Origin of the sequence: Klebsiella sp. V115_8 (assembly GCF_029967715.1) — a bacterium.
GTDB lineage: Bacteria > Pseudomonadota > Gammaproteobacteria > Enterobacterales > Enterobacteriaceae > Klebsiella > Klebsiella quasipneumoniae.
Genome location: NZ_JASCAR010000043.1, coordinates 114104 through 227527 on the forward strand (window position 1 = coordinate 114104; position 113424 = coordinate 227527).

The 113424-nt window shown below is 58.2% G+C and carries 106 protein-coding genes, 1 tRNA gene, 4 pseudogenes and 1 other annotated feature (2 of these 112 only partly in view); of the genes and pseudogenes, 57 read left to right on the forward strand and 54 right to left on the reverse strand.

Annotated features, from left to right (window positions below; genetic code table 11):
- Positions 1-205, reverse strand: the 5' end (the start) of a protein-coding gene (locus QLG03_RS20055; RefSeq protein ID WP_306064786.1) for a mechanosensitive ion channel domain-containing protein. Its footprint begins 731 nt before the window's first position; the window shows 205 of its 936 coding nt (coding positions 1-205); the start codon lies at positions 203-205; its stop codon lies beyond the left edge, outside the window.
- Positions 106-526 (reverse strand): annotated as a pseudogene (locus QLG03_RS20060) (hypothetical protein). The gene QLG03_RS20055 and the pseudogene QLG03_RS20060 overlap by 100 nt, the downstream one beginning before the upstream one ends.
- Before the next feature lie 225 nt (positions 527-751).
- Here QLG03_RS20060 and ivy point away from each other — a divergent pair.
- Positions 752-1198: an Ivy family C-type lysozyme inhibitor gene (ivy, locus tag QLG03_RS20065; protein WP_023288761.1), complete on the forward strand. Its 447-nt coding sequence runs from the start codon at positions 752-754 to the stop codon at positions 1196-1198.
- 46 nt (positions 1199-1244) lie between these two features.
- Here the strand turns inward: ivy and betT are convergent, their stop codons facing one another.
- Positions 1245-3278, reverse strand: a complete 2034-nt coding sequence (gene betT / locus QLG03_RS20070; protein WP_023288760.1) for a choline BCCT transporter BetT — start codon at positions 3276-3278, stop codon at positions 1245-1247.
- Between the two features lie 128 nt (positions 3279-3406).
- Between betT and betI the strand changes: the two genes are divergently transcribed.
- From betI to betA, 3 genes are read left to right on the forward strand one after another with little or no spacing between them, the layout of a single operon-like run.
- Positions 3407-3994: a transcriptional regulator BetI gene (betI, locus tag QLG03_RS20075; RefSeq protein WP_023288759.1), complete on the forward strand. Its 588-nt coding sequence runs from the start codon at positions 3407-3409 to the stop codon at positions 3992-3994.
- Positions 3995-4007: 13 nt separating this feature from the next.
- Positions 4008-5480 carry a betaine-aldehyde dehydrogenase gene (gene betB / locus QLG03_RS20080; RefSeq protein ID WP_102004500.1) on the forward strand — a complete coding sequence of 491 codons (1473 nt, stop codon included), beginning with the start codon at positions 4008-4010 and terminating at the stop codon, positions 5478-5480.
- A gap of 13 nt (positions 5481-5493) precedes the next feature.
- On the forward strand, positions 5494-7158 hold the full coding sequence (betA, locus tag QLG03_RS20085; RefSeq protein WP_085551163.1) for a choline dehydrogenase: 1665 nt from the start codon (positions 5494-5496) through the stop codon (positions 7156-7158).
- 63 nt (positions 7159-7221) lie between these two features.
- Here betA and QLG03_RS20090 read toward each other — a convergent pair whose 3' ends face one another.
- Positions 7222-7578: a hypothetical protein gene (locus QLG03_RS20090; protein WP_110238137.1), complete on the reverse strand. Its 357-nt coding sequence runs from the start codon at positions 7576-7578 to the stop codon at positions 7222-7224.
- A 201-nt stretch (positions 7579-7779) separates the two neighbouring features.
- Between QLG03_RS20090 and QLG03_RS20095 the strand changes: the two genes are divergently transcribed.
- Together QLG03_RS20095 and QLG03_RS20100 are read left to right on the forward strand one after the other, a co-directional pair.
- Positions 7780-8448: a PAS domain-containing protein gene (locus QLG03_RS20095; RefSeq protein ID WP_023319927.1), complete on the forward strand. Its 669-nt coding sequence runs from the start codon at positions 7780-7782 to the stop codon at positions 8446-8448.
- On the forward strand, positions 8438-9238 hold the full coding sequence (locus QLG03_RS20100; protein WP_255988325.1) for a PhzF family phenazine biosynthesis protein: 801 nt from the start codon (positions 8438-8440) through the stop codon (positions 9236-9238). The genes QLG03_RS20095 and QLG03_RS20100 overlap by 11 nt, the downstream gene beginning before the upstream one ends.
- A 99-nt stretch (positions 9239-9337) precedes the next feature.
- Here QLG03_RS20100 and QLG03_RS20105 read toward each other — a convergent pair whose 3' ends face one another.
- Entirely contained in the window at positions 9338-9748 is a 411-nt protein-coding gene (locus QLG03_RS20105) for a hypothetical protein (RefSeq protein ID WP_255988327.1), read from the reverse strand.
- A gap of 100 nt (positions 9749-9848) precedes the next feature.
- On the opposite strand from QLG03_RS20105, the gene QLG03_RS20110 reads away from it, so the two are divergent.
- Complete coding sequence (locus QLG03_RS20110; protein WP_110238133.1) at positions 9849-10067, forward strand: YgdI/YgdR family lipoprotein; 219 nt, start codon at positions 9849-9851, stop codon at positions 10065-10067.
- A 53-nt stretch (positions 10068-10120) separates the two neighbouring features.
- Here the strand turns inward: QLG03_RS20110 and QLG03_RS20115 are convergent, their stop codons facing one another.
- Complete coding sequence (locus QLG03_RS20115; RefSeq protein WP_032455045.1) at positions 10121-10816, reverse strand: GNAT family protein; 696 nt, start codon at positions 10814-10816, stop codon at positions 10121-10123.
- A gap of 205 nt (positions 10817-11021) precedes the next feature.
- Here QLG03_RS20115 and QLG03_RS20120 point away from each other — a divergent pair, with 205 nt between their 5' ends.
- The 5 genes from QLG03_RS20120 to QLG03_RS20140 all read left to right on the forward strand — a co-directional run bounded on the left by QLG03_RS20120 (position 11022) and on the right by QLG03_RS20140 (position 16086).
- Positions 11022-12590: an ABC transporter substrate-binding protein gene (locus QLG03_RS20120; RefSeq protein WP_032455044.1), complete on the forward strand. Its 1569-nt coding sequence runs from the start codon at positions 11022-11024 to the stop codon at positions 12588-12590.
- 120 nt (positions 12591-12710) lie between these two features.
- A complete protein-coding gene (locus QLG03_RS20125; RefSeq protein WP_255988330.1) occupies positions 12711-13733 on the forward strand; it encodes an ABC transporter permease in 1023 nt (340 codons plus the stop codon).
- Positions 13733-14566 (forward strand): ABC transporter permease, encoded by an 834-nt coding sequence (locus QLG03_RS20130; RefSeq protein WP_255988332.1) that lies wholly within the window; start codon positions 13733-13735, stop codon positions 14564-14566. The genes QLG03_RS20125 and QLG03_RS20130 overlap by 1 nt, the downstream gene beginning before the upstream one ends.
- Complete coding sequence (locus QLG03_RS20135) at positions 14559-15395, forward strand: ABC transporter ATP-binding protein (protein ID WP_023288752.1); 837 nt, start codon at positions 14559-14561, stop codon at positions 15393-15395. Before QLG03_RS20130 ends, QLG03_RS20135 begins: the two co-directional genes overlap by 8 nt.
- Positions 15382-16086 (forward strand): ABC transporter ATP-binding protein, encoded by a 705-nt coding sequence (locus QLG03_RS20140; RefSeq protein WP_048334326.1) that lies wholly within the window; start codon positions 15382-15384, stop codon positions 16084-16086. Before QLG03_RS20135 ends, QLG03_RS20140 begins: the two co-directional genes overlap by 14 nt.
- A gap of 643 nt (positions 16087-16729) precedes the next feature.
- On the opposite strand, the gene QLG03_RS20145 is transcribed toward QLG03_RS20140, so the two are convergent.
- The 3 genes from QLG03_RS20145 to QLG03_RS20155 form a co-directional block, all read right to left on the reverse strand.
- The gene (locus tag QLG03_RS20145) at positions 16730-17683 is read right to left on the reverse strand and encodes an aldo/keto reductase (RefSeq protein WP_255988362.1); all 954 of its coding nucleotides are present in this window, start codon (positions 17681-17683) and stop codon (positions 16730-16732) included.
- 128 nt (positions 17684-17811) lie between these two features.
- Positions 17812-18588 (reverse strand): lysine/arginine/ornithine ABC transporter substrate-binding protein, encoded by a 777-nt coding sequence (locus tag QLG03_RS20150; RefSeq protein WP_023288704.1) that lies wholly within the window; start codon positions 18586-18588, stop codon positions 17812-17814.
- 19 nt (positions 18589-18607) lie between these two features.
- On the reverse strand, positions 18608-19786 hold the full coding sequence (locus tag QLG03_RS20155; protein WP_023288703.1) for a M20 aminoacylase family protein: 1179 nt from the start codon (positions 19784-19786) through the stop codon (positions 18608-18610).
- Between the two features lie 233 nt (positions 19787-20019).
- On the opposite strand from QLG03_RS20155, the gene QLG03_RS20160 reads away from it, so the two are divergent.
- Positions 20020-20607, forward strand: a complete 588-nt coding sequence (locus QLG03_RS20160) for a YSC84-related protein (RefSeq protein WP_048296942.1) — start codon at positions 20020-20022, stop codon at positions 20605-20607.
- A gap of 60 nt (positions 20608-20667) precedes the next feature.
- Here QLG03_RS20160 and QLG03_RS20165 read toward each other — a convergent pair whose 3' ends face one another.
- Both QLG03_RS20165 and QLG03_RS20170 read right to left on the reverse strand, forming a co-directional pair.
- A complete protein-coding gene (locus QLG03_RS20165; RefSeq protein WP_023288701.1) occupies positions 20668-21123 on the reverse strand; it encodes an RcnB family protein in 456 nt (151 codons plus the stop codon).
- Positions 21124-21301: 178 nt separating this feature from the next.
- The gene (locus tag QLG03_RS20170; RefSeq protein ID WP_023288700.1) at positions 21302-21691 is read right to left on the reverse strand and encodes a hypothetical protein; all 390 of its coding nucleotides are present in this window, start codon (positions 21689-21691) and stop codon (positions 21302-21304) included.
- A 269-nt stretch (positions 21692-21960) separates the two neighbouring features.
- On the opposite strand from QLG03_RS20170, the gene QLG03_RS20175 reads away from it, so the two are divergent.
- From QLG03_RS20175 to QLG03_RS20185, 3 genes are read left to right on the forward strand one after another with little or no spacing between them, the layout of a single operon-like run.
- Entirely contained in the window at positions 21961-23079 is a 1119-nt protein-coding gene (locus QLG03_RS20175) for an ABC transporter substrate-binding protein (protein ID WP_050533036.1), read from the forward strand.
- Between the two features lie 60 nt (positions 23080-23139).
- Entirely contained in the window at positions 23140-24168 is a 1029-nt protein-coding gene (locus tag QLG03_RS20180; RefSeq protein WP_072096506.1) for an iron ABC transporter permease, read from the forward strand.
- Positions 24165-24962, forward strand: a complete 798-nt coding sequence (locus QLG03_RS20185) for an ABC transporter ATP-binding protein (RefSeq protein WP_023288697.1) — start codon at positions 24165-24167, stop codon at positions 24960-24962. The genes QLG03_RS20180 and QLG03_RS20185 overlap by 4 nt, the downstream gene beginning before the upstream one ends.
- A gap of 41 nt (positions 24963-25003) precedes the next feature.
- Here the strand turns inward: QLG03_RS20185 and QLG03_RS20190 are convergent, their stop codons facing one another.
- From QLG03_RS20190 to QLG03_RS20200, 3 genes are all read right to left on the reverse strand, one after another.
- The gene (locus tag QLG03_RS20190) at positions 25004-26146 is read right to left on the reverse strand and encodes an HlyD family secretion protein (RefSeq protein ID WP_023288696.1); all 1143 of its coding nucleotides are present in this window, start codon (positions 26144-26146) and stop codon (positions 25004-25006) included.
- Positions 26146-26490: a DUF3302 domain-containing protein gene (locus tag QLG03_RS20195; RefSeq protein WP_044521392.1), complete on the reverse strand. Its 345-nt coding sequence runs from the start codon at positions 26488-26490 to the stop codon at positions 26146-26148. The genes QLG03_RS20190 and QLG03_RS20195 overlap by 1 nt, the downstream gene beginning before the upstream one ends.
- A 137-nt stretch (positions 26491-26627) precedes the next feature.
- Positions 26628-27269 carry a Crp/Fnr family transcriptional regulator gene (locus tag QLG03_RS20200; RefSeq protein ID WP_072420810.1) on the reverse strand — a complete coding sequence of 214 codons (642 nt, stop codon included), beginning with the start codon at positions 27267-27269 and terminating at the stop codon, positions 26628-26630.
- Positions 27270-27506: 237 nt separating this feature from the next.
- On the opposite strand from QLG03_RS20200, the gene QLG03_RS20205 reads away from it, so the two are divergent.
- The 5 genes from QLG03_RS20205 to QLG03_RS20225 all read left to right on the forward strand — a co-directional run bounded on the left by QLG03_RS20205 (position 27507) and on the right by QLG03_RS20225 (position 34021).
- Complete coding sequence (locus QLG03_RS20205; RefSeq protein ID WP_064157805.1) at positions 27507-28430, forward strand: aminoimidazole riboside kinase; 924 nt, start codon at positions 27507-27509, stop codon at positions 28428-28430.
- 164 nt (positions 28431-28594) lie between these two features.
- A complete protein-coding gene (locus QLG03_RS20210) occupies positions 28595-30112 on the forward strand; it encodes a carbohydrate porin (protein ID WP_255988363.1) in 1518 nt (505 codons plus the stop codon).
- A gap of 104 nt (positions 30113-30216) precedes the next feature.
- Complete coding sequence (locus QLG03_RS20215) at positions 30217-31587, forward strand: sucrose-specific PTS transporter subunit IIBC (RefSeq protein ID WP_255988364.1); 1371 nt, start codon at positions 30217-30219, stop codon at positions 31585-31587.
- Positions 31587-32987 carry a sucrose-6-phosphate hydrolase gene (locus QLG03_RS20220; protein WP_044521387.1) on the forward strand — a complete coding sequence of 467 codons (1401 nt, stop codon included), beginning with the start codon at positions 31587-31589 and terminating at the stop codon, positions 32985-32987. Before QLG03_RS20215 ends, QLG03_RS20220 begins: the two co-directional genes overlap by 1 nt.
- A 23-nt stretch (positions 32988-33010) precedes the next feature.
- Positions 33011-34021, forward strand: coding sequence for a LacI family DNA-binding transcriptional regulator (locus QLG03_RS20225; protein ID WP_017898803.1), 1011 nt, complete (start codon positions 33011-33013; stop codon positions 34019-34021).
- 47 nt (positions 34022-34068) lie between these two features.
- Here QLG03_RS20225 and QLG03_RS20230 read toward each other — a convergent pair.
- From QLG03_RS20230 to QLG03_RS20250, 5 genes and pseudogenes are all read right to left on the reverse strand, one after another.
- Positions 34069-34678, reverse strand: a pseudogene (locus tag QLG03_RS20230) (hypothetical protein).
- Between the two features lie 185 nt (positions 34679-34863).
- Entirely contained in the window at positions 34864-35886 is a 1023-nt protein-coding gene (locus QLG03_RS20235) for an ABC transporter permease (protein WP_004152946.1), read from the reverse strand.
- A gap of 19 nt (positions 35887-35905) precedes the next feature.
- On the reverse strand, positions 35906-37390 hold the full coding sequence (locus QLG03_RS20240; RefSeq protein WP_004202401.1) for a sugar ABC transporter ATP-binding protein: 1485 nt from the start codon (positions 37388-37390) through the stop codon (positions 35906-35908).
- 32 nt (positions 37391-37422) lie between these two features.
- A complete protein-coding gene (locus QLG03_RS20245; RefSeq protein WP_002892597.1) occupies positions 37423-38346 on the reverse strand; it encodes a sugar ABC transporter substrate-binding protein in 924 nt (307 codons plus the stop codon).
- A gap of 429 nt (positions 38347-38775) precedes the next feature.
- The gene (locus QLG03_RS20250; protein ID WP_023288687.1) at positions 38776-39795 is read right to left on the reverse strand and encodes a LacI family DNA-binding transcriptional regulator; all 1020 of its coding nucleotides are present in this window, start codon (positions 39793-39795) and stop codon (positions 38776-38778) included.
- Between the two features lie 102 nt (positions 39796-39897).
- On the opposite strand from QLG03_RS20250, the gene QLG03_RS20255 reads away from it, so the two are divergent.
- The gene (locus QLG03_RS20255; protein WP_023288686.1) at positions 39898-40905 is read left to right on the forward strand and encodes a Gfo/Idh/MocA family oxidoreductase; all 1008 of its coding nucleotides are present in this window, start codon (positions 39898-39900) and stop codon (positions 40903-40905) included.
- A 630-nt stretch (positions 40906-41535) separates the two neighbouring features.
- On the opposite strand, the gene QLG03_RS20260 is transcribed toward QLG03_RS20255, so the two are convergent.
- From QLG03_RS20260 to iolE, 3 genes are read right to left on the reverse strand one after another with little or no spacing between them, the layout of a single operon-like run.
- On the reverse strand, positions 41536-42567 hold the full coding sequence (locus QLG03_RS20260) for a Gfo/Idh/MocA family oxidoreductase (protein ID WP_255988367.1): 1032 nt from the start codon (positions 42565-42567) through the stop codon (positions 41536-41538).
- A gap of 9 nt (positions 42568-42576) precedes the next feature.
- Entirely contained in the window at positions 42577-43749 is a 1173-nt protein-coding gene (locus tag QLG03_RS20265) for a Gfo/Idh/MocA family oxidoreductase (RefSeq protein WP_023288684.1), read from the reverse strand.
- On the reverse strand, positions 43746-44666 hold the full coding sequence (iolE, locus tag QLG03_RS20270) for a myo-inosose-2 dehydratase (protein WP_064157809.1): 921 nt from the start codon (positions 44664-44666) through the stop codon (positions 43746-43748). The genes QLG03_RS20265 and iolE overlap by 4 nt, the downstream gene beginning before the upstream one ends.
- Between iolE and QLG03_RS20275 the strand changes: the two genes are divergently transcribed.
- Together QLG03_RS20275 and QLG03_RS20280 are read left to right on the forward strand one after the other, a co-directional pair.
- The gene (locus tag QLG03_RS20275) at positions 44665-44793 is read left to right on the forward strand and encodes a hypothetical protein (protein ID WP_254915157.1); all 129 of its coding nucleotides are present in this window, start codon (positions 44665-44667) and stop codon (positions 44791-44793) included. The two genes, iolE and QLG03_RS20275, sit on opposite strands and share 2 nt — an antisense overlap.
- Positions 44794-45239: 446 nt before the next feature.
- On the forward strand, positions 45240-45665 hold the full coding sequence (locus QLG03_RS20280) for a hypothetical protein (RefSeq protein WP_117135899.1): 426 nt from the start codon (positions 45240-45242) through the stop codon (positions 45663-45665).
- A gap of 76 nt (positions 45666-45741) precedes the next feature.
- On the opposite strand, the gene lysS is transcribed toward QLG03_RS20280, so the two are convergent.
- From lysS to QLG03_RS20315, 7 genes are all read right to left on the reverse strand, one after another.
- Positions 45742-47259, reverse strand: coding sequence for a lysine--tRNA ligase (gene lysS / locus QLG03_RS20285; RefSeq protein WP_004202393.1), 1518 nt, complete (start codon positions 47257-47259; stop codon positions 45742-45744).
- 343 nt (positions 47260-47602) lie between these two features.
- Entirely contained in the window at positions 47603-49078 is a 1476-nt protein-coding gene (gene dtpD, locus QLG03_RS20290; protein ID WP_117135844.1) for a dipeptide permease DtpD, read from the reverse strand.
- Positions 49079-49137: 59 nt separating this feature from the next.
- Positions 49138-51285: a lysine decarboxylase CadA gene (gene cadA / locus QLG03_RS20295; RefSeq protein ID WP_023288680.1), complete on the reverse strand. Its 2148-nt coding sequence runs from the start codon at positions 51283-51285 to the stop codon at positions 49138-49140.
- An 82-nt stretch (positions 51286-51367) separates the two neighbouring features.
- On the reverse strand, positions 51368-52702 hold the full coding sequence (gene cadB / locus QLG03_RS20300) for a cadaverine/lysine antiporter (protein ID WP_023288679.1): 1335 nt from the start codon (positions 52700-52702) through the stop codon (positions 51368-51370).
- Between the two features lie 365 nt (positions 52703-53067).
- Positions 53068-54636, reverse strand: coding sequence for a lysine decarboxylation/transport transcriptional activator CadC (gene cadC, locus QLG03_RS20305; RefSeq protein WP_101976196.1), 1569 nt, complete (start codon positions 54634-54636; stop codon positions 53068-53070).
- 290 nt (positions 54637-54926) lie between these two features.
- The gene (locus tag QLG03_RS20310; RefSeq protein ID WP_002892402.1) at positions 54927-55199 is read right to left on the reverse strand and encodes a DUF1471 domain-containing protein; all 273 of its coding nucleotides are present in this window, start codon (positions 55197-55199) and stop codon (positions 54927-54929) included.
- Between the two features lie 100 nt (positions 55200-55299).
- Positions 55300-56220 carry a Kdo(2)-lipid IV(A) acyltransferase gene (locus QLG03_RS20315; RefSeq protein ID WP_023288677.1) on the reverse strand — a complete coding sequence of 307 codons (921 nt, stop codon included), beginning with the start codon at positions 56218-56220 and terminating at the stop codon, positions 55300-55302.
- 508 nt (positions 56221-56728) lie between these two features.
- Here QLG03_RS20315 and QLG03_RS20320 point away from each other — a divergent pair.
- The gene (locus tag QLG03_RS20320; protein WP_023288676.1) at positions 56729-57595 is read left to right on the forward strand and encodes a GNAT family N-acetyltransferase; all 867 of its coding nucleotides are present in this window, start codon (positions 56729-56731) and stop codon (positions 57593-57595) included.
- Positions 57596-57667: 72 nt separating this feature from the next.
- Here QLG03_RS20320 and QLG03_RS20325 read toward each other — a convergent pair whose 3' ends face one another.
- Entirely contained in the window at positions 57668-58972 is a 1305-nt protein-coding gene (locus QLG03_RS20325; protein ID WP_085551193.1) for a citrate synthase, read from the reverse strand.
- A 45-nt stretch (positions 58973-59017) separates the two neighbouring features.
- The gene (locus QLG03_RS20330) at positions 59018-59158 is read right to left on the reverse strand and encodes a hypothetical protein (RefSeq protein ID WP_044521369.1); all 141 of its coding nucleotides are present in this window, start codon (positions 59156-59158) and stop codon (positions 59018-59020) included.
- A 324-nt stretch (positions 59159-59482) separates the two neighbouring features.
- Between QLG03_RS20330 and QLG03_RS20335 the strand changes: the two genes are divergently transcribed.
- Positions 59483-59653 carry an ATP-NAD kinase gene (locus tag QLG03_RS20335; RefSeq protein ID WP_087827749.1) on the forward strand — a complete coding sequence of 57 codons (171 nt, stop codon included), beginning with the start codon at positions 59483-59485 and terminating at the stop codon, positions 59651-59653.
- Between the two features lie 78 nt (positions 59654-59731).
- Here the strand turns inward: QLG03_RS20335 and uraH are convergent, their stop codons facing one another.
- Both uraH and QLG03_RS20345 read right to left on the reverse strand, forming a co-directional pair.
- Positions 59732-60133, reverse strand: a complete 402-nt coding sequence (gene uraH, locus QLG03_RS20340) for a hydroxyisourate hydrolase (protein WP_008805473.1) — start codon at positions 60131-60133, stop codon at positions 59732-59734.
- A 394-nt stretch (positions 60134-60527) separates the two neighbouring features.
- Complete coding sequence (locus QLG03_RS20345; RefSeq protein ID WP_048296911.1) at positions 60528-60821, reverse strand: hypothetical protein; 294 nt, start codon at positions 60819-60821, stop codon at positions 60528-60530.
- Between the two features lie 937 nt (positions 60822-61758).
- On the opposite strand from QLG03_RS20345, the gene QLG03_RS20350 reads away from it, so the two are divergent.
- From QLG03_RS20350 to QLG03_RS20360, 3 genes are all read left to right on the forward strand, one after another.
- Positions 61759-62007: an AlpA family phage regulatory protein gene (locus QLG03_RS20350; protein WP_072413883.1), complete on the forward strand. Its 249-nt coding sequence runs from the start codon at positions 61759-61761 to the stop codon at positions 62005-62007.
- 534 nt (positions 62008-62541) lie between these two features.
- Positions 62542-62883, forward strand: a complete 342-nt coding sequence (locus tag QLG03_RS20355; RefSeq protein WP_114264561.1) for a hypothetical protein — start codon at positions 62542-62544, stop codon at positions 62881-62883.
- Positions 62870-63385, forward strand: coding sequence for a type II toxin-antitoxin system YafO family toxin (locus QLG03_RS20360; RefSeq protein WP_178944761.1), 516 nt, complete (start codon positions 62870-62872; stop codon positions 63383-63385). Before QLG03_RS20355 ends, QLG03_RS20360 begins: the two co-directional genes overlap by 14 nt.
- Before the next feature lie 717 nt (positions 63386-64102).
- On the opposite strand, the pseudogene QLG03_RS20365 reads toward QLG03_RS20360, so the two are convergent.
- Positions 64103-64297 (reverse strand): annotated as a pseudogene (locus tag QLG03_RS20365) (hypothetical protein); the annotation flags it as partial.
- 8 nt (positions 64298-64305) lie between these two features.
- On the opposite strand from QLG03_RS20365, the pseudogene QLG03_RS20370 reads away from it, so the two are divergent.
- Positions 64306-64437 (forward strand): annotated as a pseudogene (locus QLG03_RS20370) (integrase); the annotation flags it as partial.
- A 15-nt stretch (positions 64438-64452) separates the two neighbouring features.
- Here QLG03_RS20370 and QLG03_RS20375 read toward each other — a convergent pair.
- Positions 64453-64529 (reverse strand) — tRNA-Arg (locus QLG03_RS20375).
- A 340-nt stretch (positions 64530-64869) separates the two neighbouring features.
- On the opposite strand from QLG03_RS20375, the gene folD reads away from it, so the two are divergent.
- Together folD and ybcJ are read left to right on the forward strand one after the other, a co-directional pair.
- Positions 64870-65736, forward strand: coding sequence for a bifunctional methylenetetrahydrofolate dehydrogenase/methenyltetrahydrofolate cyclohydrolase FolD (folD, locus tag QLG03_RS20380; protein WP_004143017.1), 867 nt, complete (start codon positions 64870-64872; stop codon positions 65734-65736).
- Between the two features lies 1 nt (position 65737).
- Positions 65738-65950: a ribosome-associated protein YbcJ gene (gene ybcJ, locus QLG03_RS20385; protein WP_004143016.1), complete on the forward strand. Its 213-nt coding sequence runs from the start codon at positions 65738-65740 to the stop codon at positions 65948-65950.
- A gap of 45 nt (positions 65951-65995) precedes the next feature.
- On the opposite strand, the gene cysS is transcribed toward ybcJ, so the two are convergent.
- A complete protein-coding gene (gene cysS, locus QLG03_RS20390; RefSeq protein ID WP_004204706.1) occupies positions 65996-67381 on the reverse strand; it encodes a cysteine--tRNA ligase in 1386 nt (461 codons plus the stop codon).
- Positions 67382-67556: 175 nt separating this feature from the next.
- Here cysS and ppiB point away from each other — a divergent pair, with 175 nt between their 5' ends.
- From ppiB to mnmH, 6 genes are all read left to right on the forward strand, one after another.
- Positions 67557-68051: a peptidylprolyl isomerase B gene (gene ppiB / locus QLG03_RS20395; protein ID WP_004151319.1), complete on the forward strand. Its 495-nt coding sequence runs from the start codon at positions 67557-67559 to the stop codon at positions 68049-68051.
- A gap of 3 nt (positions 68052-68054) precedes the next feature.
- Complete coding sequence (gene lpxH / locus QLG03_RS20400) at positions 68055-68777, forward strand: UDP-2,3-diacylglucosamine diphosphatase (RefSeq protein WP_255988373.1); 723 nt, start codon at positions 68055-68057, stop codon at positions 68775-68777.
- 107 nt (positions 68778-68884) lie between these two features.
- The gene (locus tag QLG03_RS20405; RefSeq protein ID WP_255988374.1) at positions 68885-69223 is read left to right on the forward strand and encodes a hypothetical protein; all 339 of its coding nucleotides are present in this window, start codon (positions 68885-68887) and stop codon (positions 69221-69223) included.
- Positions 69224-69319: 96 nt separating this feature from the next.
- Entirely contained in the window at positions 69320-69829 is a 510-nt protein-coding gene (purE, locus tag QLG03_RS20410; protein ID WP_004151322.1) for a 5-(carboxyamino)imidazole ribonucleotide mutase, read from the forward strand.
- A complete protein-coding gene (gene purK / locus QLG03_RS20415) occupies positions 69826-70893 on the forward strand; it encodes a 5-(carboxyamino)imidazole ribonucleotide synthase (RefSeq protein WP_065812405.1) in 1068 nt (355 codons plus the stop codon). Before purE ends, purK begins: the two co-directional genes overlap by 4 nt.
- Before the next feature lie 111 nt (positions 70894-71004).
- A complete protein-coding gene (gene mnmH, locus QLG03_RS20420; protein ID WP_048296904.1) occupies positions 71005-72081 on the forward strand; it encodes a tRNA 2-selenouridine(34) synthase MnmH in 1077 nt (358 codons plus the stop codon).
- Between the two features lie 117 nt (positions 72082-72198).
- Here mnmH and QLG03_RS20425 read toward each other — a convergent pair whose 3' ends face one another.
- Positions 72199-73344 (reverse strand): autotransporter domain-containing protein, encoded by a 1146-nt coding sequence (locus tag QLG03_RS20425; RefSeq protein WP_180263878.1) that lies wholly within the window; start codon positions 73342-73344, stop codon positions 72199-72201.
- A 91-nt stretch (positions 73345-73435) separates the two neighbouring features.
- Between QLG03_RS20425 and QLG03_RS20430 the strand changes: the two genes are divergently transcribed.
- The gene (locus QLG03_RS20430; protein ID WP_032428640.1) at positions 73436-73549 is read left to right on the forward strand and encodes a hypothetical protein; all 114 of its coding nucleotides are present in this window, start codon (positions 73436-73438) and stop codon (positions 73547-73549) included.
- On the opposite strand, the gene ybbP is transcribed toward QLG03_RS20430, so the two are convergent.
- Together ybbP and ybbA are read right to left on the reverse strand one after the other, a co-directional pair.
- Positions 73526-75940, reverse strand: coding sequence for a putative ABC transporter permease subunit YbbP (gene ybbP, locus QLG03_RS20435; RefSeq protein WP_065805438.1), 2415 nt, complete (start codon positions 75938-75940; stop codon positions 73526-73528). The two genes, QLG03_RS20430 and ybbP, sit on opposite strands and share 24 nt — an antisense overlap.
- Positions 75937-76623 carry a putative ABC transporter ATP-binding protein YbbA gene (gene ybbA, locus QLG03_RS20440; RefSeq protein WP_065812403.1) on the reverse strand — a complete coding sequence of 229 codons (687 nt, stop codon included), beginning with the start codon at positions 76621-76623 and terminating at the stop codon, positions 75937-75939. Before ybbA ends, ybbP begins: the two co-directional genes overlap by 4 nt.
- Here ybbA and tesA point away from each other — a divergent pair.
- From tesA to QLG03_RS20455, 3 genes are read left to right on the forward strand one after another with little or no spacing between them, the layout of a single operon-like run.
- A complete protein-coding gene (gene tesA, locus QLG03_RS20445; RefSeq protein ID WP_050533146.1) occupies positions 76594-77217 on the forward strand; it encodes a multifunctional acyl-CoA thioesterase I/protease I/lysophospholipase L1 in 624 nt (207 codons plus the stop codon). The genes ybbA and tesA overlap by 30 nt on opposite strands.
- The gene (locus tag QLG03_RS20450; protein ID WP_072096484.1) at positions 77207-78016 is read left to right on the forward strand and encodes an SDR family oxidoreductase; all 810 of its coding nucleotides are present in this window, start codon (positions 77207-77209) and stop codon (positions 78014-78016) included. The genes tesA and QLG03_RS20450 overlap by 11 nt, the downstream gene beginning before the upstream one ends.
- A 58-nt stretch (positions 78017-78074) precedes the next feature.
- A complete protein-coding gene (locus QLG03_RS20455) occupies positions 78075-78929 on the forward strand; it encodes a co-chaperone YbbN (protein WP_023288662.1) in 855 nt (284 codons plus the stop codon).
- Between the two features lie 106 nt (positions 78930-79035).
- Here QLG03_RS20455 and fetB read toward each other — a convergent pair whose 3' ends face one another.
- Positions 79036-79818 (reverse strand): iron export ABC transporter permease subunit FetB, encoded by a 783-nt coding sequence (fetB, locus tag QLG03_RS20460; protein ID WP_004204721.1) that lies wholly within the window; start codon positions 79816-79818, stop codon positions 79036-79038.
- On the reverse strand, positions 79805-80482 hold the full coding sequence (fetA, locus tag QLG03_RS20465; protein ID WP_023288661.1) for an iron ABC transporter ATP-binding protein FetA: 678 nt from the start codon (positions 80480-80482) through the stop codon (positions 79805-79807). The genes fetB and fetA overlap by 14 nt, the downstream gene beginning before the upstream one ends.
- A 140-nt stretch (positions 80483-80622) precedes the next feature.
- On the opposite strand from fetA, the gene QLG03_RS20470 reads away from it, so the two are divergent.
- Positions 80623-81540, forward strand: a complete 918-nt coding sequence (locus QLG03_RS20470) for an SPFH domain-containing protein (protein WP_004204723.1) — start codon at positions 80623-80625, stop codon at positions 81538-81540.
- The gene (locus tag QLG03_RS20475) at positions 81537-81995 is read left to right on the forward strand and encodes an NfeD family protein (RefSeq protein ID WP_255988375.1); all 459 of its coding nucleotides are present in this window, start codon (positions 81537-81539) and stop codon (positions 81993-81995) included. Before QLG03_RS20470 ends, QLG03_RS20475 begins: the two co-directional genes overlap by 4 nt.
- Here the strand turns inward: QLG03_RS20475 and cueR are convergent.
- Positions 81992-82402, reverse strand: coding sequence for a Cu(I)-responsive transcriptional regulator (gene cueR / locus QLG03_RS20480; protein WP_004204725.1), 411 nt, complete (start codon positions 82400-82402; stop codon positions 81992-81994). The genes QLG03_RS20475 and cueR overlap by 4 nt on opposite strands.
- 106 nt (positions 82403-82508) lie before the next feature.
- Here cueR and copA point away from each other — a divergent pair, with 106 nt between their 5' ends.
- The 3 genes from copA (at position 82509) to ybaK (ending at position 86616) form a co-directional block, all read left to right on the forward strand.
- Entirely contained in the window at positions 82509-85010 is a 2502-nt protein-coding gene (gene copA / locus QLG03_RS20485; protein ID WP_048298634.1) for a copper-exporting P-type ATPase CopA, read from the forward strand.
- Between the two features lie 130 nt (positions 85011-85140).
- Entirely contained in the window at positions 85141-85935 is a 795-nt protein-coding gene (locus tag QLG03_RS20490) for a TraB/GumN family protein (protein WP_023288658.1), read from the forward strand.
- 201 nt (positions 85936-86136) lie between these two features.
- Positions 86137-86616: a Cys-tRNA(Pro)/Cys-tRNA(Cys) deacylase YbaK gene (gene ybaK, locus QLG03_RS20495; protein WP_004204728.1), complete on the forward strand. Its 480-nt coding sequence runs from the start codon at positions 86137-86139 to the stop codon at positions 86614-86616.
- A gap of 89 nt (positions 86617-86705) precedes the next feature.
- On the opposite strand, the gene ushA is transcribed toward ybaK, so the two are convergent.
- Positions 86706-88358 (reverse strand): bifunctional UDP-sugar hydrolase/5'-nucleotidase UshA, encoded by a 1653-nt coding sequence (ushA, locus tag QLG03_RS20500; RefSeq protein WP_032734896.1) that lies wholly within the window; start codon positions 88356-88358, stop codon positions 86706-86708.
- 369 nt (positions 88359-88727) lie between these two features.
- On the opposite strand from ushA, the gene QLG03_RS20505 reads away from it, so the two are divergent.
- On the forward strand, positions 88728-89948 hold the full coding sequence (locus tag QLG03_RS20505) for an MFS transporter (protein WP_255988376.1): 1221 nt from the start codon (positions 88728-88730) through the stop codon (positions 89946-89948).
- A gap of 225 nt (positions 89949-90173) precedes the next feature.
- The gene (ybaL, locus tag QLG03_RS20510) at positions 90174-91850 is read left to right on the forward strand and encodes a YbaL family putative K(+) efflux transporter (RefSeq protein WP_023288655.1); all 1677 of its coding nucleotides are present in this window, start codon (positions 90174-90176) and stop codon (positions 91848-91850) included.
- Between the two features lie 34 nt (positions 91851-91884).
- On the opposite strand, the gene QLG03_RS20515 is transcribed toward ybaL, so the two are convergent.
- From QLG03_RS20515 to QLG03_RS20555, 9 genes are all read right to left on the reverse strand, one after another.
- Entirely contained in the window at positions 91885-93189 is a 1305-nt protein-coding gene (locus QLG03_RS20515; RefSeq protein ID WP_023288654.1) for an inosine/guanosine kinase, read from the reverse strand.
- A 63-nt stretch (positions 93190-93252) separates the two neighbouring features.
- Entirely contained in the window at positions 93253-94215 is a 963-nt protein-coding gene (hemH, locus tag QLG03_RS20520; protein ID WP_023288653.1) for a ferrochelatase, read from the reverse strand.
- A 128-nt stretch (positions 94216-94343) separates the two neighbouring features.
- Positions 94344-94988: an adenylate kinase gene (adk, locus tag QLG03_RS20525; protein WP_002892184.1), complete on the reverse strand. Its 645-nt coding sequence runs from the start codon at positions 94986-94988 to the stop codon at positions 94344-94346.
- Between the two features lie 222 nt (positions 94989-95210).
- A complete protein-coding gene (htpG, locus tag QLG03_RS20530) occupies positions 95211-97085 on the reverse strand; it encodes a molecular chaperone HtpG (RefSeq protein WP_023288652.1) in 1875 nt (624 codons plus the stop codon).
- Positions 97086-97196: 111 nt separating this feature from the next.
- The gene (recR, locus tag QLG03_RS20535; protein ID WP_002892177.1) at positions 97197-97802 is read right to left on the reverse strand and encodes a recombination mediator RecR; all 606 of its coding nucleotides are present in this window, start codon (positions 97800-97802) and stop codon (positions 97197-97199) included.
- Positions 97802-98134, reverse strand: coding sequence for a YbaB/EbfC family nucleoid-associated protein (locus QLG03_RS20540; protein ID WP_008805448.1), 333 nt, complete (start codon positions 98132-98134; stop codon positions 97802-97804). Before QLG03_RS20540 ends, recR begins: the two co-directional genes overlap by 1 nt.
- A gap of 57 nt (positions 98135-98191) precedes the next feature.
- Positions 98192-100099 (reverse strand): DNA polymerase III subunit gamma/tau, encoded by a 1908-nt coding sequence (gene dnaX, locus QLG03_RS20545; RefSeq protein ID WP_205425212.1) that lies wholly within the window; start codon positions 100097-100099, stop codon positions 98192-98194.
- Positions 98795-98859 (reverse strand) — a sequence feature (DnaX frameshifting element). It overlaps the preceding gene by 65 nt.
- Before the next feature lie 92 nt (positions 100100-100191).
- Positions 100192-100743 carry an adenine phosphoribosyltransferase gene (gene apt, locus QLG03_RS20550; RefSeq protein WP_023288650.1) on the reverse strand — a complete coding sequence of 184 codons (552 nt, stop codon included), beginning with the start codon at positions 100741-100743 and terminating at the stop codon, positions 100192-100194.
- A gap of 150 nt (positions 100744-100893) precedes the next feature.
- Positions 100894-101271: a DUF454 family protein gene (locus QLG03_RS20555; protein WP_004204740.1), complete on the reverse strand. Its 378-nt coding sequence runs from the start codon at positions 101269-101271 to the stop codon at positions 100894-100896.
- Positions 101272-101340: 69 nt separating this feature from the next.
- Between QLG03_RS20555 and priC the strand changes: the two genes are divergently transcribed.
- The 3 genes from priC to QLG03_RS20570 all read left to right on the forward strand — a co-directional run bounded on the left by priC (position 101341) and on the right by QLG03_RS20570 (position 103021).
- Positions 101341-101868, forward strand: a complete 528-nt coding sequence (gene priC, locus QLG03_RS20560; RefSeq protein WP_048296890.1) for a primosomal replication protein N'' — start codon at positions 101341-101343, stop codon at positions 101866-101868.
- Positions 101869-101880: 12 nt separating this feature from the next.
- On the forward strand, positions 101881-102054 hold the full coding sequence (gene rsmS / locus QLG03_RS20565) for a pleiotropic regulatory protein RsmS (RefSeq protein WP_004204742.1): 174 nt from the start codon (positions 101881-101883) through the stop codon (positions 102052-102054).
- A 67-nt stretch (positions 102055-102121) separates the two neighbouring features.
- A complete protein-coding gene (locus QLG03_RS20570) occupies positions 102122-103021 on the forward strand; it encodes an Rpn family recombination-promoting nuclease/putative transposase (RefSeq protein WP_032454012.1) in 900 nt (299 codons plus the stop codon).
- Positions 103022-103056: 35 nt separating this feature from the next.
- On the opposite strand, the gene mscK is transcribed toward QLG03_RS20570, so the two are convergent.
- Positions 103057-106404 carry a mechanosensitive channel MscK gene (gene mscK / locus QLG03_RS20575; RefSeq protein WP_044521298.1) on the reverse strand — a complete coding sequence of 1116 codons (3348 nt, stop codon included), beginning with the start codon at positions 106402-106404 and terminating at the stop codon, positions 103057-103059.
- A 129-nt stretch (positions 106405-106533) separates the two neighbouring features.
- Positions 106534-107184, reverse strand: a complete 651-nt coding sequence (gene acrR / locus QLG03_RS20580) for a multidrug efflux transporter transcriptional repressor AcrR (RefSeq protein WP_023288646.1) — start codon at positions 107182-107184, stop codon at positions 106534-106536.
- Positions 107185-107326: 142 nt separating this feature from the next.
- Here acrR and acrA point away from each other — a divergent pair, with 142 nt between their 5' ends.
- From acrA to maa, 5 genes are all read left to right on the forward strand, one after another.
- Positions 107327-108520, forward strand: a complete 1194-nt coding sequence (gene acrA, locus QLG03_RS20585) for a multidrug efflux RND transporter periplasmic adaptor subunit AcrA (protein WP_023288645.1) — start codon at positions 107327-107329, stop codon at positions 108518-108520.
- Positions 108521-108542: 22 nt separating this feature from the next.
- Positions 108543-111689 carry a multidrug efflux RND transporter permease subunit AcrB gene (acrB, locus tag QLG03_RS20590; RefSeq protein WP_023288644.1) on the forward strand — a complete coding sequence of 1049 codons (3147 nt, stop codon included), beginning with the start codon at positions 108543-108545 and terminating at the stop codon, positions 111687-111689.
- A 483-nt stretch (positions 111690-112172) separates the two neighbouring features.
- On the forward strand, positions 112173-112547 hold the full coding sequence (gene tomB, locus QLG03_RS20595) for an Hha toxicity modulator TomB (RefSeq protein WP_002892066.1): 375 nt from the start codon (positions 112173-112175) through the stop codon (positions 112545-112547).
- Positions 112548-112573: 26 nt separating this feature from the next.
- On the forward strand, positions 112574-112792 hold the full coding sequence (locus QLG03_RS20600; protein WP_002892050.1) for an HHA domain-containing protein: 219 nt from the start codon (positions 112574-112576) through the stop codon (positions 112790-112792).
- A gap of 158 nt (positions 112793-112950) precedes the next feature.
- A protein-coding gene (gene maa, locus QLG03_RS20605; protein ID WP_255988405.1) for a maltose O-acetyltransferase crosses the window boundary here: on the forward strand, positions 112951-113424 show its 5' portion. Its footprint extends 93 nt past the window's final position; only the first 474 of its 567 coding nucleotides appear in the window; it begins with the start codon at positions 112951-112953; its stop codon lies beyond the right edge, outside the window.

Sequence of the window (113424 nt, forward strand, 5' to 3'; positions counted from 1 at the left end):
GCACCGCCGCCACCGCCCCGAGACTGGAGATAATAATGATCGGCGATTTGTTCGACATCACGGCGAGGATCATAATCGCCGCCAGGATGTGGACTAAGATTTTGCCTATCTGGATATAGCCCTTAATGGAATGATTTTTACGTTTGGTTTTTCGCAGATAAGAGCTGTTGACAATATCCAGCATCTCGTTGAAAAACACCGACATAAAAATAAAAAACAAGATCCCGCAGATGGTATTAATCGCCGTCACCAGCGATGCCGGCATCGCTGGCATAAACTGCAGAACGTAATAGACGATAATAACCGGAATGAAATTGGACAACTTTTCGGCGATGCGTCGATCCTTCTCCAGCGGCACGTCCTGTTTATGGCTGCCAAAGAAGACCTTACGCACCACTTTAATCAGCAAGAACTTGCATAAAAGGTGGGCAAATATGCCAGAGAGCAGCAGCAGAATAAGGTTAAATCCCACCGCCAGCGCCGGATTACTCTCAATAAACGTCAGTAGATGATTCACATACGCCATGCTTTATCGCCTGAATAACTATGCCATTTCGCTAACTGCTTTATCACAAGGGCATATATTGGAAAATTTTAATCAATCCGCATCATGGCATATCGCTTAGCGTAACGTCCATGCGCGCACCGCTGCTAATCATTCACGGGATTTATGTCATAGTTTGCATTAATCATTATCTACGCTCACTATAAAGAGGCTTGTTATGAGGACGGAATAAGTCCAGGAGGAAACATGTTTAAAACGCTTACCGCTATTATCGCCTTAGCCGCCTCCGCCAGCGTCATGGCGCAAGGCGACGTCACGCTGAACAGTCTGGCCCACGATACCGCCACCCGGGCGTCGTTTAACCAGATGGTCAAAGGCCATCAGCTGCCCGCCTGGGTGACCACCGGCGGCACCGGTTCGCCGGCGCAGACGGTGAAGCTGGGTAGCGAATCCTGGCAGGTGTTAAGCGCCTGCAAACCCCACGACTGCGGCCATGAGCGTATCGCGGTGATCTGGTCGGAAAAAACCAAACAGATGTCAGGCGTTTACTCGGTGGTCGATGAAAAAACCGACCAGGAGAAGCTGACCTGGCTTAACGTCAGCGACGCCCTGTCCATTGATGGCAAAACCGTGCTGTTTGCCGCCCTCAGCGGCAGCCTCGACAACCATCCGGACGCTTTTAACTACCAGTAACGGCCCGTCGCCCCCGTCAGTCTTTCCCCGACGGGGGCTCCCCTGACTAGCCATCCGGGAACATCACGCTGTTCCCCGGCGCTTCCCTGTGCAGATGGATAAAGTTCAGGTGCCGCTCGTACTGGTCGAGAATATCGGTGATCACCTGCTCTTTGCTGTAATCCATCAGGTCGTTACCCTGGCTGCCCTCCAGCAGGAAGGTCTCCAGCCGGTAATAGGTGGATTTCCCGCTGCGCGCCCGATAGGTAAAGCCCGGCACCGAGTACTGCTGCGGCCAGATCTTGTAGATAAAGTTCTGCTCGTCGCCCATGTGCACCAGCAGATCGAGGTGACCAAGGTTCTCGCCCTCTTCCGGCGGCAGGCTCTTCAGTTCCACCGCGGCGCCGCGCAGCCGCAGCTCCTGGGCAACCTCCTCCATCGCCGGGAAGCACACCGTCTCCATCATCTGTTTGGTATAGCGCGTGCCCGGGTAATTCATCAGCCGCGACAGGCGCTTCTTCCAGCTCAGCCGATCCTGCAGGCCGAGCGGGCGCGGGGCAGTGTCGCGGCTGGCGCTGACCCGGCGGTAATCTTCCACCTTCAGGGACTTATACAGTCCGGCCATCACGAAGAAAATCACAAAGCTGAACGGCAGCCCCATGATCACCGTGGTGTTCTGCAGCGCCGAGATGCCGTTGGTCATCAGCATCCCGAGGGTCAACAGACCGATAGCCACCGACCAGAAGATGCGCAGCCAGTTCGGGGAGTCGCTGTTGATGTCCTTCAGCTTCGAGGTAAAGTTTCCCAGCACCAGCGCGCCGGAGTCGGCAGAGGTGACGTAGAACAGCAGACCGGTAATGGTCGCCACCGACGCGCTAAAGGTAAACGCCGGATACTGCGCCAGCAGGCTGTAGAAGCCGCGCTCCGGGTGGAGCATCGCCTCCCCGGCAAAGGCCGCGTCGCCGTGGATGATCTCATACAGCGCGCTGTTGCCGAACACCGACAGCCACAGCAGGGTAAAGGTGAACGGAATAATCAGGGTGCCCATCACAAACTGGCGGATGGTGCGCCCGCGCGAAATGCGCGCCAGGAACAGGCCAACGAACGGCGACCAGGCCACCCACCACGCCCAGAAAAAGAGCGTCCAGTTGTTCATCCACTCCACCGGGCGGTCGAAGGCGAAGCTGTTCAGCGTCATGCCCATAAAGCGGTTGACGTAGTCGCCGACGTTCAGCACTAACGCATTGAGCAGGAAGGAGGTATCGCCCATGAACAGCACGAACAGGATCAGCCCCAGCGCGAGGGCGACGTTCAGCTCGGAGAGCACGCGGATGCCCTTGTCCACCCCGGAGGTGACCGAGATGGTGGCGATGATCACCGACAGCGCTATCAGGGCCGCCTTCGCCGCCAGCGAGTCAGGAATATCGAACAGCACGCTCAGACCGTAGTTGAGCTGCACCACGCCAATGCCGAGGGTGGTGGCGATGCCGAAGATGGTGCCGATCACCGCCGCGATATCGACGCTGTGGCCGATGGGGCCATTAATCTTTTTCCCGAAGATAGGATAGAGCGCCGAGCGGATGGTGAGCGGTAAATTATAACGATAGCTAAAGTATCCCAGCGCCATGCCCATCAGGGCATACATCGACCAGCCGGTGAGTCCGTAGTGGAATAGCGTCCACACCATCGCCTGGCGCGCCGCTTCGATGGTCTGCCCCGCCCCTTCCGGCGGCTGCATATATTGCGTCACCGGTTCGGCGACCGAGAAGAACATCAGGTCGATGCCGATCCCGGCGGCGAACAGCATCGCCGCCCAGCTCAGCAGGCTGAACTCGGGCTTAGACTGCTCCGGCCCGAGCTTCACCGAGCCGAAGCGCGAACAGGCAATGCAGACGACGAAGACGATATACAGCGTCGCCGCCAGCAGATAGTACCAGCCGAAGGTTTTCGACACCCAGTCCAGGGTGCGCCCAATCCACTCGGCAGAAAAATCGCGAAAAAAGATCGTCATCAGGGAAAACAACAAAATCAGTCCGGCCGAGGTATAAAAAACCACCGGATTGATTTTGTCCTTTTCTCTGTTTTGCGAAAGATCTGTCATCCAGTATCCCCACTGTTTTTGTAACTATTAAAATTCAATAACGTAACAATTAAGACACATTTTATATTGAACGTCCAATCAAAAACCGCTTTAATAGTTAACCAACGCTGATGAATGGAGTGGCAAAAATGCCCAAACTGGGGATGCAGCCAATCCGGCGCAGGCAACTGATCGACGCCACGCTGGACGCAATAAATGAAGTCGGAATGCACGACGCGACCATCGCGCAGATCGCCCGGCGGGCGGGCGTATCGACGGGGATCATCAGTCACTATTTCAAAGACAAAAATGGTCTGCTGGAAGCGACCATGCGCGACATCACCAGCCAGCTGCGCGACGCGGTGCTTAACCGTCTGCACGCCCTGCCGGACGGCAGCGCCGGAGAGCGTCTGCAGGCGATAGTCGGCGGCAACTTTGATGAGACGCAGATCAGCAGCGCGGCGATGAAGGCCTGGCTGGCCTTCTGGGCCAGCAGCATGCACCAGCCGATGCTCTACCGCCTGCAGCAGGTGAGCAGCCGCCGCCTGCTGTCAAACCTGGTGTACGAGTTCCGCCGCGAGCTGCCGCGCGAGCAGGCCCAGGAGGCCGGCTACGGGCTGGCGGCGCTGATAGACGGCCTGTGGCTGCGGGCGGCGCTCAGCGGCAAACCGCTGGATAAGACGCTGGCGCAGTCGCTGACCAGCCACTTTATTCGTCAGCATTTACCGAACCCATAACCGAGGAGGCGTTATGTCCCGAATGGCAGAACAGCAGCTTTATATTAATGGTGGTTATACATCGGCCACCAGCGGTCGCACCTTCGAGACCATCAACCCTGCCACTGGCGAGGTGCTGGCGACCGTTCAGGCTGCCGGACGCGAGGATGTCGACCGCGCCGTTGAGAGCGCGCGGCGCGGGCAAAAAATCTGGGCGGCGATGACCGCCATGGAACGCTCGCGCATCCTGCGTCGCGCCGTCGATATCCTGCGCGAGCGGAACAACGAGCTGGCAAAGCTGGAAACCCTCGACACCGGTAAAGCGTATTCCGAAACCTCAACCGTGGACATCGTCACCGGCGCCGACGTGCTGGAGTATTACGCGGGGCTGATCCCGGCGCTGGAAGGCAGTCAGATCCCCCTGCGCGAGACGTCGTTCGTCTACACCCGCCGCGAACCGCTGGGTGTGGTGGCCGGGATCGGCGCGTGGAACTATCCGATCCAGATCGCCCTGTGGAAATCGGCGCCAGCGCTGGCCGCCGGCAATGCAATGATTTTCAAACCGAGCGAAGTCACCCCGCTCACCGCCCTCAGGCTGGCAGAAATTTACAGCGAAGCGGGCCTGCCGGACGGGGTGTTTAACGTCCTGCCGGGCGTGGGTGCGGAGACCGGCCAGTACCTGACTGAACATCCGGGCATCGCTAAAGTCTCCTTTACCGGCGGCGTCGCCAGCGGCAAAAAGGTGATGGCCAACTCCGCAGCCTCATCGCTGAAAGAGGTCACCATGGAGCTGGGCGGTAAATCGCCGCTGATTATTTTCGACGATGCGGATCTCGATCTCGCGGCCGACATCGCCATGATGGCCAACTTCTTCAGCTCCGGCCAGGTGTGCACCAACGGCACCCGAGTGTTCGTTCCCGCGAAGGTTAAGGCAGCGTTTGAGCAGAAAATCGTTGAGCGCGTGGGCCGCATCCGCGCGGGCGATCTGTTCGATGAAACCACCAACTTTGGCCCACTGGTCAGCTTCCCGCACCGTGACAATGTGCTGCGCTACATCGCCAAAGGCAAAGCAGAAGGCGCGCGCCTGCTGTGCGGCGGCGACGTGCTGAAGGGCGAAGGCTTTGACAACGGCGCATGGGTGGCCCCGACGGTGTTTACCGACTGCACCGATGAGATGACCATCGTGCGCGAGGAGATCTTCGGCCCGGTGATGTCCATCCTCACCTACGCGTCCGAAGAAGAAGCGATCCGCCGCGCCAACGATACCGACTACGGTCTGGCGGCGGGTATCGTCACTGCCGACCTGAACCGCGCCCACGGCGCCATTCATCAGCTGGAAGCCGGCATCTGCTGGATCAACAGCTGGGGGGAATCCCCGGCGGAGATGCCGGTCGGCGGCTATAAGCACTCCGGTATTGGCCGCGAGAACGGCGTGATGACCCTGCAGAGTTACACCCAGGTGAAGTCCATCCAGGTTGAGATGGGTAAATTCCAGTCCATATTTTAACCGGGAGGTTTTTTTGCAATTTGACTACATCATTATTGGCGCCGGCTCCGCCGGCAACGTTCTGGCGACACGACTGACTGAAGATCCAACCACCACCGTCCTGCTGCTGGAGGCCGGCGGCCCGGACTACCGGTTCGATTTTCGCACCCAGATGCCCGCCGCGCTGGCTTACCCGCTGCAGGGCAAACGCTACAACTGGGCCTACGAGACCGAACCGGAGCCCTATATGAACCACCGCCGCATGGAGTGCGGGCGTGGTAAAGGGCTCGGCGGCTCCTCGCTGATTAACGGCATGTGCTACATTCGCGGCAACGCTCTGGACCTCGATAACTGGGCCGCCGCCCCGGGACTGGAACACTGGAGCTATCTCGACTGCCTGCCCTACTACCGGAAAGCGGAAACCCGCGATATCGGGCCCAACGACTATCACGGCGGCGATGGCCCGGTGAGCGTCACCACGCCGAAGCCCGGCAATAATCCGCTCTTCGAGGCGATGGTTGAAGCCGGGGTGCAGGCGGGGTATCCGCGCACCGACGATCTCAACGGCTACCAACAGGAAGGTTTTGGTCCGATGGACCGCACCGTGACGCCGCAGGGCCGTCGCGCCAGCACCGCCCGCGGCTACCTCGACCAAGCGCGCGGTCGCCCCAACCTGACCATCCGCACCCATGCGCTGACCGATCACATTATTTTTTCCGGCAAGCGCGCGGTGGGCGTCGAGTGGCTGGAGGGGGAAAGCACTATCCCGTCAAAAGCGACGGCCAACAAAGAGGTGCTGCTGTGCGCCGGGGCGATTGCCTCGCCGCAGATCCTGCAGCGCTCCGGCGTCGGCAACCCCGAGCTGCTCAGGCAGTTCGATATCCCGGTGGTCCACGATCTCCCCGGCGTGGGTGAGAATCTGCAGGACCATCTGGAGATGTACCTGCAGTACGAGTGCAAAGAGCCGGTGTCGCTCTACCCGGCGCTGCAGTGGTGGAACCAGCCGAAGATCGGCGCCGAGTGGCTGTTCGGCGGCACCGGGATCGGCGCCAGCAACCAGTTCGAAGCGGGCGGTTTTATCCGCAGCCGCGCAGAGTTCGCCTGGCCGAACATTCAGTACCATTTCCTGCCGGTGGCGATTAACTACAATGGCTCCAACGCGGTGAAAGAGCACGGCTTCCAGTGCCACGTCGGCTCGATGCGTTCCCCCAGCCGCGGCCACGTGCGTCTGAAGTCGCGCGACCCGCACGCCCATCCGGCGATCCTGTTTAACTATATGTCCCATGAGCAGGACTGGCAGGAGTTCCGCGACGCCATTCGCATCACCCGGGAGATCATGAACCAGCCGGCGCTGGATAAGTATCGCGGCCGCGAAATCAGCCCGGGTATTGACTGCCAGAGCGATGCCGAGCTGGATGAGTTTGTGCGCAACCACGCCGAGACCGCGTTCCACCCGTGCGGGACCTGTAAGATGGGTTACGACGAGATGGCGGTGGTCGACGGCGAAGGCCGGGTCCACGGTCTGGAAGGAGTGCGGGTGGTCGATGCATCAATTATGCCGCAGATCATCACCGGCAACCTGAACGCCACCACCATTATGATCGGCGAGAAGATGGCTGACGCCATTCGCGGCCGCCAGCCGCTGCCGCGCAGCACCGCGGCGTATTATGTCGCTGGCGACGCGCCGGTTCGCCGCTAATCGTATAGGCCACGCTTGTCCTTTCCCGTGTGGAAAGGACACTCCTCACCTTTCCAGCATCCCTTAGCGCTCAAGGCACGGCTGTATAATGCTATCCACAGCAGCATTCACCTGTTTTGCACCGGATATCAGGGTGATACTTATCGTCCTCGCCCCAGTCACCTGGTACATATCGATCTGGGCGACTCGTGTGCCGTGCTGCGAAATATCAAACAAGTTTGGCGCATTCTGCTCGGGGAAGATACGCTCAGCCGTATAGCCTTGCGGCTTCAGGGCGCTACGTATGCAGTCATAGCGCCAGTGCAGCCCCGGCCGATCGGATACCGAATAAGTCTGATAGATGGTTTTGTCGCCGAAGGGGTGAATGACCCCGCAGGCCACCAGCAGAACGGCAATGGCTATCAAGCCAAAAATTCTCATTATATTTCCATAACCTAAAGACGCACCCGACATGAGCGCTGACGCTTTGCGCAGCAAAAGGTACGCTGTCAGAATTGTAAATTCAACTTTTTGTTGATAATTACACATTATGCGTATAATTTAATCCTGTCAGCGTATCTCCCATGGTAAAATAGCGTTCCGGGGTCGCTTCCTGACCACGATTCCAGCAGAGGTTCATCCATGACATCAGAGTACACACAGCAGGTTGCACAGATCGCCGGGCCGCTTGAAGCAGCCATGGACGCCATGGCGGGAACGTTATCAGCGAATCAGGAGGTGGTGTTGCATAATCTCACTACCCCTGAACATTCCATTATCAAAATCATTAATGGTCATGTTAGCGGCAGGGGTAATGGCGATCATTTATTAGCCGGCCCGGAAAAAGATACCGGTTTTGCGCTGCTTCTGCAGAAGACGAATAACAACAAGCCGAGAACCATAAGCGATTATAAAACCGTCACCGCTTCAGGGAAAACGCTCAATAGCGCGTCGACAATTTATTACAGCGAAGAGGGATATCCGCTTATCGCCTTCTGTATTAATGTCGACCCCTCGCCTTATGAGCAAATACGCAAGAGCCTTGACGCGCTGCTGCCATCGCCGGCGGAGGCCGCAGAAGCGGTCGATCTTAATTTAGGCGGATTGATCGATCAGTCAATCCAGGAAATCATTGATAAATATTCAGTGCCGGGTAAAAAAATACAAAAAGCGCAGCGTTTGAAAATTGTCGCTGAAATGCATACGAAAGGTATTTTTAAAATGCGCGGGGGCGTGCAGCAGGCGGCTCAGGCCCTGGGGGTAACACGATATACGGTTTATAATGACCTTGAGGTGATGAATGAAAAATAATTCACAGCAGCGCATTCGCTTTTATCAGGTCGATGCTTTTTCGCAAGGCCCCTTTACCGGCAATCCCGCCGCGGTTTGTTTGCTGGAGGCGTGGCCTGAAGATAGCGTGCTGCAGCGCATTGCGATGGAAAACAACCTGTCGGAAACGGCCTTTATTGTCAGGCAGCCTGACGGTTTCGGATTGCGATGGTTTACCCCAGCCGTCGAGGTCGATCTCTGCGGTCATGCCACGCTGGCTGCGGCCAGCGTGCTGCTCAATCAACAAGCGCGCGATCGGGTGCGTTTTTTCACCCGCAGCGGCGCGCTGGACGTCACGTTGCATGACGGAAAATATACCCTGGATTTTCCGCTGGTTGTTCCGTCACCCATCGCCGCGCCGCAAGGATTGTTCAAGGCGCTGGGACTGGCTGAAGACGCAGGTGAAACCTGGCAAGCCTCCGATATTATTGTCGTCATTGATGACGAAGATCTGTTGGACGCGCTTAAACCCGACTTTAACGCCTTGAATGCCTTCAACACCCGTGGCGTGGTGGTCACTGTCGCATCCCGGACCTTCGATTTTCGTTCTCGCTGGTTCGGTCCGCAGGTGGGAGTCAACGAAGATCCGGTCACCGGTTCGGCACATACTTTTCTGGCGCCGCTGTGGAGTGAGAAACTGGCGAAAAAAACGCTTCATGCCCAGCAAGGCGGCAACCGCAAGGGAGAACTATTCTGCCACATCAAAGATAACGGGCGTGTTGAACTCTCAGGCGAAGCCTGTCTGGTTATTGAAGGTACCTTTATTTTGTAAACCGACGAATCTATAGCTTATTTGCAAAATTACATTAGCTTAATGGCGAATGTTTATTCTCATCATATTAAATAGACCTCTTTAATATTTTGGTGAGAATCATTCAATACCGTCATCCGGGGTTTGCCGTTTCCAGCCCCGGATCATTGATAATAACAGGTATTTTTTATCCGTTACGTGCGAAAAGATAATAAGCGTGCTGTCTGCGGCAGGCATAGTCAGCTTCAGCCATAAAAATGAAATTTTTAATGTTGTGTTAGCCAAAAATGCCTGAACGGGTCTTTGAATGGTTATCACTGGAATCGTTACTTTAACTCTGGGTATTAAATAACAACTAGCAAGTCGTTCATCCCGACAATATTGCCGAGAACACACCTCTGCCGGTGTCGGAATCGAGAGCACTGACAGGGCTAACAGAGAGAATATTATGTTAACAAAACCAGATGATGAATCTAAGAAAAAGGCCACTCCCCTTGAACGTCGTATTGTGGTTATTACTTTAGTCGCCATGTTAATACTTTATTCGGTGTTAATTATGACCCACTTTCGATAACTGGTTAGTCTGTCATATTCTGCGGCCCACCGTGGCTTTCTTACAACAGGTAGCACAATGAAAAAGTTCGTTGCAGTATTCGGTTTGGCATTATTAACGTTCACCGTTACGGGGTGTTCCAGCGATTATGTTTTACAGAAAAAAAATGGTGAGATGATTATCACCCACGGAAAACCGGAGGTCGATGACGATAATGGGTTAATCACCTATGAGGATATCGCGGGAAATGAACATGCCATTAACCGGGATCAAATTATTCAGATGATCGAGAAATAGCCTTTGTATGGGCAGAGCTGGCGTGATGCGCTCTGCCCATTCACTTTGCAAAGTTAGCGAAACGCCTCCAGGCGTTTGATCTGCTGCCCGTCGGCAGTAAAGTTCTCCACCGCCAGCCATGCCCGCAGCGCCGCATCGCGCGCAGGCCACTCGCCATCGATGATGGACAGCATATCGCTGTCGCGCGTCCGCCCTTTGCGCACCAGCCTCTGCCGCAGGCGCCCTTCCCAGCTAAAGCCCAGCCGCTCGGCGGCCCTGCGCGAGGCGACATTCATCGAATCGCATTTCCACTCCAGCCGACGGTAGCCATGGTCAAAGCCGTTCTTCAGCAACAGCCAGACCGCTTCGGTACCCAGCGGGGTGTTTTTCATCCGTCGCGACCAGGTGACATGGCCGATTTCAACCGTGCCCATTTCCCGTTCGATCGCCATATAGCTGACGATACCCACCGCCTGCTCGCTACGCAGGTCAATCACCGCGTAGGGCACCAGAGCATCATCATTCACCTTGCCCGCGATCCAGTGGGCGGTCGCCGCCACGCTCTCCGGCCGCGTAGACGCCAGCCACGTCCAGTCGCTGTTGTCGCCTAGCGCATAGGCGGCAAACAGATCCGCCGCATGACGGTCAACGTCCAGCGGCTCCAGTCGACAAAAACGGCCATTTAACGCCGTTCGCCGCAGGACTCGCGCCCCCTGCCAGCCAGGGACAAGATCGTTCACCTGCTGGCCAAACTCATTGATTTCCGGCACACCCACCTCCTCGCAATAGACAATGCGTTATAGCAAGAAGCCAGCAGCCGAGAAAGGCGCTTCTGCACGCCTGGCAATAACCTGTCGTTCTTGATTATGCGTTTTTAGCATAAGGATATCCTTATTTTGACTTTACGCCTTTTGGCAAGCGGCCTAACGTAGCGAAGCATAAAAAATTAAAATAACCATTTTTCAGGGATTGCATATGACCAAGAAACTGTTGCCTTTACTGGTACTGACGGCGCTCTCCGCCGCCGCGCATGCCGCCACGCCGCCCAACACGCTGGTGGTCGCCCAGGGTCTCGACGATATCGTCAGTCTCGACCCGGCGGAAGCGAACGAACTCTCCAGCATTCAGACGGTGCCCAGCCTCTACCAGCGTCTGGTACAGCCGGACCGCAACAACCCTGAAAAAATCGTACCGATCCTCGCCGAAAGCTGGCAGGCCGACCCGGCGGCGAAAACCCTGACCATCAAACTGAAGCCGGATGCCAAATTCGCCTCCGGTAATCCGCTGCGCCCGGAAGATGTGATTTTCTCTTACACCCGCGCGGTGACGCTGAATAAATCGCCGGCGTTTATTCTCAACGTGCTCGGCTGGCAGCCGGACAACATCGCCAGCCAGCTGAAAAAGGTTGACGACCATACCCTGACGCTGCACTGGACTGCCGACGTCAGCCCGGCGGTGGCGCTGAATATACTCTCCACCCCCATCGCCTCCATTGTTGATGAAAAACAGGTGGCGCCGAACGCGAAAAATAACGACTTCGGCAACGACTGGCTGAAGATGCACTCGGCGGGCAGCGGCGCCTATAAAATGCGCGTCTACCAGCCGCATCAAGCCATCGTGCTGGAAGCCAACGCCAGCTCCCCCACCGGCGCGCCGAAGATCAAGAGCATCATTATTAAAAACGTCCCCGACCCGGCTTCCCGCCGCCTGCTGATCCAGCAGGGGGATGCCGACGTGGCCCGCGATCTCGGCGCTGACCAGATTGCCGCCCTGCAGGATAAACCCGGCGTGAAGGTGCTGAGCATCCCGTCCGCCGAACAGAACTATCTGGTGTTTAATACCGCCAACAGCGCCAACCCGCTGCTCAATAATCCGGCCTTCTGGGAGGCGGCGCGCTGGCTGGTCGATTATGAGGGCATCACCAAAAATCTGCTGAAAGGCCAGTACTTTATTCACCAAAGCTTCCTGCCGGCCGGCCTGCCGGGGGCGCTGGAGACCAATCCATTCGCCTTCGACCCGCAAAAAGCTAAGGCTATCCTTGATAAAGCGGGCATTAAGGATGCCCACTTCACCCTCGACGTGGAGAACAAACCGCCGTTTATTACCATCGCCCAGTCGCTGCAGGCCAGCTTTGCCCAGGGTGGGGTGAAGGTGGATCTGCTACCCGCCGCCGGCAGCCAGGTCTATGCCCGGGTGCGCGCGAAGCAGCATCAGGCGGCGATCCGCCTGTGGATCCCGGACTACTTTGATGCCCATTCCAACGCCAGCGCCTTTGCATGGAACGATGGTAAATCCAGCACCGTGGCCGGGCTCAACGGCTGGCAGATCCCTGAGCTGAATAAAGCCACCCTCGCCGCGGTGGCGGAGCCGGACCCGGCAAAACGCCTCGACCTGTACAAAACGATGCAGGAAACCCTGCTGCAGCATTCGCCATACGTCTTTATTGACCAGGGGAAAACCCAGATCGTGGTGCGCGATAACGTGAAGGGCTATCAGCAGGGGCTGAACGCCGACATGGTCTGGTACGATAACGTGACCAAGTAAGCGGGTTATGTTACCGGGCATGGCGGTCTCGCCCTGCCCGGATGACCGTTTCTCCACCCGGACCCGGTGGGCGTCGCGCCGCCGGGAACCATGTTGATATACCAGGAATTTCCATTTTCCATGCCATCGTTTTCCACTCATCTTACCCGCCTGCTGCAGGGGCTGTTGACCCTGCTGCTGACGCTGTTCGGGCTGCTGCTGGTCACCTTCGCGCTCTCCGCGCTGTCGCCGGTCGACCGCGTGCTGCAGATCGTCGGCGACCATGCCAGTCAGTCGACTTACGACCAGGTTCGCCATCAGTTGGGTCTTGACCAACCGCTGCCGGTCCAGTTCTGGCACTACCTGGTCAACCTGTCCCATGGCGATCTTGGCATCGCCAGCGCCACCGGCCAGCCGGTGCTCCATGACCTGCTGGCGGTCTTTCCGGCAACCCTTGAGCTGGCGACCCTGGCGCTGATCGTCGGCGCGGTACTGGGCATCGTCGCCGGGGTGCTGTGCGCCCGTTACGCCGGTTCGCCGTGGGATTTGGCGGTGCGCACCTTTACCCTGTTGGGCAACTCGGTGCCCATTTTCTGGCTCGGCCTGCTGATGCTGGCCCTGTTCTACGCCCGGCTGCAGTGGGCGCCGGGCCCGGGTCGTCTCGACGATATTTATCAGTACACCGTCGAGCCGCGCAGCGGTTTTGCGCTGATCGACACCTGGCTCTCCGGCGATACAGCGGCTTTCAAAAATGCTATCGGCCATCTGCTGCTGCCGGGGCTGGTGCTGGCCTATTACTCGCTGGCGAGCATCACCCGTCTGACCCGCTCCGCCTGTCTCAGTGAAATGAACAAAGAGTACATTCTGCTGGCGCGGGCCAAAGGGGCCGGTGAGATGACGATTCTGCTGCGTCACGTTCTGCCCAATATCCGCGGCACCCTGCTGACGGTGACCGCCCTCGCCTGGACCTCAATGCTCGAAGGGGCGGTGCTCACCGAAACCGTCTTCTCATGGCCGGGGATCGGCCGCTACCTCACCACCGCGCTGTTCGCCGGAGATACCACGGCGATCATGGGCGGCACGCTGCTGATCGGCGTGAGTTTTGTGCTGATCAATAACCTGACCGACCTGCTGGTGCGGTTAACCGACCCGAGGGTGCGCTGATGCCGACTTATCTGTTTTTACGCCGTCTGCGCCGCTCACCCGCCGCCTTCTGCGGTCTGACCCTGGTGATCCTGTTGGTGCTGACCGCGCTGTTCGCCCCGTGGCTGGCGCCGCACGATCCCAACTGGCAGGATGCCGCCGCCCGTCTGCAGGGCCCGGGCGCGGGGCACTGGCTCGGCACCGACAGCTACGGCCGCGATCTGCTGTCACGCCTGCTCTACGGCGCCCGTCCGGCGCTGGGTCTGGTCGCGCTGGTGACCGCCATTACCCTGCCCGTCGGTCTGCTGGTGGGTATTCTCTCCGGCTACTATGGCGGGTGGCTGGAGCGGATACTGATGCGCTTTACCGACGTGGTGATGTCGATGCCGCGGCTGATCCTCGCCTTCGCGTTCGTGGCGATGCTCGGCCCGGGGCTGGTCAACGGCGCGCTGGCGTTAGCCCTGACTACCTGGCCGGCCTACGCCCGGCAGGCGCGCAGCGAAATTCAGCGCCTGCGCCATAGCGATTACCTCGCCGCGGCGGAGATGCTGGACATCCGCGGCTGGCGGCTGCTGGTCGGCCATATTCTGCCGCTGTGTCTGCCGTCGGCGATTGTCCGGCTGGCGCTCGATCTGGCGGGCATTATCCTCGCCGCCGCCGGGCTCGGCTTTCTCGGCCTTGGCGCCCGCCCGCCGATGGCGGAGTGGGGAGCGATGATTGCCGACGGGATGCAGGTGATTTTCGATCAGTGGTGGATCGCCGCCATCCCCGGCGCGGCGATCCTGCTCGCCAGCCTGGCGTTTAACCTGCTGGGCGATGGCCTGCGCGATATTCTGGAGCCGCAACATGACTGACATCCGACTGACCGTCCAGGGACTCGCCGTCGACTACCCCACCGCCCGGGTGGTGGACAACGTCAGCTTCACCCTCGGCAACGAGCGGCTGGCGCTGGTGGGCGAATCCGGCTCCGGCAAATCGATGACCGCCCGGGCGCTGATGGGCCTGGTGCGCAAGCCCGGGGTGGTGAGTGCCGAACGGCTGGAGGTGCTGGGGCGCGATGTGCTGACCCTCAGCGCCCGCGGCTGGCGCGAACTGCGCGGCAACGATATCGCCATGGTGCTGCAGGATCCGCGCTATGCGCTGAATCCGGTGCAGTCTATTCAGACGCAGCTGGAGGAGGCGTTAACCCTGCATCAGCGTCTCCGCCGCCGCGCTCGCGCCGAGGCGGTCAAAGACGCCATCGCCGCCGTCGGTCTGGATCTCCCGGTCCTCAGCCGCTATCCCGGCGAGCTCTCCGGCGGGATGGGGCAGCGAGTGATGATCGCCCTCGCGCTGCTCAATAACCCGAGGGTGCTGATAGCCGACGAGCCGACCTCGGCCCTTGACGCCCGCCTGCGCAACCAGATCCTCGAGCTGCTGGTGGAGCAGTGCGCGCAGCGGCAGATGGCCATGTTACTGATCAGCCACGATCTACCGCTGGTGGCCGCGCATTGCGATCGCGTGCTGGTGATGTACCAGGGGAGACAGGTCGATGAGATGCCGGCGCGGGCGCTGCCGACCGCGACGCACCCTTATACCCGCACCCTGTGGACCTGCCGGCCAAATGCGCAAACCTACGGTCAGATGCTGCCGACCCTCGACAGAACCCAGGACTTTACGGAGACGACCCATGGCGATCGTTAATCTTAAGGATCTACAGGTAACATTCGGCGCGAAGACGGCGGTCTCCGCCGCCAGTTTCCGTGTCGACGCCGGGGAAACCTTCAGCCTGATCGGCGCCTCGGGCTGCGGCAAATCGACGATTTTGCGCGTGCTCGCCGGATTACAGCGCGAATGGCGCGGCAGCGTGGCGCTGCTGGGCCAGGCCATCGCGCCGGGCGCCCGCTTTCAGGGCGAGCTGCGACGCAATGTGCAGATGGTGTTTCAGGATCCGTATGCTTCGCTGCATCCCAACCATACCCTGTGGCGCACCCTGGCGGAGCCGCTGCAGATCCACGGCATCCGCGACGTTGCCCCGCGGGTGACCACCGCCCTTGAGCAGGTGGGTCTGCCCGACGACGCCGCACGCCGCTATCCGCACCAGCTCTCCGGCGGTCAACGGCAGCGCGTGGCCATTGCCCGTGCCCTGCTGCTGCGTCCGCAGATCCTGCTGCTGGATGAGCCGACCTCGGCGCTGGATATGTCGGTTCAGGCGGAAATCCTCAATCTGCTTAATCGCCTGAAACAGGAGCACGGCATGACCTATCTGCTGGTCAGCCACGATGCCGACGTCATCGCCCATATGTCCGATCGGGCGGCGTTTATGGCGGAGGGTGTGATCCAGCGCTTTTTCGATCGCGAAGCGCTGCTCAACGGAGAACACCGGATGAAGTGAGGTCAGCGGAGAAGCCATCGTTTTGTCGGTGGCGCTTCGCTTACCCGACCTGGGTGCCGTACGGCTCGTCGTTAATTTATTCACCAGCCTTGCTGAAACTGCCGGTACTGGCGGCCTCAACATCGCTGAGACGTTCCCGGAAGGCCGGGGCAGCCCGCATGGATGCGGGCTGAGGGCCGTGTTTTGCACGGACGCTGCCTCGGCCCGACCCGAAGCCTGCAGGGATAAGTCGAAGGGACCGCGCAGCGGCGATTTTGCTGGCCGGAGCCCGGGGGTACAGGGGGCGGCGGCGACTGGCCGCCCCCTGTGCGCTCCCAGCGCCATAAGAGACATAGCGCAGAAAATTAACCGGGAGCGCAATCTGCCCGGAATTAACATAGAAGTTGTAGCCCTGCCAGGCGCAGTATGCACAGGGAAATTGACGCTTGTACCGTTATTCCGCCGGGTGGCGGCTGCGCCTTACCCGGCCTACAGGGTCCTCTCACTGGCTGACACCTCGTAGGCCCGGCAAGCGCAGCGCCACCGGGCAAGATATCAGGCTCGATACCCGTCATGTTGCCGGGTGGCGGCTGCGCCTTACCCGGCCTGCGGTCCGCGCCATTTATAGCCCTTCACCCTCTCCCCGCCGGGAAGAGGGCGTGACTCAGGCGCTGGCGCTGTCCAGCCGCGCCACCTGCTCCGCGCTCAGGCTCAGCGCCGCCGCGCGGGCAAAACTTTCCACCTGGGCCACGCTGGTGGCGCTGGCGATCGGCGCGGTCACCCCTTCGCGGCCGATCAGCCACGCCAGGGCCACTTCCGCCGGCTTCGCCCCCAGCTCCTCCGCAACCGCCACCAGGGTATCGATAATCCGCATCCCGCGCGGATTCAGGTACTTACCAATCCCCCCTCCGCGCTGACTCTGCGCCAGATCCGACGGCTGACGGTACTTACCGGTTAAGAACCCCGAGGCCAGGCTGTAGTAGGTCACCACCCCGATATCACGGCTGACGCAGAGATCGCACAGCGCGCCTTCAAAGGAGGAGCGGTGGTAGAGGTTATATTCCGGCTGCAGCACCTGCCAGGCAGGCAGGCCGCCCTTACGCGCCACCTCCAGCGCCCCCGCCAGCTGCATCGCATCGAGGTTAGAGGCCCCCATCGCGCGAATTTTCCCCGCCTGCTGCAGGCTGTGGAAAGCCTCCAGCGTTTCCGCTACCGGAGTTTGCGGATCTGGCCAGTGGGAAAAGTAGAGGTCGATGTAGTCGGTATTAAGGCGGCGCAGGGAGTCGTCTACCGCCTGCTGGATCCAGGCTTTGCTGAGTCCCTTATGGCCAGGAAGGCCGAGATCGGAGCCGACTTTAGTGAAGATTTTGACCTTATCGCGCATGCCGGGACGCGCCTGCAGCCAGCGGCCGATAATGGTTTCGGATTCGCCGCCCTGGTTGCCCTCCGCCCAGCGGGAATAAACATCCGCCGTGTCGATAGCGTCAAAACCATGGTCAACAAAAGCATCAAGAAGGGCAAAACTGGTTTTTTCATCAATGGTCCAGCCAAAGACGTTACCGCCAAACACTAACGGGGCGATGGAAAATCCGGTTTTGCCCAAGGGACGTGTCATCATGCCGAGTACTCCTTAGCTTATATTCTGCTTCCCTCAGGTAACCACAGGGGTCAGGAGAGGAGGTCGATTGGATAATCAGAAAAGGAATCTTACGGCGGGCGATCCTTGCCCGCGGGTACACTCAGACATTATGTCCCGGAATAAACATCAAAGCTAAAATATTTGCTGGCTAATTTTTTATAGGTGCCGTCGGCAAGGATCTTCGCAATCGCGCCATTTATTTCCTGACGCAGCGCCTCATCGTCTTTACGCAAGCCGATCGCCGCCCCGGCGCCAAACAGCGTATCATCCTGCAGATGGCCGCCGACAAAGGTGAATGCCTTACCCTGCGGCTGCTGCAGGAAGCTGTAGTCGGCCATCATCCCGGAAAGCACCGCGCCGTCGATGCGCCCGGACTCCAGATCGCGCACCACGCTATCGGCCCCCTGGTAGGCCACAATGTTGATCCCCTGCGGACGCCAGTGCTGATTGACGTAAGTCTCCTGCGCCGAACCCTGCTCGACGCCGATGGTTTTGCCTTTCAGCTGCGCCGGCGTATTGCCTTGCAGGGTATTTTTACGCGCCACGAGGAACACCGGCCCGTTATACAGCTTGTCGCTAAAGGCAATCTGCGCTTTACGCTTCTCGGTCATGTACATCCCGGAAAGGATGGCGTCGAATTTCCGCGCCTTCAGCGCCGGGATAATGCCGTCGAAATTGCTTTCCACCCACACGCATTTCGCCTGCAGCTGCTGGCAAATGGCGTTGCCTAGATCGATATCAAACCCCGCCAGCTTGCCCTGCGGATCCTTCCATTCAAACGGCGCGAAGGTCGGGTCGACGCCGAAGCGGATCGCCTTTCCCCCTTCGGCCAGCGCCGACGTCGACGCCATTAACGCCAGCCATAGCAACAGTGATTTTTTCATTCCAGTTCTTCTCCAGAGGTTAACGGCAGTGCTTTTCCACCAGGCGGGCGAACAGCGTCGCGCCGGTGGTGATAATGTCATCGTTGAAGTCGTAGCCGGGGTTATGCACCATGCAGCCGCCCTTCTCCCCCTGCTCGCCGTTGCCCAGCAGGAAGTAGCAGCCCGGACGTTCGCGCAGCATAAAGGCGAAGTCCTCGCTGGCGTTCATCGGCGAGACCGACTCCAGCACCCCCTCGCGACCAAACACCTCCAGCGCCAGCGCCCGGGCGAAATCAGTCTCTTCGGGGCTGTTGGTTAATACCGGGTAGGAGTCGTAAACCTCTACTGCGCTGCTGGCGCCATAGCTTTTGGCGGTAAATTCGCTGAGCTCGTGAATACGTTTGATCAGCAGGTCGCGGATTTCCGGCTTCATCGCCCGCACGCTGAGCTCCATCACCACGCTCTCCGGAATAACGTTGGAGGCGATACCGGCCTGGAAGGTGCCGACGCTGACCACCGCCGTTTCGCCCGGCGGCACGTTGCGCGCCACGATGCTCTGCAGAGCCATCACCAGCGCCGCGCCGGCGACGATCGGGTCGACGGTGCGCTCCGGATGGGCGCCGTGGCCGCCGTAGCCGGTAAGGGTGATTTTGACGGTGTCCGCCGAGGCCATAAAGTTACCGGCGTAGAAGCCCAGCTTGCCCACCGGCAGCCCCGGCATGTTGTGCAGACCGAAAATGCGTTCGCAGGGGAACTGCTCGAACAGGCCGTCTTTAATCATTAAATCGGCGCCGCCGATAGCCTCTTCCGCCGGCTGAAAAATCAGATGCACCGTGCCGTTGAACTGACAGGCCGGCGAGGCGATATATTTCGCCGCCGCCAGCAGAATGGTGGTATGGCCGTCATGACCGCAGGCGTGCATTTTCCCCGACACCGTGCTGGCCCAGGGTAAACCAGTGGTTTCATGAATCGGCAGAGCGTCCATATCGGCGCGCAGGCCGATGGTGCGCGGCGAGTCGCCTTTGCTCAGGCTGCCGACCACCCCGGTCTTGCCGAGGCCGCGCGTCACCTGGTAGCCCCACTCGGTCAGCTTGCCGGCAACCAGTTCGCTGGTATTAAACTCTTCCAGACTTAATTCCGGATTGGCATGTAAATAATGACGCAGAGAAATCATTTCCGCTTCCGTCGCTTTAATTTCTGGAATTACATAATCACTCATGCCGCTCTCCGGGAAATATCGTAAGGACTTAACACGGTATCGTGGTGAAAACTTTATGCAAGCAGGATTTCTAATACCGGCGATGGCGGCATCTTATTTAATAATGCGCTCGTAACAGTGTAATAAGCATTAAAAACGGCGAAGTTTAAAAATAAACGTTTATTTTATGGAGAATTAACCATTATTTACCCTACCATCCCCGGCCATATTCAGATTTAAATAAAAAGATTTCTATGAAATTACAGACGCTTTTCCTCGTCGCCATGACCGCGCTGGCGGGCTGCAGCGCGCAGGGCGATACCGCCAGCCAGCAGCGGGCCAGCATTCAGAAGATGCGCAACGAAACCCTCAACAAACTGTACACTCTGCAGCCCGAGGCCCGCAGCGATATTCAGCATGCGAAGGGTTATGCGGTATTCGCCAATAACAGCAGCAAGATCCTGCTGTTCGGATTTGGCAGCGGCTACGGCGTGGTGCGGGATACGGCCTCCGGGAAGGACACCTATATGAAAATGGCCCAGGGCGGCGCCGGTCTGGGAATAGGGATCAAGCAGCAGCGCACGGTGCTGGTCTTCCATGATAAAGCGGCCCTGGATCGCTTTATCCGCCAGGGATATATGGTCGGCGCCGATGCGAACGCCGCGGCGAAATATGATGACAAAGGCATCGCGCCGATCGCCGCCTCCGCGAACGGCGTAGCGAAGGACACCTCCTCGCTGCCGTCGAAAGTGAACGTCTATGAAATCACCGACAAGGGGCTGGCCGCCCAGGCGATGGTCAATGGCTATAAATACTGGCCGGATGACGAACTGAACCCGTAGCCCCGGCGGTGATCCATCGCCGGGTCAGGTGTTCCCTGCCCGGCGTTGGGAGACGCGCATTTAGTGGCCGAGGGCGCCGCTCACCAGAATCGAGGTGATGATCCCGGTCGCCGCGGCGATCAGCACATAGTTACCGTCGATATAGGACCAGTGATGGCCCTCCGGCGGGGGCGGCAGGCCGCGGTCGCTCCAGTCACGGACGCGATACTCATCGCCACGGAACGGCGCCGGAGCCGGGTGGCCTTTGCGGAAATCGTTACCGCGCCAGGCGAAATGGTCCTGCTCATGACGTGCCTGATCGCGTTTGTCATGACCGTCACGATCCGGGCCACGCTGGTCATGGTCACCCTGATGATGCGCGTCAGGTCCGCCCTGCGGAGCATGCCCATTATGATCCGGACCGTTCTGCCACACCGTTGGCTGCCCCGGGCGATGGCCGTCGTTCGGGCCATCGGCAAAGGCCGGGACGCTCAGCACAGTGGATAACATTACCGCCAGAGAAATCATCTTTTTCATCGTACACCTCCTGATTGAAGTTCTTTGTAACGGGAAAATGTGAAGAAAGAGTGAGTATCCGCTTAACCAGGACGATTCCTGGCACCTGGGCTTTCTGCTGTCGGGGAAGGCATTATGGGGGAGGACGAGCAATAAAAAAGGCCGCTCTCGCGACCTTTATTCAGACTGCTATCAGGACTTACTCAGTCACTTTATTTTTTAACTCTTCAGCGCCGGATTTGGTTTTATCCCAGCCCTTTTCTGCGCCGGATTTGGTGGCGTTCCAGCCTTTTTCGCTGACCTCTTTGGTCTTATCCCAACCTTTCTCAGTCCCTTCTTTGGTCTTGTTCCAGGTCTTCTGCGCGCCTTCGCTCACCTGGCTGCCGACGCTATCCTGTTTGCCTTCGGCCGCATGTTTCGCCTTCAGCTGCTGCTCTTCGCCCTCGTGCTGGGCCTGGTGCAGCTTCTCTTTGGCGGTGTTGGCGTTGGCATTGGCCGCCGCGACGGTATCATCTGTTGCATGTGTTGTCGCAGCAAAAACCGGAGCCGCAACCAGAATAGCCGATAACGCAATCATTGCTTTTTTCATAATATCCTCTCTCACATGTCATGTTATGAGTCGCATTCAGGATGGCACAGCGAACCGGGGATGACATTAGGAATTAGCCTGAAAAACGTTTTCGACCTCCAATCATGGCAGAAAATGCTGCCGCCGCGCGCCCTGTCGGCGTTCACATAATTTCCAACACGTTTGTTACATTTCGTGAAATTTGCCCTTGATATACTTGCCGTTGAAGTTTACTCGAGAATAATTCTCAGAATCATTATATTTATAAATTGGCAAACGGAACTCCTTTTATGGCAAGAAAATCAGTAAGATCGCTGTTGCTTACTGCGCTGATCGCGACGCCCTTCCTCAGCTATGCGACCCAATATCCTCTGACGGTTACCGACCTTGACGGCCGGCAGGTCACCCTGGTCAAAGAGCCGCAGCGTATTATTTTGCAGGATGGTCGCGACATTATGACCCTCGCCCTGCTGGACCGGGACAATCCGTTTAAGCGGCTGGTGGCATGGAATAATCTGGCGAAAAAGCAGGATGTTGCCACCTGGCAGATGCTGAAAACGGCGTGGCCGCAGTCGGCTACGATTCTGGACATGGGCTTCAGCGACAAGGGGAACGTCGATCTTGAAAGCGTCATCGCCCGCCAGCCGGATCTGATGATCGCCCAGCTGCGCGCCAGGCCTGCGCTGATGGAGAGCGGGGTCATTGACAAGCTTAGCGCCCTGCACGTTCCGGTGCTGTTTGTCGACTATGAGATCGACCCGGCGAAAGATACCGCCCCCAGCATCGACCTGCTGGGCAAAGTGCTTAACCGCGAGAGCCAGGCCAAAGCCTTTACCGATTACTATCGCCATCAGCTGCAGACGATTCGTCAGAAAACCGCAGCCATCACGCCGAAGGCCAACGTCTTCGTGGAAGCGCTGGCCGGCAACAGCGACGCCTGCTGCTTTACTCATGGCCACAGCGGCTGGGGCGGGCTGGTGGAGGCGGTCGGGGCGAACAATATCGGTTCGCAGCTGCTGCCGGGCGCCTCCGGGTTCGTCTCGCTGGAGAAAATCATCAGCATGAAGCCCGACGCCTGGATCATGACCGGCTCGAAGCGTGGCAACAGCCAGGTGCTGCCCCTGGGCTATGAAGTCAAGCCGGAGGCGGTGAAGACCCAGGCGCAGACGCTGCTGGCGCGGCCAGGGGTCAGCCAGATCCCGGCGGTCCAGGAAAAGCGGGCCTATGGCGTCTATCACCACTTCTATAATCACCCGTGGAATATTGTCGGCATGGAGTATCTGGCGAAAGATATCTATCCGCAGGCCTTCCGCGATCTCAACCCGGATGAGACTTATCATTATATCGTGCGCCATTTCACCGACCTGCCGGACCAGCCGTTCGTCTTTTCCTGGCAGCAGAGCGAGTAATCCGGCATGCGTTTAACTTCCGACTCCGTTCTGGACGGGCTGCCCGCCGGGACGCCTGGCGTGATGGATCATTATCGCCATATCGTGCGTCGCCGCCTGCTGCTGATGCTGCTGCTGGCGCTGTTGATTGTCGCTTCGCTGCTGCTCGATTTTATGCTCGGCCCCTCCGGACTGCCGCTGCAGAGCCTGTGGCAGACGTTAACCGATCCGGCCAGCGCCGATCCGGGCACTCGCGCCATCGTCTGGGACATCCGGCTGCCCTATGCGGTGATGGCGATTATCGTCGGTCTGGCGCTGGGACTGGCCGGTGCCGAAATGCAGACCATCCTCAATAACCCGCTGGCCAGCCCGTTTACCCTCGGCGTCTCCTCGGCTGCGGCGTTTGGCGCCGCGCTGGCGATTGTGCTGGGCATTGGCCTGCCCGGTATTCCCGGCCAGTGGTTTATCTCGGCCAACGCCTTTATCTTCGCCCTGCTGGCGGCCCTGCTGCTGGACGGCATTACCCGCTGGACCCAAGTGGCCACCTCCGGCGTCATTCTGTTCGGCATCGCGCTGGTCTTTACCTTTAACGCCCTGGTCTCGATGCTGCAGTTTATCGCCAATGAAGACACGCTGCAGGGGCTGGTGTTCTGGACCATGGGCAGCATCGACCGCGCCTCCTGGAGCAAAGTCGCCATCCTGCTGGTCGCCCTGGCGCTGGTGATGCCCCTGTCGCTTCGCAGCGCGTGGAAGCTGACCGCCCTGCGGCTGGGCGAGGACCGGGCCATCAGCTTTGGCATTAACGTTCGCCGTCTGCGCCTGGCCACACTGTTGCGGATCAGCATTTTGTCGGCGCTTTCGGTGGCCTTTGTCGGGCCAATCGGCTTTATCGGCCTGGTGGCGCCGCATATTGCGCGGATGCTCTTCGGCGAAGACCATCGCTTTTACCTGCCCGCCAGCGCGCTGATCGGCGCCCTGGTGCTCTCCCTGGCCTCCATCGCCTCGAAGAACCTGATCCCGGGGGCCATTATTCCGGTGGGGATCGTCACTTCCCTGGTAGGGGTCCCGTTCTTTTTAAGCATTATTTTACGTCACCGGGGGCAGGTATGAGCGACCAGACGTTATCCGGGCTGTCGCTGTCTCACTTCAGCGCCGGCTACCCCAGACGCAAGGTGATCGAGAACCTGACGGTTCCCCATCTGCCGCGGGGGAAAATCACCGCGCTGCTGGGGCCAAACGGCAGCGGTAAATCGACGTTAATGCGGGCGATGGCGGGTCTGGGCCCCTGCCGCGGCGAGCTGCTGCTGGAGGGGGAAAATCTGCTGACGCAGCCGTTCGCACGTCGCGCGGAACAGGTGGTTTATCTTCCGCAGACGCTGCCCGCCGGCGTGCATCTGCATGTGCTGGAGTCGATTATCGTGGCCCAGCGCGCCGCCGGAGGACGCCACAGTCCGCAGCACCAGGAGGAGGTGATGGCGCTGCTGCGCCAGCTGGGAATTGCCCATCTGGCGATGAGCTACCTCGATCAGCTCTCCGGCGGGCAAAAACAGCTGGTGGGTCTCGCCCAGTCGCTGATTCGCCAGCCGCGCCTGCTACTGCTCGACGAACCGCTCAGCGCGCTTGATCTCAACTATCAATTTCACGTGATGGATCTGGTGCGCCGGGAGACCCGGCGGCGCAACATCGTGACCCTGGTGGTGGTGCACGATATCAATATTGCCCTGCGTCACGCCGACCACGTGCTGATGCTCAAAGCGGGCCAGCTGCTCGGCGACGGCACCCCGGCCGCGGTCATCACCCCCGAGACCCTGGCGGCCGTCTACGGCGTGCGCGGGCGTATTGAGCCCTGTTCGCAGGGGGTGCGGCAGGTGATTATTGACGGGCTGGTGGACAGCGAGGCCTGACCGCGGCGCGGGGAGGGTACGGTCTCCCCGCGCCCGCCGGCTTAGTGATCGAGATAGATATAGTTTTCCCAGCTCTTCATGCGGATCAGGATCTTCCGGATCAGCGACAGCTCTTTCAGGTGATCCGAGTAGACCGCCGCCTCGAGGGTGGCCCCCTGCGGTAGAGCGTATTCGGCAAATCGCGGATCGGTCACCTTCAGCACCACCAGCGCCCGGCCATGGGTATTGAGCGCGTCCGTGGTCAGCAGTTTGCCCTGGCCCTGAAACTGACTCTCGCCAATCGCCGGCAGCACGTCGGCCACTTCCCCGCGGAAGACGGTGCCCGGAATGGCCGGGAACATCAGCTCCGCAGGCTCGCCTTTGTGCAGACGCTGCAGGGCGTTCTGGCGAAATGCCGCGACATACTCCCGCGAGGCGTCGCCCTCCACCGGCACAAAGGTCATCACCGGCAGCATCCCCAGCGCGGTGGACATGGTGCCTGGCCGTAAGCCCACCGTGCTGACATAGCCGTCTTCCGGGGCGCGGACGACGGTGTTATCCAGCTGAAACTGCGCCTTCTGCAACTGCGCCAGCAGGGAGGCCACGGTGGTATTTTTGCCCTTCACCACCGAGTCCAGCGCGTTACGCGCCTGAACCACGTTCGCCTGAGCCGCGCTGACGCTGGCTTCATCGGCTTTCCACGTCTGCAGACGGGTATCGACCATTTGATCGGAGAAGGCGCCCTGAGCATGCCCCTCCCGAAAGCGGGCATACTCCCGCCGCGACTGGTCGCGCTGGGCCACCGCTCTGCTCAGCTCGGCCTCCGCCTGGCTTAACGCGGCGTTGAGGGAGAGCGCATCCTGACTGGCCGCTTTAATTTGCGCCTGCAGATCGTCCACCTTTGCCTGGAACGGCGTCGGGTCGAGAGTAAACAGCACATCACCCTTATGCAGCCTCTGGTTAGGCTTCACCGGCACGGTCTGCACCCGACCGCGCACCTGCGACACAATCGGCACGGTGCGAAACACCTGATTACCGACGTCGGTATAGGGGAAGTTGTAGTTCATCCCGAAGATCACCGCGCCAATCAGGGCGATACCGCCGAGCACCGCCGTCGGCACGGTCCACTTATTGAGCGGAATGCGGAATACTTTAAACACCACGATGCATAGCGCGGCGTAGGTCAGCAACATTAACGTTTCCATTATTCTGCCTCCTTCGCTTTAAGTTCCTCGACCTCGCGCTGCACCTGCTCCAGTCGCTGAGCGACCGTCTCCAGACGCTGATGCAGGGCCTGCTGATCGTCGGCGATGCGGCGCATTCCCCATCCGCGGTCTTCGCGCCATAGCGTCGCCCAGATCCACAACAAGGGCCACAGGGCATGCAGGGTAAATAAGCTGACCCAGCCGGCATAATGAATCGCATCCTGATGAGGATGGCGCCGCTCTTTGGCGATTTCATAAGGAATATCGTGAATAACAATCACGCCATAAAAAAGTATTAAGGCCACGGCGATGAGAATGGCCAGCGCCACATAGTCCAGGGTCATAAAATAACTCCAGAGTGAAAGGTTAAATAAATAAAACGGCCAGGTTCAGGCGTAACGGGGCCGGGGGAAAACGCGCGCGTAGCGCTTTCCTCGGGCGGGTTTTAGCGACGTTATGTCGGGGAGCCGACGAACCTGAATCAGAATTTCTCAGGAATATGACGGTCGATGGAAATCAGTTTGCCTTTTTTCACCGTGATATATCCTCCCTCGCGCAGGGCGGCCAGCACCTGATAAACATAGCTGCGCGAAAGATTGGTTCGTTTAATAATAAATGCCGACAGGCTTTCATGCTGACCACCATCGATTCCTCCACGATATAAATAGCGCGACAGCATTGATTTAATGGTCTGAAAGCTGGTCTGGCTGCCGCGTTCATAGTGGGCATCAAGGGCAAATATGCCCATATAGGCCAGGATCGTGGTCAGCTCTTGCATATAGCCCGGCGACGAATGAAAGAATATCCGTTCAAAATCGCTGGCGGATATTTTCGCCAGCTGGCATTCGCCCAGACACCGATAATAGAGCGCCACCGACGGACAATAATGTTCAAGCAGCCCTAACGGCATATGCGCGATAACAATCCCGAGCAGGTTCTGCTCATCACCAAAGGCCAACGTCATTTGCCCCTGCAGCAAAAAATAGAGATAGCCCGGCTGCGGCAGAAATGGCTGGTCTTTACTCAGGCTCAGGGTTTCACTGCAGGCGATGACCGCCGGCAGGTGCGTGGTCAGCGACAGCTTCTGGTACCGATCGTAAATATCGCCAAAACTGGGGTTCATCGCGCTACGCACTCCTTCACCTTTTATCACCGCGGCGGGGTTAACCGCGGCCTGTGGAACTATACCTAAGCGGGTCAGGAAGGAAAAGTCCAGATCTGGAGTGGCGAAATATTCCGCCTGGCTCACATTTTTTACCCTCGCCCCGCCCTTTCGTCCACCAATCGTTCCGCTTGCCGCCAGGCTGTGCTTTAATTAGCTAAACCGGTTTAACAAAGTTTAGCTAAGAGGAGCTGTCCTATGAATGGTAAAATCTGGGTACTCGGCGATGCGGTCGTCGATCTCCTGCCCGACGGAGAGGGCCGCCTGCTGCAATGCCCCGGCGGCGCGCCGGCCAACGTCGCGGTCGGCGTGGCGCGGCTCGGCGGCGACAGCGGGTTTATCGGCCGCGTCGGCGACGATCCGTTCGGTCGCTTTATGCGCCACACCCTGGCGCAGGAGCAGGTCGATGTGGATTTTATGCGCCTCGACGCGACGCAGCGCACCTCCACGGTGGTGGTCGATCTCGATCGGCACGGGGAGCGCACCTTTACCTTTATGGTTCGCCCGAGCGCCGACCTGTTTCTTGCGCCTGAGGATCTTCCGCCGTTCGCCGCCGGCCAGTGGCTGCACGTCTGCTCTATCGCCCTCAGCGCGGAACCGAGCCGCAGCACGGCATTCGCGGCGATGGAGGCGATAAAGCGCGCCGGGGGCTATGTCAGCTTCGACCCCAATATCCGCAGCGACCTGTGGCAGGATCCGCAGGAGCTGCGCGACTGTCTCGACCGGGCGCTGGCCCTCGCCGACGCCATAAAACTGTCGGAAGAGGAGCTGGCTTTTATCAGCGGCAGCGACGACATCGTCAGCGGCATCGCCCGGCTGAACGCCCGCTTCCAGCCGACGCTGCTGCTGGTCACCCAGGGCAAAGCGGGAGTCCAGGCCGCGCTGCGCGGGCAGGTTAGCCACTTCCCCGCCCGCCCGGTAGTGGCCGTCGATACCACCGGCGCCGGCGATGCCTTTGTCGCCGGGCTGCTCGCCGGGCTCGCCGCCCACGGCATCCCTGACAACCTCGCCGACCTGGCGCCGGACCTCGCGCTGGCGCAAACCTGCGGCGCGCTGGCCACCACCGCCAAAGGCGCCATGACCGCCCTGCCCTACAGGGAGGATCTTCAGCGCTCGCTGTGATCCCGTTGGGCCGGCTAACGGCCCACTTTGCTGGTGACATCACAATTCTTAAACCGGTTTAGCAATTTTTATTTTCACTGCGTTACCGACATGTTTACCATATCAACTAAACCGGTTTAGCAAACGTTAGCACACTCACTGATTTACCTTTGGATGTCACCAACATGTATAAAAAACGGAAGTTAGCCATTCTTATTGCTTTGCTAACCGGCGCCGCCGCCGCCCATGGGCAGACAGACCTGAACAGCATTGAAGCGCGTCTCGCCGCCCTGGAAAAACGTCTGCAGGATGCCGAGACCCGCGCCAGTACCGCCGAAAGCCGCGCCGCCTCAGCGGAGCAGAAAGTTCAGCAGCTAACCCAGCAGCAGCAGCAAACCCAGGCCACCACCCAGCAGGTGGCCAAGCGCACCACCCAACTGGAAGAAAAAGCCGAACGGCCCGGCGGCTTTGAGTTCCACGGCTACGCCCGCTCCGGGGTGATCATGAACGACTCCGCCGCCAGCACGAAATCCGGGGCCTATATGACCCCCGCCGGGGAGACCGGCGGCGCCATTGGTCGTCTTGGCAACCAGGCCGACACCTATGTGGAAATGAACCTCGAACATAAGCAGACCCTGGACAACGGGGCGACCACCCGTTTCAAAGTGATGGTGGCCGACGGGCAAACTACCTATAACGACTGGACGGCGAGCAGCAGCGACCTGAACGTACGCCAGGCGTTCGTCGAACTGGGAAACCTGCCGACCTTCGAGGGTCCGTTCAAAGGCTCGACCCTGTGGGCCGGGAAACGCTTTGACCGCGACAACTTCGACATCCACTGGGTTGACTCGGATGTGGTGTTCCTCGCCGGGACCGGCGGCGGGATCTACGACGTGAAGTGGAACGACAGCCTGCGCAGCAACTTCTCGTTATATGGCCGCAACTTTGGCGATATCGCCGACAGCAGCAACAGCGTGCAGAACTATATCGTCAGCATGAATAACTTTGCCGGCCCGGTGCAGATGATGGTCAGCGGGATGCGGGCGAAAGATAATGACGACCGCCAGGACGCGAACGGCAATCTGGTGAAAGGCGATGCCGCTAACACCGGGGTTCATGCCCTGCTGGGTCTGCACAATGAGAGCTTCTATGGCCTGCGCGACGGGACCAGCAAAACGGCCCTGCTGTATGGTCACGGACTGGGCGCCGAGGTTAAAGGCATCGGCTCCGACGGCGCGCTGCGTCCGGGGGCCAATACCTGGCGTTTCGCCAGCTACGGCACCACGCCGCTGAGCGATCGCTGGTTTATTGCCCCGGCCGTGCTGGCGCAGAGCAGTAAAGACCGCTATGTCGATGGCGACAGCTATCAGTGGGCCACTCTCAACCTGCGTCTGATTCAGGAGGTCACGCAGAACTTCGCCCTCGCCTGGGAGGGCACCTATCAGTACATGGATCTGCAGCCTGAAGGCTACAACGATCGCCATGCGGTCAACGGCAGCTTCTACAAGCTGACCTACGCCCCGACCTTCAAGGTCGGCAGCATCGGCGACTTCTTCTCGCGCCCGGAGATCCGCTTCTACACCTCGTGGATGGACTGGAGCAAAAAGCTGGATAACTACGCCAACGACGACGCGTTAGGCAGCAACGGATTCAAATCGGGCGGCGAATGGTCGTTCGGTATGCAAATGGAGACCTGGTTCTGACGTGAACCCGGACGACAGGGTAAGTCACACATAAATATAAGGTTCGCGGTGCCTGCCACGGCCGGCGCCGCCCACGCCATATCATCATGCATTCAGAGGGTACTATGGATTTTGAACAGATTTCCCGCTCACTGCTTCCCCTGCTGGGCGGCAAGGAAAATATCGCCAGCGCCGCGCACTGCGCCACCCGCCTGCGGCTGGTGCTGGTCGACGACGCGCTCGCCGACCAGCAGGCGATTGGCAAAATCGACGGCGTGAAAGGCTGCTTTCGCAATGCCGGCCAGATGCAGATCATCTTCGGCACCGGGGTGGTCAATAAAGTCTATGCCGCCTTTATCCAGGCGGCGGGCATCAGCGAATCGAGCAAATCCGAAGCCGCCGATCTGGCGGCGAAAAAGCTGAACCCGTTCCAGCGCATCGCCCGCCTGCTGTCCAACATCTTCGTGCCGATTATTCCGGCCATCGTCGCCTCCGGCCTGCTGATGGGCCTGCTGGGGATGGTGAAAACCTACGGCTGGGTCGACCCGGGCAACGCTATCTATATCATGCTGGATATGTGCAGCTCGGCGGCGTTTATCATTCTGCCGATCCTGATCGGCTTTACCGCCGCCCGCGAATTTGGCGGTAACCCTTATCTGGGCGCGACCCTCGGCGGGATCCTTACCCACCCGGCGTTGACCAACGCCTGGGGCGTCGCCGCCGGCTTCCACACCATGAATTTCTTCGGCATCGAAGTGGCGATGATCGGCTATCAGGGCACGGTCTTCCCGGTGCTGCTGGCGGTGTGGTTTATGAGCCTTGTCGAGAAACGGCTGCGCCGCATTATCCCTGACGCGCTGGATCTGATCCTCACGCCGTTCCTGACGGTGATTATCTCCGGCTTTATCGCCCTGCTGCTGATCGGCCCGGCCGGCCGCGCGCTCGGCGACGGCATTTCGTTTATCCTCAGCACGCTTATCAGCCACGCCGGCTGGCTGGCGGGCCTGCTGTTTGGCGGCCTCTATTCGGTGATCGTCATTACCGGTATCCATCACAGCTTCCATGCCATCGAGGCGGGCCTGCTCGGCAATCCGTCGATCGGCGTCAACTTCCTGCTGCCGATCTGGGCCATGGCCAACGTCGCCCAGGGCGGCGCCTGCTTTGCGGTGTGGTTTAAAACCAAAGATGCCAAAATCAAAGCTATCACCCTGCCGTCGGCGTTTTCGGCGATGCTGGGGATCACCGAGGCGGCAATCTTCGGGATTAACCTGCGCTTTGTGAAACCGTTCATCGCCGCGCTGGTGGGCGGTGCCGCCGGCGGCGCCTGGGTGGTATCGATGCACGTCTACATGACCGCGGTGGGCCTGACGGCGATCCCGGGAATGGCCATCGTGCAGGCCAGCTCGCTGCTGAACTACATTATCGGGATGGCGATCGCCTTCGCCGTGGCCTTCACGCTCTCTCTGACGCTGAAATACAAAACGGACACTGAATAATGTCATTACCGTCACGCCTGCCTGCGATCCTGCAGGCCGTTATGCAGGGCCAGCCGCAGGCGCTGGCCGACAGCCATTACCCGCAATGGCATCTGGCGCCGGTCAGCGGACTGCTGAACGATCCCAACGGCTTTTGCCAGGTAGCCGGGCGTTACCACCTGTTTTATCAGTGGAACCCGCTCGCCTGCGACCACACCTACAAGTGCTGGGGACACTGGAGCTCAGCCGATCTGCTGCACTGGCGGCATGAACCTATCGCCCTGATGCCGGATGAAGAGTATGACCGCAACGGCTGCTACTCCGGCAGCGCGGTCGAGTTCGAGGGCGCCCTGACCCTTTGCTATACCGGCAACGTGAAATTCCCCGACGGCGGGCGCACCGCCTGGCAATGTCTGGCGACGGAAAATGCCGATGGCACCTTCCGCAAGCTGGGGCCGGTGCTGCCGCTGCCGGAAGGCTATACCGGCCATGTGCGCGACCCTAAAGTGTGGCGACAGGACGGGCGCTGGTACATGGTCCTCGGGGCGCAGGATGTGCAACAGCGCGGCAAAGTGCTGCTGTTTACCGCCAGCGACCTGCGGGATTGGCGCCTGGTGGGCGAGATAGCCGGGCATGACGTTAACGGCCTGGCGAACGGCGGCTACATGTGGGAGTGCCCGGACCTGTTTCCGCTGGCGGACACCCACCTGCTGATCTGCTGCCCGCAGGGGCTGGCCCGCGAAGCGCAGCGCTTTCTCAATACCTATCCGGCGGTGTGGATGGCAGGCCGTTTCGACGCCGAACGCGGCGCCTTCGACCATGGTCCGCTGCACGAGCTGGACAGCGGATTTGAGTTCTACGCGCCGCAAACCATGCTGGCCGAGGATGGCCGCCGCCTGCTGGTCGGCTGGATGGGCGTCCCGGACGGGGAAGAGATGCATCAACCCACCCGCGCGCAGGGGTGGATCCACCAGATGACCTGCGTGCGCGAGCTGGAGTGGCAGGCGGGCACCCTGTATCAGCGCCCGCTGCGCGAGCTGGCCGCCCTGCGCGGCGAAGCCGAGGGCTGGCGCGGACAGACCCTGCCCCTCGCCCCGATGGAGCTGGCCTTTGACATCGCCCCCAACAGCACGCTGGGGCTGGATTTTGCCGGCGCCCTGCAGCTCACCGTTAACCGCGACGGCCTGCGCCTGTCGCGCCGCGGGCTGCAGACGGCGGAGATGCATCACCGCTACTGGCGCGGCGAGGCGCGGCGCCTGCAGATCTTTATCGACCGCTCCAGCGTGGAGATTTTCATCAACGATGGCGAAGGGGTGATGAGCAGCCGCTTCTTCCCGGGCTATCCGGGGCAGTTAATCTTCAGCGGTGCGACGCCGGTAGCATTCTGCCGCTGGCTGCTGCGGCCATGCATGGTAGAATAACCGTTTTGCTTTCAGGCTCCCGGGTGCTGATGAAAACCAAACGCGTAACTATCAAAGATATCGCCGAACTGGCGGGCGTCTCCAAAGCGACCGCCAGTCTGGTGCTTAACGGTCGTGGCAAAGAGCTGCGCGTGGCGCAGGAGACGCGCGAGCGCGTGCTGGCGATCGCCCGCGAGCAGCACTATCAACCCAGCATTCACGCGCGCTCGCTGCGCGATAACCGCAGCCATACCATTGGCCTGGTGGTGCCGGAAATCACCAACTACGGGTTTGCCGTTTTCTCCCATGAGCTTGAGACGCTCTGCCGGGAAGCCGGCGTGCAGCTGCTTATCTCCTGCACCGATGAAAACCCCGGCCAGGAGAGCGTGGTGGTCAATAACATGATTGCCCGCCAGGTCGACGGCCTGATCGTCGCCTCGTGCATGCACAGCGATGCCGACTACCTGAAGCTCAGCGAACAGCTGCCGGTGGTGCTGTTTGACCGCTCCCCCAGCGACAGCGCCCTGCCGCTGGTGATGACCGACTCGGTCACCCCAACGGCCGAGCTGATCTCCCGCATCGCCCCTCAGCATGCGGACGAGTTCTGGTTTCTCGGCGGCCAGCCGCGGCTATCGCCATCGCGCGACCGGCTGGCGGGATTCACCCAGGGCCTGGCTCAGGCGGGGGTCACGCTGCGTCCCGAGTGGGTGATCAACGGCAACTATCACCCCAGCTCCGGCTATGAGATGTTCGCCGCGCTCTGCGCGCGGCTGGGCCGGCCGCCGAAAGCGCTGTTCACCGCGGCCTGCGGCCTGCTCGAAGGGGTCCTGCGCTATATGAGCCAGCACCATCTGCTGGACTCCAATATTCATCTCGCCAGCTTCGACGATCACTATCTGTACGATTCACTTTCCCTGCGCATTGATACCGTGCAACAGGATAATCGCCAGCTGGCCTGGCACTGCTACGATCTGCTCAGCCAGCTGATCGACGGCCAGGCGCCGGAGCCGCTCCAGCGCTATCTGCCCGCCACCCTGCAGTTTCGCCATGCCTGACGGCGCCGTCGGCAATTAGCGTTTTCGCCGGGCGCGCGCCGCCCGCCTCACCGCCAGCAGCGTGCCGGCGAGCACCGCGCCGAGGCCCATCGTGACCGGCCAACGGTAAGCCATCAGCAGCGAGGGCAATCCGCCGTCCGGCGCCAGCATCACGAGATTCCAGCCCGCCAGGCCTGCATTGCCGTTCAGCGCCCGGCTTAACATCCGCTGATGCGGGGCGAAGGGCTGAATGGTCTGGTAATGGCTGCCGAACAGCGGCGGCTGCATCTCCCTGGGAAATTGCGCCTGAACCTGGGCCAGCACGCTGGCCGGCAGCGCATGCGATGCCGCCAGCAGATGCCCGTCGCTATTCACCAGCAGCAGCTGATAATGTCGCTGCCGGGCCAGGGCATAGAGATCCGCGCGCATCACCGCCAGCGGCCAGGTGGCTTCCCGCTGCCGCGCCGGCGTGTTCATCCGCCGTTCGAGGCGTGACGCCACCCACTGCGCATCCTTCTCCAGCTGACGGGTATACATTTCGCGGCAAACCTCTCTGGCCAGAAAATGCCCGCCCCGGCCGATGATCAGGATCGCCAGGCCAACGAGCAGCGTGACGATCACGCCCCTTCTGCCCGGTCGCCAGACCGGCGATGATTTGCCTATGGATGGTGTATTCATACGACTCCAGAAACAAGGGGGCAAGGCGTGGCCCCCTGGCGAATGGACAACAAAAGTCGCGAAACTGTACAGGATGCGCAGCGCGGGAAAAATAGACAGCCTGCGCCAGGCGGGGAGTATTTTGTTTATTTCTGGACAGGACTGGCGGCAACGACGCGCTTCGCCGTTGCCGCCAGTTGATAAGATTAGTGTTTTTTCCGGTTGCGGCGCATGTCGATGGTCACCGCCGCGACGATAATGATCCCTTTAATAATATCCTGCACGTAGGCATCGACGCCGACAAAGGTAAAGCCGCTCTTGATCAGGCCAAGGATCATCGCGCCAATCAGGGTGCCGGTAATGCGCCCCACCCCGCCCATTAAGCTGCTGCCGCCGATCACCGCTGCGGCAATCGCGTCCAGCTCGTAGGACATCCCCATGCTGGACTGGCCGCTGCTGACGCGCGCCGCCAGCACCACCCCCGCCAGCCCGGAGAGCGCCCCGGCGATGGTGTAGACAATCACCAGGTACTTATTCACGTTGATGCCGGACACTTTGGCCGAGGTCATGTTGCCGCCGATGGCATACACATATTTGCCATACCGGGTATGCTTCAGCGCAATGTGAAACACCGCGGCGATCACGAAGAAGATGATCACCGGCATTGCCCCCTGGCCTATCGCCGTAAAGCTGTCGGAGAGGAAGCTTATCGGATTGCCCTGAGTGTAATACTGCGCCAGACCGCGCGCCGAGACCATCATCCCGAGGGTGGCGATAAACGGCGGGATACCGGTTCGCGTCACCAGGAAACCGTTGGTCAGCCCGCACAGCAGGCCGACGCCGATCCCCGCGCAAATCGGGATCACCGCCGGCAGGTTGACCAGCGCCGGGAACATCGGCGACAGGCTGTCGGAGGTTTGCGCCAGGCTCGCCGCCACCACCGCCGCGAGGGCGATAACCGAGCCGGAGGAGAGGTCAATCCCGGTGGTGATGATCACCTGGGTGACGCCGACGGCGATGATGCCGATGATCGCCACCTGCAGCACAATCAGCACCAGGCGGTTGGTATTGAGCAGGAACGACTGGTCGCGAACATACCAGCCGGCGATTTCAAATGTCAGGGCAATCACCAGCATCACCACAAAGATGCCGGTATCTTTCGGCATTTTATGCCGCAAATTAGCGAAGAAGGAGGAACCCTCGCTGGCCGGAGCCGCCGTTAATTTCATATTACTCATTCTCTGTGCCTCAATGGGATGCCAACGACAAAATGGTTTCCTGGTCGGCTTCGTCTTTTTCCAGGATGCCGGTGATACGACCTTCATGCATCACCATGACCCGGTCACTCATGCCAAGGATTTCCGGCAGCTCAGAGGAGACCATAATGACCGCCACCCCCCGGTTCGCCAGTTCACTGATAAGATGATAAATTTCCGCCTTCGCCCCGACGTCGATGCCGCGGGTCGGCTCATCGAGAATTAAGATTTTCGGTTGCGCTAACAGCCAGCGCGCAATCAGGACTTTTTGCTGATTCCCCCCGCTGAGGTTATTAATAATTTGATCCATCGTCGGCGTTTTAATATTGAGCCGGCGGATTTGCTCCATGCAGTCTTCGGCCATTTTCACGTGCTGGACAAAACCGCTCTTGCCGATATATTCCGGCATTTTGACGATACTCATATTTTCCAGCACCGACAGCACCAGAAACAGGCCCGACTTTTTGCGGTCTTCGGTTAATAACGCCATCCCCTTTTCAATCGCCACGGAGGGAGAATCAATGGTCACCGGCGCCCCGTCGATCAGCACTTCGCCGCTGTCGAAGCGTTCCATACCGAACAGGCTTTCCATCACCTCGCTGCGCCCGGCGCCCACCAGCCCGGCCACGCCGAGGATCTCGCCGCGACGCACCGTAAAGCTGACGTCATGGAACACGCCCTGGCGCGTCAGGTTGCGCACCGTCAGCACCTCTTCGCCGATGGTGTTATTAAATTTCGGGAACAGCTGGGTTAATTCGCGGCCGACCATCTGGGTGATCAGCGACTGGCGGGTAAATTCGGTGGTGTTTTTGCTCCCCACCCAGGTGCCGTCGCGAAAGACGCTGATCTCATCGGTGATCGCGAAGATCTCATCCATTTTATGGCTGATATAGATGATCGCTTTGCCCTGGGCCCGCAGGTCGCGGATGATGGTGAACAGGTGAGCCACCTCGCCTTCGGTCAGCGCCGAAGTGGGCTCATCCATGATCACAATATCCGCGTTCCATGAGACCGCTTTGGCAATCTCCACCATCTGCTGGGCGGCGATGCTCAGGTCTCCCACCAGCCGGTCGGCAGTTAAGCGAATATTCAGCTTATCCAGCAGCGCCTGGGTCTGGCGGGTCAGCTGGCCGTGGTCGACAAAGCCGTACTTCATCGGCTCGCGCCCCAGCCAGATATTCTCCGCCACCGTCATATGCGGCACCAGATTCAGCTCCTGGTGAATCATCGAGATCCCCGAGCGCAGCGCATCCATGGTGTCGGTAAACTCCACCGGCTCACCTTTCACGCGAATCGATCCTTTATCCGGGCGATAGATACCGATCAGGCACTTCATTAGCGTGGATTTACCGGCGCCGTTCTCGCCCATCAGGGCGTGCACCGTTCCCGGGCGCACGCGTAATGAGACATTGTCGAGCGCCTTCACGCCGGGGAAGAACTTACTGATACCTTCGGCTTCAAGGGCAAAAGCGTTCATACATCCACCTCCGTACCACAGGTTGGCCAGGATTATTTCTGATTACGATTGGTAAATTCAGCCATGTTCTCTTTGGTGATCAGCTGATACGGCACGTCGATGATCTTTTCCACTTTCTCGCCGTTCGCCAGCTTAATGGCCGCGTCTACGGCGCCCTCGCCCTGGCCTTTCGCATCCTGGAAGATGGTGGCGATCATCTTGCCGCTCTTCAGCATCTGCAGCGCATCCGGGGTGCCATCCACGCCGGCGATGAGAATATGGTTCGGGTTTTTACCCAGCGCCTGCAGGGCGCCGATCGCCATTTCATCGTTGTTGGAGGCGATGGCCTGGATATCCTCGCCGCTGGTCATCCAGTTGCTGACCACGTCCACGGCGTCATTGCGGGTAAATTTCGCGGTCTGCTTCTGCACGATTTTGATGTTCGGGTATTTCGCCACGACCTCTTCCACCCCTTTGGTGCGGTCGCGAGTGGATTCATTCGCCAGGTCGCCGAGCAGGATCGCCACATTGCCCTTGCCGTTCATCGCTTTCGCCAGCGCTTCCATCTGCAGACGACCGGCGAGAATCGAGTCCGACCCCACATAGGCCATCTTGTCGGTCAGCTCCGCCTGCGGGCGACGGTTTACAAACACCAGTGGGATCCCGGCTTTGGTGGCCTGATCCATGATCGGTTTGACCGCGTTGGTATCAACCGGGTTGACGATAATGGCGTCCACGCCCTGGCCGATAAAGTTCTGCACCTGCTGCAGCTGCTGGGAGACATCCCCTTTCGCGTCCTCGATCTGCGATTTCACCCCATCTTTTTTCATCTCTTTTTGCATCGAGGTACGCAGGATCGTCAGGAAGTTATCGTCAAACAGCGCCATCGAGACGCCAATGGAGACATCTTTTGCCATAACCACAGCAGGCAGCATGCAGGCTAACAAAGAGGCAACAATCGTTTTCTTAATATTCATAGTTGATCCTTGATTTTGTAGGTACGCCGGTGAATGAAACAAAATGAAAAATTAATTTCAGTTAGATTGCGACAAATGTCTGTTGTGACGGCGACGGCAGTACGGGGTTTTCCGCATTTCGTCGTGATCGGAATCACAAATAATGGCTGTTTTATCATCACTTTTTTGAAACATCAGTCCATTTATGCCACACCGTGAATTCCAGACCATTTATTTCATTAACAAGACATTTGAAACTTTTATAAGTAAATAACTGAAATGAAAATTTTAAAACCATGCAGTAACAGAATTTTGACAGACATCTAACATTGCTGCATAAATGAGCGAAAAATGAGAGGCAGACAACGCTTTACAGCGATCGCCCCCGGCGGGGTTGGCATTTACCCGGCGGGGAGATCCGCGTTGTCAGGAAGGGAGGCGCCGCACGCCTTAGTCGACGTTCTCGGCGCTGTAGAGGATAAAGTCGACTTTCCCGTCGGCATAGGTTTGCGGCTGATAGCCGGACTCCAGATGGCGCAGCATCAGGTCGATCGCCAGCTGGGCGTGCTGGCGGGTGTTCTGATCGAGCGTTAACGCCAGGCTGCCCCTGGCCAGCTGCTGGCGGGTGGTATTGTAGCGCTCATGGGTGATCCAGCAGACGTCGCCTTCGCGGCGGTGGCGAGCCAGCGCCTCGGCAATCTGAGTATTGCCAAGTCCGGTGTTATAGATCCCGACAATATGCCGGCTGCGGCACAGGGCCTGCTCCAGCAGGCGGGTGATCTGCTCCCGCCGCTCTTCGCCCGCCAGCACCTCGTTGAGCTGCAGATGGGGAAAGCGCTGGCTCAGCACCTCGCGGAACCCCTGGATGCGCAGGCGATGCGCGCTGTAATCCTCCCGGCCGCTCACCATCAGCACCTCCCCGGGCCGCGGCGTCATTCTCCCCATCATTAACCCCGCCGTGCGGCCAGCCTGCAACTGATTGATCCCGACGTGGCAGAGCCGGTCGGCGCCGGGCAGATCTGTCGCCAGGGTAATGACGGGGACGCCCGCTTCCCGACAGCGTCGCAGCGCGTCATGCACCACAGGATGGTCATTGCCGAAAACGATGATCCCCTGGCGCTGCTGGCCGCTGCGCATAATGCGCCGGGCCAGGGTCGCCGGCTGCGACTCCGGGACAAAGGTGCGGTGCAGGGTCAGACGACGATAGCCGAGGCTATCCGCGACGGCGGCGAAATCCTGCGCCAGCTGCGGAAAAAAGAAAGAGTCATTGCTGCTGAGAAAGAGCTCAATCTGCCAGGGAAAGCGGTGCTCCTCCGGCAGGATCCGCTTCAGCCCCGCCTCCCGCGCCGCCTGCAGCACTTTGCGCGTGGTCTGCGGCGATACGCCGCCGCGTTCGTTCAGCACCCGGTCAACGGTGGCCACGCCGACGCCAATCTGTCTGGCCAGCATCGCCAGTGACATGTTTTTCATCGCCCCTCTCTTCAATGATGGAAATACATCAAAACGGCAGTGTCAGTGAGTTTAGCAAACCGATTATGGTGGCAGCGTCCCCTCGCCATTCTGGAGAATAAAATGAAGTGCAAACGTTTTGCCCTGGTAGGCAGTGGTTTTATCGGTCAGGTTCATGCCGCCAGCCTCGCCCGTCACGACGGGAGCGAGTTGACGATGGTGGCCGATGCCGCGCCGGAGCGCGCCCAGGCGCTGGCCGCCCGCTATGGCGCCCGGGCGGTGACGGTGAGCGAGGCTCTCCGTAGCGACGCCATCGACGCTGTGCTGATCGCCAGCTCGACCCCGTCGCATGCCGAACTGCTGGAAGCCGCCGCCCGGGCGGGCAAGGCGGTCTATTGCGAAAAACCGATCGACCTTTCCCTGGCGCGCGCCCGCGAGGTGGTGGAGCGGGTGCTTCCCCTTAAGGTGCCGGTCACCGTCGGCTTTAACCGGCGCTTTGACAGCAGCCATCAGCAGTTGCGCCGCCAGCTGGAGCAGGGAGCGATCGGCAGGGTCGAGCTGGTGCAGATGGTCTGTCGCGCCTCCAGCATGCCGCCGCTCGACTATCTGCGCAGCTCCGGCGGTCAGATGCGCGATCAGGCGATCCATTTCTTCGATCTTCTGCGCTTTCTCACCGGCGATGAAGTGCATACCGTAGCGGCGATGGGCGCGGCGCTGGCCCTGCCGGAAATCGCCGAATTTGGCGATGTCGACACCTCCATCCTGATGATGCAGATGCGCGGCGGCGCGCTGGCGCAGCTGGACAACACCCGCCGCACCGGCCACGGGTATGATGAAAGGATCACCCTGCTGGGGGCAGAGGGCGCGCTGGAGTCCGGCAGCCAGTCGCCGGCGGGCCCTACCCTGTGGCGCGGCAATCAGCGCATTGAGCCAGGCCTGTGGCCGGACTGGTTCAGCCGGGTGCAAGGATCTTATTACCAGCATCTCGACGCCTTTATCCGCTCTCTGAATGGTGAAACCGTGGCCGACCTGCCCGGCCTGGTGGACGGCCTGCAGGCGCAGGCCATTGCCGAAGCGGCGGTTCAGTCTCTGCAGCGCGGCCAGTTTGTCGCCGTCGACGACTGTCGGTGAGTGGTTGCGTGGCAACCGCTATCAGGCTCTGAACCTGCCTTTATGCCGGGCGGCGACGACGCCTTGCCCGGCCTACGGGCATGATAACCATCAATATCCAATAGTTGCAGTGACATCCCAGGCCCGCGCAAGCGCCGCGCCGCCGGGCAAGAACAGCCGATGCGGAGCCATTTTATGCCGGGCGGCGGCAACGCCTTGCCCGGCCTACGGGCATGATCACCATCCATATCAAATAGTTGCAGTGACATCCCAGGCCCGCGCAAGCGCCGCGCCGCGGGCAAGGACAGCTGGCGCGGAGCCGTTTTATGCCGGGCGGCGGCAACGCCTTGCCCGGCCTACGGGCATGATCACCATCCATATCAAATAGTTGCAGTGACCTCCCAGGCCCGCGCAAGCGCCGCGCCGCCGGGCAAGAACAGCCGATGCGGAGCCGTTTTATGCCGGGCGGCGGCAATGCCTTGCCCGGCCTACGGGCATGATAACCATCCATATCAAATAGTTGCAGTGACCTCCCAGGCCCGCTTAAGCGCCGCGCCGCCGGGCAGCAGATATCCGGAACCGTGCGCGTCCCGGTGCCGGGCAATGGCGTGCACGCTCGCGCTGTCTGCAAACCAAAGCCCGGCCGGCCCCTTAACGTTCTTCGTTAAACACCGCGCCCACCTGGCGCCGCACCTCATCCATCACCTGCAGATTCTGCAGCACCTGACTGAGCGGCCGCAGCGGCGAGTCCCGCAGCCCCTGACCGATGCACCAGGCAAAATGCTCCGCCTGCCAGAACAGCTGGTCGTAGCGATTGCGCGGCTCTTCCCAGCGCAGCGCCTGCCCGCCCTGGCTGGCGGCGAGCGTGAACCCGCCGGGGGCGTAAAACTGACCGTCGATGGTCAGGGTCGCCTGGCGTCCGGCCACCACCGCCCCGCCCGGCGTGTTGCTGAACAACGTCGTGTTTAACAGCCCCTGCATCCCGTTCCGCCAGCTGAACAGCATTGACGTCTGGCCGTTAAGCCCCTCCGCCGTCGCGTGGCCGCGGGCGACAATCTCCTGCGGCATGCCGCCCACCATCAGCGCAAACGAGGTCAAATAGCTGCCGAGATCCATCATCGGCCCGCCGGCAAGGTCGGCATTAAAGATGCGGTGATCGGTAGTGAAATACTCGCCGTGATCGGCCAGCAGGGTATGCAGGTCGCCGAGTACCCCATCCTCCAGCAGCTGGCGGATCACATCATACTTCGGCGCGTAATCGCACCACATCGCCTCCAGCGCCAGCTTCCCCTGGCGGGCGGCTTCGGCCTGCAGTTCACCTCCTTCGCCGAGGTTGAGCGCGAAGGGCTTCTCTATCAGCACGTGTTTGCCCGCCTTCAGCGCCAGCATGCCGTCGGGAAAGTGATGGTTGTGCGGCGTCGCAATATAGACCGCATCAATATCCGGACGCGCCAGCATCTCCTCCACCCGGCCGTAAGCCTGGGGGATCCCCCATTCCGCGGCTACCCGGTCGGCCTTCGCCTGGCTGCGGGAGGCAACGGCCACCACTTGCTGCCGGCTCTGGGTTTTCAATGCGTGCACAAAGCGCTCGGCGATCCAGCCCGGACCAATGATGCCCCAGCGCAGGGAGGGAATGCTCTGCGCCGCCGGGCGGCGCGGGGTCGGTAATTGTGAGGGAAACATAGCGGCTCCTTAATCCTTAACCACGTTAACCCAGCGACGGCTGACCATCGAGGCTTCAATCGCCGACAGCACGCGCTGATTCTGTAAACCAAATTCAAAGCTGGGATAGCAGTCGTCGTCCCCACAAATCCCCTGCACCAGGTCATGCACTTCCATCACCTTGACGTCAAAATAGCCCAGCCCGCCGCCGCCAAAATCGAAGCCGAAGAAGCCGGCATAGGCCGGGATCTGGCTCCCGGCATACAGCGTTTTAAAGCCGCGGTCGTGTTTGTCATCCCGGAAGCGATACACCTGCAGTTCGTTAAAGCGCTCCCCGTCCATATACAGCGTGCCTTCGGTGCCGGAGACCTCCCAGAACACGCCGAAGATGCGCCCGGCGGCGATGCGCGAGGCCTCAATCACCCCCGCGGCGCCGCTGTCGAAATTGACCAGGCACTGAACCTGATCGTCATTTTCCACTTCCCGCCACTCGGCATCGGCCGCGACCCGGCTGGCATACCCGGCATCGGTCTGTGGCACCGGACGCTGGCGCAGGCAGGTTTGCGCGCTGGCGGTCACTTCACGGATCCCGCCCATCAAAAACTGGGCGACGGACAGGGTATGGGCGCCGAGGTCGCCAAGCGCCCCGCTGCCGCCGAGGGTTTTCGAGCAGCGCCAGGACCAGGGCAGGTTCGGGTCGTTATAAAACCCCTGATCAAAGGTGCCGCGAAAGCGCACCGGTTCGCCAATATCGCCCCGGGCGATAAGCTGCTTTGCCAGCAGCGCCGCCGGGGTTTTAATGTTGTTAAAGGCCACCATGGTCTTCACCCCCGCGCGCCGGGCCGCCTGCGCCATCTCCTGCGCCTGCTGCTCGTTAACCGCCAGCGGTTTCTCGCAATAGACATGTTTACCCGCCGCGATCGCCGCCATCGCCATCGTGTAGTGCAGATGGTTCGGCGAGGTAATATCAACCACGTCCACCAGCGGATCGTTCACCAGTTCGCGCCAGTCACCGTAAGCTTTCTCCGCCCCCAGCTTCACCGCATGACGTTCAGCCAAAGCCTGATCCTGATCCGCCAGCGCGTAAAGATAGGGGCGCTTCGGCAGATCGGGATAGAACATGGCCGCGCGACGGTAAGCGTCGGCGTGCGCCTGGCCCATAAAACCGGAGCCGATAAGACCAATATTTAACCGCGCGCTCATGATGCGTGCTCCTCTGATGATGACGGGGACGAGAAGTGGTGCGCCAGCCAGGCGAAGGCGCGGCGAGCGGTGGCAAACGGCGGCGCCATCGCCGGGTCCTGCTCTGCTTCGATAATCAGCCAGCCGCGGTAGTCGCTGTCCCGGGCAAAGTTGAGGATCGGCGCATAGTCGATGCAGCCGTCGCCAGGGATGGTAAACAGTCCGGCGCGCACCGCCTCGTTAAAGCTCAGGTTTTCGCGATACAGGCGCCCCAGCACCTGCGGACGGACGTCTTTCAGATGCAGGTGGCGGATACGGTGACCATATTTCTCCAGCACGCGCGGGATATCGACCCCGGCGACGAAGGCGTGTCCGGTATCAAACGCCAGCCCGACGTTGTCATGGGTCTGGGACAGAAACCGCTCCAGCTCGTCGTCGTGCTCCACCAGCATCATCAGATGGTGGTGATAGGCCAGCCGGAGGCCGTAGTCGCGCAGCAGCAGGTCGGCAAAGGTATTTAGCTTATGGCAATACGCCGTCAGGCTGACGCGGCTTAACGGCGGCGAGAGCGAGATCGGCTCATCAAGCGGCGTTTCACCGGGCAGTTGCCCGCACTCGCCATAGACCATTACCCTGGCGCCGAGCTGCTGCAGGAGCTGCGCGTGGCCCCGCACCGCCTCCAGCTCCGCTTCCACGCTGCGGTCGGCCAGCAAGCCGCTGTACCAGCCTGACGCCAGGCGCAGGTCAGCCGCCGCCAGCAGAGGCCCCAATGTCTCCGCCTGGCGGGGAAACTTCCGCCCTAACTCAATTCCCTGAAACCCCGCCTCCCGCGCCTCGCGCAGACACGTGTCGAGAGGGATATCGCCGCCTAAATCCTCCAGCACATCGTTGGTCCAGCACAGGGGGCTAATGCCCCACTGCAGGTGCTCTGTCGCCATGTTTATCTCCTTTTCAGCCAGTCGTCTGGTGTGCCGTCACTATAAGCAGGCGACGACCAGCGATGAAAACGGAGAAATGATGGAAATCCATCATTGCCGCGGACGAAATATCCGCTGGCGCGAGTAGCCCTGAAAAATAAATGGAAATAATGCTTGCCGCAGGCTTATTTTGCGGATAAAAATTACTGGCTTAATAACCCGCTTCAGAGGTTATCCCTTTCATTCGAAATATGATGATAGCAATATGAAAAAATCTCAACACCGCAGCGGCGCGGGCTTTAGCCCTGCGCCCAGGCCTGGCCTGCTGTTATTTGCGTAAGTGACAAATAGTCCCTTTTAAAACATCAATTACTTAACATTCTCTCTGCAATAATATGACATGCAGCGGGAAGGTACGGTGATAAATAAGCTCAGGGTAATGTTGTTTTTACAAATAAATAACCCCTCTCCTTTCTGCTCGTTATTTATCAGGAATGGCTGCGGTTATATTTATTCGGACGCCCCTGGAGAATGCACCAATGTATATCAACCTTTATGACAATGCGCGCCGCTATCGCGATGAGAAACAATAAGATGAATAAGACCTGGCTTTTCACCACCCTCACCCTGGCGCTGGTCGCCGCCGCGCCGGCCCACGCCATTAGCGCGAAATACCGGGAACAGCTTGAACGCTCCGGTTGCACGCAGATGACCGACGGAACCACCTGCGATATTCATAAAACCAAAGCCGAGAATGCCGCCGCCGCGCAGCAGGCCAGCAGCGGCTTCGGCCCCTGGGTGGGCACCTGGTATGTTTATACTGACTATGGCAATAAAATTGATGAGATTACCGTCACCGCTAAAACGGTGAAAAGCCATGATCATCTGGTCGAGGATGCGAAAGCCAGCCAGGGTAAATTGACGTTCCGGGTGAAAAGCTCAGCCTTTACGCTGAACGACGCCTTTAACGGCGTATGGGCAAACGGCAGCCAGCGCGGCACGTTGCAAAAAGTCCTGTAATAACATTGCCCTGCCGACAGGATGGGGATAATGCAGGAAGAACCTCCCGGCGCAGGCCGGGAGGGAGTGCAACGGTTTACTTCTGCGGACGCATCGCCGGGAAGAGGATCACGTCGCGGATGGTGTGGCTGTTGGTAAACAGCATCACCATCCGGTCGATACCGATGCCCAGACCGGCGGTCGGCGGCAGGCCGTACTCCAGCGCGGTGACGTAGTCTTCGTCATAGAACATCGCTTCGTCATCGCCCGCCGCCTTGGCGTTAACCTGATCCTGGAAACGCTGCGCCTGGTCTTCGGCGTCGTTCAGCTCGCTGAAACCGTTACCGATTTCGCGGCCGCCGATGAAGAACTCGAAGCGGTCGGTGATTTCCGGGTTGACGTCGTTACGGCGCGCCAGCGGGGAGACTTCCGCCGGGTATTCGGTGATGAAGGTCGGCTGGATGAGGTGCGCTTCCGCCACTTCGTCGAAGATTTCGGTGACGATGCGCCCCAGACCCCAGCTTTTCTCTACCTGAATACCGAGAGATTCCGCCAGCGCTTTCGCCGCGTCGAAGTTATCCAGATCCGCCATGTTGGTTTCCGGACGATGTTTTTTGATCGCCTCGCGCATGGTCAGTTTTTCAAACGGCTTGCCGAAGTCAAACACCTGGTCGCCATACGGCACCTCGGTTTTGCCCAGCACCGTCTGCGCCAGGGTGCGGAACAGCGACTCGGTCAGCTCGATCAGGTCTTTGTAGTCCGCGTACGCCATGTACAGTTCCATCATGGTGAACTCTGGGTTATGACGCACCGAGATCCCTTCGTTGCGGAAGTTACGGTTGATTTCAAACACGCGTTCGAAGCCGCCGACCACCAGACGTTTCAGATACAGTTCCGGCGCGATGCGCAGGTACATATCGAGATCCAGCGCGTTGTGATGCGTGATAAACGGACGGGCGGAAGCGCCGCCGGGGATCACCTGCATCATCGGGGTTTCCACTTCCATAAAGCCGCGGGCTACCATGAACTGACGCATGGTCGCGAGGATCTGCGAGCGGATGCGGAACGTATGGCGCGACTCTTCGTTAGCGATCAGATCCAGATAGCGCTGGCGATAGCGGACTTCCTGATCCTGCAGGCCGTGGAATTTATCCGGCAGCGGGCGCAGGGCTTTGGTCAGCAGGCGCAGCTCGGTGCAGTGGATGGAGAGTTCGCCGGTTTGCGTTTTGAACAGCTTGCCGCGGGCGGCGATGATGTCGCCAAGGTCCCATTTCTTAAACTGTTCGTTGTAGACGCCTTCCGGCAGGTCATCGCGGGCCACGTACAACTGGATACGGCCGCCGACGTCCTGCAGGGTGACGAAGGAGGCTTTACCCATCACGCGGCGGGTCATCATCCGGCCGGCCACCGCAACTTCAACGTTCAGGGAAGCGAGTTCATCGTTATCCTTCGCATCGAATTCAGCGTGCAATTGGTCAGAGGTATGATCGCGACGGAAATCGTTGGGGAAAGCTACGCCCTGCTCACGCAGCGCAGCCAGTTTTTCGCGACGAGTTTTCAGTTCATTATTAAGGTCAATGGCCTCATCGGCACCTTGTGCTTGTTGTTCAGACATATGGGTTCCTCATAACCTTGCTTTCAAACTAGCTTCGATAAATTGAACCAGGTCACCCTTCCGCGCGGCCTGTCTCCGGCTTCACACCGAAGAACAAGAGTAACGAATCTGGCTTCTCTTCAAGCTGATCTCACTCAGCTATGCCTTCACTAACGGTATTTTTTATCGTTGGCTTCCGCGCCTGCCAGAATATCCTCCTCCTGTTCAGTAAACGGTGCAAGGAGCGGCTTTGCGCTCCACTGTTGGGGTTACCTATCCCCGGCTCGCGGCGTAAACGCCTTAGCCGGGCTACCAGGCAGCACGATTTTGTAGCCCGGTAAGCCGGACCTGTCGCCAGACGGGGCTAGGCGCCGCCGCCGGGAAGCTCGCCAGCCGCCGCGCGGCGTTTGCCGACGCTACAGGCTGCGGCAAAGGCGATAACCACCATCACCGCCACGCAGCCGAGGGTCCATTCCCCCATCTGCGAGAAGAAATGCTGATAGGCGGCAATCGCCGTATCGCTGATTTGCGATTCGGTGGTCTGCTGGGCGACCACGCCGGCCAGCCAGTTGGCCACCGCGCCGGTGGCCAGCATATAAATACCGGTCAATACCCCGGTGACGCCGGGCATGTTCAGGCGGGTGATTTGCGCCATCGCGACCGGGTCGATAAACAGTTCGGCAAAGCCCATCATCGCCAGTCCGGCGACCATCATGCCCATCGAGGCCTGCCCCTCAGCGGCGCCGTGGCGGGCGTTGAGCGCCAGCAGCATAAAGCCGCCGCCCATCAGCAGCAGGCCAAAAGCGAATTTCAACCAGACGCGCAGCACCGAACGCGCGCTGCCTTCCGGGCGCATCAGCCACGCCAGCGCCACGCCGGCCGCCATCACCGCCACCGCGTTAACCGACTGGAACAGCGCCGTCGGCACGTCCCAGTTCAGCAGGCGGCGGTTAACAAAGTGATCGATAAACAGGCTAATCGAGCTTCCCCCCTGCTGCGCCAGCACCCAGAACAGCGTCCCGGCAAGCATCAGCAGGACGATCTGCCACAGCGCGCGACGATGCTCCGGGGCTTTGATCATGATCCGCGCCACCATCTTGGCGGCGAACAGGCAGACGACCGCCAGCAGATAGCCGGACCAGTTGTTTTGCAGCAGCAGCGTGAAGAACACCGGCGCCAGGCAGAGCATCACCAGCAGCCAGCCCCAGGTCGGCAGCACGAATTTCACCGCCCGCAGCGCCGGTTTATCGACGCCGCGGGTATGCCGGAAGTGGCGGCTGCCGCTTAAGAAAATCATCAGGCCGATGAACATCCCGATCCCCGCCAGGGCGAAGCCGATATGCCAGCCGTACCACTGAGCCGCCAGCCCGCAGGCGATGGGCGCGGCGATGGAGCCGACGTTGCCGGCGGCGTACAGCAGCGAGAAGCCGCCGTCGCGACGCGGATCGTCGTGGGCGTAAAGTTCGCCAAGCAGGCAGCTGATATTGGATTTGAACAGGCCGTAACCGCAGATAATGATCGCCAGCGCGACGTACAGGCTCCATGCGGAGGTCGACTCAACGCCCAGCACCACGTGGCCGAGGGTCATCAACAGCGCCCCGGCAATCACCGCCGTGCGGTTGCCGAGCAGGCGGTCGGCAAGCCAGCCGCCAAGAATAGGGGTAACGTAAACCAGAGAGGCGTAAGCGCTGAACAGGCTGATGGCGTGGCTGTCGTCGAAGCCAAGCTGGTGGGTGAGGTAGAGGATGAGTAAGGCGCGCATGCCGTAAAAGCTGAAGTACTCCCAGATCTGGATCGCAACGATGTAGTAAATCGCGCGCGGCTGTGAGGGTGTTTTCATGTGTTCTCCTTGCAGCGTGAAAAAGGGAAGTGGCAAGCCACTTCCCTGATGTGCGTCTATTACTTGTTATTCTCTTCTTTCAGCACTTTAACGGTGTAACGACCATCCGCCTGACGATAGGCGCCGTGGATATCGGTTTCGAAGCCCGGATAGTGGGCGCCGATTTCGCACAGCATCTGCAGGAACTCCAGCACCGGACGGCTCTCTTCGGTGATCATTTCACCCGGCATCACCAGCGGCACTCCCGGAGGATACGGCAGGATCATGTTGGCATTGACGCGGCCGACCATCTCTTCGAGGTACACTTCTTCCGTCTGACCGTGCAGCTCTTTCTGGAACGCGGCATACGGGGTCATCACCATGGATGGCAGCACTTCAAACGCGCGGAACATCAGGTCCGGCAGGTTGTGATGCTCAACCAGTTTGTGAATGTTCTGCGCCAGGTCCTGAATACGCATGTTTTCATAGAATTCAGGATCTTCACGGTACAGCGACGGCAGCATGTTTTTCACCCGCAGGTTCAGGTCGAACGCGCGTTTGAAGTCGGTCAGCGCACGCAGCAGGCTCAGCGCTTTGGTTTTGTCGATACCGATGCTGAACAGGAACAGCAGGTTGTACGGACCGGTTTTCTCCACCACGATGCCGTGTTCGTCGAGATACTTCGCCACGATGCTGGCCGGAATACCGAACTCATCCATGGTGCCGTCTTTCTTCATCCCCGGGGTCAGCAGAGTGACTTTGATCGGGTCGAGATACATGTGCTCGTTGTCGATGTTTTTGAAACCGTGCCATGCGCTGTCGGAGCGCAGCGGCCAGCATTCAGGACCGTCGATATGTTCCGGCTGCCATACGTCGAAGAACCAGCCGTCAGACTCGCCTTTCAGACGTTTGATCTCTTTACGGAACTTGATGGAACGTTCGATAGAGCCGTCGATCAGGCGCTTACCGGCGTTGCCTTTCATCATCGCCGCCGCGGTTTCGGTGGACGCCACGATCCCGTAGTGCGGGGAGGTGGTGGTGTGCATCATGTAGGCTTCGTTAAAGGTCTCTTCGTTAACATCGCCTTTCACGTGAATCATCGATGCCTGGGAGAACGCCGCCAGCAGTTTGTGCGTGGACTGGGTTTCGTAAATCACTTTCCCTTCGACGCGGCCGCCGCTCATCCCGCATTTGCCTTCATAGATCGGCGAGAAGTTGGTGTAAGGCACCCATGCGGAGTCAAAGTGGATGGATTTCACATCCAGGGTTTTCTTGATGAAGTCAGTGTTGTACAGCAGACCATCGTAAGTCGAGTTGGTGATAACGGCGTGTACCGGCCAGGTCGCGTTCGGCGTCTCTTTCACACGCTTGGCGATAGTCGCGTGCTGGAATTCGCTCTGCGGGATACCGCCGAGGATGCCGTAGGCGTTACGGGTCGGACGGAAGTAGATCGGCGTAATGTCGCTCATCATCATCAGATGGGTCAGCGATTTGTGGCAGTTACGGTCAATCAGCACGGTGCTGCCGGCCGGCGCGGAGTACATACCGACGATTTTGTTGGCGGTCGAGGTGCCGTTGGTCACCATGTAGCTGCGTTCGGCGTTAAATACGCGAGCGATATACTCTTCCGCTTCTTTGTGCGGGCCGCTGTGGTCCAGCAGGGAACCGAGTTCAGAAACTGAAATCGAGATATCGGATTTCATGGTGTTGGAGCCAAAGAAATCGTAGAAGATGCTGCCTACCGGGCTTTTCTGGAAGGCGGTACCGCCCATGTGGCCCGGGGTACAGAAGGTGTATTTGCCTTCACGCACATATTTGAACAGCGCTTTGGTCAGCGGCGGCAGAATGGTGTCGATGTATTCGTCAGTGTTCTGTTTGATTTTGTTCGCGATATCTTCCGCAGCGCCCAGCGCATATTCGAAGAAGCGAACCTGCATGCGCAGATCGTTCAGGCTAACGTCCAGCGTGGAGTAGGTGTTAGCGAACGCATACAGCGGCATGTACTCGTTCATTTTGCTGATTTCTTCGCACAGCTCGAGATTGTATTTATCCCAGTCGAAGATCACGCCGCACAGACGAGAGTTGTTTTCGATCAGTTTTAATAAGTCGTCACGGTCGTTCGGGTAGACAATGCGGAAGTCCAGGCGTTCGAGAGCACGATGCAGTTCACGGATGGGTTCTTCTTTGAAGTAAACCCCCATGTGATTCATGATTGCAATAACGTTCATAGTCAAATCTCCAGATGTAGAAAGCCCCTCCCGTCGCGCTATGACAGGTGATGGAAGGAGCCTCAGGAAAAAGGGTTACTGATTAGTGCGCGTTAGCGGGGCTGTTGCTATCCGATGCGTTGCTCTGGCGCTGGTGCATTTTGCGACCGTAGAACATCAGGATAATCAGGCTAACGATAAAGGTGCCGGCCAGTTCGAAGGAGCTTGCGCCCATCAGCGCGATGAAGCAGAACACGCAACCCAGTACCGAACAAATCAGGCTGACGAAGTTACGGATGTTGATGCCTTCGAAACGAATCAGGTCAACACAGGAGTAGAAGTAAGGCAGCATGGTCAGCAGTACCGCGATACCGGTCAGTTCGCCGAACAGGTCAGAGGCTTTACCACCGGCGGAGTTCATCAGGGTAATCAGCACCATCAGCGCGGTCATTTTCACCGCGGCCAGCAGCAGGCCTTTTTTCGGGATACCGTTGCTATCGACTTCGCCATACACTTTCGGGAAGTTGCCATCGTTGGCGGCACGCACACCCGCCTGGCCAACCAGCATCATCCACGAGCCCAGAGACGTCAGGCAGGCGAAGGCGGTGAAAGCGGATACCATCGGCGCAGCCCAGCCGCCGAGGATGGTGGAGGCGCTAATCGCGAACGGCGCACCGGACGCTGCCATCTGAGAAGCAGGATACATACCGGCGATAACCTGAGTCGCGGCGATGTAGACGATACCGGCCATCGCGGTACCCAGCATGGTGGCCAGCGGCACGGTACGTTTCGGGTTTTTCACCATCCCGGTACTCACGGCGGCAGATTCTACGCCAACGAAGGCCCACAGGCAGAGCAGGATACTTTTGATGACCGCGTGGCTATCGGTGGTGCTGGAGGTGTTCCAGTTCGCCTGATAGGTAGCGACATCAAACCAGTGCCAGCCGACGACCGCGGTCATGACTACCGGAATAAGCACCAGCACCAGACCAATGGTGGTCAGACGGCTGACCCAGGTCCCGCCGAGCATATTAACGAAAGTAAAGATCCACACGATGGCAATACAGGCAATCCCTGCTGGCACCGGGTTATTTAAAATAGGGAAGAACGTAGACAGATAAGAAACTGCGGTAATCCCGATAGCCAGGTTACCAATCCAGTTTGCGTGATAATAAAGTACACCGGTCTGGAAACCGAATGCCGGAGATATTTCCCCTGCGTAAGCAATGGGACCACCCTGCTGCGGGTTTTTAGTGGCCAGTCGGGCATAAACATAAGCCAGAGACATCGCACCAATAATTGAAATTACCCAGCCCCAAATGGCAATACCACCGATGCTGGCCAGGTTCGCAGGTAATAATGCAATACCGCTCCCCATCATATTACCGGCGACGACACCGGTACAGGCAAATAGCCCGATCTTCTTGGCAGAACTCATGGTTGTTTTTCTCCTAAGTTTATTTGGGAGGTACAGATCATGATACAGAACCATTAATTGACCCGACCAACTGCCAACAAGATTACTGATTTGTACGAGATAAGTCCTAAAGATAAAGTGAAATAACAACAAACATCAGACAAATGATATTTTGACCTTTTTCGCTTAACATATAAACATGACAACAGGGTGTCAGAAAAAGATAAACATTGTTGTTTTACATGAACTTAGATGAGATGCGATGTGTTACTGAACTGTTATTCAAAGCCTCCTGAATGCTAAATATAAATAACAACAGGAGGCTTCATGAGAAACATAAATTTAACCTCATCATGCCAAAAACCTTTCGCATGATGAGGGTTTACTTATTCTGAAGAGAGGAAATTATCGAGATACGGAACAACCCGGTTGACCGACGTCTGGAAAACTCCGTTTTCAATCCAGTACAATGTGTCTCCACCGGGTCGTAAATTAAACGCCGTAATGTAAGAATCCGCTGCCAGCCGGTTCTCACCTTTCATCTCATAGACTTTGCCTAACAGCACGTAATTCAGCCACGACATCTCTAAATCGATCGCGTGGTTAATCGCTGTGTTCGCTTCGTCAACTTTTCCCTTCCCCAGCAAATCCACTGCGTTTATTTGATAATAAATCGCCATATCTTTTATACCCGGCATCTCCCCTACCCGCTCAACTTCGCTGTAAAGGGCTGCCAGCTGTTTATCATCCAGCGGCTGTTGCGAATGGCGTAATACATCCACCAGCGTTTTTTCGGCATACGCGTAAATAAAATCAGGCGCCCGCTTAATCACATCATCCAGCAGGCTGCTGGCCTTGCTTAATGAGTCAACATCGCCCTTCATTAACAGCTGATGCGACTGGTAGAAATAGGTTAACGCCACGCTTTGCGAGGGCTGATATTGCCTGAGCATCGCCTGCATTCGCGCCGGCCACGGCTGCGCCAGCGCGTCCGACAGGCTGTTCATCAGATCATTCTGGATGGTGAGCTGGTTGTCATTGGTCACAAAGTAGCGCTTATCGAGCATCGTCGAGCTGTCGGCGTTATCCACCAGCTGGACCGACATAAAGCATTGCTGCGCCCGGTAGTGGCGCTGATTGACGAATTCAATGGTCAGCGTTTTACCGGAACTGCTCGGCTCATTGATGTTGTAGTCTGTTTTGTCATGCACCATAAAGGTCGAGAAGGTGTTCAGCGAGGTGGTGATCAGGCTGGCCAGGCCGACCGCGTAGGAGTGCTGCGAAGACCAGTTGGCGCAGGAGTTACCATTGACCAGGTGGATATCGATATCGCGCGGGTTGAGTAGCAGGCGCGCTTTGTTGACCGGCGGCCGCGATTCCATGCTCGACAGCGCCACCAGCGCCACGCAGGTGCCCAGCGCCAGCAGAAACAGCCCCCACACCAGGGCGGTGGTGAGCCGTTTACGCACTGACGGCGCGCTGGCACCTGTCGGCGCGGGAGCTGGCGCGGCGGGAGCGGCGGTGGAGATGGGCGCGTCCGGCGGCGCACCGGCAGCCGGCGGCGCGGGAGCGGCGACCGATGGCGAAGGCGTCAGCGCCTCCATCTGCGGGGCGAGTTCCTCCCCCTCTTCGGTGCACCAGATCACCGGCACCGTGAGCTTATACCCCCGTTTGGGTACCGTCGCGATGTACTCAAGGCTAACGTCGTCGCCGTCTTTGAGCGACTTGCGCAGTTCGGAAATACTCTGCGTGACGACGTGGCTGGTCACAACGTTCCGGGTCCAGACGTTTTCGATAAGCTCGTCCCGGCTAAGCACTTCCCCCGGATGGCGAGCAAAAAAGACCAGGAGGTCGATTAAACGCGGTTCAAGGGTAAGCTGGCGCCCCTTCCTGCTGATTTGGTTTACAGAGGGGGTTACCAGCCATTCACCGACGCGAACAACAGGTTGTAGCATACAAGAAAGCCCCAGACAAAAAGGGAAAGGCGCGATGATAACACATTTGTCCTACCTATTTTTGCCAGGGGTCACTCCCTCAGGCATTAGGCTGGAATTCGCCTTTTAGCGACAATAAAAAGCAATATTTCATTAACATCGTGATCATCAAAACTATATATAGCGATAAAAATGCGTTTTCGCTGTCGCTTAGCCGGTGGAACGCGGGCGGCGGAAAAAAAATAAGCCCGGAGGCGTAACGCGCTCCAGGCTCAGTCAGTGGCGTGCCGTTACGGCAGCGGCACAATCGATTATTTATACACTTCCGCTGTGGCTTCAAAGTTAGGGCCATGCTCACGCGCAGCAGTAATCACGTAGTACTTTCCGCCTTTCTCATCGGCCAGCTTAGAGAGCTGATCGTGCAGATCGGAGGGCGAAGAGAACTCACCGCCGGACGGCCCCACCGAGATCGGTCCGACCTTGGTCAGTTTGAAGTGTTTCACTTCTTCTTTGGTGATCAACTGCGCGGCGGAGGCGCCAAATGCAACGGCTGAAAGGGCTAACGCGACTATCACTTTTTTCATCCTAAAATCTCCTTGGAATAGGCCTTCAGTCAGGCCCTTTCAGTATAGACGGCGATTTACTAAGCGTGCTACCGATGCGCTGATTTTTTGGCCGCAGCGTTTAGTAACGCGGCGGCACCCCTTCCGGGCGGGTCTTAAAACGCCGGTGCAGCCACATATATTGCTCGGGCGCCATCAGGATGCACTGTTCAATAATCTGGTTCATCCACGCCGCCGTCACCTCGGCGCTTGCCAGCGGCGGCGTGCGCTCCGGCGTCAGGGAGATCAACTCATATCCCCTACCGTTGGGCTTGCGTCGGGGAACAAACGGCACAATCGTCGCTCCGGACATTTTCGCCAGCATCCAGGTGCCGGTGGTGGTCGCCGCCTGCTCGACGGCAAACAGCGGCGCAAAAACGCTGCTGGCCGGGCCGTAATCATGATCCGGCGCGTACCAGAGGATCTCCCCCTCTTTCAGCGCCCTGACCATCCCTTTCAGATTTTTTCGATCCAGCATGGTCTTGTTCGAGCGCAAGCGTCCCCAGGTCTGCAGCCAGTCAATCAGCGGGTTATCATTGGGCCGGTAGACGCCGATGCCCGGGGTAAACATGCCATACATCCGCGCCCCCATCTCGAGGGTGAGAAAATGAATGCCGATCAGTAAGATGCCCTGCTTTTGTTCGAGGAGGTCGACCACCTCGTTCACGCCGCTGGTCTCGGTCCAGCGCGCCACCCGGTGCGTCGGCCAGAACCAGGCCATGCCGGTCTCCATCAGCCCCATGCCCAACGATTCAAAGTTTTTCACCAGCAGCGCCTCACGCTCGGCGACGCTCATCGCGGGAAAACAGAGTTCCAGATTACGTCTGGCAATCCGCGCGCGACTTTTCATCACCCGCATTGCCAGCCGCCCGAGCGCCGTGCCCAGTCGGTAGATCACCGGATACGGTAATTGCACCAGCAGCCATAACAAGCCAATTCCCAGCCATAATAGCCAGTAACGCGGGTGCAATAGCGCGCGGGAAAATTTGGGTAAATTTGACATAGTAATCCTGTTAATTCACTCAATAATAGCTGAGCAAAAACCGCGAAATAAAGTAGCGGATCCTGCAGGTTATATTTTTCCAATTCGTGCGGTAATACTCAGTCACAAAGCGCGTTATTATAAGCCGATTCCATGATAATTTCAGCCCTTGCGCTGGGGTTACTCTCGTATTAGACACTTAGCGTAAAATTTCCTGATTTGTGCATAAATAAATAAACCTAACCTCTACGACGCGGCCGATTGCCGATAAAATCGCCAGTACCTTATCCTCAGCCTCTCGCTCAATGCTTTTTTACTCACGCTTTATTATGGCGATAGCCAACGCAAACAGGCCGTTTCGCCCGGTCTAACATGGCCAGCATGCGGTTATTTGTGACTCGGGCAAAGGTTAAGCATCACCAATGCGGATCCTTTTCCCAGATATGCTACGTTTACAGCGCTCATTCGACGCAAGTGCCTTTGCCGACGTCGTCGCTTTCAGAAGCCATAGTGAGAAGGAACTATGACAATGAATTATCAATTAGTGAAGCAAGTCAGAGAAAATAACACATTAAGAAAAAGCTTCATTGACCTTGCCGTTAAGACTTTCGACCTGTCTTTTGAAGAGTGGTATCAACAAGGTTACTGGACTGACGCCTATATCCCCTACGCCTTTGTCGAACGTAATAAAATTATCGCTAACGCCTCGGCCAACATCATCGATCTGCGCTGGCAGGGCGAACCCCGGCGTTATATTCAGATTGGCACCGTGATGACCGAACCGGACCACCGTAATAAGGGACTAGCCGGTCAGCTTATCCATCACATCCTGCAGGACTGGCAGCAGGAGGCGGACGCCTTCTTTTTATTTGCCAATCCCACCACGGTGGATTTTTACCCCAAATTTGGTTTCACCCGCAGCGAAGAGCATCAATATATTATGCCGGTCTCTCCGCGCGCCGGTGATTTTCGCAAACTGGATATGGACCGCGCGGACGATGTCGCCCTGCTCCGCCATTACTATGAAAAATCCAACCCGTTCTCACCGCTGCGGGTGGAGCACAACTTTGGCCTGCTGATGTTTTACTGCTCCGCCTTTATGAAGCATTTCGTTTACTATTCGGCAAAAAATGAGGCGGTGGTTATCGCCATGCAAAACGGCCCGGTGCTGATCTGCTTTGACCTGTTCTGCGACACGGGCAAAAGCCTGTCGACGCTGGTCAACGAGCTGGCCGATGACCATGTTTACCAGGCCATCCTCGGTTTTACCCCCAATGAAGACCGGCTCGGCGAGTACGAGAAGATTGAGGGAGAAGATATCCTCTTTGTCTATGACCACAAGGAAAACCTGTTTAAAGACAGGAAGTTGATGTTTCCTTTACTGGCGCATGCCTGACGGCGCCGCGCCGTCAGGCCGATCAGTTATAGGTCACCACGAAGGTCGCGCTGGCGTTCGCCTCGCCCGCTGTCAACGCGAGTCGCTCGGCGGCTCGCCGCGCCGTGAGACGTAATCCCGATAGTCCTCGCCAACATAAATCTGCCGTGGCCGGTAGATGGTCAGCGGCGCCTGGTGCATCTCGTTCCAGTGCGCCACCCAGCCGACCGTCCGTCCGACCGCGGTGACCACCGCAAACATCGACGAAGGCAGATTCATCGCCTTGAGGATCACCGCGGTATAAAAATCCACGCTCGGCGACAGGCCATTTTCCACAAAGTAGGGGTCGGTCAGCGCCACGTCCTCAAGGGCCATCGCCACCTGCAGCAGACGGTCGGACATTCCTACCTCCGCCAGTACCCGATGGCTGGTTTCACGCAGGATATCGGCGCGCGGGTCGCGGTGACGGTAGCGTGAGTTGCCAAAACCGAGGCGGCGAAATGCCTGCGGGTCGCGTTTTGCCTGACGCAGAAACGCCGGAACCTGATCGACGCTTTCAATCTCTTCCAGCATCCGCATGCTCGACTCATTGGCGCCGCCGTGCATCGGTCCCCACAGCGACGCTAGCCCGGCGGCGACGCAGGCGAATAAGTTCGCCCCGGAGGAGCCCGCCGCGCGCACCGTGGTGGTGGAGGCACACTGCCCGTGATCGGCATGCAGGACCAGGATCTGGTTCATCGCCTGTTCGATGACCGGATTGAGGACGTACTTCTCGGCCGGGATAGCAAACAGCATCTGCAGGAAATTGCCGGCATAGGAGAGATCGTTGCGCGGATACGCGGCGGGTTGTTCAATGGTGTACTTGTAGCTCATGGCGGCGATAGTGGGCATTTTCGACAGCAGCCGCGTGGCGGCCAGCGCCCGGTGCTCCGGATTTTCCACATCCAGGACATCATGATAGAACGCCGCCAGCGCCCCCACCAGGGCGCACATCAGCGCCATCGGGTGCGAATCGCGACGAAAGCCGCTGCACATGCGGGCTATCTGCTCATGCACCAGGGTATGGCGGGTGATGGTCTCGCGAAACGTTTGATAGCTGGCCTCATCCGGCGCGTCGCCCCGCAGCATGATGTACGCCACCTCGAGAAAATCACACTGGCGGGCCAGCTGGTCCACCGGATAGCCGCGGTGCAGCAGCACGCTGTTTTCCGTATCGATCCACGAGATCGCCGACTGGCATCCGGCGGTGTTGGCGAAGCCGGGGTCGTAGCTGCAGAATCCGGACTGATTCAGCTCGCGTATGTCGACCCCCACGTGGCCCCGGCTTCCCGGCACCTGCGGCAGGGTGATGGGCGTCGGTTGCCCGGCAATAGAAAGCGTTAACGGTGTGGTGCTCATCCTGTCAGTTCCCCCAGCAGCTTATCAGCGACCTGAAGTCATTCTTCAGGCGGAAAGACCAACATAACCAATGTGATGCAGCTTATTCATTGATGTCATCACTATAACGCTGACAAAGAGGATATTTTGCTGGCCTGCCCGGGGAAACAGGCCGTCTTTCCCCACCCCACCGCTGGATAGCGGCACAAATCGCCAAGGATAAAGGCGATCAGCGCTGTCAAAATTTACGCTGAGTAAAGAAAGGATGAAGAGGAGCTACCATGAATTTTGTGCTGTCGATGACCCTCATCTGCATCGCTATCGCCTGGCTGATGATGAGCCTGCTACCGGTGTAGACGCAGTGCTAACCGCCACGCCAGTGGCCTGGATAACGCCTCATTCAATGGATTTCCGCCGTGGTCTTCGCCTCTGAAGTTTCAGCAGAGTCATACAAGAAGTACTGGTCGCATATCAGGCTGTTGCGGTTTCCCGGCGAGGGGTAAGCTAAAGGCCCACTGTTAAGGAGGTGATATGTCTGGACTGATCAACCCACATGCGGCCCCGGAAGAAGCAGCCTATGCGCTGATAATTGAGCTCGTTCGCGCCCAGCGCGTGCCGCAATATGAAGGCGATATTTCCGGCCTGCTGGCGATGTACGACGAAGCCGTTAACCATTTTAAAGAGACAGAGACCAAGCGTTAGGCGTGGGCGTCGTTGTGCTGGGAAAGGGTGACGCCTGCGGGAGACGCGCAGGCGTTGGCTGGATAACGGCTTGAGTTATCAGCTGCCGCGGTAGGTAGAGTATCCGTACTGACTGAGCAGCAGCGGGATATGCAGTTTTTGATTTTGCTTTGTGACATTGAAAATAACCGGAACCACCGGGAAGAACGTATTCATGTTTTGGCTTTTAAAATAGTCACCAGTTTTAAACGTCACTTTATACACCCCCGGCTCCATATTTTCCGCCTGCGGATAGAGCGATTTAATCCGCCCATCGGCATCCGTTTTGCCGGTGGCAATATGCTGCCAGCTCTCCCCTTGCTGCTTATCCAGCTCAATCTGCACCCCCGGCGAAGGGAGCCCGGTTTGCTGATTAAGAATGTGTACGCTGAGCGTGCCCTCTGGCGCCGCCAGCGCGCTGAAGCTGAGCAGGGAAATTACGGAGGCGATAACTAATTTCATAATCGTGACCTTTTGGGCAAGTGAAAGTGCCCTAACTATAGTCAGCGCGGCGGGGAAAAAAATTAAACTTTTTGTTATCAGATTGCGGTGATGGGGACTGTCCCCATACACAACACGCCAAACCGGTTTTGTCGTGAGAAGAGGAAGTGTCTTATGTGTAAGTAACCCCGTGCTCTGCGTAACAGGATACGGGGCACTTAAACTGTCAGAGAGGGGAAATAGATTAGCTCGGGTCAAATATCACAAGGTTAAAGAATATACGCCGTGGCCTCTCCCCCCCTCTAACAGAACAGTGCTCACTGAAAATGGCCTGCCGTATTCGAAATAATCATTTAATATTATTTAAACGACTATTCCAGTGGAAATAATCACCTGGCGCAGATATTAATTATTATCATTGATTCTCTTGTCGCCACGCCTTCACCATCTCCTTTGTTACCTCTTTCTTGTAGCAAATGGGTGAATACCCACCCGCTTTGCTCCAGGCACTGCGGCCACCGCACGAGCTGCCGTTCCGCGCGGTATTGAAGGGACAGGCACAGGTGCCGGGGTAGGATGCGACAGAGTCATCAATAATTCTTTGCCTGACCTGATCATCGCTTAAGGCATTCGATTTGGCGATAGAAATATCTGATGCAAAGACAAACACAACAGCGAATACGGAGATGGTGACGAATTTGATGTTCATTTGGATCTTTCCAGGTCGAAGATGAACATCGAGGGTATGCTTTCAAAAAGTATTGAATATTGATCTTTAGCAACTGTCATTCGCGCCAGCTTAAAATGCGATACCTAGCCCCGGTAGCATAAATTAAAGTTATGAAGAGTGTTAGCCTGTTTATTATTTGCCTGCAAACATTTATTGCAGAAAGAAATATTTTTCAGAAAATGAAATTAATCAATAAGGTGACCAGATTACGGAAAATCGCTATCCAGCGATAGTAACGTGTGAGACGCTAGCCCCAAGACAATGACGCCATTTTTGCCGCCAGCGACACAAAGACGACACAGAGAGGAAAATAGTCTGGATGAAGATTAGTATAACGTTTTGATTCAAAATGGCACCTACAGGATTAAATATAATATATCAACTCACTGATTTAATTAAATTAAATGAGTTCAAAGAATTATATATACCCCCAAATGTACCCCCATAAAATTTTCTATAGATGAACATTGGACATTTTTCGTGCAATTTTGAACTCATAGCACCTCTTCACTTGTCGGAAATACCCACCGGCACAAAATCGCAGCAAAATTTATGTGCGGAAAAATTTCTCTATATGCATGCAAAATGTGTTGGTTCGGTTGGTTCAGTTGCCTCAAAACGTAAAGACCATTGTTTTGGTTGAGTATTTTTAAAAAAATTGAACCAACACCACCTGATTTTGAACCAACAAATTGTGGATTGAACCAACATTTGCGATGTTTCAAACGCCAAAATCATACGTTCTGCCGCTGATCACTGATTCTCTTACGCCACTCCTTGATCATTGGACAACAAGTGGATGATATCTGGACGATTGAATCTACATCGGCACATAACCAGGAGTAATCCTCTGCATTTCTGATACGCCACTTGCTAAAAACCTCACCATTTTTAATACATATGGTTGAATTAATTAATGAAAAAAGCTTTTGGTAGGAAAGAGTTGTTGCTGGTGGTACCGTTATCGATGAGTACTATCGACCGTCTTGAACACAACGGTCAGTTCCCAAAACGCTTTTATATTACCGACGGACGCTGTGCCTGGGATGGAGATGAGGTCGAACAGTGGCTTGACGAAAGAAAGGCAACAAACACCGGTAATTTTGGTGGAAAAAAGCCACCTGTTGACAAGAGAGTTTCTCGCCCGGTAAGTAAGGCAACGTGATGCAGTTGGCACATTGCTTACGCAGATCCTCTGCACCGGGCGATACGTTCGCCAGCAGCTCTCGCCGGCGGATATAACGCAGAAGATAGTAGCCAGCTTGATGCCGGCCACCCTTGAGACCATAAGTCGGAAGAGAAGCAAACCTATCACTACCCTCTGAAGACAAACTACCGTGAGCACATCCACAGTCCCGAGGGAGTCAACGGTCTTGTTGAGCACTCCATGCTGATGGATATGCTGAACAAGATGGATGCCGACGGGCATAAGGGTGCCGGCGCCGCGGCGGAGTTAACGACTATGTTCTGCTACATAGCTGGCGTCAGCAAGTGCTGTGAGAAATCGAGACGCACGCACAGTACATAATGAATCAAGTACATACCTTCTGACGGAGAGATAGGCCGCATGGGAGCGCATTACTAAGGTTCTATCTGTATCACTCTGGTTCACTCTGTTTCATTGCGTCCTTGCTCAAATTTGATTAAGATTAAGCCAACGGTACCCAACCAAATGTTGAGTTGATTTGCGGAGATGTCCATGTCGAAAATAGTTGCTCTGAACGCGGATGAAGAACAAGGCAAAAAGCCTTCTATTCGCCAGCGCCGGCTGCTAACTAGAGCTGGCTTGCGTAAGGCCAGGAGAATGACTCATCTCGACGCCCTGGCTGAAAAACTTGGTTATCAGATTGTGCGCGGAACATACGTTGCTTTTCGCCACACAGTTACCGTTGAGAGCATAAGAAAGCTTCCTCATGCCGAGGTAAATTTTGTGCCGCGCGTGAAAAAAATGACCTTTACCGAAGCATGTAACATTTCCCGGGAACTGTCTGATTCGCGTGAAGAGCGCCTGATGAGTGCCAGCTTTGATGGGCCAGAATAAATATTCAGGCGGGGTATATTCAGAGTCAAAGTTTAAAACCAATGAAATATTAAAAGGTTTTAAGGACTCGTTCATATACCATTGGAGATTCGGACACCATCCTGATTTCGGTAAAGATACTCTTTTCCACAAACCACCTTGTGTTTACCCTATCCACTTAAGAAAAGTTCATGTAAATATTGGGTTATATACTAATGCTCATGGATTAAGCGGCACTGAGGAGTGCTGGGATACCTGGTCCACAGGTCGTTATGGACCAGGCGGTTATGAAAAACAGATTCCTACATCTGACGCCTATCTGATTTATGCTGTTTGTGAAAAAAGAAATGTTGGGGTTTTAGATTTTTGGTTTCCGCCAGCTCACAAGGAGGCGGAATTCGAATCATCAGTTCAGTTCGTTGTTGAGCTGGCAGATAAATTTTATGAATCTATCTCTTCGAAACCTATGGGTAGGGATCAGAATCCTTGGCATCCCGATTATTTAGTTAAGAAGCCCGCCTAGCGGGCTTTTTTGTGAGCGTTAGTCGGACTTTGTGACATGTCACGCTAGTTTTTACTATTCAGCTTTGGCGGCTCTTTACAACGAAACGATGCCTGCATAGCAGCTATGACCAAACTCTCAGCTGAGTTAACTCGCTTGTCAGGGTTATCGTTTAAGTATTTATAAACAACATCAGCATATGTCTGTAACCGCCCATTAGGCTGACAAAAAATCTGAGCCCCTTCATTACCATAGGCATCAATCATTGATGCCGCATATCCCATGAATATGCCAGCCTGAAGCCGGTTATCAGGCGTGCTGCGAACCCCCTGCTCAGTTTTTTATACTCTTGGACATATTGGTATAGCTGTTGACCATCGTAGAACTTTGCTTCTGCTGGTAACAAAATTGAGCGCAAGCAATATATTTGGTAATCATTATTATTTTCATCACATGAATTGCAACGGCGGTAACATAAAGGTATTACCCTGATCTGCCTGTAAACTCTACTTATAGCGCTCAAGAGAACCAGATGATAACCATTCCTGCGTGCGTTCAGAATAAGACAGTCTATTCCCTGACGCACACCAAGTAGATTGATAAACGGCGTATGGTTGATACCAAAACAGAGAAAATCTCCGGCCTTTGCATCACCTTCCCGGGCCTGCAGGTACACGTTTCTTACAACTACTGAACCAGCTGAAGCAACACCTAAACCACACATATGAAAGAATGCTTTTACTCTGGCAGCTCATCGTCCGGCAGATACTGCAGGACATAAACCCTAATCTGTCGCCCATCAATACGCGGTGATTTTCTCTGGAAGCCGCGACCTAACGTCGGCGGCGTCAGCATTCCAGCTTTCCTCAGTACTTCGGCAAACTGACGGGCGTTAAAGCCGCGGGCTATCTTCCCTTTGAAGGCCTCAGGGAAGTACCGGGATGGTTCGTCGATATGCTTACCTGGCGCCTAATCATTTAACGGAACATGCGCGTCAAATTGACTCGATTTTTGCAGAATATGTCCCAAATATGTCCCACAAGGAAAAATCAGCGACTGGAGGTGGTTTATAAGTTGTTGATTTTAAATGGCACGCCCTACAGGATTCGAACCTGTGACCTACGGCTTAGAAGGCCGTTGCTCTATCCAGCTGAGCTAAGGGCGCCCTGAGAAGCGAGTGCTTCGCGGAGTGAAACGCCTGGAATTATACGGTCCACGTCGGTTGAGTCAATCCATTTTGCCAGGAAACTGCGGGGCTTATACGACGCTGGCGAAATATCCTCCGCCAACTGTACAAGAAGCATACCACCGGGGCTCTTACGCCAGTAAATCGACTGAGTGGCCAGGCGCAATACACCAATAACCATGCAATGAAAATGGTCAAAAACTGGCTAAATTTGCCCCAGACAGGATAAAACAGCAAACGAGGACTGACAGCGAGGCCGGCTTCTGACAAAATATCCTCATCCCCCTTTCGTAAAGATACAGATGGAATCCTCTCTCTGATGGCAGCAAAAATTATTGACGGTAAAACGATTGCGCAGCAGGTACGCTCTGAGGTTGCGGAAAAAGTGAAGGCTCGCGTTGCGGCCGGAAAACGCGCCCCTGGGCTGGCCGTCGTGCTGGTCGGCAGCAACCCGGCCTCGCAGATTTATGTCGGCAGCAAGCGCAAAGCATGTGAAGAAGTGGGCTTCGTCTCCCGCTCTTACGATCTCCCGGAAACCACCAGCGAAGCCGAGCTGCTGGAGCTTATCGACACCCTGAATGCCGATAAGACCATCGACGGTATTCTGGTTCAGCTGCCCCTGCCGGCAGGGATCGATAACGTCAAAGTTCTCGAGCGCATCGCGCCGGATAAAGACGTCGACGGCTTCCATCCTTACAACGTTGGCCGCCTGTGCCAGCGGGCGCCGCGCCTGCGTCCGTGCACCCCGCGCGGTATCGTGACGCTGCTGGAACGCTACAATATCGACACCTACGGCCTGAATGCGGTGGTCATTGGCGCGTCCAATATCGTCGGCCGCCCGATGAGCATGGAGCTGCTGCTGGCCGGCTGCACCACCACCGTCACCCACCGCTTTACCAAAAACCTGCGCCATCATGTCGAAAACGCCGACCTGCTGATCGTCGCGGTGGGTAAACCGGGCTTTATTCCTGGCGAATGGATCAAAGAAGGGGCGATTGTGGTCGATGTCGGCATTAACCGTCTGGAAAGCGGCAAAGTGGTCGGCGACGTGGTGTATGAAGATGCCGCTGAACGCGCCTCCTACATCACCCCGGTGCCCGGCGGCGTTGGCCCGATGACCGTCGCCACCCTGATTCAGAACACGCTGCAGGCGTGCGAAGAGTACCACGACGTTGAGGAGGCCTGAGATGGCGACATTTTCCTTAGGAAAACACCCGCACGTTGAGCTGTGCGATCTGCTGAAGCTGGAAGGCTGGAGCGAAAGCGGCGCCCAGGCGAAGATCGCCATCGCCGACGGGCTGGTAAAAGTCGACGGCGCGGTGGAAACCCGCAAACGCTGCAAAATCGTCGCCGGTCAGACGGTGAGCTTTGAAGGCCAGAGCGTAACCGTCACGGCCTGACCGCGAAAAGGAAAACGCCCGCTTAAGCGGGCGTTTTTTTATGACTTACTTCCGGCGCCAGGTGGTGCCCTGCGGGCCATCTTCCAGCACGATCCCCATCTCGTTAAGACGATCGCGCGCTGCATCCGCCGCCGCCCAGTCTTTCGCTTTACGCGCGTCCAGACGCTGCTGGATAAGCGATTCAATTTCCGCCACTTCCGCGTCGTCAGCCTGCGCGCCGCTCTGCAGGAAGGCGTCCGGCTCCTGCTCCAGCAGCCCCAGCACCGACGCAAGCTTACGCAGGTGGGCCGCCATGGCGTTCGCCGCGGCCGCGTCCTCGGTTTTCAGGCGGTTTACTTCGCGCGCCATATCGAACAGCACCGAGTAGGCTTCCGGGGTGTTGAAGTCATCGTCCATCGCCTCGATAAAGCGTGCTTCGAAGGCTTCGCCGCCCGCCGCGTCGACGGATTTGTCGGTCCCGCGCAGCGCGGTGTACAGACGCTCCAGCGCCGAGCGCGCCTGCTTGAGGTTCTCTTCGCTGTAGTTCAGCTGGCTGCGATAGTGGCCGGACATCAGGAAGTAGCGAATCGTCTCCGCATCGTAATACTTCAGCACGTCGCGGACGGTAAAGAAGTTGCCCAGCGATTTCGACATCTTCTCGCGGTCAACCATCACCATGCCGGAGTGCATCCAGTAGTTAACGTACTCGCCGTCATGGGCGCAGGTGGACTGAGCGATTTCGTTTTCGTGATGCGGGAACATCAGATCGGAACCGCCGCCGTGGATGTCAAAATGGTTGCCCAGCTGTTTGCAGTTCATCGCCGAGCACTCGATATGCCAGCCCGGACGGCCCGCGCCCCACGGCGACGGCCAGCTTGGCTCGCCCTCTTTCGACATCTTCCACAGAACGAAGTCCATCGGGTTACGCTTGACGTCAACCACGTCGACGCGCGCCCCCGCCTGCAGCTGATCGAGATCCTGACGCGACAGCAAACCGTAGTTCGGGTCCGTCGGCACATCGAACATCACGTCGCCGTTATCCGCCACATAGGCATGGCCTTTGGCGATCAGCTGCTCGGTAATCTCGATGATTTCCGCAATATGATGCGTCGCGCGCGGCTCGCTGTCGGGACGCAAAATATTCAGGGCGTCAAAATCCTTGTGCATTTCGGCGATCATCCGATCGACCAGCGCGACAAAGCTTTCGCCGTTTTCATTAGCGCGCTTAATGATTTTGTCATCGATATCGGTGATATTGCGCACGTACTTCAGCTTATAGCCGAGAAAACGCAGATAACGCGCCACAACGTCAAAGGAGACGAAGGTACGCCCATGGCCGATGTGACAGAGATCGTAAACGGTAATACCACACACGTACATGCCGACTTCCCCGGCATGGATAGGTTTAAATTCCTCTTTCTGGCGCGTCAGTGTATTAAAAATTTTTAACATCGAAGATTCCGTGTAGACGTGTGTGGGTAATGAAGCCTCTATAATACCCATAATTCACACAGGACGCAGCACACATTGCAAGGTGCATCGACCCCCGCGGTTATGCTATAACACCCCCCTATATCTCACCCGACACCGGGTGCTGGCACCACACTCATCGGAACAGGATGCAAAAATGGTTACTTTCCACACCAATCATGGCGATATCGTAATCAAAACGTTTGACGACAAAGCGCCGGAAACAGTTAAAAACTTCCTGGACTACTGCCGCGAAGGTTTCTACGACAACACCATTTTCCACCGTGTTATCAACGGTTTCATGATTCAGGGCGGCGGTTTTGAACCTGGCATGAAACAAAAAGCGACCAAATCTCCGATTCAGAACGAAGCGAACAACGGTCTGAAAAACACCCGCGGCACGCTGGCGATGGCCCGTACTCAGGCGCCGCACTCTGCAACCGCGCAGTTCTTCATCAACGTGGTTGACAACGACTTCCTGAACTTCTCCGGCGAAAGCCTGCAGGGCTGGGGCTACTGCGTCTTCGCGGAAGTGGTTGAAGGCATGGACGTGGTTGACAAAATCAAAGCGGTTGCCACCGGCCGCAGCGGCATGCACCAGGATGTGCCGAAAGACGATGTGATCATCAAAAGCGTCACCGTCAGCGAGTAATTCGTGGCGACACTTTTTATTGCAGATTTGCACCTGCAAACAGAAGAACCGGCGATCACCGCCGGTTTTCTGCGTTTTTTACAGGGGGAAGCCCGTCAGGCGGACGCCCTGTATATCCTTGGCGATCTGTTCGAGGCATGGATCGGCGATGACGATCCGAACCCGTTGCATCAGCAAATCGCTACGGCAATCAAAGCCGTCGTCGACGCCGGCGTGCCCTGCTACTTCATTCACGGTAACCGCGATTTTCTCGTCGGCCAGCGCTTCGCCCGCCAGAGCGGGATGATCCTGCTCGCCGAAGAAGAGCGACTCGACCTCTATGGCCGTGAAGTCTTGATTATGCATGGCGACACGCTGTGCACCGATGACCTGGGCTATCTGGCGTTTCGCGCGAAAGTCCACACCCCGTGGATCCAGCGCCTGTTCCTGGCCCTGCCGCTGTTTATCCGCCGCCGTATCGCCGCCCGCATGCGCGCCGACAGCAAAGCCGCCAACAGCAGCAAATCAATGGAAATTATGGATGTGAATCCGCAGGCGGTGGTTGACGCGATGGAGCGGCATCACGTGCAGTGGCTGATCCACGGCCATACCCATCGCCCGGCGGTCCATGACCTGCAGGCCAACGGCCAGCCCGCATGGCGCGTGGTGCTCGGCGCCTGGCACAGAGAAGGATCGATGGTCAAGGTCACGCAGGACAACGTCGAACTGCTCCATTTTCCGTTCTAATTCCTGCGCGAGCATAATTCCGAAACCGCCTTTTGCCCGGGCGGAGGTATGCGCCTCCCGGCATTCCGCATGCTAGTCTTCCTCGACATCACTCTCAAGGAACGAGCATGAACAGGAAAAAGTGGAGCCAGCCGCTGATCTGGGGAATGATCATCGCGCTCCTCAATCCGTTAGGGATAAGCTATATCGCCTTAATCGGCGTCACTCTCGGCAACACGCTGACGTTTGTCTGGTGCGCCCTGCTGGCGTGGGCCATCTATTTCTATGCCATTTATTTGCTCTGCACCCGCCCTCACGAGAGCCGGTCAGTACAGATCTTTTTACTGATGATGGGCATCCTGATGCTCCCCTGGGGGCTCGTGCTGCTTATCACCTGTATCATGAATGAGAAAAGTGTCGATAAGCCGCGATCGCCGTCCTCGATAAGCGAGACAAAAGACGGCTAACCATGCGCACGCAACCGTTTTCCTTGCCGGCAGTTCATGCTATTCTCTGTGGCCTCTAAAGCAGTGTGAAACACACCCACAGGAGTTTTAAGACGCATGTCTTCCCGCAATAATTCGGCGCGTATCGCCATCGTGATGGGGTCCAAAAGCGACTGGGCTACCATGCAGTTTACCGCAGAAATCCTTGATGCCCTGAACGTTCCGTACCATGTCGAAGTGGTCTCCGCCCATCGCACGCCCGATAAGCTGTTCAGCTTCGCTGAAAGCGCCGAAAGCCACGGTTATCAGGTGATTATTGCAGGGGCAGGCGGCGCGGCGCATCTGCCGGGCATGATTGCGGCGAAAACCCTGGTGCCGGTGCTCGGCGTACCGGTTCAGAGCGCGGCCTTAAGCGGTGTCGACAGCCTCTACTCCATTGTGCAGATGCCGCGCGGTATTCCGGTCGGTACCCTGGCCATCGGCAAAGCCGGGGCTGCAAACGCCGGTCTGCTCGCCGCGCAGATCCTCGCCCAGCATGATGCTGAACTCCACCAGCGCCTGAGCGCCTGGCGTCAGGCGCAAACCGATGAAGTGCTGGATAACCCGGACCCGCGGGGTGCGGCATGAAACAGGTATGCGTGCTCGGTAACGGCCAGTTAGGCCGTATGCTGCGCCAGGCCGGCGAGCCGCTGGGTATCGCCGTCTGGCCGGTGGGTCTGGAAGCCGATCCGGAAGCGGTGCCGTTCCAGCAGAGCGTCATCACCGCAGAAATTGAACGCTGGCCGGAAACCGCCCTCACCCGCGAGCTGGCCCGCCACCCGGCGTTCGTCAACCGCGACGTCTTCCCGATTATCGCCGATCGCCTGACGCAAAAGCAGCTGTTCGATAAGCTGGGCCTCGCCACTGCCCCGTGGCAGCTGCTGGCGGATAAAAGCGAGTGGCCGGCGGTGTTTGCCCGCCTTGGCGAACTGGCGATCGTTAAGCGTCGCGTCGGCGGCTACGACGGCCGCGGCCAGTGGCGTCTGCGGGAAAACGAGATCGATCAGCTACCGGACGATAACTACGGCGAGTGCATCGTCGAGCAGGGGATTAACTTCTCCGGCGAAGTGTCGCTGGTAGGCGCCCGCGCCCAGGACGGCAGCACCGTCTTCTACCCGCTGACCCGCAACCTGCATCAGGACGGTATTCTGCGCGCCAGCGTCGCCTTCCCGCAGGCCAATGCCCGCCAGCAGGAGCAAGCGGAAAGCATGCTGACGGCGATCATGAACGAGCTGAACTACGTCGGCGTGATGGCGATGGAGTGCTTCGTCACCGCCGAGGGGCTGCTGATCAACGAGCTGGCGCCGCGCGTACACAACAGCGGCCACTGGACGCAAAATGGCGCCTCCATCAGCCAGTTTGAGCTGCATCTGCGAGCGATGACCGACCTTCCTCTGCCGCCGCCGGTGGTTAACAGCCCGTCGGTAATGATCAACCTGATCGGCACCGATCTCAATTACGACTGGCTGAAGCTGCCGCTGGTCCACCTGCACTGGTACGATAAAGAGGTGCGCCCGGGTCGTAAAGTCGGCCACCTGAACCTGACCGACAGCGATACAGACCGTCTGAGCGCGACGCTGGAAGCGTTGAAGCCGCTGCTGCCAGCGGAATACGCCAGCGGTATCGTCTGGGCGCAGGCGCAGCTCAGCTAAGCCCTTCGTGCCGGGGATTTGATCTATCCCCTTCCCCGGCACACCTTGAGGCGCGTACAATCCCCCTCTTGCTGTAAAGCCCATTTCTGTTTTGACTTCAGAGGATACCCCATGACCAATGGGACGGATTATCGCGCCATTCTCGCCAGCGATACGCCACTGATTGACGTGCGCGCCCCGGTGGAGTTTAGCCAAAGCGCGATGCCGGCGGCGATCAACCTGCCGCTGATGAATGATGAAGAACGCGCCGCGGTCGGCACCTGCTACAAGCGCCAGGGGCCGGAAGCGGCGCTGGCGCTCGGCCATAAGCTGGTCCAGGGCGACCTGCGCGCCAGCCGGATCCAGGCCTGGCTGGAAGCGTGCGCCCGTTACCCGCACGGTTTCCTGTGCTGCGCTCGCGGCGGCCAGCGCTCGCATATCGTCCAGCAGTGGCTGAAAGAAGCTGGTGTGGATTACCCCCTGATCGTCGGCGGCTATAAAGCGCTGCGCCAGGCGGCGATCCAGGCCACCGACGCGCTGGTACAGCGACCGATCGTGCTGATTGGCGGCTGCACCGGCAACGGCAAAACCCAGCTGGTCTGCTCGCGCCCGGACGGTATCGATCTGGAAGGCCATGCCCACCACCGCGGCTCTTCGTTTGGCCGCACGCTACAGCCGCAGCATCCGCAGGCCACCTTTGAAAACCATCTGGCGGTTAGCCTGCTCAAAAAAGCCGAACAGCAGACGCGCTGGGTGCTGGAAGATGAAGGCCACATGATCGGCGCCAACCATCTGCCGGAGTGCCTGCGCATCCGAATGGCGCAATCGCCGCTGGCGGTGGTGGAAGATCCGTTTGACGTTCGCCTCGAACGGCTGCGCGAGGAGTATTTCGATCGCATGTATCGCGACTTTATCGCCGCCTATGGCGAAGAGAAAGGCTGGCAGGCATATGGCGAGTATCTGCATCACGGCCTGTTCGCCATCCGCCGTCGCCTGGGACTGCAGCGTTTTGCTCAGCTCACTGAACGCCTCGATGAGGCGCTGGCGCAGCAGCAGCGCACCACCAGCACCGAGGCGCACTTCGCCTGGCTGGTGCCGCTGCTGGAAGAATACTACGACCCGATGTATCGCTATCAGTTGGGGAAAAAAGCCGGGAAGATTATTTTTCGCGGCAACTGGCAGGAGGTCGCCGCCTGGCTGGCGGAGTAATCACACCCTCTCTTGTCCCGGCTTGCGGCGTAAACGCCTTAGCCGGGCTACGGGTCCGCAGACGGCGGTGAACCTGTAGCCCCGGTAAGCGCAGCGTCACCGGGGAATGGTTACCGCTTAGAAGTCGTAGCGCAGACGCACCAGGTTCATATCGCCCAGGTTGTCGGTGCTGGAGGTAAACACGTGCTCGTAGTCAACGCGGAAACCATAATCCAGCTGGAAGCTGATCCCCAGACCGTTATCAATACGCTGGTAGTTACGGCCGTTCACATATTCCAGGCGGTCGCCCATAAAGTACGGCTGAATAGATTTAACGGCATATTGATTGATCGGGAATTTATAGCCCGCAAAATATTCAATCCCCCAGGCGTCGCCGGCGAAGTAATTATGGACATCGGTTTTTTTGGTAGTGAGGAAGTTCTGATACCAGCCGCCGCCGAAGGAGAAAGTCCAGTTATCCGGGGTCCAGCTCAGCGCGGTACCGACGATGTTCTGGTCATAGGTTTTGCTGTCGGAACTTGACGGGTCGCGCATTTCGGCGCGGGTGTAGTTCCACGCGGTCCCCCAGGTCAGATCCTTCATGATGTGGTAGTCCGCGCCAACAGAACCGCCGCCTTTACGTTTATAGCGCAGACCATTACCCGGCAGGTATTCGCTGTCTTCGAACAGATAGGAGCCGTAAAGATCGACATCGCCAACGGTTTTCTTATATTTCAGCATATTACGGGAACGATAAGAGCCATCGTAATCGCCGTTAATACCGTTGCCCGGCGCCTGGGCAATCATATCGTAGTCCCAGATATCGGTTTTCACCCCGACCACATCATAGTAAACACTGTTTTGCTGACCGTAGGTTAACGTCCCCCAGGTATCGCTTTTCAGGCCGGTATACAGCATGCGGCGGGTGGTATTGTTCGCCCCTTCCGCGTAGTGATTATCCCAGTCGAACAGCGTCGGAATATTCACCCCCAGCTCGTAGTAGCTGATCCAGCTAATATCATCGAACAGATAGTAATCCGCGGCGAAACGGAAGCGGGTGCCGCCGTCAAAACCGTTGCGCTTATAGGAGCCTTTATCCCCGTCGCCGGTCATCATATTGAACTGCGGGCGGATACTTCCGCCGACGGTAAAGTTAAGCCGGCTTAACGGATCCCCCGCCTGCGGATCCTGTTTTAGCAGGGTGATCTCCGCGTGGGCAGCCAATGACGTTAACGCTAATGCTGCGCCGATCGAGATCGCCAGCGTTTTTATTGTGTGTGCCATAGTTTTTCCTTGATTAATAAGCAACCTTATATTTTCCAGTTGAATATTAACCGCGAATCAGCACAGCGTGTTGCTGGGTTTTTAATGTTTCGTGCGCTTAAAAATCAATGGTTTATCAATTTGTGCGCTTAAAATAAAAGCGCCGCCAAAAACGGCGGCGCATCATCAACATGTAATATTCTTACTGGCTAAACTGACGGAATAGCGCTTTCCCTTTTAATAAACGCAGCCCCAGCCCGCCGCCGCACAGGGATAACAACACCGCTCCCGTCAGCGGCAGCATCACCCACAGCCGCCAGTCCGGCGCCCAGGGAAAATCAAAGACTTTGGTCTGCAGCATCGCCAGCGCCACTTCGGCGCCTATCGCCGCCACCAGGCCGGAGACCAGCCCCAACAGGGCAAACTCCGCCCACAGCGTGGCGCGCAGCAGCGATTTCCCGGCCCCCAGCGTGCGCCAGACCACCAGCTCCTGATGACGCTGACGCATACCGACCTGCACCTGCGCCAGCAACAGCAGCACGCCGCAGGCCGTCACCAGGCCTACCATCACCTCCAGCGCCCGGCTGACCTGGGAGAGCACCTGGCCGACCTGGCGCAGGATAGCGCCAATATCCAGCAGACTGACGGTGGGAAACTCGCGGTTCAGCTGGGTCAACATCGCAGGACCGTTATCCCAGCGGAAGCTGGTGAGCCAGCTCTGCGGCTGCCCGTCCAGCGCCCCGGTGGGGAAAATAAAGAAGAAGTTTGGCCGCAGGCTCTCCCAGTCGACGTTGCGCACGCTGCTCACCTTCGCGCTGAACTCCTGCGTATCGCCGGTAAAGGTCACCGTATCGCCGATTGTCACTCCCAATCGCTGCGCCAGCCCCTCCTCAATCGATACCTCGCCCTGCTTCGGCGGCCAGCTGCCGGCCACCAGCGGATTATGATCCGGACGCTGTTCGCTCCAGGTGAGATTAAGCTCGCGATTCAGCGCTTCGTCTTTATTCCCGTCCGTGGACTGGCCGTTGATCTGCGTCAGACGAGCCCGGACGATCGGATAGAATTCCGCCGCCCGCGTCTGATGTTCGGCGAGGAAGGTCTTCACCGGCATTATCTGCTCAGGGGCGATATTGATCAGGAAGTAGTTCGGGCTCTCCGGGGGCAGCTGCTGCTGCCAGCGGTCGAGCAGATCGCCGCGCAGCACCAGCAGGAGCGCCAGCAGCATAAACGACAGGGAAAACGCCGCCAGCTGGCTAAGGGTCGACCACGGCTGGCGCAGCAGGCGATTCACCGCCAGACGCAGCGGCAAGGCTCTGAGCGTCAGGCGTTTGAGCAGCCACAGCAATCCCCAGCCCACCAGGCCGCACAGCAGCGCCAGCACCACCGCCCCGGCCAGCACTGACCACAGCAGCGGACTGCCGCCCATCAGCCACGCCAGCAGGCCCACCACCACGGCGCTGACCGTCGGGATCCAGATCTTCAGCGGCCAGACGCTGGCCACCACGTCCTGGCGCAGCACTCGCAGCGGCAGGGTCGCCAGCAGCAGCCGATACGGCCGCAGGCCCACCAGCAGGGAAATCACGCCGGTCGCGCCCACCGCCCACAGCCACGGCCAGCCGCTGGCCGGCGGGAGCGCGGCGGGCAGAACCGGTTTGAGCACCAGCAGCAACAGGCGCTCCAGCGCCAGCCCCGCCACCCCGCCGGTTATCACCGACAGCGCCAGCAGCAGCAGCCACTGACCGACAATCAGCTTGCGCAGCTGCGCCCGTCCGGCGCCCAGCGTCTTGAGTATGGCGACCAGATCGTAGCGGCTGCGGCAGTAGTGGCCCATCGCCACGGCCACCGCCGCGACGGCCAGCAGCAGCGTCAACAGCGCGGATAACAACAGGAATTGCTGCGAGCGTTCGAGGGATTTGCCCAGTGCGCTGTCGTCCTGTTCAAGACCAATCCAGCGATGCTCCGGGCCGAGTTTCGGCAGCAGCCACTGCTCATAACGGGCCAGCTGTTCAGCGTCGCCGGCGAACTTATATCGCCATGCGACGCGACTGCCGGGCTGTACGGCGCCGGTCTTTGCCACGTCGGCCATATTCATCATCAGCCGCGGCGCCATCTGGAAAGGGTTAAACCCCGCATCCGGTTCCTGAATCACTTCCCCGGCAATGCGCAGCGTGGCGTCGCCAACGTCAATCGTATCGCCGGTTTTCAGGTTCAGCAGCGCCATCAGCCTTGGCGCCAGCAGGACGCTGCCCGCCCGGGGCTTCAGCCCCGGCGGCTGCGTCTCGAGAGTGCCATACAACGGATAGCGGTCATCCACTGCCTTGACGTCCGCCAGCTGCGGCGTATCGCCCGCAAAGGTCATGGTGGCGAAGCTCAGCTGTTCGCCGACGCTCAGCCCTGACTTCCGCGCTTGCGCGATCCACTCAGCGGGCACCTCGCGCGAACTGCGCAGCGTCCGGTCGCCCGCCATAAACTCACGGCTTTGCTGGCTGAGGCCTTTCTCCATTCGATCGCTTATCGACCCCAGAGCCAGCACGCAGGCCACGGCGAGGCTTAACGCCAGCCAGACGATCAGCAGCGACGGCGAGCGCCATTCGCGCCAGAACCAGCGGGCGATCATGCTTCCTCCCGCAGCTGGCCATCCACCAGGCGCAGACGGCGGTCGCAGCGCGCCGCCAGCAGCGGATCGTGAGTGACGAGGATCAGGGTGGTGCCGTGTTCGCGATTAAGCGAGAACAGCAGATCGGCAATTTTGTCCCCGGTCTGGCGATCGAGGTTGCCGGTGGGCTCATCGGCGAACAGAATGGCCGGACGCCCATTGAAGGCCCGGGCCAGCGCCACCCGCTGCTGTTCGCCGCCGGAGAGCTGCGCCGGCAGGTGGTGCAGGCGTTTGCCAAGCCCCAGCTGCTCAAGCAGCGCCCGGGCATCGCCCCGGCTCTGGTTATCGCTGGCGCCGCGCAGCAGCGCCGGCAGCTCGACGTTCTCCAGGGCGTTGAGCGTTGGGATCAGCATAAACGACTGAAATACAAAACCGACGTGCTGCGCCCGCAGCGCCGCCCGCGCCTCCTCATCCATCCGATGCAGCGGTTTGCCCAGCATCGATACTTCCCCGCTGCTGCCATCGTCCAGGCCGGCGAGGATCGCCAACAGGGTCGATTTACCAGAGCCCGACTCGCCGATCAGGGCGATGGTCTGCCGCGGTTTGACAACCAGCTCAACTCCGGTAAGGATGGTGAGCTGATGCTCCCCCTGACCGACGGACTTCTTAAGATGATGAACTTCAAGTATGTTTTCCGCTGGCATGTGCCTTTCCTGTTTTTGTTCCTGTTTACCTGCCGCGCGATGGCGGCGGACACGCTGCTGATCCTCGGCGACAGCCTGAGCGCTGGCTATCGGATGGCGGCCAACGCCGCGTGGCCTGCGCTGCTCAATGAGAAGTGGCAGGCGAAAACGCCGGTGGTGAACGCCAGCATCAGCGGCGATACCTCCCAGCAGGGACTGGCCCGTCTGCCAGCGCTGCTTAAGCAGCATCAGCCGCGCTGGGTGCTGGTTGAGCTCGGCGGCAACGACGGGCTGCGCGGATTTCCGCCGCAGCAGACCGAGCAGACGCTGCGCACCATCATTCAGACGATCAAAGCGGCCAACGCCGAGCCGCTGCTGATGCAAATTCACCTGCCGGCGAACTATGGCCGCCGCTATAATGAAGCCTTCGGCGCGATTTACCCGGCCCTGGCCAAAGAGTTCGCTATTCCTCTCCTGCCCTTTTTTATGGAGGAGGTGTATCTGAAACCCCAGTGGATGCAGGACGACGGCATTCACCCGAATCGCGACGCGCAGCCGTTTATCGCCGACTGGATGGCGAACCGGCTGGCTCCCTTAGTTAATCATGACTCCTGAACGCCAGGGGTCGCTGACAGGTAAAGTTATGCAAAAAACGGTTTTAGTGACAGGCTGTTCCAGCGGAATTGGTCTGGAAAGCGCGCTGGATTTAACCCGCGAGGGCTTTCGCGTGCTGGCAGCCTGCCGCAAAGCGGAGGATGTGGCGCGGATGCAGGAGCTGGGGCTAACCGGTATTTTGCTCGATCTGGACGACCCGCAGAGCGTGGAGCGCGCGGCGGCGGAGGTGATTGCGCTGACCGATAATCGTCTCTACGGCTTGTTCAATAACGCCGGATACGGCGTCTATGGCCCGCTGAACACCATCAGCCGCCAGCAGATGGAACAGCAGTTTTCCGCCAACTTTTTTGGCGCCCATCAGCTCACCATGCTGCTGCTGCCGGCGATGACCCCGCACGGCGAAGGGCGCATCGTGATGACCTCCTCGGTGATGGGGCTTATCGCCAGCCCCGGCCGCGGGGCCTACGCCGCCAGCAAATATGCCCTTGAGGCATGGTCCGATGCGCTGCGCATGGAGCTGCGCCACAGCGGTATTCAGGTCAGCCTGATTGAACCGGGCCCGATCCGCACCCGCTTTACCGATAACGTCAACCAGACGCAAAGCGACAAGCCCGTTGAAAACCCGGGCATCGCCGCCCGTTTTACCCTCGGGCCGGAGGCGGTGGTGGAAAAAGTGCGCCACGCTTTTACCAGCGATAAGCCGAAGCTGCGCTACCCGGTCACCCTGGTCACCCACGCGGTGGCGCTGCTCAAACGCCTGCTGCCAGCTCGCGCGATGGACAAAATTATCCACGGCTGAGTTGAAGCGCGGAATGCCGCCCCCATGTAAAACAGAAATCGACTAACGAGAAATGCCCATGTCCGAACAGAATATTGTCAACATTAGCGAAGCGAACCTGCAGCAGACGCTACAGCAGTCTATGAACGTCCCGGTGCTGTTTTACTTCTGGTCTGCCCGCAGCCAGCACTGCGAACAGCTGACCCCGGTTCTTGAGCGTCTGGCCGCGCAATACAATGGCCAGTTTACGCTGGCGAAGGTCGATTGCGACGCTGAGCAGATGCTCGCTTCACAGTTTGGTCTGCGCGCCATCCCTACGGTTTATCTGTTCCAGAACGGCCAGCCGGTGGACGGTTTTGAAGGCCCGCAGCCGGAAGAAGCGATCCGCGCCCTGCTGGATAAAGTCCTGCCCCGCGAAGAGGAGCTGAAAGCTCAGCAGGCGCTGGCCCTGATGCAGGAAGAAAAATACGCCGATGCCCTGCCGCTGCTGAAGGAAGCGTGGCAGCTGTCGAATCAGGAGAGCCAGATTGGCCTGCTGCTGGCGGAAACGCTGATTGCCCTGCACCGTTCCGATGAAGCGGAAAGCGTGCTGAAAACCATCCCGCTGCAGGATCAGGATACCCACTATCAGGGTCTGGTGGCGCAGATTGAGCTGCTCAAACAGGCCGCCGACACGCCGGAAATCCAGCAGCTGCAGCAGCAGGTGGAACAGAATCCGGAGGATGCGCTGCTGGCCTCCCAGCTGGCGCTACAGCTGCATCAGGTCGGGCGTAACGAAGAAGCGCTGGCGCTGCTGTTCAGCCATCTGCAGAAGGATTTAGGCGCCGGCGACGGCCAGGCGCGCAAGATGCTGCAGGAGATCCTCGCCGCCCTCGGTACCGGCGATGCGCTGGCCGCCAAATACCGCCGTCAGCTCTATTCGCTGCTGTACTAATTCGTTGCCTGCCCCGGATAGCGCTGCGCTATCCGGGCTATGCGAACGAGGCGCAACGCAGCCTTAGTAACCCGGGTGAGGCGTGAACGCCGCAACCCGGGATCGTTCACGGGCGTTTTTTCAGCTGCGTCACCACCAGCTGATGGCGGGCGTTGAAGAACTTCCGGTAGGTCAGATAGCCGGCGATAATCGTCGACAGGCTGGCGGTCGACAGCAGCATAAAAGTTACCATGATCTGGTACTTAATCGCCTTCACCGGGTCAATACCGGCAAAAATTAGTCCCGACATCATCCCTGGCAAACTCACCAGGCCGACCGTTTTCGCTGAATCGACGGTGGGAATCAATGACGCGCGGATGCTGTCGCGGATCAGCCGCGCCGAGGCCATCTTCGGCGTCGCGCCGAGGCTGAGCTTCTCCTGAATCTGCTGCTGCTCGCTGCTGAAGCGCTGGCCCATATTGTTGTAGCACAGCCCCACCGCCACCATGGCGTTCCCGGCCACCATCCCGGCAATCGGGATCACTTGCATCGGCACGAAGGCTATCGAGCCGGAGAACACCAGCACCGCCAGCGTCAGCCCAGCGCCGGTGGTGATGGCGATAAATGACGAGACAAACGCCTTATCGATATATTTACTGCGCTTTTTGGCATTCCACGCCGCGTTAAAGCAGATAAACAGCACCATCAACAGCGTCAGAACCGCATGGTTGACGTTAAAGATATATTTCAGCACATAGCCGACGATAATCAGCTGCACGATCGCCCGGCAGATGCTCCAGAGAATATCTTTTTCCAGCGCCAGCTTTTCCCGATAGCTCACCAGAATAGCGATCAGCACCAGCACCATCGACAGCGCCAGCGATTCGTTCGTAATGTTATGCCCGTTCATGCTGTGCCTCCTGCATGTTTCCGCCGGCAGGTTGCAGCGTAATTACTTCATCGGCATGCGAAATTTCATTGCGATCGTGGGTGACCCATAGAACAGCGACCTGTTTTTCCGTCGCGTAGCCATGAATAATGTCATTCACATTCTGTTTATTACTGTCATCCAGCGCGCTGGTAATTTCGTCCAGCAGCAGCACGCGCGGCAGAAATTGTAAATTGCGAATCAGCGATACGCGCTGCTTTTCACCGCCCGACAGTTCGTTAATCGATTTTTCCAGCATATTTTCGCCAAGACCAAAGCGCTGCAGATCGGCCACCAGCGCCTGCGGATCCGGTTGTTTATTACGGATCTGCCACGGAAAAATCAGGTTATCGTAAACCGAATCCCCGAACAGCGCCGGCGTCTGCGCACAATAAGAGACCTGCTGGCGATACCTTTCCGGCGACAGCGTCGCGACATCGGCATCGTCGAAAAACAGACGTCCGGAGGTCGGGCTGAGCAGCGAGGCGATAATTTTCAGCAAGGTGCTTTTCCCGCAGCCGGAAGGCCCGGTAATCAACTTGAATTCCCCGGGTCTGAGCTGAAGGTTGATATTATGTAAAATAACTGCGTCGTCGGTCTTAAATCCCACATCCTCGAGACGCAAAAGCGCGTTATTTTCCTTCATGAGTCTTCCTGATTATTTTCTGAAACACCGCTAGTTTACCCCACTTTCCTTTCTCCAGGATGAGGAGAAAGATATACTCAATTTAAACATGCGCTATTTCCTTGTAGCGCCCCACCAGGCAACAAGACAGGAGGTTTTTGATGCTGATTTTTATTCCTATCCTTATTTTCGTCGCGCTGGTCATTGTGGCCGCGGCGGTGAAAATCGTCCCGCAGGGCTACCAGTGGACGGTGGAGCGCTTCGGGCGTTTTACCCAGACGCTGCAGCCGGGATTAAGCTTAGTCGTGCCGTTTATGGACCGCATCGGCCGCAAAGTGAACATGATGGAGCAGGTGCTCGACATCCCGTCACAGGAGGTGATCTCCCGGGATAACGCCAACGTCACTATCGACGCCGTTTGCTTTATTCAGGTGGTTGACGCGCCGAAGGCTGCCTACGAGGTCAGCAATCTTGAGCAGGCGATCGTCAACCTGACGATGACCAACATCCGTACCGTGCTCGGCTCGATGGAGCTGGACGAAATGCTCTCCCAGCGCGACAGCATTAACACCCGCCTGCTGCATATCGTTGACGACGCCACCAACCCGTGGGGGGTGAAAATCACCCGCGTCGAAATTCGCGACGTTCGCCCACCAGCGGAACTTATCGCCTCGATGAACGCCCAGATGAAAGCCGAACGAACCAAGCGCGCTTATATTCTCGAGGCCGAAGGGGTGCGTCAGGCGGAAATACTGAAAGCGGAAGGGGAAAAGCAGTCGCAGATCCTCAAGGCGGAGGGCGAGCGGCAGTCCGCGTTCCTGCAGGCGGAGGCCCGCGAGCGTTCCGCTGAAGCGGAAGCCCGCGCCACCCAGATGGTCTCCTCGGCGATCGCCTCAGGCGATATTCAGGCGATCAACTACTTCGTGGCGCAGAAATACACCGATGCGCTGCAGCAGATTGGCGCCGCCAACAACAGTAAAGTGGTGCTGATGCCGCTGGACGCCAGCAGCCTGATGGGATCGATCGCCGGGATCAGCGAGCTGATCAAAGAAGGCGCTGGCGATCGGAAAAAATCATGATCGACCTGATCCTCGCCCACCCCCATCTGTTCTGGCTAAGCCTCGGCGGGCTGCTGCTGGCGGCCGAGATGCTGGGCGGCAGCGGATACCTGCTATGGAGCGGCGTCGCCGGCGTGGTGACCGGCGCCCTGACCTGGCTCCTGCCGCTGAGCTGGGAATGGCAAGGCACGCTGTTTGCCGTCCTCACTCTGCTGGCGGCGTGGCTGTGGTCGAAGTGGCTGCGCAAGCGCGTCAAACTGCAGCGTCCTGCCGATGCTCAACTCAACCAGCGCGGGCTACAGCTGATTGGCCGCCGTCTGACGCTGGATACCCCGCTGGTAAACGGCCGCGGCCACGTGCGCGTGGGCGACAGCTCCTGGCCGGTGATGGCTGACGAGGACCTCGCCGCGGGCAACAAGGTCGAAGTGGTCGCTGTGGAAGGGATTACGCTGCGGATCAGACCCGTTGTTCGTTAAGCCTGCGCCTTGCGATGACAGCAACCGGAAAGATTATCGATAATCGGGCACTCCGCGCTGTCGTCGCCGGGGCAGGATTCAGCCAGCGCCAGCAGGTGCGCGCGCATATTTTGCAGCTCGCGGATATGGTTCTCGATATCCGCCACTTTCTCCAGCGTGCGTTTTTTCACATCGGCGCTGTGCCGTGACGGGTCGTTGAATAGCGCCACCAGCTCGCGGCACTCTTCCAGATTAAACCCCACCTGCCGCGCCTGGCGCAGCAGCGTCAGCTCATCGAGATGCTGCTGACCGTAGGTGCGGTAGCCGTTTTCGCTCCGCAACGGCGGCGTCACCAGCCCCTTCTCTTCGTAAAAACGAATCGCTTTGCTGGTTAAACCGGTTTTTTTCGCCACATCGCTGATATTCATTTTTTCTCCTTGACCTTCCCCTTGCTGGAAGGTTTAACCTTCTTAATACTCGATGAAAGAGTGGTTCTGGTCAATCGTTGACCGGAAAATTATTCAGGAGTTATTTATGTCTAACACTATCGACCTGACGCTGGATGGCCTCTCCTGCGGCCACTGCGTTAAACGCGTGAAAGAGAGTCTGGAGCAGCGTCCTGACGTTGAGCAAGCGGAAGTCACCCTCACTGAAGCCCATGTGACGGGCAGCGCCAGCGCACAAGCGCTGATTGAAACCGTTAAACAAGCCGGATACGGCGCGGAGCTCAGCCACCCAAAGGCTAAACCGCTGGCAGAATCATCAATCCCGTCGGAAGCACTGACAGCGGCCACTCCTGAGCTTCCGGCAGCCCATGACGAAGATGACAGTCAACAGCTGCTGATCAACGGCATGAGCTGCGCCAGCTGCGTCTCCCGGGTACAGAACGCGCTTGCCGCGGTGCCGGGCGTCTCACAGGCGCGGGTTAACCTGGCGGAACGCACGGCGCTGGTGATGGGCAGTGCGTCCGCCGCAGAATTAATGCAGGCGGTGGAGAAAGCGGGCTACGGCGCGGAGGCGATCGAGGACGATCTGGAACGCCGCGAACGGCAGCAGGAAACCGCCATCGCCACCATGAAACGTTTTCGCTGGCAGGCGATTGTCGCCCTGCTGGTCGGCGTGCCGGTGATGGTCTGGGGCATGATCGGCGATAACATGATGGTCAGCGACGACAACCGTTCGCTGTGGCTGGTCATCGGCCTCGTCACCCTGGCGGTGATGGTCTTCGCCGGCGGCCACTTCTACCGCAGCGCGTGGAAAAGCCTGAAAAACGGCACTGCCACCATGGATACGCTGGTGGCGCTCGGTACCGGCGTCGCCTGGCTGTACTCGATGAGCGTCAACCTGTGGCCACAGTGGTTCCCGATGGAAGCCCGCCATCTCTATTACGAAGCCAGCGCAATGATTATCGGCCTGATTAACCTCGGCCATATGCTGGAGGCCCGCGCCCGCCAGCGCTCCTCAAAAGCGCTGGAAAAACTGCTCGACCTGACGCCGCCTTCGGCGCGGGTCGTTACGCCCGAGGGCGAGAAAGATCTGCCGCTCGCTGAAGTTCAGGCCGGCATGACGCTGCGCCTGACGACCGGCGACCGCGTCCCGGTCGACGGCGTGATAAGCCAGGGGGAAGCCTGGTTTGATGAAGCGATGCTCACCGGCGAACCGGTACCGCAGCAAAAAGGCGATGGCGACGCCATTCACGCCGGCACCGTAGTGCAGGACGGCAGCGTGCTGTTCACCGCCAGCGCCGTCGGCAGCCAGACCACGCTGGCGCGTATTATCCGCATGGTGCGCCAGGCGCAGAGCAGCAAGCCGGAGATCGGCCAGCTGGCGGATAAAATCTCCGCGGTGTTTGTCCCGGCGGTGGTCGCCATTGCGCTGATTAGCGCTGCGATCTGGTACTTTTTCGGCCCGGCGCCGCAGATCGTCTATACCCTGGTGATCGCCACCACGGTACTGATTATCGCCTGTCCGTGCGCCTTAGGCCTGGCGACGCCGATGTCGATTATCTCCGGCGTTGGCCGGGCGGCGGAGTACGGCGTACTGGTGCGCGACGCCGATGCTCTGCAGCGCGCCAGTGAACTCGACACCCTGGTGTTCGATAAAACCGGCACCCTGACCGAAGGCAAGCCGCAGGTGGTGGCGGTGAAAACTTTCGCAGACGTTGATGAGATGACCGCGCTGCGTCTTGCCGCCGCGCTCGAGCAGGGTTCAAGCCATCCGCTGGCGCGAGCGATCCTTGATAAAGCCGGAGACAGCCCGTTGCCGGAAGTGAGCGGCTTCCGCACCCTGCGCGGCCTGGGCGTCAGCGGCGAAGCGGAAGGCCATCGCCTGCTGCTCGGTAACCAGGCGCTGCTCAACGAGCAACATATCGCCACCGGCGATATAGAAAGCGAGATGATGGCGCAGGCCTCGCGCGGGGCTACGCCGGTGCTGCTGGCGGTAGATGGTCAGGCGGCCGCGCTGTTCGCCATCCGTGACCCGCTACGCGAAGACAGCGTCGACGCTCTGGCGCGCCTGCATCGTCAGGGTTACCGCCTGGTGATGCTCACCGGGGATAACCCCACTACCGCGAATGCTATCGCCAAAGAAGCCGGCATTGATGAGGTGATTGCCGGCGTGCTGCCGGACGGTAAAGCCGACGCCATTAAGCGTCTGCAGAGCCAGGGGCACAAAGTGGCGATGGTGGGCGATGGGATTAACGACGCCCCGGCGCTGGCGCAGGCGGATGTCGGGATCGCCATGGGCGGCGGCAGCGATGTCGCCATTGAAACGGCGGCGATCACCCTGATGCGCCATAGTCTTCACGGCGTGGCCGATGCGCTGGCGATTTCGAAGGCGACCTTACGCAATATGAAGCAGAACCTGCTGGGGGCCTTTGTCTACAACTCGCTGGGCATCCCGATTGCCGCCGGGATCCTCTGGCCGCTGACCGGCACGTTGCTCAATCCGGTGGTCGCCGGCGCGGCGATGGCGCTGTCGTCGATTACCGTGGTGAGTAACGCTAACCGCCTGCTGCGCTTTAAACCAAAAGCGTAAGCGTTGTTGAGGAAAGCGGGCGCTGACAGGGTCGGCGCCCGCTTTTTTAGCGGGACAAGAAAAGCCCGCCGGAAGGGTGACGTGTATCACCATATGCGCTAGCATGAATGCCTCACACTTCGGAGCGCGTATGGGCCTGTTAAACCGGATAAAAATGCTGTGGCGAGCCGCCGTCGGCTCGTCTTATTCCTGGCCTGCGATGGATATCGTCCTGCCCGGCGAACGCTATCTGCACCTCGTCGGCAGCATCCATATGGGCACCCGCGATATGGCGCCGCCGCCAGCGAAGCTGCTGAAAAAAATACGCCAGGCCGATGCGTTAATCGTTGAGGCCGATATCAGCGGCAATGAAACCCCGTTTAGCCATCTCCCCGCTTATCCGCCGCTGGCGGAGCGCCTGAGCGACGCGCAGCTGAGCGAGCTACAGACGCGAGCCGGTGAACTCGGCCTGTCGGTCGCGCTATTCGACAGCCAGCCGCTGTGGCAGGTGGCGATGGTCCTGCAGGCTACCCAGGCGCAGAAGCTGGGGCTGCGGCCGGATTACGGTATCGATTATCAGTTGCTGATGGCCGCCCGCGAGAGCAACATAGCGGTGATGGAGCTGGAAGGCGCCGACAGCCAGATCGCGCTGCTGCGCGACCTGCCCGATGGCGGAATGGCGCTGCTGGAGGATACGCTGACCCACTGGCGCACCAACGCCCGTTTACTGCAGGTCATGATCGGCTGGTGGCTGGAGCAACCGCCGTCGCGCGGCGCGGTATCGCTGCCGACGACCTTCAGCCAGTCTTTATATGATGTGCTGATGCACCAGCGCAATCTCGCCTGGCGCGAGACGCTGCTGGCCCTGCCGCCGGGGCGCTACGTGGTCGCCGTCGGCGCGCTGCATCTGTATGGCGAAGGGAATCTGCCGGATATGCTGACATAAAAAAATGGCCAATATTGCTATTGGCCCGTCAAAGAGGAATTTCATCATTATTATTATCCCGGGATTTGCATCCCGGATCGTCTGATTGTCGCTCAAAGTGACCATCACTGCCAACACTATTGCGCAAGATGGTACTATTTTTTAGACAACCTGCGGGCGTATTCTGACGTCACGCAAAACCGGTTGGTAAGAAGGATAGCTATGACTCCCGCCGTTAAATTACTCGAAAAAAACAAAATCCCCTTTCAGATCCACAGTTACGATCACGATCCCAATGAGACCAACTTCGGTGATGAAGTGGTGCGCAAGCTCGGCCTCAATGCCGACCAGGTTTACAAGACCCTGCTGGTCGCCGTAAATGGCGATATGAAGCATCTGGCGGTCGCCGTCACCCCGGTCGCCGGGCAGCTGGATTTGAAGAAAGTGGCGAAAGCGCTGGGCGCCAAGAAAGTCGACATGGCCGACCCGATGGTGGCGCAGCGTATCACCGGCTATCTGGTGGGCGGTATCAGTCCGCTGGGGCAGAAGAAGCGTCTGCCGACGGTGATTGACGCCCCGGCGCAGGAATTTGCCACCATTTACATTTCCGGCGGCAAACGCGGGCTGGATATTGAGCTGGCGGCCAGCGATCTGGCGCAGCTGCTGGATGCGAAGTTCGCCGATATCGCCCGCCGCGATTGATGACGCGCCCCGTGCCCGGTAAGCGCAGCGCCACCGGGAAAGCGCCCGGATAGCGACGCAGCGCGCTTTATCCGGGCTTCCCCTCAGGGTTACTGCCAGCTCACCTCGCCTTTCGGCTCATAGGCGGCGGCATCCAGCGGCGAGTTCTTCTCGATATACTCTTTCAGCACTTCGGCATCGATAAAGCCGGTATTCACATACCCGGGTTTATCGGCGATGTTCGGATAGCCATCGCCGCCGGTGGCGTTAAAGCTCAGCGTCGCCATCCGGTAGGTCTTCGCCGGATCCACCGGTTCGCCTTTGATTTTCAGATCGTTCAACTTGCCGTCTTTGGCCACAAAGCTGACGTTCGCAAACTGCGGATAGGCGCCGGAATCCGGCTTCATCTGCGCGACGGCGGTCAGGTAATCCACCACCTCTTTGCCGCTCATATCGACATAGGTCAGCACATTGCCGAACGGCTGGACCTTCATCACATCCTTGTAGGTGATATCGCCCGCCTCGATGGAGTCGCGGATCCCGCCGCCGCTCATCACCGCGAAATCCGCGTTACTGCGCGCCATCTGCGCCGCCAGCAGCAGGTGGCCCATATTGGTCTGTACGAAGCGCACTTTACTGCGATCGCCCTCCAGATGACCATTCACGCTGCCGATCTTGACCTGCAGTTGCGCCTTACCTTTGTTCTGGAACGGCGTCAGCAGCGACATCATCTGCGGGTTCTCCGCGATCTGCGGCGTATACAGCACCCGCTCGCTTTGGCCGTTATCGTATGTCACTTTTTTCTTCAGGTTGACCGGGATCAGCTGATAGTGCACCAGCTTCATCTCGCCGTTGCGGAACTCAAAATCGGCGCGGCCGACGTATTTGCCCCACTCATGCGCCTGGACGATCCAGATGCCATTCTGGCGATCCGGGGCGCACGGCGTCCCTGGCACATAGTCGACCTGTTTTTTATTTTCCGACGCCATGCACACCGGATCCTGCGAGTGACCGCCGACGATCATCGCCAGCGAGCCCGCGGGTAAACTGCGTGCCATCTCGACATCCCCCGGCGCGTTAGAGCCGTGGTTGCCGTTGTCATAGTGGCCCATATGGGTGGTGGCCAGGATCACGTCCGGCTTTTCATTCTGCTGCAGCTCCTGGATCACCAGCTTCGCCTCTTCCGCCGGTTTGCGGAATTCGATATCGGTGAAATATTCCGGATTGCCAATCTTGGCCGTATCGTCAGTGGTTAAGCCAATAACCGCGATTTTTAACCCGCCGCGTTTAAACAGCGCCCAGGGTTTGAACAGCCGTTCGCCGGTGCTTTTCTGATAAATATTGGCCGACAGGAACGGGAACTTCGCCCACTTTTCCTGCTGGCGCAGCACGCTCAGCGGATTATCAAACTCATGGTTCCCCACCGCCATCGCGTCGTAGCCGATCAAGTTCATGCCGCGAAAATCGGGCTCTGCATCCTGTAAATCAGACTCCGGCACCCCGGTATTGATATCCCCGCCGGACAGCAGCAGAACGCTACCGCCTTCGGCCGCCACCTCTTTACGAATACCGTCCACCAGCGTTTTCTGCGCCGCCAGGCCATATTCGCCGTAGTCATTACGCCAGAAATGACCGTGGTGATCGTTGGTGTGCAGGATGGTAATTTTATAGGTTTTATCCTGCTCATAGGCCTGCGCGGACAGGCTGCCCAGCGATAAAGCGGCGAATAACGCCAGCGCCACGCTGTGTTTGAAATAATGCATGCTTCACTCCCTGACTTAATCCCAAGTGCCGAAAGTATAGCGAGTTAGCCGCGTTGACAAATATGTTTTCAGAATTGCGACTTCCTTCAAACCTTATCTGCAGGTATGTTAGTCGGATAATAATTCTACCCGTCATACTTCAAGTTGCATGTGCGTTGGCAATAACTCGGCCCCTCCCTGGGCCTCGCCCTTACGGGCGCAGTGAACTGCGTTCAAATTCGTTCCTGACGAATTTGTCCTCGCTCACCCCAGTCACTTACGAGAGTAAGCTCCTGGGGATTCGCTGCGTCGCCGCCTGCCTGCAACTCGAATTATTTAGGGTAACAACCTGCATTCTCTACAACAAATCGAACTCGCTGAAGTGAACCTATGACAACCAACCAATCCGCTCAGACCTTACCCAGTACCGACGCGCCGCCGCAAAAAGCGCGCACCTCGTTTGGCATCTTAGGCGCGATCAGCCTGTCCCATTTGCTTAACGATATGATCCAGTCGCTCATACTCGCTATCTACCCGCTGCTGCAGGCCGAGTTCTCCCTTACCTTCGTGCAGATTGGGATGATCACCCTCACCTTCCAGCTCACCTCATCGCTGTTCCAGCCGGTAATTGGCTACATCACCGATAAACGATCGATGCCGTGGTCGCTGCCGGTGGGCATGTGCTTTACCCTCTGCGGTTTGATCCTGCTGGCGCTGGCCGGTAGCTTCGGTATGGTGCTGCTGGCCGCCGCGCTGGTGGGTATCGGCTCCTCGGTTTTCCATCCGGAATCATCCCGCGTGGCGCGGATGGCCTCCGGCGGCCGTCACGGCCTGGCCCAGTCGCTGTTCCAGGTCGGCGGCAACTTCGGAAGTTCGCTTGGCCCGCTGCTGGCGGCGGTGATCATCGCCCCGTATGGTAAAGGCAACGTCGCCTGGTTCGTGCTGGCCGCCCTGCTGGCTATCGTCGTGCTGTCGCAAATCAGCCGCTGGTACGCCGCGCAGCACCGGATGAATAAGGGCAAACCGAAGCCGGCGATCGTCAATCCGCTGCCGCGCAATAAGGTGATTCTGGCGGTAGGTATTCTGCTGATGCTGATTTTCTCGAAATACTTCTATATGGCGAGCATCAGCAGCTATTACACCTTTTATCTGATGCATAAGTTCGGCTTATCGGTGCAAAATGCCCAGCTGCATCTGTTCGCCTTCCTGTTCGCGGTGGCCGCCGGGACGGTGATTGGCGGGCCCGTTGGCGATAAGATTGGACGAAAATATGTTATTTGGGGCTCTATCCTCGGCGTGGCGCCTTTCACCCTTGTTTTACCCTATGCCAGCCTTGAATGGACCGGGATTTTAACGGTGATCATTGGTTTTATCCTCGCCTCGGCCTTCTCCGCTATTCTGGTCTATGCCCAGGAGCTGCTGCCGGGACGTATCGGCATGGTTTCAGGCCTGTTTTTCGGCTTCGCCTTTGGTATGGGCGGCCTTGGCGCCGCGGTGCTGGGCCTGCTGGCGGACCATACCAGCATCGACCTGGTATATAAAATCTGCGCCTTCCTGCCGCTGCTGGGATTCCTGACGATATTTCTTCCTGATAACCGGCAAAAAGCCTGATTATCCGGCGGCCAAAGTGTAACGCTGGCCGCCGTTACCCCTTGCGCCATCGGCCTGATGCGCGCATTCCTCTCTCGATTTTTCCTTCTGTGCCTTTTCAGCGGCCAATTGCATTTTTTTGCACAATTCAAGAATTATTCATAAACAAAGTGAACGTTTTTGTCATAAACTATTACGCGGACAGGGTAGCAAAATGGACCGATTCACCACTGGAAAGGAGACGGAATGCACCACGCAACACCGCTAATCACCACCATTGTCGGCGGCCTCGTGCTCGCCTTTATTCTCGGCATGATTGCCAATAAGCTACGTATTTCTCCTCTGGTGGGATATCTCTTAGCGGGCGTGCTGTCCGGACCTTTCACCCCTGGCTTTGTTGCAGACACCAAACTGGCTCCGGAACTGGCGGAGCTCGGCGTGATCCTGCTGATGTTCGGCGTCGGCCTGCATTTCTCTCTCAAGGATCTGATGGCGGTAAAGTCGATCGCCATTCCCGGGGCCATCGCCCAGATAGCCGTGGCGACGCTGTTGGGTATGGCGCTCTCCGCCGCCCTTGGCTGGTCGCTGATGACCGGCATCGTCTTTGGTCTGTGCCTCTCCACCGCCAGTACCGTGGTGCTGCTGCGCGCCCTGGAGGAACGACAGCTGATTGACAGTCAGCGCGGGCAGATCGCCATCGGCTGGCTGATTGTGGAAGACCTGGTGATGGTCCTGACGCTGGTCCTGCTGCCGGCGGTGGCCGGTATGGCGGAGAAAGGCAACCTCGGCTTCGCTTCCCTGGCCCTCGACCTCGGGATCACCATTGGCAAAGTGGTGGCCTTTATCGCCATCATGATGCTGGTCGGCCGTCGGCTGGTGCCGTGGATCATGTCGCGCAGCGCGGCCACCGGCTCGCGCGAGCTGTTCACCCTGTCGGTGCTGGCCCTGGCGCTGGGCATCGCCTTCGGCGCCGTGGAGCTGTTTGATGTCTCCTTCGCCCTCGGCGCCTTCTTTGCCGGCATGGTGCTTAACGAATCCGAGCTGAGCCACCGTGCCGCTCATGACACCCTGCCGCTGCGCGACGCCTTCGCGGTGCTATTCTTTGTCTCCGTCGGCATGCTGTTTGACCCGATGGTGCTGGTCCAGCAGCCGCTGGCGGTGCTGGCGACGCTGGCGATCATTATCTTTGGTAAATCCGCAGCCGCCTTTTTCCTCGTGCGTATGTTTGGCCACTCGCCGCGTACCGCACTGACCATTGCCGCCAGCCTGGCGCAGATTGGTGAATTTGCCTTTATTCTCGCCGGCCTGGGGATGGCGCTTAACCTGCTGCCGCAGGCCGGGCAAAACCTGGTGCTGGCCGGAGCGATCATCTCGATTATGCTCAACCCGGTACTGTTCACTCTGCTGGAGAAATATCTCGATAAAACCGAAACCCTCGACGAGCAGACCCTGGAAGAGGTGCTGGAAGACGAGAAGCAGGTCCCGGTCGATATCTGCAACCACGCGCTGCTGGTCGGTTTCGGCCGCGTCGGCAGCCTGCTGGGCGAGAAGCTGATGGCCCAGGGGATCCCGCTGGTGGTGGTTGAAACCTCGCGCACCCGCGTGGATGAGCTACGCGAGCGCGGGATTAGCGCGGTGCTGGGCAATGCCGCCAATGAAGAGATCATGGAGCTGGCTCATCTCGACTGCGCCCGCTGGCTGCTGCTGACCATTCCCAACGGCTATGAGGCCGGCGAGATTGTCGCTTCCGCACGGGAAAAATGTCCGCATATCGAGATTATCGCCCGCGCCCATTATGATGACGAAGTGGATTACATTATCGACCGTGGGGCCAATCAGGTGGTGATGGGCGAGCGGGAAATTGCCCGCGCCATGCTGCAGCTTCTGGAAACGCCACCCGCCGGTGAAGTGGTCACCGGCTGATGTTCTGCCCTCTCCCGTCGGGAGAGGGACTCGCTTACCGATCCCAGTACGCCTCTTCCAGGCTGTCCTCACGTTCCGGCAGGCCGCGGGTTAAGCGCGGCGAGTGCTGGTTCAGCACCTGATAGCTCACGCGGTTGGCATATTTACACACCTGCGCCAGCGAGGAGTAGGTCAGCCATTTGCATTTGTGTTTGCTGGAGTTGGGGACGTTATTGCGATGGTAGTTATTGGCGGTGATGTCATGCAGCAGCGCCGCCAGCGCGCCGTCCCCTGCGCCGTTGGTGTTCATGATCTTCTCCGGGCCGCCCATATACGGCGCAATATGCGAATAAATACGCAGCGGATTGACGCAGTCCTGGTGACGCATCGCGCGACTGAATTCGAACTGGTTAAATTCCGGGATCGCCCCCGGCAGCAGCGGATGCTGGGTCTTACGCTTCGCCTCTTCTTCAGTGAAGCCCGCCATATACAGCCCCGCCGGTCCGGCGGTGCACAGCACCAGGTCGACCCAGTCCAGCGCTTTATCCGCCGCCGTCAGCGGATCGGCAAAGCCGGTCAGTGCTTCCCCTTCCTCTTCATTCATCGCCAGAATCGAGACATGCTCCTGCAGGAACTGCTGCCACCACGCCGGGTTATCGGCAATCACGTATTTGGTTCCAAGAGTTAACACCACCGGCACATCATGCTTTTTGGCATACTCGATGGCTTTCATCGTCGCGTCCGGCATCGGCTCGCCCGGCTTGCAGCGTACCAGGTAGGAGGTCAGCACCAGCGCCGAGGCGCCGGCGATCACCGCTTCCGGAATGCTTTCCGGGCGCAGCTTGTTCATATGACCCGGGCTGATGGCGAAGGTGCGCTCGCCGCTGTCGCTGATCAGGGTGAAGCAGCGGCCAATGGCGCCGTCGACGCCCTGCAGATAGTTCAGATCGGTACGGCTGGAGGTATTGCACAGGTAGCGGTAGGCATAGCCGCCGATTTCGATATTGCTGCACATGACGCCAAGCAGCACCGAGCGATCGTCCGCCAGCACCGAGTAGTTGTGCATGGTATTGCCGATCGTGCCGCCGGCAAACTGATGGGTAATAAGATTATTGCGCACCAGCTCCTGATACAGCGCCTCGGCGACGTCATCTTCAATCACCAGCGAGTGGCCCGCGCTCAGGCCGTAGCGCACGATAAACGCCTCATCCACTTTCGCTTCGATATCCACCAGCGTCTGGTCGATACCCACCACCCAGGAGACGCTGGATTCATTCTCCGGCTGAATTTGCTGCAGCAGCGGGTCGCGGGCGTTAACGGGAAAATAGTGTTTGGATTTGCGTTTACCGGGAAATTTCATAGTGGCGCTTAAATAACAGGGAACAAGCGGGAAATAGTAGCATATTCCCCGCCCTGCGCGCGATCAGCGATAAGGCGCCGTCAGGTTGACCATCATCTCAATATGCGCGGCGTCCGCGTTAAGCGCCGGAATGTATTCATATTGCTTTCCGCCCGCTTCGAGGAATATTTCCCGGTTCTGGACGGCGATCTCTTCCAGCGTTTCGAGACAGTCGGCGGCAAACCCCGGGCACAGCACCTGAATATGCTTCGTCCCTTTCTCGCCGAGCATCTTCAGCGTCTCATCGGTATACGGCGTCAGCCAGGGTTCCCGACCAAAGCGCGACTGGAAGGTCATCATCACCCGCTCCGGCGGCAGCCCCAGCGCGGAGACCAGTTCCCGCGTGGTATCGCGACAGCGCTGAGGATAATCATCCCCCTGATTGGCATAGCGCTGCGGGATCCCATGATAGGAGAGCAGCAGCAGATCCGGTTCCCCATGAACGGCAAACGAGGCGCGCACGCTGGCCGCCAGGGCATGGATATAGTCCGGGTGCCCGGCGTAATCGCGAATAAACGAGATACCGGGAATGGCGCGTTTCTTCGCGAGGATCCGCGCCAGCTCATCCCAGACGGCAGCCACCGTCGAGCAGGAATATTGCGGATACAGCGGCAGCACTACGATGTGCCCCACCCCCTGCGCCAGTAAATCATCCACCGCGCTGGCCAGCGACGGCGATCCATAGCTCATGCCCAGCGCCACCGGGGTATCCGGCAGTCTGGCGGCCAGCGCCTGCTGCTGGCGACGGCTGTATACCATCAGCGGCGACCCCTCTTCCATCCAGACGGACTGATAGAGTTTAGCCACGCGGGGAGAGCGAATCGGCAGTATGACGCCGCGCAGCAGCGGCCACCATAGCAGACGAGACGTATCCACCACCCGTTTGTCGCTGAGGAATTGTCGCAGATAGCGCTTCACCGCACCGGGGGTGGGCGCATCGGGAGTGCCTAAATTGGCCAGCAAGATACCTGTTTTCGTCTGATGCATTACCGCCTCTTAACCATTTGAATCGCAGCCAATTGTAGCTGAAATGGCGCTAAACGGAACCAATCATAGCAAAAGGTAGGAATGAGAGGAGTTCTCATCCTGCCGCAGCAGGATGAGAAAAGGCTTTATCAGCCGAGGATTTTTTCCAGTTCGGCGCGCACGTCAGCCACCGCTTTGGTGCCGTCGACTTTGGCGTATTTGGTGTTGCCCGCCTGCGCTTCTTTGGTGTAGTAGCCGATCAGCGGCGCCGTCATCTGATGATATTCCACCAGACGCTTACGCACGGTCTCTTCCTGGTCGTCTTTACGGGTGGTCAGCTCTTCGCCGGTCACGTCGTCTTTGCCTTCCACCTTCGGCGGATTAAATTTGATGTGGTATACGCGACCGGATGCCGCGTGAACGCGACGGCCAACGATGCGGTCGACGATCAGTTCGTCCGGCACATCGAATTCCAGCACGTAATCAACGGTAATGCCCGCTTCTTTCATGGCGTCAGCCTGCGGAATAGTGCGCGGGAAGCCGTCCAGCAGGAAGCCGTTACGGCAATCTTCCTGGGCGATACGCTCTTTAACCAGCGCGATAACCAGCTCATCGGTCACCAGCTTGCCGGCGTCCATGATGTCTTTCGCTTGCTTACCGAGCTCGGAGCCGGATTTTACCGCAGCGCGCAGCATATCGCCGGTGGAGATTTGCGGAATACCGTATTTCTCCATGATGAACTGAGCCTGAGTTCCTTTACCCGCGCCCGGAGCGCCAAGCAGAATAATACGCATTACGAAAATCCCCTCAAAAGTCGATTCAATTTTTCAAAAACGCTAAACCATACCACCAGAACGGCGATGGCTCAAGGAAGGCGGTGCGGCTGAAACGGTTAATGGTGAGATATTTTATGCCATCCAATGTGAAATGCCCCGCCGGAGCAAATCGCTCAGACGGGGCATTTATCCCGTTCCCGGCGTCGCGTCGCTCGGCCGGGCTACTCATTCAGGTTCGCGTCAGGAAGCCAGCAGCTGGTTCATACGGCGGATAAACTGGTTCGGATCTTCCAGCGTGCCGCGCTCGGCCAGCAGCGCCTGATCCAGCAGCAGTTCCACCCATTCGCCGAACTGCGCGTCATCCTGGGTATCGGCTGCGCGTTTCACCAGCTGATGCGCCGGGTTCAGTTCGAAGATGTATTTCACTTCCGGCGCCGCCTGGCCCGCAGCCGCGAACAGCTTCGCCATCTGGGTGCTCATCTCGTCGGCATCGGTGGTGACAATCGCTGGGGTGTCGGTCAGACGATGGGTCAGACGCACCTCTTTGACCCGGTCGCCAAGCAGGTTTTTCACACGCTCAACGAACGGCTCCAGCGCTTTTTCGGCTTCTTTGGTGGACTCGTCCACTTCGTCCGCCAGTTTGTCCAGCGACTCGTCGGCTTTAGCGACAGACTGGAACGCTTTGCCGTCGAATTCGGTCAGGTAGCTCATCATCCACTCGTCGATGCGATCGGAGAGCAGCAGCACTTCGATCCCTTTCTTACGCAGCAGTTCGAGGTGTGGGCTGCTTTTCGCCGCCGCATAGCTGTCGGCAGTGATGTAGTAGATCTTTTCCTGACCGTCTTTCATACGCGAGACGTACTCTTCCAGCGACACGGTCTGCGCGGAGGAGTCGGTATGGGTGGTCGCGAAGCGCAGCAGTTTGGCGATCGCCTCCTGGTTGCTCGGATCTTCCGCCGGGCCCTCTTTCAGCACCAGGCCGAACTGTTTCCAGAAAGTCTGATATTTTTCGGCGTCGTCTTTCGCCAGCTTATCCAGCATCTGCAGCGCGCGTTTGGTCAGCGCGGTGCGCAGGTTACGGGTCACGCTGCTGTCCTGCAGGATTTCACGGGAGACGTTCAGCGGCAGATCGTTGGAGTCTATCAGGCCGCGTACGAAGCGCAGGTAGTTCGGCATAAACTGCTCGGCGTCATCCATAATGAACACGCGCTGGACGTACAGCTTCAGGCCGTGTTTATGATCGCGGTTCCACATATCCCACGGCGCCTGCGACGGGATATACAGCAGGCTGGTGTACTCCTGCTTACCTTCCACGCGGTTGTGGCTCCAGGTCAGCGGGTCGCTGTAGTCATGGGCAATGTGCTTATAGAACTCTTTGTACTCGTCGTCGTTAACTTCAGACTTGCTGCGGGTCCACAGGGCCTGCGCCTTGTTGATTTTTTCCCAGCTGATAACGGTTTCGCCGTCTTTCTCTTCCTGTTTTTCAATCTCAACCGGCAGCGCGATATGATCGGAATACTTGCTGATGATGGAGCGCACGCGCCAGTCGTTGAGGAAATCGTCCTCACCTTCGCGCAGATGCAGGGTGATTTCGGTCCCGCGATCGGCTTTGGTGATGTCGGCCACGGTATATTCCCCTTCGCCGGCGGATTCCCAGAACACGCCGTTTTCAGGTTTATCGCCTGCCGCACGGGTGCGCACGGTCACTTTATCCGCCACGATAAAGGCCGAATAGAAGCCGACGCCGAACTGGCCAATCAGCTGGCTATCTTTTGCCTGGTCGGAACCCATGGATTCCAGGAACGCTTTGGTGCCGGATTTGGCGATGGTGCCGAGATGATCGATAACCTCTTCCCGGTTCATGCCGATACCGTTATCGGCGATGGTCAGGGTACGGTTGTCTTTATCAAACGAAACCCGCACGCGCAGCTCGCCGTCTCCCTCATACAAATCCGGCTGCGACAGCGCGCGGAAACGCAGCTTATCGGCCGCATCAGAGGCGTTGGAAATCAGCTCACGCAGAAAGATTTCTTTGTTGGAATAGAGGGAATGGATCATCAGGTGCAGAAGCTGTTTTACTTCTGACTGAAAACCACGAGTTTCTTGTCCTTTCATCTGATTCAACCTCAACAATGCCATTTTAAATGGGTAAAAAACCGTTGAGTGGGAGATGGGGACAGCGGGGAAATTTTTCAAGCGGAGGCGGCGATGGCCGCCTCCATTTGTTCAGAAAGTAATCTTGTGGCGACCGGCCAGCGAGTGGGACAGCGTAGTGCCGTCGACCATCTCCAGCTCGCCGCCCACCGGCACGCCGTGGGCGATTCGGCTGGCGTCGACGCCATACTGCGCGCACAGCTCTGCGATGTAGTTGGCCGTCGCCTCGCCCTCAACGGTCGGGTTGGTGGCAAGGATCACCTCGGTGATCGACTCCGCCTCCAGCCGTTGTTCCAGGCGATCGAGCCCGATGTCGTCAGGCCCGATGCCGTCGAGCGGCGACAGGTGCCCCATCAGCACGAAGTAGCGGCCGGAATACTGCCCGGTCTGCTCAATGGCGTAGATGTCCGCCGGACTCTCCACCACGCAGATTTGGCCGTTTTCCTGGCGACGCGGGTTGCTGCAGATATTGCACACCTCCTGCTCGGTGAAGGTGCGGCAATCGGCGCAGTGGCCGATCTCCGACATCGCGCGCGTCAGCGCCTGCGCCAGACGCATCCCGCCGCTGCGATCGCGCTGCAGCAGGGTAAACGCCATGCGCTGCGCGGACTTCGGGCCGACGCCCGGCAGACAGCGCAGCGCTTCCATAAGCTGAGTTAACAGCGGGCTGGTTTGCATCAGAACGGCATCTTGAAGCCTGGCGGCAGCTGCATACCGGCAGAGACGGAAGCCATCTTCTCTTTCTGGGTCTCTTCGATACGGCGCGCGGCGTCGTTGAACGCGGCAGCCACCAGATCTTCCAGCATCTCTTTGTCATCTTCCAGCAGGCTTGGGTCGATCTCCACGCGGCGGCAGTTGTGCGCGCCGTTGATGGTCACTTTCACCAGACCCGCGCCGGACTCGCCGGTCACTTCCAGCTGAGCGATCTCTTCCTGCATCTTCTGCATTTTGTCTTGCATCTGCTGGGCCTGCTTCATCAGGTTACCCAGGCCGCCTTTTCCACCAAACATAGGCTTCTCTCTCAGTCAGTCATCATTAAAGGTACTGACTGCAAGTCAAACTTGCAGTCAAATGGGGCGGATACTCTCTTCATCCAGATCGGCGTCGAAGAAACGACGCAGGGTCTGAATGTTATTATCCGCAATAATCGCGTCGCGCGCCTGCGCGAGCTTCTCTTCATAAATAGCCTGCCGCCACTCCAGCGGCGTGCGCATCGCGGGATTATCGTCTTCCACGATGGTCAATTCAACCGGCGTACCGTACAACACCCCCAGCGCTTCAGCCAGCTTTTGCTGCGCGCCGGCGGAATTGAGGTGGCGCTGACTGGGGCGCAGATGCAGACAGACGCGATTGCCCTCCTGCTCTTTCCACGCGTTGAGCGCCACCTGCTCGACCAGCTTCGGTACCGCCAGCTGGCTCACTTCCGCCGCCCAGCTGTCGCGCTCGACTGCTTCAACGGCAAGCTTAGCCGCCAGCTCCGGCGTTTTTTCATGCTCCAGCGCTTTTTTCAGCGCTTTAGGCGTGGCGACTTCGACTTTGGTCTCTTCAACCACCGTCGTCGCCTTCCAGCGATAGGCCTCTTTCTTCGCCGGGGCCTGCTCCAGCGCCGCCGCGGCCGGACGAGCCTGGACTCGCTCGGTAATCGAACTCAGTCGCTCCAGCGCAGCGTTATTCACCGGCCGCGCGCGGGAAGCGGCTGCCGGTTCACTCTTTTTTGGGGTGGTTGCTCCCTGGCTGCGCTGCAGGTGGCTGCGGGCCGCCAGCACCTGGCTGGTGGTCGGCGGCAAACTCTGCGACGGCTGCGGCGGCGGCGCTGCGGGGGAAACCTGCTGGCGCGGCGCGGGCGCGGCGGCCAGTGCCGGCTGCACCTCCGGCTCGGGCAGCGGCTTACGCGGATGAAACGCCAGGGCGCGCAGCAGCGTCATTTCGACGCCCATCCGCCGGTCCGGGGCATAGGGCAGCTCTTTGCGGCCAATCAGCAGCGTTTGGTAGTAGAGCTGAACGTCGCCCGGCGGTACGGTGCGCGCCAGTTCGCGCATTCGCACTTCGACCGCGGCCATGTCGGCGCCCAGCGCCGAAGGGGACAGCTGAACCATGGCGATGCGGTGCAGTAGGCTCTGCATCTCCACCAGCAGCGCCTCCCATTCAACGCCGCGCGCGGCGGCGTCATTGACGCCCGCCATGACCCGCTCGCCATCGGCGGCGGCCAGGGCTTCAATCAGCGACAGCGCCTGATCGTCATCGAGGGTGCCGAGCATGGCGCTCACCGACGCCGCCGTCAGTTGCCCTTCTCCACTGGCAATAGCCTGATCGGTCAGACTTAAGGCATCACGCAGACTGCCGTCGGCGGCGCGCGACAGAAGCTGCAGCGCGCGGGGCTCGAAGGCAATCTGCTCTTCGCCAAGAATATGCTCCAGCTGATGGCGGATCTGTTCAACGTCCAGCGCCTTCAGGTGGAACTGCAGGCAGCGGGATAAGATCGTCACCGGCAGCTTCTGCGGATCCGTCGTCGCCAGCAGGAATTTGACGTGCGCCGGCGGCTCCTCCAGCGTCTTTAATAACGCGTTGAAGCTGTGGCGCGACAGCATATGGACTTCGTCGATGAGATAGACCTTAAAGCGGCCGCGGGCCGGCGCGTACTGGACGTTATCCAGCAGGTCGCGAGTATCTTCGACTTTGGTTCGCGAGGCGGCGTCAATCTCAATCAGATCGACAAAGCGCCCTTGTTCTATTTCCCGGCAGTTATCGCACACGCCGCAGGGGGTGGCGGTGATGCCGGTTTCACAGTTTAACCCTTTCGCCAGCAGGCGGGCGATGGAAGTCTTACCGACCCCGCGGGTACCGGAAAAGAGATAAGCGTGATGAATGCGCCCTAACGACAAGCCGTTCGCCAGTGCGGTCAGCACATGTTCCTGGCCGACGACGTCAGCAAAGGTTTGTGGGCGCCATTTACGGGCTAAGACCTGATAACTCATGGGCTGGCTCTGAAACGCTGGAAGGTGAAATCACGAAGGGGTCATGCTATCACAGCCCCGCCCGATCGGCGAGGCTATGTGGAGGGATTTGCTTAGTGGCCCGGGAACGGCACCAGACTGTAGCAGTGGACCCCCAGCTTCTCCAGGCGCTGTTCGCCGCCCAGATCGAAGAGATTGATAATGAAAGCGGCATCCTGTACTTCGCCGCCGAGACGGCGGATCAGTTTGACCGTCGCGTCGATGGTTCCGCCGGTCGCCAGCAGATCGTCCACCACCAGCACTTTGTCGCCCGGTTTGATGGCGTCAACGTGGATCTCCAGCTGATCGGTGCCGTACTCCAGCTCATAGCTCTCAGCGATGGTTTCACGCGGCAACTTACGCGGCTTGCGTACCGGAACAAAGCCCACGCCCAGCGCCAGCGCAACCGGTGCGCCGAAAAGGAAGCCACGCGCCTCAGTCCCTACCACTTTGGTAATTCCCGCGTCTTTGTAGCGCTCGGTCAGCAGTTCAATGCTGAGCGCGTAAGCTTTCGGGTCTTCCAGTAAACTGGTGACATCGCGGAAAAGAATGCCAGGTTTTGGATAATCCTCGATACTCTGGATGCTGTTCTTCAGATATTCAAGCTGCTGTGCAGTTGCGGTCATAAGTGTATGCCTGATTGAAACGGTGTTACCCACGGGCGTGCAAAAGGGGCCAAAGAAACATTTGTTTAACCTTTGACCAGGCTTACCCGCGCTCGAAAACGCCAGAATTTACTGGCTGTCAGCAACAATTGCAACAGGCATTATTGCGCATCAGTGCTTTTGTTGCTTTGCGTCAACCACCGGAATGCGCCACATAAAGATCAGCAAACAGGCCAAAATGACCAACAGCATAATGCGCACCCACGTAAGCTTAACCAGCCACAGCGAAATAGCAAAAGTCGCCACGATCATGGCAATGGCGCGCGGTTTGGCGCCGCGGGGCATAGCGCGGTACTGCTGCCAGTGGCGAAGATAGCCGCCGAACCATGAGCGATACAGCAGCCACTGGTGAAAGCGCGGCGATGAGCGGGCAAAGCACCAGGCGGCGAGCAGAATAAACGGCGTCGTCGGCAGCAACGGTAAGAAAACGCCCAGCGTACCCAGCGCTACCGCCAGCCAGCCGATAATGGTTAAAATAACAGGTGGCATAATGCGAATCGTTATCAAACAGATACGGCTACTGTAGCACAGTTGGCTGATGGAAAATGGAGGGGGCGGGTGAAAACAGCTCAACTTTTACAAACGCTGAACAATCAGCTCAGCGAGCTGGCCGCGCTGGTGGCGCCGCTTGCGGAGCACGCGACCCTCAGCCCGCGCTTTGACCGCCAGCTCTTCCACACCCGCAGCACGCTGATGCAGGCCTATCTGGCGGAAGCCCAACACAACTTCAGCCAGCTCCGCCAGGCCGTCGAGCGCCAGCAGCTGCCGCAGGTAGCCTGGATCGCCGAGCGGCTGGCGGCGCAAATCGCCGCGCTGCGTCGCGAAACCGCCACCTGGTCGCTGCGCAGTTGGGACCATGCCTCGCCAACGCTGAGCCGCTGGCAGCGCCGTCGCCTGCAGCATCAGGAGTATGAGCGCCGCCTGCTGGCGATGCGCGACCAACGCCAGCGCCAGCTGACGCAGGCTACCAGCCTTGACGAGCAGCAGCGGCTGGCCAGCGAAGTCGAGGTCTACAGCGGACGGCTGGCGCGCTGTCGACAGGCGCTGGACAAGATTGAAAACGTACTGGCGCGGCTGACGCGCTAACAGGAGAGTCTGATGTCGCTGGAAAATGCCCCCGATGAGGTCAAACTGGCCGTCGATTTAATCATGTTGCTGGAGTCGCATCAGATCCCAGCGCAAACGGTGCTGGACGCGCTGGAAATTGTCAGGCGGGATTATGCAAACAAGTTAAAAAACGCGGAAAGCGCCTCGCAAACGCCGCAGAAGTAAGATGTTGCCCACGACGACGTGCTGGCAGAGTGGTCTTCTGCGCATGACGCCGATGGAGGCAATATTGATGGAAAAGGTCAGTCAAACCCCGCACGATGCGGTTTTTCGCCAGATGCTGATGCATCAGGCGGTGGCGAAGGATTTCCTGCAGCTGTATCTGCCCGCGCCGTTTCTGGCAATTTGCGAGCTGGATTCACTGCAGCTGGTCTCCGGTAGCTTTGTTGAAGAGGACCTGCGCGCCAGCTATTCCGATATCCTTTACTCACTGCGCACCCGCCACGGACCGGGCTATGTTTACGCGCTGATTGAGCACCAGAGTACCCCGGACAAGCTGATGGCGTTTCGCCTGCTGCGCTACGCGCTGGCCGCCATGCAGCGTCATCTGGACGCTGGCCACGACACGCTGCCGCTGGTGGTGCCAATTCTGTTTTATCACGGCAAGGTCAGCCCCTGGCCCTGGCCCCGCAACTGGCAACAGCTATTCGCCGAACCGGCGCTGGCGAAGGCGCTCTATAGCGGTGATTTTCCGCTGGTGGACCTCACCGTTATGCCAGATAATCAGATCGTCCGTCATCGGCGTATGGCCATGCTGGAGCTGTTGCAAAAGCATATCCGCCATCGCGATCTGGCCGAGCTGCAGGTGCCGCTGATTGCGCTGATGACGCAAGGCTATCTGACAGAAGCGCAGTTAAATACGCTGCTGCGCTATATGTTGCAGGCGGGTACCACGGAACATCCGGGGGCGCTGATCCGCGCGCTGGCGGCGCAGTCGCCCAGACATAAGGAGCTGATGATGACCATTGCCGAATGGCTGGAAGAGAAAGGCCGTAAACAGGGGCAGCAGGAGGGCGAACAGGAAGCCACTCGCAGCATCGCCGCCAGAATGCTGGCGCGCGGCCTCGAACGTCAAATCGTGCGGGAACTCACCGGGCTTAGCGACGAAGAGCTCGCCGCGCTGACGCCCTGATGCAGCAGGGGCGGCTTTGCGCCGCCCCTTTTCAGTTAAGACGCGACGGAGGGCGCTAAATCGTCACCCTTTCCGTCCCGCTTCACTTCCGTGACCTCGTCGCCCTTTTCATTTCGCAGATGGACTTCCAGCTGGTTAAAGGCAATGTTGATGTCATTCTCCCGGCACAGACGGTCGATGGCGCGGTTGAGCTCATCCACCGTGTAGCTGCGATCGCGCAGTTCACGGACATACAGACGCAGTTCATGATCCAGGGTACTGGCCCCGAAGGTGGTGAAGAAGACCGCCGGCGCTGGCTCCTGCATCACTTTCGGATGATCGTGCGCGACCTTCAGCAGCACCTCCTTCACCTTATCCAGATCGGAACCGTAGGCGACGCCGAGGCGGATCACCACGCGGGTCACGGTGTCGGAGAGCGACCAGTTGATCAAGCGCTCGGTAACGAACGCCTTGTTCGGGATGATCACCTCTTTGCGATCGAAGTCGGTGATGGTGGTGGCGCGAATACGGATTTTGCTTACCGTACCGGAGAAGGTGCCGATAGTCACCGTATCCCCAATGCGCACCGGACGTTCGAACAGAATAATCAGGCCGGAGACGAAGTTACCGAAGATCTCCTGCAGACCAAAACCTAAACCAACCGACAGCGCGGCCGCCAGCCACTGCAGTTTATCCCATGAGACGCCCAGCGACCCGAATACCGTCATCGCCCCGATGGCGATAATCGCATAGTTAAGAATGGTGGTGATGGCGTAGGAAGTCCCCTGGCGCATGTTGAGCCGCGAGAGGACCAGCACCTCCAGCAGCCCCGGCAGGTTGCGGATCAGCGCCCAGGCAACCATCGACGCCACAATGGCAAACAGCAGGCTGCCCATCGTGACGCTGCGCACCACGCTGGCCCCTGCCTCGGTGCCGTTGTAATGCCAGAGGGTAATGCTGTCGAGATAGGCGAAAACGGTGATCAAATCCGACCAAATCGCCCAGAACATGACCGCGAACAGCGCGATCATCACCAGCATGGTGATGCGTAACGTCTGCTGGTTGACCTGCTCGAGGGCGATAGTCGGCTCCTCCTGCGGCTCGGCGCCTTCCGCGCCCTCCTTCACCAGATGCTGACGGCGCGCCAGCGCCCGGCGCCAGGCGATGCGCCGCGCCGCCACGCTCAGGCCGCGCAGCACAGTCTGGTACAGCAGGTTCCAGATCATGACCAGATAGACGGTCTCGATCCAGCGTCCCGCCAGGCGCAGCGTGGTGTAGAAGTAGCCGGTCGCCGTTAGCACCATCAGGGCCACCGGAACGATAGACAGCACTGTGATCGTCAGCAGGCGCAGGCTGTGCGACTCTTTATCGCGCCAGCTTTCCCGGCACATCGGCCAGACCAGCACCGCTATCAGCAGTAAGTTGAAGAAAATCACCAGCTGCCCCAGCACGTCGTCCATCAGGTTCAGCGGCGACAGCTCGGAAATCACCGACCAGAAATTCAGCGGCAGCAGCGCCAGGCTGACGCGAACAATCTGCCGTCGCCAGTGGCTGGTCAATTGCGCCGGCATATTAAAGTGGCTGACCGCAACGCCGTTCTTTTCCAGCACTTTCCAGCACAGGCCAAACACCAGCCAGAACATCGCCAGCTTTTTACTGTATGCCCACAGTAGAGCACTGATATTGAGCTGCATGGTGAGTAAGATCAGGCCAATCGCCAGAATCACCAGCACCACCGGTAAGGCGCGAATCAGGTCGATAAGGATCGCCTTCGGCGTATGCAGTTGGGTATCATTCCGCAGCTGGCCTACCTGGGAGGCAAGCTTTGCCTGATAATCCTTGAGCCACTGCAAACGCCAGCGGATCAGGCCGGCAATCAGCAGCAGCGGTAATCCGGCAAGAAAAGCGACAAACACCGCTGGCCACGCTTTTTCCCAGTTCACGGTGATTTTCATCGCCTTAAACTGACCTTTCAGCGCTTCCGGGAAGGCCTTAATCCACTCCCAGTCCATCGGTTTATTGCTGTTCACCCAGAAAATTTGCTGGGTCAGAATTTCTTTCAGGCTGCTCGAGACGCTCATCAGCTGCTGCTGGTTGATCTGCAGGTTGATGGCCATCATCAGCTGATTCCCCAGCTGTTTATTGAACTGGTCGAGCAGCTCCCGGCGCATGTCGATCACTTCCAGCAGCGCGGCGTGCACTTCATCGTTTACTTCAGCGCTGTGCCCCTCTTCCAGCTTAGCGACATAGGCATCGCTCTGGAACAGCGCGTCGCGTTTCTGATTCACCTCGAACTGTTCGAGCCGCAGATCGGCAATGCGATTGGTCATATCCTGCAGCTCATCCGCCGACGGCAGCGTCTGCTGCTGCTGGTAGAGAATGCGCGACAGCAGCAGGCTGCCCTTGAGCACGGAAATTTGCTCTTTAATATCCCGCTCAGACTGCAGGGCGCGGTCGAGCCAGTTCTTCACCTGAATATTGCGCTGCACCAGCTGGTTGCCGTTCTCCGTCGCCTGAATCAGCTTCTCGCTCAGCTGGTGGTTGATATCCAGCTCCTGCTTGACCAGCGGGTTGGCCTGAATACGCGCCGTTTCGTCGGGCGTGACCGCCTCCTGGGCGGTTTTCTCAGTCAGCGTCAGCCGCTTGCTGTTCACCGCCTCCTGCAGCAGCTGCAGCTGATGCTCCAGCCGGTTGCTCCAGGCGGTGACGTAGTCACGCTGCTTCTGCAGGGTATCCTGCAGCACCGTATTGCCTTCGAGGCTCTTGCGCTGCTGCTCGATCTGCGCGTTAAGCAACGCCTGCTGGGCCTGCAGCAGCACCTGCTGGGTCGGACGCAGAGTCTCATCCCCCACCGAGGTGCCATTCAGACGATTGCGGATCTGCTGCAGCTGCTGGGAGGCTTTGTACATCGCATTTTGCACGCGTTCCGGCTGCGTTTGCAGGGAAACCAACTGGCTGTTGTAGGTCGCCAGATCGTTTTGCGCATTCTGCAGATCGTCCAGCGTTTGGGTGACGCGTGATTCCAGCTGACGCAGGGAGAGCGTGCTTAGCGTTTTGCGCGTCGCGTCGTCGTTCGGGACATCGCTCAGATTGTTAAGGCTGTCCACCGCCTGGCGCAGCTTCGCCGGGGCTTGCTCGACCTGCTGGCGGAGCTGCGTCGTCTCGCTCTTGATGCGATCGATTTTATCCAGCGTTTCCAGGGTCTGGGTCAAATCCTGCTGGACCAGTTTATCCTGCGGAGTCAGTTCTTTTTGCTTGTTTAAGGTATTGAGCTGACTCTGCACCTCCGCCCGGTCAGGGAGGTCCGCGGCGCGGCCCTGAACTGGACTGAAAAGGCCAATAAAACAGAGCAGTATAATGATAAAGATGAACGTGGCGCGTTGCCTGGAGATCGTGTGCAGCATAGTTAATATGAATGAATGCAAATGCCGGAGAATACCGGGGGTCGTCGCAAGCGCGAAGAATAACACTTCTCATCGCTGGCGAATAGCGGCGGACGGCGCTAAAAATTCACGTCCCTCCGCGCGCGACGTTTACGCTGACAGGTTCTCCGGGCCGCGCAGCGTGGGGCAGAACTGATACATCTCCAGCAGGATGGCAACATAGTCGCGCGCTTCCGCATGCAGGTCGAACGAGTCGGGGGCAAACAGCCAGTTCTCCATCAGGCCGGAAAGATAGCTGCGCATTAAAATCGCCGCTCGCCGGGTGAGTAAATTGGCGGGCAACAGCTTCGCGGCGATGCACTCTTTCAAGGTCTGCTCAATGCGCTCGTAGCTCGCCAGGGATAACTGCCGCTGGGCCTGCTGCACCACGGTCATTTCACCGACGAATTCGCACTTATGGAAGATAATCTCCATCATCAACCGACGGCGCTCCTCTGTCACCGTCGCTTCAAGAACATAGACTAATATCTCCCTGATAACTGAGAGTGGATCGTTAGGGAATTTTGCCCGATACTCAATTTCGAGATCGCTAATACTGGCGTCTGACAGCTCCCAAATTTCGTTGAATAAATCTGATTTATTCTTGAAATGCCAGTAGATAGCCCCCCTCGTTACACCCGCAGCTTTTGCAATTGTTGCCAACGAGGTAGATGATACGCCTTGCTGCGAAAACAGACGCAGAGCAACATCCAGAATCAGTTGCCGGGTTTCACGTGCCTGTTGTTTGGTTTTTCGTGCCATAGGTTAATGACTTTACAGAGGTTACGTTTACATACATTTGTGAATGTATGTACCATAGCACGACCATAATAGAAAGACTGTAGTGGGTTTGTGGTTGTTTGAGCCACTGAACATTTTGAAATTGGACACTCGAGGTTTACATATGAACAAAAACAGAGGGTTAACGCCTCTGGCGGTCGTTCTGATGCTCTCAGGCAGCTTAGCGCTAACAGGATGTGACGATAAACCGGCTCAACAGGGAGCCCAGCACATGCCGGAAGTCGGTATTGTGACGCTCAAATCCGCACCTCTACAAATGACCACCGAACTGCCAGGCCGCACCAGCGCCTATCGCATTGCGGAAGTCCGCCCTCAGGTCAGTGGCATTATTTTGAAACGTAACTTCGTCGAAGGTAGCGATATCCAGGCCGGCGTCTCCCTGTATCAGATCGATCCAGCCACCTATCAGGCCAGCTATGACAGCGCCAAAGGCGACCTGGCAAAAGCCCAGGCGGCGGCAAACATGGATCAACTGACGGTCAAGCGTTATCAGAAACTGTTAGGCACTAAGTATATCAGTCAACAAGACTACGATACCGCCGTCGCAACGGCGCAGCAGAGCAATGCGGCCGTGGTCGCGGCGAAAGCGGCCGTGGAAACCGCGCGCATCAATCTGGCCTACACCAAAGTCACCTCGCCGATCAGCGGCCGCATTGGTAAATCCGCGGTGACCGAAGGGGCGCTGGTGCAGAATGGTCAGTCAACCGCTCTGGCAACCGTTCAGCAGCTGGATCCGATCTATGTTGACGTCACCCAGTCGAGCAATGATTTCCTGCGCCTGAAACAGGAGCTGGCCGATGGCCGTCTGAAACAGGAAAACGGTAAAGCGAAAGTGGAGCTGGTGACTAACGACGGTCTTAAGTATCCGCAGTCCGGCACCCTGGAGTTCTCGGATGTGACCGTCGACCAGACCACCGGCTCTATCACGCTGCGCGCCATTTTCCCCAACCCGGATCACACCCTGTTACCGGGGATGTTTGTCCGCGCGCGTCTGGAAGAAGGGGTTAACCCTGACGCCCTGCTGGTGCCGCAACAGGGCGTGACCCGTACGCCGCGCGGTGACGCCAGCGTCATGGTAGTGGGTGAAGGCGATAAGGTCGAAGTCCGCCAGGTCACTGCTTCTCAAGCGATTGGCGATAAATGGCTGGTCACTGACGGTCTGAAATCCGGCGATCGCGTTATCGTCACCGGCCTGCAAAAAATCAAACCAGGCGTGCAGGTAAAAGCGCAGGAAGTAGCTTCTGATGATAAACAGCAAGCCGCAGGCAACGCGCCATCAGAACAAACCAAGTCTTAACTTAAACAGGAGCCGTTAAGACATGCCTAATTTCTTTATCGATCGCCCCATATTTGCATGGGTGATCGCCATCATCATCATGCTGGCTGGGGGATTATCGATCCTCAAATTGCCGGTGGCGCAATATCCGACGATTGCGCCGCCAGCAATTTCCATTACCGCCATGTACCCCGGTGCTGACGCCGAAACCGTGCAGAACACCGTGACTCAGGTTATCGAACAGAATATGAACGGTATCGATCACCTGATGTACATGTCCTCGAATGGCGACTCCACCGGTACGGCGACCATCACCCTGACCTTCGAATCCGGTACCGATCCGGACATCGCCCAGGTTCAGGTTCAGAACAAGCTGGCCCTGGCCACCCCTCTGCTGCCGCAAGAAGTACAGCAGCAAGGGATCAGCGTTGAGAAAGCGTCCAGCAGCTTCCTGATGGTTGTCGGCGTCATTAACACCAACGGCACCATGAACCAGGACGACATTTCGGACTACGTGGCGGCCAACATGAAGGACCCGATCAGCCGTACCAGCGGCGTCGGCGACGTTCAGCTGTTCGGTTCCCAGTACGCGATGCGTATCTGGATGGATCCGAATAAACTGAATAACTTCCAGCTCACGCCGGTGGACGTGATCAGCGCGCTGAAAGCGCAGAACGCCCAGGTAGCCGCTGGTCAGTTAGGCGGTACGCCGCCGGTGAAAGGCCAGCAGCTCAACGCCTCCATCGTCGCGCAGACGCGTCTGACCAATACGGAAGAGTTTGGCAACATCCTGCTGAAGGTGAACCAGGATGGTTCCCAGGTTCGTCTGCGTGATGTCGCCAAAATTGAACTGGGTGGCGAAAGCTATGACGTGGTGGCGAAGTATAACGGCCAGCCTGCGTCCGGTCTGGGTATTAAACTGGCTACCGGCGCGAACGCGCTGGATACCGCCAACGCGATCCGCGCTGAACTGGCGAAGATGGAGCCGTTTTTCCCGTCGGGGATGAAAATCGTTTACCCGTATGACACCACCCCGTTCGTGAAAATCTCTATTCACGAAGTGGTTAAAACGCTGGTGGAAGCGATCATCCTGGTCTTCCTGGTGATGTACCTGTTCCTGCAGAACTTCCGCGCCACCCTGATCCCGACCATCGCGGTGCCGGTGGTCCTGTTAGGGACCTTCGCGGTGCTGGCGGCGTTTGGCTTCTCGATAAACACCCTGACGATGTTCGGGATGGTGCTCGCCATCGGCCTGCTGGTGGATGACGCCATCGTGGTGGTCGAGAACGTCGAGCGCGTCATGGCCGAAGAAGGCCTGCCGCCGAAAGAAGCGACGCGTAAATCGATGGGGCAGATTCAGGGCGCGCTGGTAGGTATCGCCATGGTGCTGTCGGCGGTATTTATCCCGATGGCGTTCTTCGGCGGCTCAACCGGGGCCATCTATCGCCAGTTCTCCATCACCATCGTTTCCGCGATGGCGCTATCGGTACTGGTCGCGCTGATCCTGACGCCGGCGCTGTGCGCCACGATGCTGAAGCCTATTCAGAAAGGCAGCCATGGCGCGACCACGGGTTTCTTCGGCTGGTTTAACCGCATGTTCGATAAGAGCACGCACCATTACACCGACAGCGTAGGCAACATTCTGCGCAGCACCGGTCGTTATCTGGTGCTGTATCTGATCATCGTGGTGGGTATGGCGTGGCTGTTCGTTCGTCTGCCGAGCTCGTTCCTGCCGGACGAAGACCAGGGGGTGTTCCTGAGTATGGCCCAGCTGCCTGCCGGCGCCACCCAGGAGCGCACGCAGAAAGTGCTGGATGAGATGACGAATTACTATCTCACCAAAGAGAAGGACAACGTGGAATCCGTGTTTGCGGTTAACGGCTTCGGCTTCGCCGGCCGCGGCCAGAACACCGGTATCGCGTTCGTCTCGCTGAAAGACTGGAGTCAGCGTCCAGGCGACGAAAACAAAGTTGAAGCGATCACCGGTCGGGCGATGGGCTACTTCTCGCAGATTAAAGACGCGATGGTCTTCGCCTTTAACCTGCCGGCTATCGTTGAACTGGGTACCGCGACCGGCTTTGACTTCCAGCTGATTGACCAGGGCGGCCTGGGACACGAAAAACTGACCCAGGCACGTAACCAGCTGTTTGGCATGGTGGCGCAGCATCCTGACGTGCTGACCGGCGTGCGTCCTAACGGTCTGGAAGATACACCGCAGTTCAAAGTCGATATCGATCAGGAAAAAGCCCAGGCGCTGGGCGTCTCCATCAGCGACATTAACACCACGCTGGGCGCCGCCTGGGGCGGAAGCTATGTCAACGACTTTATCGACCGCGGCCGCGTGAAGAAAGTGTACATCATGTCTGAAGCGAAATACCGTATGCTGCCGGAAGACATCGGCAAGTGGTATGTTCGCGGTAGTGATGGCCAGATGGTGCCGTTCTCCGCCTTCTCCACCTCGCGTTGGGAATACGGTTCGCCGCGTCTGGAACGCTACAACGGTCTGCCATCAATGGAAATTCTTGGCCAGGCAGCGCCAGGCAAGAGTACCGGTGAGGCGATGAGCCTGATGGAAGAGCTGGCGGGTAAACTGCCGTCGGGTATTGGCTACGACTGGACCGGGATGTCTTATCAGGAGCGGCTGTCCGGTAACCAGGCCCCTGCCCTGTATGCCATCTCGCTGATTGTCGTCTTCCTGTGTCTGGCAGCGCTGTATGAGAGCTGGTCGATTCCGTTCTCGGTCATGCTGGTCGTACCGTTGGGTGTGGTCGGCGCGCTGTTAGCCGCCACCTTCCGCGGTTTAACCAATGACGTTTACTTCCAGGTTGGCCTGTTGACCACCATCGGCCTGTCGGCGAAGAACGCGATACTGATCGTTGAATTCGCCAAGGACCTGATGGAGAAAGAGGGCAAAGGGCTAATTGAGGCGACGCTTGAAGCGGTACGTATGCGTCTGCGTCCGATCCTGATGACCTCCCTGGCGTTTATCCTTGGGGTTATGCCGCTGGTTATCAGCTCCGGAGCGGGCTCCGGTGCGCAGAACGCCGTAGGTACAGGCGTAATGGGCGGGATGGTGACCGCGACGATCCTGGCAATCTTCTTCGTGCCGGTGTTCTTTGTGGTGGTGCGACGCCGCTTTAGTAAGAAATCAGAAGATATTGAGCACAGCCATCAGGTTGAGCATCATTAATCTGCACTGCTGAACAAAGGGCCGCTACTGCGGCCCTTTTTTTGATCATTACCCACAGGGCACATATTGCCATTGTTTATTTTTCGCGCTGCATTTAATATATATTGATGTGTTCCCGGCTATATCTATCACGCTGTTTAGCCCTTAGGATCTTCTTACGCTCATTTACCAGGAATAATCCTAATATCATCATCACGGCCGGCGGTTTCTGAACGCGACGACTGCCTGCCTTAAGCCAATGATTGATAAGACATCTCTATTTTTCAGGCTGCGCGCCCGGGCCGGAGAAATTAATTCGTCTATTTTTAAGATAATTTCTCTCTGATAATTGTAATTTTTCGTAATAGCACGATGAAATCTGTTGGAGAGTGGATTATAGTTAAATCAGCAGGATTACTCAGTTAGTGTCAGGTCAGTTAGTCGTGTTCATCCCACAACGGTGTTTGTTAGTCGTCGTTTAAACCACTCAAAAGGGGATGCGTTATGGACGAATACTCGCCAAAAAGACATGATATCGCACAACTACGCTTTCTCTGCGAAACGCTGTATCATGACTGCCTTGCAAACCTGGAAGAGAGCAACCATGGCTGGGTCAACGACCCGACATCGGCTGTCAATCTCCAGTTAAATGAACTGATCGAGCACATTGCCACATTCGCCCTTAATTATAAAATTAAGTACGCTGAGGATAATAAGCTGATCGCTCAGGTTGACGAATATCTGGACGATACATTTACATTGTTCAGTAACTACGGCATTAACTCTACGGATTTGCAAAAGTGGAAAAAATCCGGTAATCGGTTATTTCGTTGTTTTGTCAACGCCAGCCGGGAAAATCCGGCCAGTCTTTCGTGTTAGGATTATTACAATCAAAAGGTGGAATTATGTCTGATAAGCCATTAACTAAAACAGACTATTTGATGCGCTTACGCCGTTGCCAGACAATTGACACGCTGGAGCGCGTCATTGAAAAAAACAAATATGAACTTTCTGATAATGAGCTGGCGGTATTTTACTCAGCCGCCGATCATCGTCTGGCTGAACTGACCATGAATAAGCTGTACGATAAGATCCCGACGTCCGTCTGGAAATTTATCCGCTAATTACCGCGCCCGACGCGGTCTGCTGACCGGACGGTAATCGCCAGCCTCAGCAGGGTATCTTTGTGATAGTCATCACATCATTTAGCCAACAGCAAACCTGTAACCGGTTTCTTTTTTATACTGCTGCGGCCATCTAACGTCAGGTATAAGGAAGACCAATGAGTGAAGAAAAACGCAAAATGATCGCCGGTGAGCTCTATTTATCTGGCGACCCAACGCTACGCGCCGATCGTCTGCGCGCCAGACAGCTGCTGCACCGTTACAATCATTCCGCCCCGGATGCGCAGGAAGAACGTCAGCGTATTCTCGCCGAGCTGCTCGGTCGCGCTGGCGATGCGTATATCGAGCCAAGCTTTCGCTGCGACTACGGCTACAATATCTTTCTCGGCGCCGGTTTTTACGCCAATTTTGACTGCGTGATGCTGGACGTCTGCCCTATCCATATTGGCGATAACTGCATGCTGGCCCCGGGCGTCCATATCTATACCGCCACCCATCCGCTGGATGCTGAGGCCCGAAACAGCGGCCAGGAATATGGCAAACAGGTGACCATTGGCCACAATGTGTGGATTGGCGGTCGGGCGGTGATCAATCCCGGGGTGACCATTGGCGATAATGCGGTCATCGCGTCC

What these genes read in the sequence shown, in the direction of transcription:
- dtpD (WP_117135844.1), bottom strand. Translation starts at nt 49,078, where the DNA reads ATGAAAACACCCTCACAGCCGCGCGCGATTTACTACATCGTTGCGATC.
- QLG03_RS20240 (WP_004202401.1), bottom strand. Translation starts at nt 37,390, where the DNA reads ATGAACGCTTTTGCCCTTGAAGCCGAAGGTATCAGTAAGTTCTTCCCC.
- QLG03_RS20185 (WP_023288697.1), top strand. Translation starts at nt 24,165, where the DNA reads ATGAGCGACCAGACGTTATCCGGGCTGTCGCTGTCTCACTTCAGCGCC.
- QLG03_RS20325 (WP_085551193.1), bottom strand. Translation starts at nt 58,972, where the DNA reads ATGAGCACCACACCGTTAACGCTTTCTATTGCCGGGCAACCGACGCCC.
- QLG03_RS20570 (WP_032454012.1), top strand. Translation starts at nt 102,122, where the DNA reads ATGGAAAAGGTCAGTCAAACCCCGCACGATGCGGTTTTTCGCCAGATG.
- QLG03_RS20475 (WP_255988375.1), top strand. Translation starts at nt 81,537, where the DNA reads ATGATCGACCTGATCCTCGCCCACCCCCATCTGTTCTGGCTAAGCCTC.
- ybbP (WP_065805438.1), bottom strand. Translation starts at nt 75,940, where the DNA reads ATGATCGCCCGCTGGTTCTGGCGCGAATGGCGCTCGCCGTCGCTGCTG.
- QLG03_RS20145 (WP_255988362.1), bottom strand. Translation starts at nt 17,683, where the DNA reads ATGATGACACGTCCCTTGGGCAAAACCGGATTTTCCATCGCCCCGTTA.
- QLG03_RS20360 (WP_178944761.1), top strand. Translation starts at nt 62,870, where the DNA reads ATGGGCCAGAATAAATATTCAGGCGGGGTATATTCAGAGTCAAAGTTT.
- QLG03_RS20160 (WP_048296942.1), top strand. Translation starts at nt 20,020, where the DNA reads ATGAAATTACAGACGCTTTTCCTCGTCGCCATGACCGCGCTGGCGGGC.
- QLG03_RS20110 (WP_110238133.1), top strand. Translation starts at nt 9,849, where the DNA reads ATGAAAAAGTTCGTTGCAGTATTCGGTTTGGCATTATTAACGTTCACC.
- QLG03_RS20405 (WP_255988374.1), top strand. Translation starts at nt 68,885, where the DNA reads ATGAACAGGAAAAAGTGGAGCCAGCCGCTGATCTGGGGAATGATCATC.
- QLG03_RS20555 (WP_004204740.1), bottom strand. Translation starts at nt 101,271, where the DNA reads ATGCCACCTGTTATTTTAACCATTATCGGCTGGCTGGCGGTAGCGCTG.
- purK (WP_065812405.1), top strand. Translation starts at nt 69,826, where the DNA reads ATGAAACAGGTATGCGTGCTCGGTAACGGCCAGTTAGGCCGTATGCTG.
- QLG03_RS20175 (WP_050533036.1), top strand. Translation starts at nt 21,961, where the DNA reads ATGGCAAGAAAATCAGTAAGATCGCTGTTGCTTACTGCGCTGATCGCG.
- QLG03_RS20120 (WP_032455044.1), top strand. Translation starts at nt 11,022, where the DNA reads ATGACCAAGAAACTGTTGCCTTTACTGGTACTGACGGCGCTCTCCGCC.
- ushA (WP_032734896.1), bottom strand. Translation starts at nt 88,358, where the DNA reads ATGCATTATTTCAAACACAGCGTGGCGCTGGCGTTATTCGCCGCTTTA.
- QLG03_RS20220 (WP_044521387.1), top strand. Translation starts at nt 31,587, where the DNA reads ATGTCATTACCGTCACGCCTGCCTGCGATCCTGCAGGCCGTTATGCAG.
- QLG03_RS20350 (WP_072413883.1), top strand. Translation starts at nt 61,759, where the DNA reads ATGAAAAAAGCTTTTGGTAGGAAAGAGTTGTTGCTGGTGGTACCGTTA.
- rsmS (WP_004204742.1), top strand. Translation starts at nt 101,881, where the DNA reads ATGTCGCTGGAAAATGCCCCCGATGAGGTCAAACTGGCCGTCGATTTA.
- QLG03_RS20200 (WP_072420810.1), bottom strand. Translation starts at nt 27,269, where the DNA reads ATGAACCCCAGTTTTGGCGATATTTACGATCGGTACCAGAAGCTGTCG.
- QLG03_RS20540 (WP_008805448.1), bottom strand. Translation starts at nt 98,134, where the DNA reads ATGTTTGGTGGAAAAGGCGGCCTGGGTAACCTGATGAAGCAGGCCCAG.
- QLG03_RS20260 (WP_255988367.1), bottom strand. Translation starts at nt 42,567, where the DNA reads ATGTTTCCCTCACAATTACCGACCCCGCGCCGCCCGGCGGCGCAGAGC.
- QLG03_RS20250 (WP_023288687.1), bottom strand. Translation starts at nt 39,795, where the DNA reads ATGAAAAACATGTCACTGGCGATGCTGGCCAGACAGATTGGCGTCGGC.
- QLG03_RS20505 (WP_255988376.1), top strand. Translation starts at nt 88,728, where the DNA reads ATGACAACCAACCAATCCGCTCAGACCTTACCCAGTACCGACGCGCCG.
- cueR (WP_004204725.1), bottom strand. Translation starts at nt 82,402, where the DNA reads ATGAATATCAGCGATGTGGCGAAAAAAACCGGTTTAACCAGCAAAGCG.
- hemH (WP_023288653.1), bottom strand. Translation starts at nt 94,215, where the DNA reads ATGCATCAGACGAAAACAGGTATCTTGCTGGCCAATTTAGGCACTCCC.
- acrA (WP_023288645.1), top strand. Translation starts at nt 107,327, where the DNA reads ATGAACAAAAACAGAGGGTTAACGCCTCTGGCGGTCGTTCTGATGCTC.
- QLG03_RS20455 (WP_023288662.1), top strand. Translation starts at nt 78,075, where the DNA reads ATGTCCGAACAGAATATTGTCAACATTAGCGAAGCGAACCTGCAGCAG.
- QLG03_RS20315 (WP_023288677.1), bottom strand. Translation starts at nt 56,220, where the DNA reads ATGTCAAATTTACCCAAATTTTCCCGCGCGCTATTGCACCCGCGTTAC.
- QLG03_RS20130 (WP_255988332.1), top strand. Translation starts at nt 13,733, where the DNA reads ATGCCGACTTATCTGTTTTTACGCCGTCTGCGCCGCTCACCCGCCGCC.
- QLG03_RS20195 (WP_044521392.1), bottom strand. Translation starts at nt 26,490, where the DNA reads ATGACCCTGGACTATGTGGCGCTGGCCATTCTCATCGCCGTGGCCTTA.
- tomB (WP_002892066.1), top strand. Translation starts at nt 112,173, where the DNA reads ATGGACGAATACTCGCCAAAAAGACATGATATCGCACAACTACGCTTT.
- lysS (WP_004202393.1), bottom strand. Translation starts at nt 47,259, where the DNA reads ATGTCTGAACAACAAGCACAAGGTGCCGATGAGGCCATTGACCTTAAT.
- QLG03_RS20355 (WP_114264561.1), top strand. Translation starts at nt 62,542, where the DNA reads ATGTCGAAAATAGTTGCTCTGAACGCGGATGAAGAACAAGGCAAAAAG.
- ybcJ (WP_004143016.1), top strand. Translation starts at nt 65,738, where the DNA reads ATGGCGACATTTTCCTTAGGAAAACACCCGCACGTTGAGCTGTGCGAT.
- betT (WP_023288760.1), bottom strand. Translation starts at nt 3,278, where the DNA reads ATGACAGATCTTTCGCAAAACAGAGAAAAGGACAAAATCAATCCGGTG.
- apt (WP_023288650.1), bottom strand. Translation starts at nt 100,743, where the DNA reads ATGACCGCAACTGCACAGCAGCTTGAATATCTGAAGAACAGCATCCAG.
- QLG03_RS20490 (WP_023288658.1), top strand. Translation starts at nt 85,141, where the DNA reads ATGGGCCTGTTAAACCGGATAAAAATGCTGTGGCGAGCCGCCGTCGGC.
- QLG03_RS20100 (WP_255988325.1), top strand. Translation starts at nt 8,438, where the DNA reads ATGAAAAATAATTCACAGCAGCGCATTCGCTTTTATCAGGTCGATGCT.
- acrR (WP_023288646.1), bottom strand. Translation starts at nt 107,184, where the DNA reads ATGGCACGAAAAACCAAACAACAGGCACGTGAAACCCGGCAACTGATT.
- uraH (WP_008805473.1), bottom strand. Translation starts at nt 60,133, where the DNA reads ATGAAATTAGTTATCGCCTCCGTAATTTCCCTGCTCAGCTTCAGCGCG.
- QLG03_RS20310 (WP_002892402.1), bottom strand. Translation starts at nt 55,199, where the DNA reads ATGAAAAAAGTGATAGTCGCGTTAGCCCTTTCAGCCGTTGCATTTGGC.
- betI (WP_023288759.1), top strand. Translation starts at nt 3,407, where the DNA reads ATGCCCAAACTGGGGATGCAGCCAATCCGGCGCAGGCAACTGATCGAC.
- mscK (WP_044521298.1), bottom strand. Translation starts at nt 106,404, where the DNA reads ATGCTGCACACGATCTCCAGGCAACGCGCCACGTTCATCTTTATCATT.
- ybaL (WP_023288655.1), top strand. Translation starts at nt 90,174, where the DNA reads ATGCACCACGCAACACCGCTAATCACCACCATTGTCGGCGGCCTCGTG.
- ppiB (WP_004151319.1), top strand. Translation starts at nt 67,557, where the DNA reads ATGGTTACTTTCCACACCAATCATGGCGATATCGTAATCAAAACGTTT.
- QLG03_RS20600 (WP_002892050.1), top strand. Translation starts at nt 112,574, where the DNA reads ATGTCTGATAAGCCATTAACTAAAACAGACTATTTGATGCGCTTACGC.
- cadA (WP_023288680.1), bottom strand. Translation starts at nt 51,285, where the DNA reads ATGAACGTTATTGCAATCATGAATCACATGGGGGTTTACTTCAAAGAA.
- adk (WP_002892184.1), bottom strand. Translation starts at nt 94,988, where the DNA reads ATGCGTATTATTCTGCTTGGCGCTCCGGGCGCGGGTAAAGGAACTCAG.
- QLG03_RS20140 (WP_048334326.1), top strand. Translation starts at nt 15,382, where the DNA reads ATGGCGATCGTTAATCTTAAGGATCTACAGGTAACATTCGGCGCGAAG.
- QLG03_RS20205 (WP_064157805.1), top strand. Translation starts at nt 27,507, where the DNA reads ATGAATGGTAAAATCTGGGTACTCGGCGATGCGGTCGTCGATCTCCTG.
- QLG03_RS20215 (WP_255988364.1), top strand. Translation starts at nt 30,217, where the DNA reads ATGGATTTTGAACAGATTTCCCGCTCACTGCTTCCCCTGCTGGGCGGC.
- QLG03_RS20245 (WP_002892597.1), bottom strand. Translation starts at nt 38,346, where the DNA reads ATGAATATTAAGAAAACGATTGTTGCCTCTTTGTTAGCCTGCATGCTG.
- QLG03_RS20155 (WP_023288703.1), bottom strand. Translation starts at nt 19,786, where the DNA reads ATGAGTGATTATGTAATTCCAGAAATTAAAGCGACGGAAGCGGAAATG.
- QLG03_RS20165 (WP_023288701.1), bottom strand. Translation starts at nt 21,123, where the DNA reads ATGAAAAAGATGATTTCTCTGGCGGTAATGTTATCCACTGTGCTGAGC.
- acrB (WP_023288644.1), top strand. Translation starts at nt 108,543, where the DNA reads ATGCCTAATTTCTTTATCGATCGCCCCATATTTGCATGGGTGATCGCC.
- QLG03_RS20105 (WP_255988327.1), bottom strand. Translation starts at nt 9,748, where the DNA reads ATGGCGACTAAAGTAATAACCACAATACGACGTTCAAGGGGAGTGGCC.
- cysS (WP_004204706.1), bottom strand. Translation starts at nt 67,381, where the DNA reads ATGTTAAAAATTTTTAATACACTGACGCGCCAGAAAGAGGAATTTAAA.
- QLG03_RS20170 (WP_023288700.1), bottom strand. Translation starts at nt 21,691, where the DNA reads ATGAAAAAAGCAATGATTGCGTTATCGGCTATTCTGGTTGCGGCTCCG.
- QLG03_RS20265 (WP_023288684.1), bottom strand. Translation starts at nt 43,749, where the DNA reads ATGAGCGCGCGGTTAAATATTGGTCTTATCGGCTCCGGTTTTATGGGC.
- QLG03_RS20280 (WP_117135899.1), top strand. Translation starts at nt 45,240, where the DNA reads ATGAATAAGACCTGGCTTTTCACCACCCTCACCCTGGCGCTGGTCGCC.
- ybbA (WP_065812403.1), bottom strand. Translation starts at nt 76,623, where the DNA reads ATGCCAGCGGAAAACATACTTGAAGTTCATCATCTTAAGAAGTCCGTC.
- QLG03_RS20515 (WP_023288654.1), bottom strand. Translation starts at nt 93,189, where the DNA reads ATGAAATTTCCCGGTAAACGCAAATCCAAACACTATTTTCCCGTTAAC.
- QLG03_RS20275 (WP_254915157.1), top strand. Translation starts at nt 44,665, where the DNA reads ATGTTTATCTCCTTTTCAGCCAGTCGTCTGGTGTGCCGTCACTATAAG.
- QLG03_RS20125 (WP_255988330.1), top strand. Translation starts at nt 12,711, where the DNA reads ATGCCATCGTTTTCCACTCATCTTACCCGCCTGCTGCAGGGGCTGTTG.
- iolE (WP_064157809.1), bottom strand. Translation starts at nt 44,666, where the DNA reads ATGGCGACAGAGCACCTGCAGTGGGGCATTAGCCCCCTGTGCTGGACC.
- purE (WP_004151322.1), top strand. Translation starts at nt 69,320, where the DNA reads ATGTCTTCCCGCAATAATTCGGCGCGTATCGCCATCGTGATGGGGTCC.
- betB (WP_102004500.1), top strand. Translation starts at nt 4,008, where the DNA reads ATGTCCCGAATGGCAGAACAGCAGCTTTATATTAATGGTGGTTATACA.
- cadC (WP_101976196.1), bottom strand. Translation starts at nt 54,636, where the DNA reads ATGCTACAACCTGTTGTTCGCGTCGGTGAATGGCTGGTAACCCCCTCT.
- QLG03_RS20135 (WP_023288752.1), top strand. Translation starts at nt 14,559, where the DNA reads ATGACTGACATCCGACTGACCGTCCAGGGACTCGCCGTCGACTACCCC.
- mnmH (WP_048296904.1), top strand. Translation starts at nt 71,005, where the DNA reads ATGACCAATGGGACGGATTATCGCGCCATTCTCGCCAGCGATACGCCA.
- tesA (WP_050533146.1), top strand. Translation starts at nt 76,594, where the DNA reads ATGAACTTCAAGTATGTTTTCCGCTGGCATGTGCCTTTCCTGTTTTTG.
- QLG03_RS20335 (WP_087827749.1), top strand. Translation starts at nt 59,483, where the DNA reads ATGTCTGGACTGATCAACCCACATGCGGCCCCGGAAGAAGCAGCCTAT.
- fetB (WP_004204721.1), bottom strand. Translation starts at nt 79,818, where the DNA reads ATGAACGGGCATAACATTACGAACGAATCGCTGGCGCTGTCGATGGTG.
- cadB (WP_023288679.1), bottom strand. Translation starts at nt 52,702, where the DNA reads ATGAGTTCTGCCAAGAAGATCGGGCTATTTGCCTGTACCGGTGTCGTC.
- fetA (WP_023288661.1), bottom strand. Translation starts at nt 80,482, where the DNA reads ATGAAGGAAAATAACGCGCTTTTGCGTCTCGAGGATGTGGGATTTAAG.
- QLG03_RS20450 (WP_072096484.1), top strand. Translation starts at nt 77,207, where the DNA reads ATGACTCCTGAACGCCAGGGGTCGCTGACAGGTAAAGTTATGCAAAAA.
- htpG (WP_023288652.1), bottom strand. Translation starts at nt 97,085, where the DNA reads ATGAAAGGACAAGAAACTCGTGGTTTTCAGTCAGAAGTAAAACAGCTT.
- ybaK (WP_004204728.1), top strand. Translation starts at nt 86,137, where the DNA reads ATGACTCCCGCCGTTAAATTACTCGAAAAAAACAAAATCCCCTTTCAG.
- QLG03_RS20425 (WP_180263878.1), bottom strand. Translation starts at nt 73,344, where the DNA reads ATGGCACACACAATAAAAACGCTGGCGATCTCGATCGGCGCAGCATTA.
- QLG03_RS20320 (WP_023288676.1), top strand. Translation starts at nt 56,729, where the DNA reads ATGAATTATCAATTAGTGAAGCAAGTCAGAGAAAATAACACATTAAGA.
- QLG03_RS20150 (WP_023288704.1), bottom strand. Translation starts at nt 18,588, where the DNA reads ATGAAAAAATCACTGTTGCTATGGCTGGCGTTAATGGCGTCGACGTCG.
- dnaX (WP_205425212.1), bottom strand. Translation starts at nt 100,099, where the DNA reads ATGAGTTATCAGGTCTTAGCCCGTAAATGGCGCCCACAAACCTTTGCT.
- QLG03_RS20095 (WP_023319927.1), top strand. Translation starts at nt 7,780, where the DNA reads ATGACATCAGAGTACACACAGCAGGTTGCACAGATCGCCGGGCCGCTT.
- QLG03_RS20235 (WP_004152946.1), bottom strand. Translation starts at nt 35,886, where the DNA reads ATGAAATTAACGGCGGCTCCGGCCAGCGAGGGTTCCTCCTTCTTCGCT.
- folD (WP_004143017.1), top strand. Translation starts at nt 64,870, where the DNA reads ATGGCAGCAAAAATTATTGACGGTAAAACGATTGCGCAGCAGGTACGC.
- QLG03_RS20345 (WP_048296911.1), bottom strand. Translation starts at nt 60,821, where the DNA reads ATGAACATCAAATTCGTCACCATCTCCGTATTCGCTGTTGTGTTTGTC.
- QLG03_RS20090 (WP_110238137.1), bottom strand. Translation starts at nt 7,578, where the DNA reads ATGAGAATTTTTGGCTTGATAGCCATTGCCGTTCTGCTGGTGGCCTGC.
- QLG03_RS20255 (WP_023288686.1), top strand. Translation starts at nt 39,898, where the DNA reads ATGAAGTGCAAACGTTTTGCCCTGGTAGGCAGTGGTTTTATCGGTCAG.
- recR (WP_002892177.1), bottom strand. Translation starts at nt 97,802, where the DNA reads ATGCAAACCAGCCCGCTGTTAACTCAGCTTATGGAAGCGCTGCGCTGT.
- copA (WP_048298634.1), top strand. Translation starts at nt 82,509, where the DNA reads ATGTCTAACACTATCGACCTGACGCTGGATGGCCTCTCCTGCGGCCAC.
- QLG03_RS20190 (WP_023288696.1), bottom strand. Translation starts at nt 26,146, where the DNA reads ATGGAAACGTTAATGTTGCTGACCTACGCCGCGCTATGCATCGTGGTG.
- QLG03_RS20210 (WP_255988363.1), top strand. Translation starts at nt 28,595, where the DNA reads ATGTATAAAAAACGGAAGTTAGCCATTCTTATTGCTTTGCTAACCGGC.
- QLG03_RS20470 (WP_004204723.1), top strand. Translation starts at nt 80,623, where the DNA reads ATGCTGATTTTTATTCCTATCCTTATTTTCGTCGCGCTGGTCATTGTG.
- ivy (WP_023288761.1), top strand. Translation starts at nt 752, where the DNA reads ATGTTTAAAACGCTTACCGCTATTATCGCCTTAGCCGCCTCCGCCAGC.